At 64.0% G+C, this 115,003-nt stretch carries 113 protein-coding genes, 1 tRNA gene and 1 rRNA gene (1 of these 115 cut by a window edge); 43 read left to right on the forward strand and 72 right to left on the reverse strand.

The genetic code is table 11. The features are described 5' to 3' along the window. The 3 genes from AB0O58_RS12555 to AB0O58_RS12565 all read right to left on the reverse strand — a co-directional run. Positions 1-287, reverse strand: a 16S ribosomal RNA gene (locus tag AB0O58_RS12555); the annotation flags it as partial. Between the two features lie 562 nt (positions 288-849). Next, positions 850-2,124 (reverse strand): tyrosine--tRNA ligase, encoded by a 1,275-nt coding sequence (tyrS, locus tag AB0O58_RS12560; RefSeq protein ID WP_027497224.1) that lies wholly within the window; start codon positions 2,122-2,124, stop codon positions 850-852. A gap of 38 nt (positions 2,125-2,162) precedes the next feature. Further along, entirely contained in the window at positions 2,163-2,816 is a 654-nt protein-coding gene (locus tag AB0O58_RS12565; protein ID WP_032400025.1) for a DNA-3-methyladenine glycosylase, read from the reverse strand. 37 nt (positions 2,817-2,853) lie between these two features. Between AB0O58_RS12565 and AB0O58_RS12570 the strand changes: the two genes are divergently transcribed. Both AB0O58_RS12570 and AB0O58_RS12575 read left to right on the forward strand, forming a co-directional pair. Next, positions 2,854-3,621, forward strand: coding sequence for an ABC transporter ATP-binding protein (locus AB0O58_RS12570; RefSeq protein ID WP_230591926.1), 768 nt, complete (start codon positions 2,854-2,856; stop codon positions 3,619-3,621). After that, positions 3,618-4,373 carry an ABC transporter permease gene (locus AB0O58_RS12575; protein ID WP_032400024.1) on the forward strand — a complete coding sequence of 252 codons (756 nt, stop codon included), beginning with the start codon at positions 3,618-3,620 and terminating at the stop codon, positions 4,371-4,373. The genes AB0O58_RS12570 and AB0O58_RS12575 overlap by 4 nt, the downstream gene beginning before the upstream one ends. 10 nt (positions 4,374-4,383) lie before the next feature. On the opposite strand, the gene AB0O58_RS12580 is transcribed toward AB0O58_RS12575, so the two are convergent. The 17 genes from AB0O58_RS12580 to infC form a co-directional block, all read right to left on the reverse strand. Beyond that, a complete protein-coding gene (locus AB0O58_RS12580) occupies positions 4,384-4,590 on the reverse strand; it encodes a Trm112 family protein (protein WP_032400023.1) in 207 nt (68 codons plus the stop codon). 104 nt (positions 4,591-4,694) lie between these two features. After that, complete coding sequence (locus tag AB0O58_RS12585; protein ID WP_366238237.1) at positions 4,695-7,712, reverse strand: AMP-binding protein; 3,018 nt, start codon at positions 7,710-7,712, stop codon at positions 4,695-4,697. 101 nt (positions 7,713-7,813) lie between these two features. Then, the gene (gene argH, locus AB0O58_RS12590; RefSeq protein ID WP_027497230.1) at positions 7,814-9,262 is read right to left on the reverse strand and encodes an argininosuccinate lyase; all 1,449 of its coding nucleotides are present in this window, start codon (positions 9,260-9,262) and stop codon (positions 7,814-7,816) included. Next, positions 9,259-10,458: an argininosuccinate synthase gene (locus AB0O58_RS12595; protein WP_048318718.1), complete on the reverse strand. Its 1,200-nt coding sequence runs from the start codon at positions 10,456-10,458 to the stop codon at positions 9,259-9,261. The genes argH and AB0O58_RS12595 overlap by 4 nt, the downstream gene beginning before the upstream one ends. A 52-nt stretch (positions 10,459-10,510) precedes the next feature. Then, entirely contained in the window at positions 10,511-10,999 is a 489-nt protein-coding gene (locus AB0O58_RS12600; RefSeq protein WP_027497232.1) for an arginine repressor, read from the reverse strand. Between the two features lie 23 nt (positions 11,000-11,022). After that, positions 11,023-11,958: an ornithine carbamoyltransferase gene (gene argF, locus AB0O58_RS12605; protein ID WP_032365513.1), complete on the reverse strand. Its 936-nt coding sequence runs from the start codon at positions 11,956-11,958 to the stop codon at positions 11,023-11,025. Beyond that, the gene (locus AB0O58_RS12610; protein ID WP_366238238.1) at positions 11,955-13,160 is read right to left on the reverse strand and encodes an acetylornithine transaminase; all 1,206 of its coding nucleotides are present in this window, start codon (positions 13,158-13,160) and stop codon (positions 11,955-11,957) included. Before AB0O58_RS12610 ends, argF begins: the two co-directional genes overlap by 4 nt. Next, positions 13,157-14,071 carry an acetylglutamate kinase gene (gene argB, locus AB0O58_RS12615; protein WP_366238239.1) on the reverse strand — a complete coding sequence of 305 codons (915 nt, stop codon included), beginning with the start codon at positions 14,069-14,071 and terminating at the stop codon, positions 13,157-13,159. Before argB ends, AB0O58_RS12610 begins: the two co-directional genes overlap by 4 nt. Then, the gene (argJ, locus tag AB0O58_RS12620) at positions 14,068-15,306 is read right to left on the reverse strand and encodes a bifunctional glutamate N-acetyltransferase/amino-acid acetyltransferase ArgJ (RefSeq protein ID WP_366238240.1); all 1,239 of its coding nucleotides are present in this window, start codon (positions 15,304-15,306) and stop codon (positions 14,068-14,070) included. Before argJ ends, argB begins: the two co-directional genes overlap by 4 nt. Beyond that, on the reverse strand, positions 15,303-16,358 hold the full coding sequence (gene argC, locus AB0O58_RS12625) for an N-acetyl-gamma-glutamyl-phosphate reductase (RefSeq protein WP_094716024.1): 1,056 nt from the start codon (positions 16,356-16,358) through the stop codon (positions 15,303-15,305). Before argC ends, argJ begins: the two co-directional genes overlap by 4 nt. Positions 16,359-16,410: 52 nt before the next feature. Further along, positions 16,411-16,965: a hypothetical protein gene (locus tag AB0O58_RS12630; protein WP_206498119.1), complete on the reverse strand. Its 555-nt coding sequence runs from the start codon at positions 16,963-16,965 to the stop codon at positions 16,411-16,413. Between the two features lie 69 nt (positions 16,966-17,034). Continuing rightward, positions 17,035-19,521 carry a phenylalanine--tRNA ligase subunit beta gene (gene pheT, locus AB0O58_RS12635; RefSeq protein WP_206498120.1) on the reverse strand — a complete coding sequence of 829 codons (2,487 nt, stop codon included), beginning with the start codon at positions 19,519-19,521 and terminating at the stop codon, positions 17,035-17,037. 55 nt (positions 19,522-19,576) lie between these two features. Beyond that, positions 19,577-20,644: a phenylalanine--tRNA ligase subunit alpha gene (pheS, locus tag AB0O58_RS12640; protein WP_032374315.1), complete on the reverse strand. Its 1,068-nt coding sequence runs from the start codon at positions 20,642-20,644 to the stop codon at positions 19,577-19,579. 70 nt (positions 20,645-20,714) lie between these two features. Beyond that, a complete protein-coding gene (locus tag AB0O58_RS12645) occupies positions 20,715-21,521 on the reverse strand; it encodes an RNA methyltransferase (protein WP_032400020.1) in 807 nt (268 codons plus the stop codon). A 38-nt stretch (positions 21,522-21,559) separates the two neighbouring features. Then, positions 21,560-21,949 carry a 50S ribosomal protein L20 gene (gene rplT / locus AB0O58_RS12650; protein WP_008715924.1) on the reverse strand — a complete coding sequence of 130 codons (390 nt, stop codon included), beginning with the start codon at positions 21,947-21,949 and terminating at the stop codon, positions 21,560-21,562. An 86-nt stretch (positions 21,950-22,035) separates the two neighbouring features. Beyond that, a complete protein-coding gene (gene rpmI / locus AB0O58_RS12655; RefSeq protein ID WP_008715923.1) occupies positions 22,036-22,230 on the reverse strand; it encodes a 50S ribosomal protein L35 in 195 nt (64 codons plus the stop codon). A gap of 116 nt (positions 22,231-22,346) precedes the next feature. Then, entirely contained in the window at positions 22,347-23,063 is a 717-nt protein-coding gene (gene infC / locus AB0O58_RS12660; RefSeq protein WP_032365534.1) for a translation initiation factor IF-3, read from the reverse strand. A gap of 403 nt (positions 23,064-23,466) precedes the next feature. On the opposite strand from infC, the gene AB0O58_RS12665 reads away from it, so the two are divergent. Further along, a complete protein-coding gene (locus AB0O58_RS12665) occupies positions 23,467-23,847 on the forward strand; it encodes a DUF1844 domain-containing protein (protein WP_032365519.1) in 381 nt (126 codons plus the stop codon). Between the two features lie 81 nt (positions 23,848-23,928). On the opposite strand, the gene uvrA is transcribed toward AB0O58_RS12665, so the two are convergent. After that, positions 23,929-26,853: an excinuclease ABC subunit UvrA gene (gene uvrA, locus AB0O58_RS12670; protein WP_032374518.1), complete on the reverse strand. Its 2,925-nt coding sequence runs from the start codon at positions 26,851-26,853 to the stop codon at positions 23,929-23,931. Between the two features lie 258 nt (positions 26,854-27,111). Here uvrA and AB0O58_RS12675 point away from each other — a divergent pair, with 258 nt between their 5' ends. From AB0O58_RS12675 to AB0O58_RS12685, 3 genes are all read left to right on the forward strand, one after another. Next, positions 27,112-27,801, forward strand: coding sequence for an MBL fold metallo-hydrolase (locus AB0O58_RS12675; RefSeq protein ID WP_366238241.1), 690 nt, complete (start codon positions 27,112-27,114; stop codon positions 27,799-27,801). Positions 27,802-27,941: 140 nt separating this feature from the next. Beyond that, on the forward strand, positions 27,942-29,132 hold the full coding sequence (locus AB0O58_RS12680) for a DoxX family membrane protein (RefSeq protein ID WP_366238242.1): 1,191 nt from the start codon (positions 27,942-27,944) through the stop codon (positions 29,130-29,132). Positions 29,133-29,276: 144 nt separating this feature from the next. Next, positions 29,277-31,598, forward strand: a complete 2,322-nt coding sequence (locus AB0O58_RS12685) for an ATP-binding domain-containing protein (protein ID WP_283312339.1) — start codon at positions 29,277-29,279, stop codon at positions 31,596-31,598. A 64-nt stretch (positions 31,599-31,662) separates the two neighbouring features. Here the strand turns inward: AB0O58_RS12685 and AB0O58_RS12690 are convergent, their stop codons facing one another. Beyond that, complete coding sequence (locus tag AB0O58_RS12690) at positions 31,663-32,115, reverse strand: universal stress protein (protein WP_008715916.1); 453 nt, start codon at positions 32,113-32,115, stop codon at positions 31,663-31,665. 182 nt (positions 32,116-32,297) lie between these two features. Between AB0O58_RS12690 and AB0O58_RS12695 the strand changes: the two genes are divergently transcribed. Continuing rightward, a complete protein-coding gene (locus tag AB0O58_RS12695; RefSeq protein ID WP_366238243.1) occupies positions 32,298-35,156 on the forward strand; it encodes an alpha/beta fold hydrolase in 2,859 nt (952 codons plus the stop codon). Then, positions 35,153-36,010, forward strand: a complete 858-nt coding sequence (locus AB0O58_RS12700) for an ABC transporter permease (RefSeq protein WP_283312337.1) — start codon at positions 35,153-35,155, stop codon at positions 36,008-36,010. The genes AB0O58_RS12695 and AB0O58_RS12700 overlap by 4 nt, the downstream gene beginning before the upstream one ends. A gap of 6 nt (positions 36,011-36,016) precedes the next feature. Here AB0O58_RS12700 and AB0O58_RS12705 read toward each other — a convergent pair whose 3' ends face one another. After that, positions 36,017-36,883, reverse strand: a complete 867-nt coding sequence (locus AB0O58_RS12705) for a hypothetical protein (protein ID WP_283312335.1) — start codon at positions 36,881-36,883, stop codon at positions 36,017-36,019. A gap of 64 nt (positions 36,884-36,947) precedes the next feature. Then, positions 36,948-39,110, reverse strand: coding sequence for an excinuclease ABC subunit UvrB (uvrB, locus tag AB0O58_RS12710; protein WP_283312334.1), 2,163 nt, complete (start codon positions 39,108-39,110; stop codon positions 36,948-36,950). Between the two features lie 78 nt (positions 39,111-39,188). Between uvrB and AB0O58_RS12715 the strand changes: the two genes are divergently transcribed. Beyond that, the gene (locus tag AB0O58_RS12715; RefSeq protein ID WP_283312333.1) at positions 39,189-39,734 is read left to right on the forward strand and encodes a DUF402 domain-containing protein; all 546 of its coding nucleotides are present in this window, start codon (positions 39,189-39,191) and stop codon (positions 39,732-39,734) included. Between the two features lie 16 nt (positions 39,735-39,750). On the opposite strand, the gene coaE is transcribed toward AB0O58_RS12715, so the two are convergent. Continuing rightward, positions 39,751-40,968, reverse strand: coding sequence for a dephospho-CoA kinase (coaE, locus tag AB0O58_RS12720; protein WP_283312332.1), 1,218 nt, complete (start codon positions 40,966-40,968; stop codon positions 39,751-39,753). A gap of 129 nt (positions 40,969-41,097) precedes the next feature. On the opposite strand from coaE, the gene AB0O58_RS12725 reads away from it, so the two are divergent. Then, entirely contained in the window at positions 41,098-41,307 is a 210-nt protein-coding gene (locus AB0O58_RS12725; RefSeq protein WP_121869710.1) for a hypothetical protein, read from the forward strand. 150 nt (positions 41,308-41,457) lie between these two features. On the opposite strand, the gene rpsA is transcribed toward AB0O58_RS12725, so the two are convergent. Next, the gene (gene rpsA, locus AB0O58_RS12730; RefSeq protein ID WP_027497255.1) at positions 41,458-42,936 is read right to left on the reverse strand and encodes a 30S ribosomal protein S1; all 1,479 of its coding nucleotides are present in this window, start codon (positions 42,934-42,936) and stop codon (positions 41,458-41,460) included. 214 nt (positions 42,937-43,150) lie between these two features. Between rpsA and AB0O58_RS12735 the strand changes: the two genes are divergently transcribed. Further along, complete coding sequence (locus AB0O58_RS12735; protein ID WP_366238244.1) at positions 43,151-43,978, forward strand: class I SAM-dependent methyltransferase; 828 nt, start codon at positions 43,151-43,153, stop codon at positions 43,976-43,978. A gap of 21 nt (positions 43,979-43,999) precedes the next feature. On the opposite strand, the gene AB0O58_RS12740 is transcribed toward AB0O58_RS12735, so the two are convergent. Beyond that, positions 44,000-45,097 carry an isocitrate/isopropylmalate family dehydrogenase gene (locus AB0O58_RS12740; protein ID WP_366238271.1) on the reverse strand — a complete coding sequence of 366 codons (1,098 nt, stop codon included), beginning with the start codon at positions 45,095-45,097 and terminating at the stop codon, positions 44,000-44,002. Between the two features lie 10 nt (positions 45,098-45,107). Between AB0O58_RS12740 and AB0O58_RS12745 the strand changes: the two genes are divergently transcribed. The 3 genes from AB0O58_RS12745 to trxA all read left to right on the forward strand — a co-directional run bounded on the left by AB0O58_RS12745 (position 45,108) and on the right by trxA (position 47,283). Continuing rightward, positions 45,108-45,614: a 2'-5' RNA ligase family protein gene (locus AB0O58_RS12745; RefSeq protein WP_366238245.1), complete on the forward strand. Its 507-nt coding sequence runs from the start codon at positions 45,108-45,110 to the stop codon at positions 45,612-45,614. A gap of 210 nt (positions 45,615-45,824) precedes the next feature. Then, complete coding sequence (locus AB0O58_RS12750) at positions 45,825-46,823, forward strand: helix-turn-helix domain-containing protein (protein ID WP_283312329.1); 999 nt, start codon at positions 45,825-45,827, stop codon at positions 46,821-46,823. An 88-nt stretch (positions 46,824-46,911) separates the two neighbouring features. Then, positions 46,912-47,283: a thioredoxin gene (trxA, locus tag AB0O58_RS12755; RefSeq protein WP_283312328.1), complete on the forward strand. Its 372-nt coding sequence runs from the start codon at positions 46,912-46,914 to the stop codon at positions 47,281-47,283. An 81-nt stretch (positions 47,284-47,364) separates the two neighbouring features. Here trxA and polA read toward each other — a convergent pair whose 3' ends face one another. Next, entirely contained in the window at positions 47,365-50,106 is a 2,742-nt protein-coding gene (gene polA / locus AB0O58_RS12760) for a DNA polymerase I (protein ID WP_283549408.1), read from the reverse strand. A gap of 259 nt (positions 50,107-50,365) precedes the next feature. Here polA and AB0O58_RS12765 point away from each other — a divergent pair, with 259 nt between their 5' ends. From AB0O58_RS12765 to AB0O58_RS12780, 4 genes are read left to right on the forward strand one after another with little or no spacing between them, the layout of a single operon-like run. Continuing rightward, complete coding sequence (locus AB0O58_RS12765; RefSeq protein ID WP_366238246.1) at positions 50,366-51,706, forward strand: branched-chain amino acid ABC transporter permease; 1,341 nt, start codon at positions 50,366-50,368, stop codon at positions 51,704-51,706. A gap of 7 nt (positions 51,707-51,713) precedes the next feature. Further along, on the forward strand, positions 51,714-52,703 hold the full coding sequence (locus AB0O58_RS12770; RefSeq protein ID WP_027497263.1) for a branched-chain amino acid ABC transporter permease: 990 nt from the start codon (positions 51,714-51,716) through the stop codon (positions 52,701-52,703). Further along, on the forward strand, positions 52,696-53,790 hold the full coding sequence (locus AB0O58_RS12775; RefSeq protein ID WP_366238247.1) for an ABC transporter ATP-binding protein: 1,095 nt from the start codon (positions 52,696-52,698) through the stop codon (positions 53,788-53,790). Before AB0O58_RS12770 ends, AB0O58_RS12775 begins: the two co-directional genes overlap by 8 nt. Next, entirely contained in the window at positions 53,790-54,593 is an 804-nt protein-coding gene (locus AB0O58_RS12780; RefSeq protein WP_094717881.1) for an ABC transporter ATP-binding protein, read from the forward strand. The genes AB0O58_RS12775 and AB0O58_RS12780 overlap by 1 nt, the downstream gene beginning before the upstream one ends. Before the next feature lie 151 nt (positions 54,594-54,744). Here the strand turns inward: AB0O58_RS12780 and AB0O58_RS12785 are convergent, their stop codons facing one another. Further along, positions 54,745-56,079, reverse strand: a complete 1,335-nt coding sequence (locus AB0O58_RS12785; protein ID WP_032400012.1) for an ABC transporter substrate-binding protein — start codon at positions 56,077-56,079, stop codon at positions 54,745-54,747. Between the two features lie 174 nt (positions 56,080-56,253). Then, complete coding sequence (locus AB0O58_RS12790; protein ID WP_032400011.1) at positions 56,254-56,886, reverse strand: ANTAR domain-containing response regulator; 633 nt, start codon at positions 56,884-56,886, stop codon at positions 56,254-56,256. A gap of 120 nt (positions 56,887-57,006) precedes the next feature. Between AB0O58_RS12790 and AB0O58_RS12795 the strand changes: the two genes are divergently transcribed. The 3 genes from AB0O58_RS12795 to AB0O58_RS12805 all read left to right on the forward strand — a co-directional run bounded on the left by AB0O58_RS12795 (position 57,007) and on the right by AB0O58_RS12805 (position 58,058). Then, positions 57,007-57,083, forward strand: a tRNA-Leu gene (locus tag AB0O58_RS12795). 63 nt (positions 57,084-57,146) lie between these two features. Next, positions 57,147-57,323, forward strand: a complete 177-nt coding sequence (locus tag AB0O58_RS12800; protein ID WP_165430221.1) for a hypothetical protein — start codon at positions 57,147-57,149, stop codon at positions 57,321-57,323. Positions 57,324-57,326: 3 nt separating this feature from the next. After that, a complete protein-coding gene (locus tag AB0O58_RS12805) occupies positions 57,327-58,058 on the forward strand; it encodes an AAA family ATPase (protein WP_032400010.1) in 732 nt (243 codons plus the stop codon). Here AB0O58_RS12805 and AB0O58_RS12810 read toward each other — a convergent pair. Next, entirely contained in the window at positions 58,043-59,032 is a 990-nt protein-coding gene (locus AB0O58_RS12810) for an AraC family transcriptional regulator (protein WP_206498129.1), read from the reverse strand. The genes AB0O58_RS12805 and AB0O58_RS12810 overlap by 16 nt on opposite strands. Positions 59,033-59,154: 122 nt before the next feature. Here AB0O58_RS12810 and AB0O58_RS12815 point away from each other — a divergent pair, with 122 nt between their 5' ends. Further along, entirely contained in the window at positions 59,155-59,646 is a 492-nt protein-coding gene (locus AB0O58_RS12815) for an anthrone oxygenase family protein (RefSeq protein ID WP_032387812.1), read from the forward strand. Here the strand turns inward: AB0O58_RS12815 and AB0O58_RS12820 are convergent. Continuing rightward, positions 59,622-59,825, reverse strand: coding sequence for a hypothetical protein (locus AB0O58_RS12820; RefSeq protein WP_027497271.1), 204 nt, complete (start codon positions 59,823-59,825; stop codon positions 59,622-59,624). The two genes, AB0O58_RS12815 and AB0O58_RS12820, sit on opposite strands and share 25 nt — an antisense overlap. Before the next feature lie 56 nt (positions 59,826-59,881). On the opposite strand from AB0O58_RS12820, the gene AB0O58_RS12825 reads away from it, so the two are divergent. Continuing rightward, a complete protein-coding gene (locus tag AB0O58_RS12825; RefSeq protein ID WP_032368067.1) occupies positions 59,882-60,403 on the forward strand; it encodes a DNA-deoxyinosine glycosylase in 522 nt (173 codons plus the stop codon). Here the strand turns inward: AB0O58_RS12825 and AB0O58_RS12830 are convergent. The 12 genes from AB0O58_RS12830 to AB0O58_RS12885 form a co-directional block, all read right to left on the reverse strand. Continuing rightward, positions 60,369-61,298: an acyl-CoA thioesterase II gene (locus tag AB0O58_RS12830; protein WP_032370334.1), complete on the reverse strand. Its 930-nt coding sequence runs from the start codon at positions 61,296-61,298 to the stop codon at positions 60,369-60,371. The two genes, AB0O58_RS12825 and AB0O58_RS12830, sit on opposite strands and share 35 nt — an antisense overlap. Beyond that, positions 61,299-62,717, reverse strand: a complete 1,419-nt coding sequence (gene pyk / locus AB0O58_RS12835) for a pyruvate kinase (protein ID WP_027497274.1) — start codon at positions 62,715-62,717, stop codon at positions 61,299-61,301. Between the two features lie 122 nt (positions 62,718-62,839). After that, on the reverse strand, positions 62,840-64,345 hold the full coding sequence (locus AB0O58_RS12840; protein ID WP_032406685.1) for a glutamate synthase subunit beta: 1,506 nt from the start codon (positions 64,343-64,345) through the stop codon (positions 62,840-62,842). Then, positions 64,338-68,921 (reverse strand): glutamate synthase large subunit, encoded by a 4,584-nt coding sequence (gene gltB / locus AB0O58_RS12845; protein WP_366238272.1) that lies wholly within the window; start codon positions 68,919-68,921, stop codon positions 64,338-64,340. Before gltB ends, AB0O58_RS12840 begins: the two co-directional genes overlap by 8 nt. Positions 68,922-69,169: 248 nt before the next feature. Next, entirely contained in the window at positions 69,170-69,784 is a 615-nt protein-coding gene (locus AB0O58_RS12850) for a TM2 domain-containing protein (protein WP_052061431.1), read from the reverse strand. Positions 69,785-69,821: 37 nt separating this feature from the next. Then, on the reverse strand, positions 69,822-70,685 hold the full coding sequence (locus tag AB0O58_RS12855) for a TM2 domain-containing protein (protein WP_287451675.1): 864 nt from the start codon (positions 70,683-70,685) through the stop codon (positions 69,822-69,824). Continuing rightward, positions 70,678-71,664, reverse strand: coding sequence for a prolipoprotein diacylglyceryl transferase (gene lgt / locus AB0O58_RS12860; protein WP_032406686.1), 987 nt, complete (start codon positions 71,662-71,664; stop codon positions 70,678-70,680). The genes AB0O58_RS12855 and lgt overlap by 8 nt, the downstream gene beginning before the upstream one ends. After that, positions 71,661-72,464 carry a tryptophan synthase subunit alpha gene (gene trpA, locus AB0O58_RS12865; RefSeq protein WP_027497278.1) on the reverse strand — a complete coding sequence of 268 codons (804 nt, stop codon included), beginning with the start codon at positions 72,462-72,464 and terminating at the stop codon, positions 71,661-71,663. The genes lgt and trpA overlap by 4 nt, the downstream gene beginning before the upstream one ends. Continuing rightward, positions 72,461-73,732 (reverse strand): tryptophan synthase subunit beta, encoded by a 1,272-nt coding sequence (gene trpB / locus AB0O58_RS12870; RefSeq protein WP_045841352.1) that lies wholly within the window; start codon positions 73,730-73,732, stop codon positions 72,461-72,463. The genes trpA and trpB overlap by 4 nt, the downstream gene beginning before the upstream one ends. Before the next feature lie 120 nt (positions 73,733-73,852). After that, positions 73,853-74,662 (reverse strand): indole-3-glycerol phosphate synthase TrpC, encoded by an 810-nt coding sequence (gene trpC / locus AB0O58_RS12875; RefSeq protein ID WP_027497280.1) that lies wholly within the window; start codon positions 74,660-74,662, stop codon positions 73,853-73,855. A 79-nt stretch (positions 74,663-74,741) separates the two neighbouring features. Continuing rightward, complete coding sequence (locus AB0O58_RS12880) at positions 74,742-75,407, reverse strand: TIGR02234 family membrane protein (RefSeq protein ID WP_027497281.1); 666 nt, start codon at positions 75,405-75,407, stop codon at positions 74,742-74,744. Continuing rightward, on the reverse strand, positions 75,404-76,960 hold the full coding sequence (locus AB0O58_RS12885; RefSeq protein WP_363796734.1) for an anthranilate synthase component I: 1,557 nt from the start codon (positions 76,958-76,960) through the stop codon (positions 75,404-75,406). The genes AB0O58_RS12880 and AB0O58_RS12885 overlap by 4 nt, the downstream gene beginning before the upstream one ends. A gap of 104 nt (positions 76,961-77,064) precedes the next feature. On the opposite strand from AB0O58_RS12885, the gene AB0O58_RS12890 reads away from it, so the two are divergent. Together AB0O58_RS12890 and AB0O58_RS12895 are read left to right on the forward strand one after the other, a co-directional pair. Continuing rightward, positions 77,065-77,526 carry a peroxiredoxin gene (locus AB0O58_RS12890; RefSeq protein WP_032400005.1) on the forward strand — a complete coding sequence of 154 codons (462 nt, stop codon included), beginning with the start codon at positions 77,065-77,067 and terminating at the stop codon, positions 77,524-77,526. Between the two features lie 88 nt (positions 77,527-77,614). Then, positions 77,615-78,121 carry a MarR family transcriptional regulator gene (locus AB0O58_RS12895; RefSeq protein WP_045841353.1) on the forward strand — a complete coding sequence of 169 codons (507 nt, stop codon included), beginning with the start codon at positions 77,615-77,617 and terminating at the stop codon, positions 78,119-78,121. Here the strand turns inward: AB0O58_RS12895 and hisI are convergent. The 12 genes from hisI to AB0O58_RS12955 all read right to left on the reverse strand — a co-directional run bounded on the left by hisI (position 78,112) and on the right by AB0O58_RS12955 (position 87,148). Next, on the reverse strand, positions 78,112-78,465 hold the full coding sequence (gene hisI / locus AB0O58_RS12900; protein WP_027497285.1) for a phosphoribosyl-AMP cyclohydrolase: 354 nt from the start codon (positions 78,463-78,465) through the stop codon (positions 78,112-78,114). The two genes, AB0O58_RS12895 and hisI, sit on opposite strands and share 10 nt — an antisense overlap. Before the next feature lie 14 nt (positions 78,466-78,479). Then, a complete protein-coding gene (gene hisF / locus AB0O58_RS12905; RefSeq protein WP_027497286.1) occupies positions 78,480-79,253 on the reverse strand; it encodes an imidazole glycerol phosphate synthase subunit HisF in 774 nt (257 codons plus the stop codon). Continuing rightward, entirely contained in the window at positions 79,250-80,080 is an 831-nt protein-coding gene (locus tag AB0O58_RS12910) for an inositol monophosphatase family protein (RefSeq protein ID WP_283348344.1), read from the reverse strand. Before AB0O58_RS12910 ends, hisF begins: the two co-directional genes overlap by 4 nt. 6 nt (positions 80,081-80,086) lie before the next feature. Next, positions 80,087-80,821, reverse strand: a complete 735-nt coding sequence (gene priA, locus AB0O58_RS12915; protein WP_283348345.1) for a bifunctional 1-(5-phosphoribosyl)-5-((5-phosphoribosylamino)methylideneamino)imidazole-4-carboxamide isomerase/phosphoribosylanthranilate isomerase PriA — start codon at positions 80,819-80,821, stop codon at positions 80,087-80,089. An 83-nt stretch (positions 80,822-80,904) separates the two neighbouring features. Then, complete coding sequence (locus AB0O58_RS12920) at positions 80,905-81,120, reverse strand: hypothetical protein (protein ID WP_027497289.1); 216 nt, start codon at positions 81,118-81,120, stop codon at positions 80,905-80,907. Continuing rightward, the gene (gene hisH, locus AB0O58_RS12925; RefSeq protein ID WP_032382841.1) at positions 81,117-81,746 is read right to left on the reverse strand and encodes an imidazole glycerol phosphate synthase subunit HisH; all 630 of its coding nucleotides are present in this window, start codon (positions 81,744-81,746) and stop codon (positions 81,117-81,119) included. The genes AB0O58_RS12920 and hisH overlap by 4 nt, the downstream gene beginning before the upstream one ends. Positions 81,747-81,755: 9 nt before the next feature. Beyond that, a complete protein-coding gene (locus AB0O58_RS12930) occupies positions 81,756-82,862 on the reverse strand; it encodes an MFS transporter (protein WP_366238273.1) in 1,107 nt (368 codons plus the stop codon). Between the two features lie 61 nt (positions 82,863-82,923). Beyond that, a complete protein-coding gene (gene hisB, locus AB0O58_RS12935) occupies positions 82,924-83,547 on the reverse strand; it encodes an imidazoleglycerol-phosphate dehydratase HisB (protein WP_032400001.1) in 624 nt (207 codons plus the stop codon). Continuing rightward, positions 83,544-84,674, reverse strand: coding sequence for a histidinol-phosphate transaminase (locus AB0O58_RS12940; RefSeq protein ID WP_032382839.1), 1,131 nt, complete (start codon positions 84,672-84,674; stop codon positions 83,544-83,546). The genes hisB and AB0O58_RS12940 overlap by 4 nt, the downstream gene beginning before the upstream one ends. Next, positions 84,671-86,023, reverse strand: coding sequence for a histidinol dehydrogenase (gene hisD / locus AB0O58_RS12945; protein WP_366238248.1), 1,353 nt, complete (start codon positions 86,021-86,023; stop codon positions 84,671-84,673). The genes AB0O58_RS12940 and hisD overlap by 4 nt, the downstream gene beginning before the upstream one ends. An 89-nt stretch (positions 86,024-86,112) precedes the next feature. Then, on the reverse strand, positions 86,113-86,631 hold the full coding sequence (locus AB0O58_RS12950) for a DinB family protein (protein WP_032400064.1): 519 nt from the start codon (positions 86,629-86,631) through the stop codon (positions 86,113-86,115). 49 nt (positions 86,632-86,680) lie between these two features. After that, positions 86,681-87,148: an SRPBCC family protein gene (locus tag AB0O58_RS12955; RefSeq protein WP_032400000.1), complete on the reverse strand. Its 468-nt coding sequence runs from the start codon at positions 87,146-87,148 to the stop codon at positions 86,681-86,683. A gap of 83 nt (positions 87,149-87,231) precedes the next feature. Between AB0O58_RS12955 and rhtB the strand changes: the two genes are divergently transcribed. The 3 genes from rhtB to AB0O58_RS12970 are packed head-to-tail and all read left to right on the forward strand — an operon-like array spanning position 87,232 to position 88,399. Beyond that, positions 87,232-87,858 (forward strand): homoserine/homoserine lactone efflux protein, encoded by a 627-nt coding sequence (rhtB, locus tag AB0O58_RS12960; RefSeq protein WP_283348347.1) that lies wholly within the window; start codon positions 87,232-87,234, stop codon positions 87,856-87,858. Then, entirely contained in the window at positions 87,855-88,019 is a 165-nt protein-coding gene (locus AB0O58_RS12965) for a hypothetical protein (RefSeq protein WP_169879459.1), read from the forward strand. Before rhtB ends, AB0O58_RS12965 begins: the two co-directional genes overlap by 4 nt. Next, complete coding sequence (locus tag AB0O58_RS12970) at positions 88,016-88,399, forward strand: YchJ family protein (RefSeq protein ID WP_032399998.1); 384 nt, start codon at positions 88,016-88,018, stop codon at positions 88,397-88,399. The genes AB0O58_RS12965 and AB0O58_RS12970 overlap by 4 nt, the downstream gene beginning before the upstream one ends. On the opposite strand, the gene AB0O58_RS12975 is transcribed toward AB0O58_RS12970, so the two are convergent. Continuing rightward, positions 88,396-88,812: a DUF5997 family protein gene (locus AB0O58_RS12975; protein WP_080736442.1), complete on the reverse strand. Its 417-nt coding sequence runs from the start codon at positions 88,810-88,812 to the stop codon at positions 88,396-88,398. The genes AB0O58_RS12970 and AB0O58_RS12975 overlap by 4 nt on opposite strands. A gap of 78 nt (positions 88,813-88,890) precedes the next feature. Between AB0O58_RS12975 and AB0O58_RS12980 the strand changes: the two genes are divergently transcribed. Then, a complete protein-coding gene (locus AB0O58_RS12980) occupies positions 88,891-89,871 on the forward strand; it encodes a LysR family transcriptional regulator (protein ID WP_032399997.1) in 981 nt (326 codons plus the stop codon). Positions 89,872-89,928: 57 nt separating this feature from the next. On the opposite strand, the gene AB0O58_RS12985 is transcribed toward AB0O58_RS12980, so the two are convergent. Genes AB0O58_RS12985 through nadA form a run of 4 tightly spaced genes read right to left on the reverse strand, consistent with a single transcriptional unit; the run spans position 89,929 to position 93,837 of the window. Beyond that, positions 89,929-90,303, reverse strand: coding sequence for an RNA-binding S4 domain-containing protein (locus tag AB0O58_RS12985; protein WP_032399996.1), 375 nt, complete (start codon positions 90,301-90,303; stop codon positions 89,929-89,931). A 33-nt stretch (positions 90,304-90,336) separates the two neighbouring features. Next, the gene (gene nadC, locus AB0O58_RS12990) at positions 90,337-91,212 is read right to left on the reverse strand and encodes a carboxylating nicotinate-nucleotide diphosphorylase (protein WP_366238249.1); all 876 of its coding nucleotides are present in this window, start codon (positions 91,210-91,212) and stop codon (positions 90,337-90,339) included. 1 nt (position 91,213) lies between these two features. Beyond that, positions 91,214-92,782 (reverse strand): L-aspartate oxidase, encoded by a 1,569-nt coding sequence (locus tag AB0O58_RS12995; protein ID WP_283541655.1) that lies wholly within the window; start codon positions 92,780-92,782, stop codon positions 91,214-91,216. Next, positions 92,779-93,837, reverse strand: coding sequence for a quinolinate synthase NadA (gene nadA, locus AB0O58_RS13000; RefSeq protein ID WP_048318691.1), 1,059 nt, complete (start codon positions 93,835-93,837; stop codon positions 92,779-92,781). Before nadA ends, AB0O58_RS12995 begins: the two co-directional genes overlap by 4 nt. Positions 93,838-93,916: 79 nt before the next feature. Here nadA and AB0O58_RS13005 point away from each other — a divergent pair, with 79 nt between their 5' ends. Beyond that, positions 93,917-94,615 (forward strand): NUDIX domain-containing protein, encoded by a 699-nt coding sequence (locus AB0O58_RS13005; RefSeq protein ID WP_027497305.1) that lies wholly within the window; start codon positions 93,917-93,919, stop codon positions 94,613-94,615. A gap of 13 nt (positions 94,616-94,628) precedes the next feature. On the opposite strand, the gene AB0O58_RS13010 is transcribed toward AB0O58_RS13005, so the two are convergent. From AB0O58_RS13010 to bioB, 3 genes are read right to left on the reverse strand one after another with little or no spacing between them, the layout of a single operon-like run. Further along, positions 94,629-95,231, reverse strand: a complete 603-nt coding sequence (locus AB0O58_RS13010; protein ID WP_027497306.1) for a DUF2567 domain-containing protein — start codon at positions 95,229-95,231, stop codon at positions 94,629-94,631. Then, complete coding sequence (locus tag AB0O58_RS13015; RefSeq protein WP_032382834.1) at positions 95,232-95,456, reverse strand: hypothetical protein; 225 nt, start codon at positions 95,454-95,456, stop codon at positions 95,232-95,234. Positions 95,457-95,478: 22 nt separating this feature from the next. Then, positions 95,479-96,471: a biotin synthase BioB gene (gene bioB, locus AB0O58_RS13020; protein ID WP_027497308.1), complete on the reverse strand. Its 993-nt coding sequence runs from the start codon at positions 96,469-96,471 to the stop codon at positions 95,479-95,481. 125 nt (positions 96,472-96,596) lie between these two features. Between bioB and AB0O58_RS13025 the strand changes: the two genes are divergently transcribed. Then, positions 96,597-97,193, forward strand: a complete 597-nt coding sequence (locus AB0O58_RS13025; RefSeq protein ID WP_027497309.1) for a TetR/AcrR family transcriptional regulator C-terminal domain-containing protein — start codon at positions 96,597-96,599, stop codon at positions 97,191-97,193. Here the strand turns inward: AB0O58_RS13025 and AB0O58_RS13030 are convergent. From AB0O58_RS13030 to AB0O58_RS13040, 3 genes are all read right to left on the reverse strand, one after another. Next, positions 97,180-97,587, reverse strand: coding sequence for an META domain-containing protein (locus AB0O58_RS13030; RefSeq protein ID WP_366238250.1), 408 nt, complete (start codon positions 97,585-97,587; stop codon positions 97,180-97,182). The two genes, AB0O58_RS13025 and AB0O58_RS13030, sit on opposite strands and share 14 nt — an antisense overlap. Beyond that, positions 97,580-99,883, reverse strand: a complete 2,304-nt coding sequence (gene secA2, locus AB0O58_RS13035; protein ID WP_032399992.1) for an accessory Sec system translocase SecA2 — start codon at positions 99,881-99,883, stop codon at positions 97,580-97,582. Before secA2 ends, AB0O58_RS13030 begins: the two co-directional genes overlap by 8 nt. A gap of 64 nt (positions 99,884-99,947) precedes the next feature. After that, positions 99,948-100,115 carry a hypothetical protein gene (locus AB0O58_RS13040; protein WP_155288449.1) on the reverse strand — a complete coding sequence of 56 codons (168 nt, stop codon included), beginning with the start codon at positions 100,113-100,115 and terminating at the stop codon, positions 99,948-99,950. Positions 100,116-100,202: 87 nt separating this feature from the next. Here AB0O58_RS13040 and AB0O58_RS13045 point away from each other — a divergent pair, with 87 nt between their 5' ends. Genes AB0O58_RS13045 through AB0O58_RS13055 form a run of 3 tightly spaced genes read left to right on the forward strand, consistent with a single transcriptional unit; the run spans position 100,203 to position 102,525 of the window. Next, entirely contained in the window at positions 100,203-100,604 is a 402-nt protein-coding gene (locus AB0O58_RS13045) for a GntR family transcriptional regulator (RefSeq protein WP_027497311.1), read from the forward strand. Continuing rightward, entirely contained in the window at positions 100,601-101,458 is an 858-nt protein-coding gene (locus tag AB0O58_RS13050) for an ABC transporter ATP-binding protein (RefSeq protein WP_032399991.1), read from the forward strand. The genes AB0O58_RS13045 and AB0O58_RS13050 overlap by 4 nt, the downstream gene beginning before the upstream one ends. Next, entirely contained in the window at positions 101,458-102,525 is a 1,068-nt protein-coding gene (locus AB0O58_RS13055; RefSeq protein ID WP_366238251.1) for an ABC transporter permease, read from the forward strand. The genes AB0O58_RS13050 and AB0O58_RS13055 overlap by 1 nt, the downstream gene beginning before the upstream one ends. Positions 102,526-102,541: 16 nt before the next feature. Here AB0O58_RS13055 and AB0O58_RS13060 read toward each other — a convergent pair whose 3' ends face one another. Both AB0O58_RS13060 and AB0O58_RS13065 read right to left on the reverse strand, forming a co-directional pair. After that, positions 102,542-102,826: a hypothetical protein gene (locus AB0O58_RS13060; protein WP_032399990.1), complete on the reverse strand. Its 285-nt coding sequence runs from the start codon at positions 102,824-102,826 to the stop codon at positions 102,542-102,544. Positions 102,827-102,883: 57 nt separating this feature from the next. Then, positions 102,884-103,573 (reverse strand): NAD-dependent deacylase, encoded by a 690-nt coding sequence (locus AB0O58_RS13065; RefSeq protein ID WP_366238252.1) that lies wholly within the window; start codon positions 103,571-103,573, stop codon positions 102,884-102,886. 62 nt (positions 103,574-103,635) lie between these two features. Here AB0O58_RS13065 and AB0O58_RS13070 point away from each other — a divergent pair, with 62 nt between their 5' ends. Next, a complete protein-coding gene (locus tag AB0O58_RS13070; protein WP_366238253.1) occupies positions 103,636-105,099 on the forward strand; it encodes a recombinase family protein in 1,464 nt (487 codons plus the stop codon). 13 nt (positions 105,100-105,112) lie between these two features. Here the strand turns inward: AB0O58_RS13070 and AB0O58_RS13075 are convergent, their stop codons facing one another. Then, on the reverse strand, positions 105,113-105,934 hold the full coding sequence (locus AB0O58_RS13075) for a hypothetical protein (protein WP_366238254.1): 822 nt from the start codon (positions 105,932-105,934) through the stop codon (positions 105,113-105,115). 618 nt (positions 105,935-106,552) lie between these two features. Here AB0O58_RS13075 and AB0O58_RS13080 point away from each other — a divergent pair. The 3 genes from AB0O58_RS13080 to AB0O58_RS13090 all read left to right on the forward strand — a co-directional run bounded on the left by AB0O58_RS13080 (position 106,553) and on the right by AB0O58_RS13090 (position 108,000). Beyond that, entirely contained in the window at positions 106,553-106,753 is a 201-nt protein-coding gene (locus tag AB0O58_RS13080; RefSeq protein ID WP_366238255.1) for a hypothetical protein, read from the forward strand. 18 nt (positions 106,754-106,771) lie between these two features. Beyond that, complete coding sequence (locus AB0O58_RS13085) at positions 106,772-107,449, forward strand: hypothetical protein (RefSeq protein WP_366238256.1); 678 nt, start codon at positions 106,772-106,774, stop codon at positions 107,447-107,449. A gap of 71 nt (positions 107,450-107,520) precedes the next feature. Then, the gene (locus AB0O58_RS13090) at positions 107,521-108,000 is read left to right on the forward strand and encodes a hypothetical protein (RefSeq protein ID WP_366238257.1); all 480 of its coding nucleotides are present in this window, start codon (positions 107,521-107,523) and stop codon (positions 107,998-108,000) included. A 69-nt stretch (positions 108,001-108,069) separates the two neighbouring features. On the opposite strand, the gene AB0O58_RS13095 is transcribed toward AB0O58_RS13090, so the two are convergent. After that, complete coding sequence (locus AB0O58_RS13095; protein ID WP_366238258.1) at positions 108,070-108,204, reverse strand: hypothetical protein; 135 nt, start codon at positions 108,202-108,204, stop codon at positions 108,070-108,072. A gap of 72 nt (positions 108,205-108,276) precedes the next feature. On the opposite strand from AB0O58_RS13095, the gene AB0O58_RS13100 reads away from it, so the two are divergent. The 4 genes from AB0O58_RS13100 to AB0O58_RS13115 all read left to right on the forward strand — a co-directional run bounded on the left by AB0O58_RS13100 (position 108,277) and on the right by AB0O58_RS13115 (position 113,522). Further along, a complete protein-coding gene (locus tag AB0O58_RS13100) occupies positions 108,277-108,462 on the forward strand; it encodes an ArsR family transcriptional regulator (protein WP_366238274.1) in 186 nt (61 codons plus the stop codon). Between the two features lie 743 nt (positions 108,463-109,205). Further along, the gene (locus AB0O58_RS13105; protein ID WP_366238259.1) at positions 109,206-109,823 is read left to right on the forward strand and encodes an HK97 family phage prohead protease; all 618 of its coding nucleotides are present in this window, start codon (positions 109,206-109,208) and stop codon (positions 109,821-109,823) included. Beyond that, positions 109,823-111,220 (forward strand): phage major capsid protein, encoded by a 1,398-nt coding sequence (locus tag AB0O58_RS13110; RefSeq protein ID WP_366238260.1) that lies wholly within the window; start codon positions 109,823-109,825, stop codon positions 111,218-111,220. Before AB0O58_RS13105 ends, AB0O58_RS13110 begins: the two co-directional genes overlap by 1 nt. 1,705 nt (positions 111,221-112,925) lie before the next feature. Next, positions 112,926-113,522 carry a CHAP domain-containing protein gene (locus AB0O58_RS13115; RefSeq protein ID WP_032382827.1) on the forward strand — a complete coding sequence of 199 codons (597 nt, stop codon included), beginning with the start codon at positions 112,926-112,928 and terminating at the stop codon, positions 113,520-113,522. Between the two features lie 6 nt (positions 113,523-113,528). Here AB0O58_RS13115 and AB0O58_RS13120 read toward each other — a convergent pair whose 3' ends face one another. Beyond that, positions 113,529-114,437, reverse strand: coding sequence for a diguanylate cyclase (locus AB0O58_RS13120; protein WP_032399988.1), 909 nt, complete (start codon positions 114,435-114,437; stop codon positions 113,529-113,531). A 101-nt stretch (positions 114,438-114,538) separates the two neighbouring features. Between AB0O58_RS13120 and AB0O58_RS13125 the strand changes: the two genes are divergently transcribed. Continuing rightward, positions 114,539-115,003, forward strand: the 5' portion of a protein-coding gene (locus tag AB0O58_RS13125) for a MerR family transcriptional regulator (protein ID WP_366238261.1). Its footprint extends 336 nt past the window's final position; 465 of the gene's 801 nt are visible here — the first part of the coding sequence; the start codon lies at positions 114,539-114,541; its stop codon lies beyond the right edge, outside the window.

Consider the following 115,003-nt stretch of genomic DNA (forward strand, 5'->3'; position numbering starts at 1 on the left):
GGTCGGCTACCCGTCGTCGCCTTGGTAGGCCATTACCCCACCAACAAGCTGATAGGCCGCGGGCCCATCCTGCACCGATAAATCTTTCCACCACACACCATGCGGCATGCGGTCATATCCGGTATTAGACCCAGTTTCCCAAGCTTATCCCAGAGTGCAGGGCAGATCACCCACGTGTTACTCACCCGTTCGCCGCTCGTGTACCCCGAAAGGCCTTACCGCTCGACTTGCATGTGTTAAGCACGCCGCCAGCGTTCGTCCTGAGCCAGGATCAAACTCTCCGTAAAAGACCTGCGAAACAACAGTCCCGAAAGACCGTGAATCAGTCAAAGACATCAAGTCAAATCACTAGCAAATAAACTCAACTAGCATTCAAAACAACACCCGACAACAGCCACCACAAGCGGATGGCTGATACATCGAATGCTTTCACCAAATAAAATTCGGCACTGACATTCATCGACACACTGTTGAGTTCTCAAAGAACACGCACACACCATTCACGTCCGAGATGATCTCGTCGGTGTCCGGGGCAACCGTTCCAGCTTAGATCGGATGTTCAGGCTCAGTCAAACTGGCCTTCGATCCGCGGTTAAGACACAACCGAAGTAGTGTCCGAACCAGATTGTGTAGAGCGCGTCCGCTTCGCTCAGGCCTTGCGGTCTGGGCTGACGTCCGTGTCGCTCTGACTTGGACAAAGTTACGCCCCGGATAACAACGCGTCAAATCCCCAGGTCGTTCGGACACAATCGGTGTGAACAGCCTGGTCGCGCTCGATGGATTGCCCCTCGAGCGGATGTCCAAACCAAATTACATCAATGTGACTCCGGCCACTGGCCGATCCTGGATTCAGCGAGCCACGCGTGCTCCCGCAAAGTTCCGCTTCCCGCGCCGGACCACCAACCATTGTCCGTGCAAGAGGTCGTCGCTCGACGGTGTCCAGTTCTCGTCGGCGATCTTGACGTTGTTCACCGCTGCCCCGCCCTCTTTGACCGCCCGTCGCGCAGCACCCTTGCTCTCGCTCAACCCTGTCGCGACAAGGAGGTCGACGATCGTGTTCGGAGCACCCACCTCGATGTCGGCCACAGATGCCTCGTGCAACGCCGCTGCCAGAGTGCTCTCGTCGAGGTCGGTGAGCTCGGCCCGCCCGAACAGTGCTTGGCTCGCGAGTTCGACCGAGCGAGTCGCCTCTTCGCCGTGAACCAGAGTCGTCATCTCTGCTGCCAGTCGCTTCTGAGCTTCTCGCGCGTGCGGTCGCTCCTCGGTTGCTGTCTCCAATTCGGCCAGTTCGTCCTGGGACAGGAAGGTGAACCAGCGCAGGTACTTGACCACATCGGCGTCACCGGTGTTCACGAAGTACTGGTACCAGGCGTACGGGCTGGTCATCTCGGGGTCCAACCAGAGACTGCCACCACCGGTGGACTTACCGAACTTCTTGCCGTCCGACGACGTGACCAGGGGAACGGTCAGCGCGTGAACCTGTTCGGCGTCCTGCCGACGGTTCAGTTCCACGCCGGCGATGATGTTGCCCCACTGATCCGAGCCACCGATCTGCAGACTGCAGCCGTACTCCCGGCGCAGCTGGACGTAGTCGTTGGCCTGCAACAGCATGTAGCTGAACTCGGTGTACGACATGCCGTCGCCCTCGAGCCGAGTCTTGACCGTCTCCCGCGCGAGCATGACGTTGATCGAGAAGTGTTTGCCGACGTCTCGGAGGAAGTCGATGGTGGACAGCTCCCCTGTCCAGGACAGGTTGTTGACCACCACGCCACCGGTAGGGCCGTCGTCCAGGTCTACGAACCGTTCGAGCTGCCCCCGGATACGCGACGCCCATTCGGTGACCACCTCACGGGAGTTCATGGTCCGCTCCCCCACATCGCGAGGATCACCGATCAGTCCGGTTGCGCCGCCCGCCAGAATGATCGGCCGATGACCGGCCCGCTGGAACCGCTTCAAGGCGAGCAGCGGAACGAGGTGGCCGGCGTGGAGCGAGGGTCCGGTCGGGTCGAAACCGGAGTACAACGTGATCGGCCCGTCCGAGGTGGCCTTCTTCAGTGCTTCCACGTCGGTGGACTGCGCGATCAGTCCGCGCCAGGTCAATTCGTCGATGATGTTCTCGCTCACGACGTCGATCTTCCCGCATGCACTTGCCGCCGCCTCGTTCAGCCCTCACGCAAGCCGGGCCGGGGAGCGCGGGGACTGCGCCGGTAGTTCGACACTGCAGGCGAGGCCGGTAGCCAGAAACGCCACGGTCTGTCTGCTGCCACGCTCACACCCACGCGTGGACCGACTTTCAACGCCTCGTCGCCCAGCGGATGTTCGAGCAGCTCGAGGGTGATCGGTGACGACGCGTCGAACAGATCGGTCCCGTTGTCGGCAAGTCCCACTCCGAGTGCTCGTCCGAGATTGCCGGGCCCTCGAGCCCACCCGGCCTCGACCCGCGCTGTTCGCGACTTTCCGCCACCGCGCCTGCCGTCGACGAGGTCGTGACCTGCAACTACCTGACCGGCTCGAAGCAGGACGGCAGCGGCCGTCCCGTCCGGCCCGCAACTGACGTTCATGCACAGGTGCATGCCGTAACTCAGGTAGACGTACAGCCGACCCGCCGGACCGAACATCACGGCATTTCGGGGTGTCGGACCACGGAAAGAATGCGCAGCGGGATCGGGCCACGGACCGTCGACCGGACCGCCGTATGCCTCGACCTCCACGATGCGTACCGACACCGCGCCTGCATGGACGGTGGCCCCGAGGATACGTCGGGCTGCGTCGTCCGGCTCTCCGATTTCCAAGTCAGCAGCGTTCACCCGTCCCATGATGCTGAACCCTTGACCTCGAGGCATCGACGGGGCTATGACTGCATCGATCGATGAGAGTCTGGAGGCCGACATGGCGTTCACCGGGCAACATGCCGTCGAGATCACAGGGTTGACGGTTCGCCGCGGCAACCGAACGGTGCTCCACAATCTGTCCCTGACGATTCCGCGGGCTGCCATCACCGGCCTCCTCGGCCCATCGGGCTGCGGAAAGACCACGTTGATGCGCGCCATCGTCGGCACGCAGATCGTTGCCGGCGGAACCGTGACAGTGCTCGGATGCCCAGCCGGCTCCACCTCCCTGCGCCGCACCGTCGGGTACGTGACGCAGGCACCGAGCGTGTACCGAGACCTCACCGTTCGCGAGAACGTGCAGTACTTCGGGTCGCTCTACGGTCGCCGCCACTCCGAGGTGGCGTCCGCCATCGCGGCTGTCGGACTCACCGACCATGCGGCGTCGCGGGCGGGTGAGCTCTCCGGTGGCCAACTGAGCCGGGTCTCCCTGGCCAGCGCGCTGGTCGCCGAACCCGAACTCATCGTCCTCGACGAGCCGACGGTCGGGTTGGATCCCGTCCTTCGCTCGGAACTGTGGTCACGATTCGCCGCAATCGCAGCGGTAGGTACGACAGTGCTGGTCTCGAGCCACGTGATGGAGGAGGCAGAACACTGCAGCCAGCTCGTACTGATGCGCGACGGTGCCGTCCTGGACCGATCGAGCCCCGAAGCGCTACTGGCGCGGACGAAGGAAACGAACCTCGACCGCGCATTCCTCTCGCTCATCAGATCCACGGAACAGACATCGTGAACGCACGAATCTACGCAGCGGGTACGGGTCGAATCCTGCGCCAGCTCAGAGCCGATCACCGATCGGTGGCCATGGTCCTGCTCGTGCCGTCTCTACTGATGGTGTTGCTGTATTTCCTGTACCGAGACGTCCCGGCTCCGCCGAACCAACAATCGTCGTTCGATCGAATTGCGATCACGATGCTCGGCATTCTGCCGTTCGTCGTCATGTTTCTGCTCACGTCGATCTCGATGCAGCGTGAACGCAGCACGGGAACACTCGAACGCCTGCTGACCACACCGATGTCCAAGATGGACCTGCTTGCGAGTTACGGCTCGGCGTTCTCGCTCGCCGCTGTAGGGCAGGCGCTGCTCGCGTGCGCACTCGCATTCGGATTGCTCGGGCTCGACATCGAAGGCTCGATCGGGTGGGTTCTGGTGATCGCGGTACTCGGAGCGATGCTCGGTGTGGCGATCGGGCTGTTGTGCAGCGCTTTCGCACGTACCGAATTTCAAGCGGTCCAGTTCATGCCGGTCGTCGTGATCCCGCAGCTCTTCCTCTGCGGGCTCCTGGTGGCCCGCGATCAGATGCCGAGTTGGCTCGGTGCAGTCAGCAACCTTCTGCCGCTGAGCTACCTGGTGGACGCCCTGCAGGAAATATCCGTCCACCCCGATGCAACCAGGCGCATGGGGGCCGACATCGCCGTGGTCGTGATGTTCACCGTGGCAGCGCTGACCGGTGCGGCAGCGACATTGCGTCGGCGGACACCATGAACGAAGTGATCTAGGACGTGGCGCGCGCCAGAATCGACTCGTGCTCGGTGTCGTCGACATCGCGCGCATCGTCGGCGAGCAACACCGGAATGCCGTTCTCTATCGGATATGCGCGACGCAGTCGCGGGTTGTAGAGCAATTCGTCCTCGACGAGCAGGAGCGGGCCCTTGTCCACAGGGCACGCGAGGATGGAGAGCAGTGTCGAGTCGATTGCCACAGGTGTCCTTCTGTCTGCTCCGACCAAGTCGGAGTGATGGTCTTCGTTCACGCTACCGAACGCCGATTGTTTCCGTCGTCGGGGCCGCCGGCCGTACCTTCATGTCAGGAAGACTTCTCGGCGGTGGCCTGACGTCCCACGAAGCGTTCTGCCACAACAGCTTTCGTCAGTCGTCGGTAGCTGTTCGACTCCGGATCGTAGTACCACGATCGTGCGCTCGGAGTAGGAATTCCTGCCTGTTTCAATGCAGACGCGTTGGGTCGATAGGCGCGACCGACCGGGATGTCGGACACAACGTGGACGATCGCCGGGCGCTCGTCCGGAAGCAGGACTCCCAGGGCATCGGTGAGAGCGCGAGCGGTGATCACCGCTTCCGGCTGCAGGGAGACAGCGCACACTGCGACCTCGGTAGCCGACGCTTCCATGCGGATCGACCGTGGCCCGTCGACGGCAACACGAACCCCGTAGACCACGGCCGAACCGACCTGGTCGAGATCGCCGACGGCGTCGACGATCGGCTGGGTGTACACCGGCCCCCGCGCCGAGCGCACCACAGTGTCCTTACGATCGATGAGCCAGTAATCGCCGTCGGAATCACGCCGGAACAGGTTCTCGGTGGGTATCCACGCGTCGGTGGGCTCGAAGACCCCACGCATGACATGGCTGGTCGCCTCTCCGTCACCGCTCGGGCGGCCCAGGAGCAGTCCGATCTCGTTGTCGCGGCACTGCCGCACGAATCCGTCGTCGTCCTCTTCGAGTCGACCGGTGATCGGGTCGTACGCCGCCAGAGCCACTCGCGCACTGCCGGGCAGAGGACGTCCCTTCGATCCGATCTTCGTCCCGGCGACATTGGCCAGAATGACATCGTTCTCGGTGGAGGCATAGAACTCGAGGACTCGCGCCGGGGTGAACTTCGCCAGCGTGCGACGCCACAATCCCACCGGCATACCGGAGCCGATGAACAGCCGAACCGGGTGACCGGTGTCGACCGGGAAGCGCCCCTCGTCGACGATCTGCTGCATCATCGTCCACGTGTAGCTGACGACGGTAACGCCGTAGCGGTACACCTCTTCCCTGAAGCGCTCGGGATCGAGACCACGGGAAAGAGCGATCCTCGATCCGCCGGCAAGCGCGCCGCCGATGGTCACGAGTATGCCCGCCGAATGATGCAGCGGTGCAAGGCAATACACGGTATCGCCGGGACCGAGAGCGGCCGTTGTCGCGGTACCGAAGGCGGACAGCGCCCAGCGGTGGTTGGTGATGTATCGCGGTTCGAGACCACGATCGGTCGTAGTGAACAGAATCATCGCCAGTTCGCGAGCGCGACCGGGATCCGGCTCGAACCAGGCGGGGAGTCGGACGGCGTCGGGGTCGATGGCTTCGAGGTCGATCACCTCGTAGCCGTCCGGAACCTCGAGTCGCCGCGTCTCACCACCGCCGAGCACTAGCACGTTGGGCGCAACCGGAACGGCCGCTGCGGCATTCTCCGGATCGGCGATCACAGTGTCGACGTCCACGGTGCGTAACGCGGCAGTGAGGTCGCTACCCGGCTGCAGCAACACCGGAACAGCGCCGATGCGCGACAGAGCCGCGATGGCGGCGAGGGCACTCGGCCTGGTCTCCATCAGCACACCGATGCGCGATGCTGGCCGTACACCGACACTGATCAGACCTCGAACCACGTTGTCGATACGCACGTTGACGGCGTCGTAGGTGTGCACACGGTCGTCGAAGAGGAAGCACTCGCCGAGCGGGGACTTTCTTCCCTGCTCAGCGATCAAGCGGCCCAACGAGACCCGACTGTGCGGCTGCATCTGCCCCAGCCGCGCCAGTCGCGGAAGGGTGCGCACGGCCTCGGTCGAGATCTCACGAGTGCCGCGCACAGCACCGGTCGCAGCAGAGGCCAATCCGCGTCCCACACCGACTCCCACTTCGGCGATGGAGGCAGCGGTATGGATGAGCCTGTTGGTGATCGACACTCCGCTGTCGCTGTCCGAGTGCTCCTCGTGTTCCATGACGCGAACTGCCTCGGGCTTCGGTCCGAGGTTCTCGCGCCACCGAATCCAGTTTCCGGTGGTCGGCCATGTCTGCGCAGCTGCCGTACTACCCACCACGAGACCGAAATGACCTGCACGCAAAGTGGTTTCGAATACCTGAGCACGAGGTGCGGCACGCCGGATTCCGCGGACCGCCAACGGCTGTCCGATGTCGTCCACCTCGCCGACGAACGCCAGCACCGGCACCGTCAACTCGGCAAGCGTCAACAGCCTGTCCTTGATGACGAAGCCGCCGGTCATCATGCGGTTGTGCACGACGAATTGCTTGAGCAACTCGGCCACGGCGGGCCCGGACCACGCCACCCAGCCGTCCATCGCCAGGAAGCGGCGCTGCGGCTCCCGAGGCAACAGTGCTTCCCGATCGTGCAACTGTCGCAGGAAATCCAAACGAGACCGCACGGTCTTCGCCGGGTCGAGTAGCTGGAATCCCGTCCGCGCCATCCACCCCGACACGGCCAAGCGCGTGAATACATGATCGGCGAGAAACTCCGCGCCCCGAGTGGCGACACCCGCCGGGATACCCAACGGCAAGCCGGCCAAGGTGTCGACCGGAGCCCCGAACGTGATGAGGCTGGCCAGGTTTCGTCCACCTCGATAGGCGGCAGCTTGGTAGCAGAACATGCCTCCCTGCGAGTATCCGCCGAGGTGAACGTCGCGGCCGGTGTGCTCGTGCACCTTGTCCACGACCTCGCTGATGGCGACGACGTGATCGGCCAGAGTACGGCTCCACCCGCCCTCTTCGGTATCGGGCGAACCGAAATCGACCACCCACGGGTCCATGCCCATGCCGTGCAGGATGCCGGCCGCACCTTGATCGGTGGTGACGTCGTACACGTCCGCGGAGACCATCATCGGCGGAATCAGCACCACCGGAGGACTGTCCACGGGAACGTCGTCGGGGAAGTAACGCCGCAACCGATACATCGGTTCACGGTCCATCACCCGAAAAGGTGACGGATCCACCTCGGTCTCGAGACCACCCAGTCGGATGACCTCGAGCCCGTTCTGGGCCGTTGCGATAGCACGCCGCAGTGGACCACGTACCGCGTCTGCATTCAGTCCCACAAATACACTCCTGCGTTCGGCCCCGACGGAACGACCGACATCGGTCTTCGCGTGACGAAAGCTTCTCACATCACACTCGTGGAATACGGCGAGGATGTCGACTAGTGCCGCAACACCGGCACCTCGGCCCACGCGCGCAACGTCGACGCAGTCGCCCGCACACCACCGAGTTGATGCGCCACCTGAACTGCCGCGGTGCCGCCGCGAGCATCACGCGACGAAATGGAACCCTCCACGGTGAGCACCTCGCGTACTGCCGGAGTGAGCGCCGGATCGATCGACGCGAGCTCGTCGTCGGTCAGATCCACCAGCCCCACGCCCCGCGCTTCTGCCGCGCGCACGCAGGCTCCCGCTGCCTCGTGGGCGACCCGGAACGCAATCCCTTGCCGCACCATCCATTCGGCGATATCGGTCGCGAGTGTGAACCCGGCCGGCGCGAGCTCGGCCATGCGATCGGTGTGGAACTCCAATGTCGCCGTCAAACCGGTGAGAGCCGGGAGCAGCAACTCGAGCTGTGCAACCGAATCGAAGACCGGCTCCTTATCTTCCTGAAGATCTCGGTTGTACGCCAACGGTTGTGCCTTGAGGGTGGCCAACAGGCCGGTCAGATTTCCGATCAGGCGGCCCGTCTTGCCACGAGTCAATTCGGCGACGTCGGGATTCTTCTTCTGCGGCATGATCGAGCTGCCCGTCGACCATGCATCTGCAAGAGTCACGTAACCGTATTCGGGTGTGCTCCACGAGATGACCTCCTCGGCGAACCGAGACAGGTCCACCGCCGTCATCGCCAACACGAACGCGGCTTCCGCCGCGAAATCACGCGAGGACGTGGCGTCGATCGAGTTCTCGGCGGACGAATCGAAGCCGAGTTCGGCGGCGATCTTCTCGGGGCTCAGACCGAGCGAGGAGCCGGCCAGAGCGCCGGAACCGTAGGGCGACACCGCCGCTCGCCTGTCGAAGTCCGCGAACCGCTGGACATCACGCAGCAGCGGATGAGTATGTGCGAGCAGATGATGCGCCAACAACACCGGCTGCGCCGCCTGCGAATGAGTCTTGCCTGGCATGACCGCGGTGGGGTGAGCCGCGGCCTGGGTCGCCAGTGCGTCCACGACGTCGAGAACACCGACCGCCACCCGACGGACGGCGTCGCGCAACCACATTCGAAACAGAGTCGCGACCTGGTCGTTGCGTGAGCGGCCGGCACGCAGGCGGCCACCCACCTCGGGTCCGACCCGATCGATCAATCCGCGTTCGAGAGCGCCGTGCACATCCTCGTCCGACTCGGCCGCGACGAACTCACCGGACGCCACGTCGTCGGCCAGCCGCTGCAAACCGTCGAGCATGGTCTCGAGATCCTGCGGGGTCAACAGTCCGGCACCGTTCAGAACCCGGGCGTGGGCCATGGACGCGCGAATGTCGTAGGGCGCGAGAACCCAGTCGAAGTGTGTCGATTTGCTCAGGGCAGCCATGGCAGCCGCCGGTCCGGAGGCGAAGCGCCCGCCCCACAGCGAGCCTTCGTTGGTTCCGTGTGCGTTGCTCGACGTGGTCACAGGCCCAGGTCCCGCTTCGCTGCGATCTTGGAGGAGAGCCCGTGCAGCTGCACGAATCCCTTGGCCGCCGACTGGTCGAACGTGTCGCCCTCGTCGTAGGTGGCGAGATTGAAGTCGTACAACGACTCCCCGCTGCGACGGCCGTTGACGATGATTCCGCCCGCGTGCAAGACCAGTCGAATCTCGCCCGAGACGTGTTCCTGCGTGTGCTGAACGAACGTGTCGAGTGCACCCTTGAGCGGCGAATACCACAGGCCGTCGTAGACCAGCTCGGCCCACTTCTGGTCGGTATGACGCTTGTAGCGGCCGAGTTCGCGCTCGAGGGTCACGTGCTCGAGTTCTTCGTGCGCGCGGATCAGCACCATCGCACCGGGAGCCTCGTAGATCTCACGGCTTTTGATGCCGACGAGGCGATCCTCGACGACGTCCAATCGGCCGACACCCTGAGCGCCCGCACGGGTGTTGAGTTCTTGGATCGCACCGAGCACCGACACCGGACGGCCGTCGATGGCGACCGGGCGACCCTTGTCGAACGTGAGGATCAGTTCGTCGGGTGCCTGGAAGTTGACCGTCGGGTCCTCGGTGTAGTCGTACACATCCTTCGTCGGCGCGTTCCACAGATCTTCCAGGAAGCCGGTCTCCACTGCCCGTCCCCACACGTTCTGGTCGATGGAGAACGGTGACTTGGTGGTGACGTTGATCGGAATGTCGTTCTCCTCGGCGAACGCGATCGCCTTCTCCCGGGTCCACGCGTAATCGCGTACCGGTGCCAGCACTTCGAGCTCCGGAGCGAGCGTGTTGAAGCCGACCTCGAACCGGACCTGGTCGTTGCCCTTGCCCGTGCACCCGTGCGCGACGACGGTTCCGCCGTGCGCACGTGCGTTCTCCACCAGATGCTTGACGATCAGCGGACGGCTGATGGCCGAGACCAACGGATACCGATCCATGTACAGCGCGTTGGATTGCACGGTCGGCAGGCAGTACTCGTCGGCGAACTCGTCCCTGGCGTCGACGACGACCGATTCGACTGCGCCGCAGTCCAATGCGCGCTGGCGGACGACATTCATGTCCTCACCGCCCTGGCCGAGGTCGATGGCAACAGCGACGACCTCCTTGCCGGTCTCCCGTCCGATCCAGCTGATGGCGACAGAGGTGTCGAGTCCGCCGGAGTAGGCGAGGATGACGCGTTCGGCCATGGTGATGACGCTCCTTCGTGGTTCGTGTGGTGCAGTGCGGAGTGACCGGATCTCAGTTTCCGCGTCGAGCGAGCTTTTCTATCTTGTCGGCGATCTCGCCGCCGGTGGTCGGTTCACGGGCGATGAGCAGGATCGTGTCGTCCCCGGCGATCGTTCCCACGACTTCCGGCAATGCAGCACGATCGAGCGCGCTGGCCAGGTAATGCGCAGCTCCGGGCGGTGTCCGCAGAACTGCCTGGTTTCCGCTGTGATCGGTGGACACCAACAGCTCCCCCAACAGCCGCAGGAGACGGTCGGTTCCGCCCGACACCCCGCGCACCGGGCTGCCGTCCTCGGGGACCACGTACACCCCGACTCCGCCGTCGGGAGCGCGCAACTTCACCGCACCCAACTCTTCGAGGTCACGCGACAGCGTCGCCTGGGTAGTGTCGATCCCCTCGGCGGCGAGCAACGACGCCAACTGCGGTTGACTGCGCACCTGATGCGTGGCCAGCAACGCGATGATCCGCGCCTGTCTGCCCGCGCGGGTCGACGCGGTCAGCGGAACCGCAGTGACGTCGTCACTCACGGTCGCCGAGCCTGCTCGAGGAGCCAGACCAGCAGTGCTTTCTGCGCGTGCAGACGGTTCTCGGCCTCGTCCCAGACGACACTGTGCGGACCGTCGAGCACCTCGTCGGTGATTTCCTCGCCGCGGTGGGCAGGAAGGCAATGCAGCACGACGGCGTCGGATTTCGCCTTCGACAGCAGCTCGGAGTCGATGCGGTAGGGCCGGAACGGAGCGACTCGATCGAGTCCGTCGTTCTCCTGACCCATCGATGTCCAGGTATCGGTGACGAGAGCATCGGCACCGTCGGCGGCCTCGTCGGGGTCTTCGGTGACCGTGATGGACGCTCCGGTCTCCTCGGCGCGCGCACGTGCGGCATCGAGGACGTAACCGAGAGGTGCGAATTCCTTCGGAGCGGCAATTCTGACATCGAGTCCCGCGGTCACTCCGCCGATGAGAAGCGAATGTGCCATGTTGTTGGCACCGTCGCCGAAGTACGCCAGCGTCCGTCCGGTCAGGTTCCCCTTGTGCTCGATCAGCGTCTGCAGATCGGCGAGGACCTGGCAGGGATGGAATTCGTTGGACAGTGCATTGACGATGGGAATCGTTGCACCCGTTGCCATCTGCTCCAGCCGCTTCTGCCCGAACGTACGCCAGACGACTGCCTCGACGTAGCGGGAGAGCACGCGGCCGGTGTCCTGCAGAGTCTCCTCGCGTCCCAGTTGAGTGTCGCTTCCGGTGACCACAACGGCGTGGCCGCCCAACTGCGCAATGCCCAACTCGAACGAGAACCGAGTTCTGGTGGAATTCTTCTCGAAGATCACACCGACACCCTTCGGCCCCTCGAGCGGCCGCTTGGAGAACGGAGCCCGCTTGATCTCGGCCGCGAGCGCCAGAATTTCGCCCTGCTGCTGCGGGGTGATGTCGTCGTCGCGAAGGAAGTGCTGAACGGTCATGGCTGGTGTGCCTCCTGTGCTGCGTCGAGAATTGCCGGTAGTGCCGAGACGAACGACGCGGCCTGCTCTTCGGTGATGATCAGCGGCGGTGCGAGCCGCAATACGTCTGGTTGCGCTGCATTGATCAGGAAGCCTGCGTCACGGGCCGCTGCCTCGGCTGCAGGCGCAACCGCGGCCGTGAGCACCACTCCGAGCAGAAGCCCGGAGCCCCGAACATGGCTGACGAGAGGGTGTTCGAGAGCCTCGATGGAATGAGCGATGGTCTTGCCGAGGCTGTCGGCGTGCGAAACGAGGTCGTCGGCGGCAATGGTCCGCAACACCGCCAACGCAGCAGCGGCGCAGACCGGGTTGCCGCCGAAGGTGGTGCCGTGCTTGCCCGGATGCAACAACTCTCCCGCCGCCCCGATGCCGATGCAGGCTCCGATGGGCAGACCCCCGCCCAGCCCCTTGGCCAAGGTGATCACGTCGGGCACGATGCCGACCGACTGGTGGGAAAAGAACCAGCCCGTGCGGCCGATACCGGTCTGCACCTCGTCGAGGACCAACAGCGCGCCGTGCTTCGCCGTGATCTCACGTGCGGCAACGAGATACCCGTCCGGAGGAACGACCACGCCGCCCTCCCCCATGATGGGTTCGAGAAACACTGCGGCGGTGTCGGAATCGACGGATGCCTCGAGCGCGGAGATGTCTCCGTAGGGCACGTGCTGGACACCGGCAGGCATGGGTTCGAACGGAATTCGCTTGTCGGCTTGTCCGGTGAGCGCCAGTGCACCCATCGTCCGTCCGTGAAAGGCCTTCTCGGCGGCAATGATGTGGGGACGACCGGTCAGACGCGCGATCTTGAACGCCGCCTCGTTGGCCTCGGTACCCGAGTTGCAGAAGAACACTCGTCCCGTCGCACCCGCACCCAGGTGTGCGAGCAATTGCTCGGCCAGTTCGATACCCGGTTCCGTCGCATACAGATTCGACGTATGACCCAGAGTGGAGAGCTGAGCAGTGACCGCCTCGATCACCGCAGGATGAGCGTGGCCCAGGATATTGACGGCGATACCGGCCAGCAGGTCGAGGTACTGCTTGCCGTCGGCGTCGGTCACCACTGCGCCTTCGCCTCGGACGAGCGCTACGCGCGGCACACCGTAGTTGTCCATCAGCGACGTGGACCACCGCTGCTGTAGATCGACCGTGGACTGCGTGCCGGTCATGACGTGACTCCTGACGTAGACGAGTGATCGGGGGTGACCATGGTGCCGATGCCCTCACCGGTGAACAGCTCCACGAGAACCGAATGTTCGACGCGACCGTCGATGACGTGCGCCGACGGCACGCCGGTACGAACGGCCCGCAGGCACGCTTCCATCTTCGGAACCATCCCGGCATCGAGCGTGGGCAGCAAGGCGTCGAGTTCCGACGCGTCGATTCGAGAGGTCAGCGAGCTGCGATCGGGCCACGCCGTGTAGAGACCTTCGACATCGGTGAGCACGACCAACTTCTCGGCCCCGATCGCACTGGCGAGAGCAGCAGCAGCGGTGTCGGCGTTGATGTTGTGGACCACGCCGTCGCTGTCGGGTGCGATGGTGGAGACCACCGGAATGCGTCCTGCGGCAATCAGATCGAAGATCGCCTTCGGATCTACCGAGGTGACGTCGCCCACCAGACCGATATCGGTATCGACGCCGTCGACCAGGACCGAACGACGGGTCGCGGTGAACAGGTGCGCGTCCTCCCCCGAGATTCCGACGGCATAGGGCCCGTGACTGTTGATCAAGCCGACGAGTTCACGGCCGACCTGCCCGAACAGCACCATCCGAACGATGTCCATGACTTCCGGTGTGGTGACCCGGAATCCGCCGCGGAACTCACCCGTCAGGCCGAGTCGGGTGAGCATGGCCGAAATCTGCGGGCCTCCGCCATGTACGACGACGGGGTGAATTCCGACGGTGCGGAGAAACACCATGTCGGCGGCGAATGCTCGTTTGAGATCATCGTCGATCATGGCGTTCCCGCCGTACTTCACCACGACGATCTTGCCCGAGAAACGCTGGAGCCAGGGCAGTGCCTCGGCGAGCGTGAACGCCTTCTGCGCTGCGGTCAATAGTGTTGCGGCAGCGGTCATGACGAGTACGCCGAATTCTCTTCGACGTAGGCGTGGGACAGATCCGTCGTTCTGATCGTGGCCGTACCGGACCCGAGTCCGAGGTCGATGGTCACGGCAATATCGACTCCGGACAGGTCGACCTCGCGCGCACCCGGAGCGCCGACGCCGTCGATGCACACCGGATTGCCGTTGAACGACACGGCAATCCGATCCGGATCGAGTTCGATCGGTGCGATACCGACTGCCGCCAGTACACGACCCCAGTTGGGATCCGAACCGAACAGAGCTGTCTTGGTGAGACTGTCCCTGGCGACCGTCCTCGCACCGACGAGAGCCTCGTCCTCGGACACTGCACCGGAGACGGTGATCTTCACTCGCTTGGTGACGCCCTCGGCATCGGCCATCATCTGGTCGGCGAGGTCGTCACACACCGCCAGAACAGCAGCGTCGAGGTCCTCCTGCGACGGGCTCACACCGCTCGCCCCAGAGGAGAGCAGCAGTACCGTGTCGTTGGTGGAGGACGCACCGTCGACGTCGAGCCGGTCGTACGACAGCCGGGTCGCCGCACGCAACGCCTTGTCCAGCTGTTCCGCAGTGGCGACGGCGTCGGTGGTGATGACGCTGAGCATCGTGGCCAGTGAGGGTGCCAGCATGCCTGCACCCTTGGCCATACCGCCGACATTCCACTTGTCGGCGTGATGAACGGCCGCCTGCTTCGGCACGGTGTCGGTGGTCATGATCGCGTAGGCGGCATCGGTGCCTCCGGAGATACCGCCGGCCAGTTCGTGCACCACCTCGGTCACTCCGGGCAGCAGCTTGTCCATCGGCAACCGGTCGCCGATGAGACCCGTCGAGCACACGGCAACCTCGATCGCCCCTGTTTCCGAACCCCAGTTGCTCAACACGGACGCGACCTCCTCCGCCGTCCGATGCGCGTCCTGGAAACCGGGTGCACCGGTACAAGCGTTGGCACCGCCCGAGTTCAACACCACCGCGCGAAGCCGACCGGTGGTGAGCACCTGCTGCGACCACAGCACCGGCGCGGCCTTGACCTTGTTGCGGGTGAAGACGCCCGCTGCCGTGAAGTCCGGGCCCTCGTTGAACACCAGAGCCAGATCGGACCTGCCACTTGCCTTGATACCCGCGGGAATCCCGGCCGCACGGAATCCGGCGGGAGACGTCACGCCCTGGGAACGCACCAGCTTCCCCGCGATCGAGGCGACCGCGTCCGTCTCGCTCTTCAGGCCGGTCATGGAGCAACTCCTACGGTAGAGAGACCGTCGGTCTCGTCGATTCCCAACGCCAGATTCATCGATTGCACTGCTGCACCGGCTGTTCCCTTGGCCAGGTTGTCGATGGCCGCGATGACGACCAGCAAACCGGCGTCTGCATCGACGGACACACTCATCTGCACAGCGTTCGATCCGATGACCGAACCGGTCTGCGGCAGCCGCCCGGCCGGAAGAACATGAACGAAGGGCTCCGCGGCATAGGCCTTCTCGTACACCTCGACGGCCTGAGCCTCGGTAGCGGTGGTCACGGCCGTACAGGTGGCCAGAATGCCACGCGGCATCGGCGCGAGTACCGGAGTGAACGACACCGACACGTCGGTACCGGCCACCGCCGACAGATTCTGCACGATCTCCGGAGTGTGCCGGTGCGCGCCTGCTACCGCGTATGCGCGAACCGAGCCCATCACCTCGGAGCCCAGCAGGTCGGCCTTGGGTGCCCGGCCCGCACCGGACGTGCCGGTGACCGCAACGATGTTGACCCGTGGCTCGATGATTCCGGCGGCAACTGCCGGGGCCAGGGCAAGACTCGACACCGTCGGATAGCACCCGGGCACGGCGATACGCGTGGCCCCGACCAGGAGCTCGCGGTGCCCCGGTAGCTCTGGGAGCCCGTACGGCCAAGTCCCCGCATGCGGAGACTTGTAGTACTTCTCCCAGGCTGCCGAGTCGTTGAGGCGAAAATCGGCACCGCAGTCGATGATCACCACGGATTCGGGCAACCGAAGCGCGAGTTCGGCGGATTTACCGTGCGGCAACCCGAGGAAGATCACGTCGTGCCCGGCAAGTTCGTCGACCGTCGTGGGGCCGAGAACACGGTCGGCAAGCGGCAACAGGTGGGGATGGAACTCACCCAGTGTCGCGCCTGCATTGCCGCCCGCAGTCAGCGCTCCGATGACCAACGAGCCGTCGCGTACGGCCGGGTGGCCGAGCAGCAGGCGAAGGATCTCACCACCGGCGTAGCCACTGGCACCTGCCACCGCGATGCGCTTCGGCGTTGCCTCCGAAATAGTCATGCGGTTTATTATGCAGCATCATGCAAGCTCATTCATCGGCGGGCCGGAAACGCTAGCTGTTACCCATCGATCTACGGATTTCGTCGAGCTTCTTTCGGCCGGCTTCCTGCCGATCGTTCCACTGTTTGTCCAGGTCCTGACCGGCTCTCGATTCCCGGTCCAGCTCCTCCGCCCCGACAGCCGTACCCGAGCGGTGCTCCACCTTTTCTCGCACCCCGTCCCAGGTCGGCACCCCGGAGTCGGTGAAGTCGCCCGTAATAGCACCGCCGACATAACCCCCACCCCCGCCGACTGGCAGGTCGTCGACCAATTCCGCATCGATGACGCCCGGCACCGTTCCGCCCAACGGAGCTCCCGGTGGTGGATCGCCGAGCGGCTGGTCGATACGAGGTTTCGTCACCTGCGGAACATCCACATCGGGAACGGTTCCCGGCGGGACGCCGCGATCCGGCCCGGCGGGCTCGGGTTCCGCCGTCCCCAACTCGGCCGCCAGAGCAGATGCCGCCGCTGCCACCGGAGCCAACCGAGGTCGGCCGACAACCGCCGCGAGAACCTCGTTCAACACCTGCAGATCCGAGGCCGTGCCCTGCGTGTCGGATTCACTCATCGGCCGCTCCCGTCGTCGTACCCGTCATGACACCACGCTACGCACAACACCGGCCGCGCCGTCGACGGTTCAGCTACGCAGCTGGGCACCGACCGCTGTGGACGCCGCAGCCACGGCTGCGTCGCGAGCCGCCGTCGCCTGATCCTCGGTCAGGGTGCCGTCCGTACCGCGGAACCGGAGGGCGAACGCCAACGACTTACGCCCCTCGCCGACCTGCTCACCCTCGTAGACGTCGAACAGTCGGATGGACTCGAGCAGTTCTCCACCGCCGATCGTCAGCGCAGCCTCGACGGACGCAGCGGGCACGGACGCGTCGACCACGACAGCGACGTCCTGCAACACGGCCGGGTACGGCGATACCTCGGGGGCCGGAAGCGATTCGACGACGGGCAGAGCACTCAAACTCAGCTCCACCGCGCACGTACGCGGCGGCAAACCGGCTCGCTCGAGCACGGCCGGATGCAGTTCGCCTGCATGCCCGACGACCTCACCGTCGAGAAGAACCTCGGCGCACCGGCCCGGATGCCAGGGAAGGTGTTGTGCGGCACGAAGATCGACGTGCACACCGGACGCCGCGGCAACCGTGCGCACAGCGGCGAACGCGTCCGCGGCCTCGGCTGCTCGGCCCGGACCCCAGGGCCCAGAGGGCTCACGCTGACCGGCGAGCACCACGCCCACGTGTACCGGCTGTGCGGGGAGGGACCCACGGAGCATCGCGATCTGATCGTCGGTCGGTCGCCGATCGACCGGCAACGCGTCCACTGCAGCGGTGGCGTCGTGCCGGAGAACGACCTGGGCGATTCCGAACAAAGACACGTCCCGCTGACCGCGGGCGATATTCCTGCTCAGCATTTCGAGCAGACCGGGAAGCACGGTCGTCGCAAGCTCGGGGCGGTCGGCCTCGAGCGGGTTCAACACCGACGTCGTCGCTCGGCGCGGGTCGTCCGCGTCGAGGCCCCACGTGTCGAAGATTCCCTTGGGCAGGAACACCGGCGGAAGAACCTCGACGTAGCCGGCGAACGCAAGGGCCTTGCCGACTGCCCGCCGACGCTTCTGCTCGACGGTGAGGCCGCGCCCACCGGGAGCGGACGGCAGAATCGACGGGATCTTCTCGAGCCCTTCGAGCCGCAGCACCTCTTCGACCAGATCGGCGCGCTGCACCAAGTCGGGTCGCCACGAGGGAGGATCGACGACCAGTTGTCCGTGGCCGCCACCGTCGACATCCACCTCGACGGTGCAGCCGATCTGAGCGAGCCGTCGAGCAGCGGTCCCGTCGGGGTACTGCACACCCGCGATCCGATCGGGCAGGTCGAAGTCCATCGTCACCGACGGGAACCGGGCAGCCTCGCCGATGTCGGTCAGCACCGGCTCGATACGGCCACCGGCGATCTCGACGAGCAACTGTGCGGCCCGATCGAGCGCCGCAACCGGGAGCGCCGAATCCACAGTCCGCTCGAATCGCTTGCTCGCCTCGCTCGACAGCTTGTGGCGACGGCCGGTTCGGAACACCGCGAGCGGATCGAACGATGCTGCTTCGAGAACGACGTCGCTGGTCGAGTCGTCGACCTCGGTGGACGCCCCGCCCATGACGCCGGCCAACGAGATGGCTCCCGTTCCGTCGGCGATGACCACGTCTTCCGCATCGAGCGAGCGCTCGACGCCGTCGAGCGTCGTGAGCGTCTCCCCCGCATTCGCGCGCCGCACGACGAGATCACCGTCGAGCTTGCTCGCGTCGAAAGCATGCAACGGCTGGCCGAGCTCGTGGAGCACGTAGTTGGTCACGTCCACGGCCACCGAGATCGGTCGCACCCCGGCCAGCAGCAGTCTCCGCTGCATCCACCAGGGAGTGACGGCAGCAGAATCGATACCCACGACCTTCCGCAGAGCGAACCGAGAAGTACCGGACTCTGGCTCGACAGTCACGGGCCAGGCGTCGCCGGTGACCTCGGTGGGCATCGTGCGCGCCGGATCCACATACGGAAGATCGAAGCTGCACGCCAACTCACGGGCCAGGCCGCGCACCGAGAAGGCGTATCCGCGATCCGGTGTCACGTTCAGCTCGATCACCGAGTCATCCAGGCCCAGAACGACTTTGGCATCGTCTCCGGGCTGCGCAGTACCTTCAGGTAGTACCAGGATCCCGGAGTGGTCCCGGCCGAGACCGAGCTCGAGCGTCGAGCAGATCATTCCGTTGGAGTTGCGGCCGTACGTCTTGCGCGACGCGATGGCGAATCCACCGGGCAGAACGCTGCCGGGCAGAGCCGCGACGATCAGGTCCCCCTCGGCGAAATTGCGTGCTCCACAGACGATCTCCTGAGGCTCGTCGGCCCCCACGTTCACGAGGCAGAACCGAATGGGCTTCTTGAATTCGGTCAGTTCCTCGATCGACTCGACCCGACCCACCACGAGTGGCCCCGTCACGTTGTCCAACGAGACCAGCTCCTCGACCTCGAAACCGACGCGTACGAAACCCTCGTCGAGCTCGTCGGGCGAGACGGACCAGTCGGGAGTACCCGCGTGCAGGACCTCGGTCAACCAGGAATGTGGGACTCGCACGTGTGCTCAGCTCTTTCTTGTATCCGAGATGAAGTGGGGCTGGAGAGTAGCGGCGTCAGGCCTGAACACCGAAGGGCAGAGTGAACCTGATGTCCCCCTCGACGATGTCCCGCATGTCCGGGATGTCGTTGCGGAACTGCAGAGTTCGCTCGAGACCCATGCCGAACGCGAAACCGGTGTACACCTCCGGGTCGATGCCGCTGGCCTGCAACACCTTCGGGTTGACCATTCCGCAGCCACCCCATTCGACCCAACCGGCTCCACCCTTCTTCTTCGGGAACCACACGTCGACCTCGGCGGAGGGCTCGGTGAACGGAAAGTAGTTGGGCCGCATCCGGGTACGCGTATCGCTGCCGAAAAGAGCCTGCGCGAACGCGTCCAACGTTCCGCGCAGATGCGCCATCGTCAGGCCCTTGTCGATCGCGAGCCCCTCGACCTGATGGAAGACCGGAGTGTGCGTCGTATCGAGCTCGTCGGTACGGAACGTTCGGCCAGGGCAGACGACGTAGATCGGTACGTCGCGGGAGAGCATCGACCGCACCTGCACCGGCGACGTGTGCGTACGCAGTACCTGCCGCGAGCCCTCCGGTGCGATGTGGAACGTGTCCTGCATCGTGCGAGCCGGGTGATCGGGCAGGAAGTTCAACGCGTCGAAGTTGAAGTGCTCGGTTTCCACCTCGGGGCCCTCTTCGACCTCCCAGCCCATACCGACGAAGACATCGGCGACCTGCTCCGAGATGATCGTGATGGGATGACGCGCTCCGACGGGCGTCCGGTCGGTCGGCAGCGTCACGTCGATCGTCTCGGCCACGAGAATCGCTGCATCGCGCTCCGCCGACAGCACTGCGCGGCGCTCGTCGAAGGACTTCTGCACCCGGTCTCGTGCCACCTTGACGCGCTTGCCCGCGTCCGCCTTCTGGTCACCGGGTAGAGCTCCGAGGGCGCGCTGAGCCAACGCCAGTGGCGCCTTTCCACCCACGTGATCGATTTTGACCTTCGTGAGCGCATCGAGGTCCGACGCGTCGGCGAACGCCTGTTCGGCCGAGTCCACCGCAGCGTCGAGTGCGGACTCTTCGAGAACGCTCGGATCTACCGGCTCGGGCCCGGACTCTTTCTTCGCCACGACAGATGCACTCCTCGAATAATGGTCGGTCTGCACGAAGCAGAGTGGTAACGATCCTAGGCGACCGTATTCACGGGTTCGCCGACCGTCGTCGAACACGGGCGCTCGCGTAGAGGCACAGCGCCGCGGCGGTCGCCAGGTTCAGACTCTCCGCCCGACCGTGGATGGGAATTCTGATCCGGTGATCGGCAGCTTGGGCAACGGGGAGGGACAAACCGTGGGCCTCGTTGCCGAACAACCACGCAGTCGGCTGCTCGAGCAGCTCGTCTGCGTCGTCCAAGTCGACTTCGCCGTCGGCGGCAGTCGCCACGACCGTCAGACCGGCACGGCGCAGTCCGTCGATACCGTCTTCGATCGAGCGCTCCCGCGCAATGGGAAGATGGAAGACGCTGCCGGCCGAGGCCCGCACGCATTTGCCGTTGTGCGGGTCGACGGAGTCGCCGAGCAGGACCACCGAATCGGCCCCGGCGGCATCGGCAACACGAATGATCGTGCCGGCATTACCAGGCTCGGCCATTTCCACCGGAACGGCCACCAGCCGCGGTTTCCCTGCCAACGCACGGTCGATCGGGACGTCGACCAACTCGGTGACTGCGATCAGACCCTGCGGGGTGACGGTGTCCGACAATGCCTTCGCGGCACGATCGGTGATCGGAAACACCCGTGCGCCACCGGCCTCGACGGAGGCGATGAGGCTCTCGTGCCGGTCGAAGGCATCTGCGGTGAAGAACAGCTCGCGGACCGAACCGAACCGCGCAGCCTCGGACACAGCATTGAAGCCCTCGGCAAGGAACAGTCCCGTCTTCTTGCGCTCTGCAGCGCGAGCGAGCTTGACGGCCGAAACGACCCGCGGAGTTCGCTCGGTCAGCGAATCCACGGGTCGTTTCGGAGTTGAATCGTCGTGCGGCGACTCGCTCAGGCTGCTTCTCCAGCAGGAGCGTTGACATCGGCAGGCAATGCAGCCTTGGCGATGGCGACCAAGCCGGCGAATGCCTCGGCATCGGACACAGCGAGCTCGGCGAGGATCTTGCGGTCCACCTCGACGCCCGCGGCCTTCAGGCCCTGAACGAATCGGTTGTAGGTGATGTCGTTGGCCCGCGCTGCAGCGTTGATACGCGTGATCCACAGCTTGCGGAAGTCACCCTTGCGCGCGCGGCGGTCCCGGTACGCGTAGGTGAGCGAGTGGAGCTGCTGCTCCTTGGCCTTGGTGTACAGACGTGAGCGCTGTCCGCGGTAGCCCTTGGACGCTTCGAGAATCGAACGGCGCTTCTTCTGGGCGTTGACGGCCCTTTTTACGCGTGCCACTGGTGAATCCTGTCGATCTGGGGGCGTGTGAAACCCCGAATGGTAATGGGATGAAGCCGACCGAAATCAGTCGGCGGCGAGCCGGATCAGATGCCGAGCAGGCGCTTGATCCGAGGCACGTCGGCCTTCTTGACAACGGCGACACCATCGAGGCGACGAGTCACCTTGGTGGGCTTGTGCTCGAGCAGGTGGCGACGGCCGGCCTTCTGGCGCAGGATCTTGCCGCTGCCGGACACCTTGAATCGCTTCTTGGCACCACTGTGCGTCTTCTGCTTGGGCATGAAATCCTCTGTTCTGTATTAGCTCTTCGGTGGTGCATGGCACAGCCACGCAGCGCCTCGGAACGGACTGCGCACCGAGGCGGGTGCGGGACTGTCTTACTGGTAGAGCGCGAAGCTCAGTTGGTCTGAGCCGGAGTAGCCGGAGCTGCTGCGGCCGGTGCCTCGGCAGCCGGAGCTGCTGCGGCGGGCTGTTCCGGCGCGGGGGCCGGTGCGCGTTGCGCAGGCGGCGCGGCAGCGCTTTCCTGAGCCTTCACGCGAGTCTTGGCACCCTTGTGCGGAGCCAGGACCATGGTCATGTTGCGGCCGTCCTGCTTGGCCGACGTTTCCACGAAACCTAGTTCCGCGACGTCGGCACCCAGGCGCTGCAACAAACGGAAACCCAGCTCGGGGCGCGACTGCTCGCGACCACGGAACATGATGGTGACCTTGACCTTCGAGCCGGCTTCGAGGAAGCGAACCACGTTGCGCTTCTTGGTCTCGTAGTCGTGCGCGTCGATCTTCGGGCGGAGCTTCTGCTCCTTGATGACGGTGAGCGTCTGGTTCTTGCGCGATTCGCGCGCCTTCTGCGCAGCCTCGTACTTGAACTTCCCGTAGTCCATGATCTTGCAGACCGGCGGACGTGCGTCGGGAGCTACTTCGACAAGATCGAGGTCGGCTTCGAGAGCCAAGCGGAGTGCATCTTCAACACGCACGATCCCCACCTGTTCACCGCCTGGTCCGACAAGACGGACCTCGGGAACTCGGATGCGATCGTTGATGCGGGTCTCAGTGCTGATGGGGCCTCCTAGGTAGTGCGGTGTGGTGTGTAACCCGACCGCCTGCCACTTACACAGCCCGTCGCCCTCGAACCTCGACATCACGCTCGGCGAACCAACACCGAAAACGAAAAAACCCTGCAGCCGGTCTGTACCGACAGCAGGGCCCGATGTCGACCGGTCGATCCGTACGACATAGCGCGTCGTACAGTCTCCTCACGAGGAGGAAGCACTGTGGAATCCCGATTGGGAGACCTTCGTGCGACCGGACCGGAAGCGATCCATTCGGATCACATACCGGTGGGAGTCGGGCTCCACTTGCTGCCTTCATGCGGTGAACTCCATCGAGGAGCGCGCGCCGAAGACGGTCGTCGAGTCAGACTACCAGCAGAATGCCGAAACCGACAATCGCACCGGTCGATGAAGCCGAGTCGACACCCGATCCGACCGACGGCACCCGCGGCGTGGGATTCTCGTAGGTATGACCAGTTCATCCACGCCCGCCGATCCCGCAGGCTCCGACCCCACCGGTATCGAGCAAGAAGTCCGGGAACTCGCCGAGGTTCCCGCGGTCGAGGTCATCAGCCGTGCAGCAGTGATGCTGATGAGTTCCGCGGCCGAGAAGCTGGGTCTGTCCGAGCCCGATCCCGCGGAGAGCCCCTACCTCGATCTCGACGAGGCCCGACGCGTCATCACCGCACTCGCCGGCTTGGTCACCGCGTCGGTCGAGTACCTCGGTCCCCACGCTGGACCGATTCGCGACGGCCTCCAGGCGTTGCAACGCGCGTTCCGGGAAGCCTCAGCACACCCGGACGAGCCAGGACTCGGCCCCGGTGAGAAGTACACCGGCCCGGTGCACTGAACGAGCGCACCCCACCCCACCCACAGACGACGAAGCCGCATCCGGCAATCCGGATGCGGCTTCGTCGTCGACGTGTTCGCGTCAGACCGCAGCGACCTTACGAGCCCGACGCTTCTTCGGGGCCGCCTTCGGCGTGGACGCCACTACCTCGCGGGAGAGCGCCTCCTGCAGAAATTTTCCGGTGTAGCTTTCGGGCACCGCTGCTACGGCTTCCGGATTACCCTGCGCCACAACCGTTCCGCCGCCCGAACCGCCTTCGGGCCCCATGTCGATGACCCAGTCGGAGACCTTGATGACATCGAGATTGTGCTCGATGACAATCACGGTGTTCCCCTTGTCGACGAGTCCGTTCACCACGCCGAGCAACTTCCGGATGTCCTCGAAATGCAGGCCCGTGGTCGGCTCGTCGAGAATATAGACGGTGCGGCCGGTCGATCGCTTCTGCAACTCGGCTGCGAGTTTCACACGCTGAGCTTCGCCGCCGGACAGTGTCGTCGCCGGTTGACCCAGGCGGACGTAACCGAGGCCGACCTCGACGAGTGTCTTGAGGTACCGGTGAATGGACGTGATGGCCTCGAAGAAGTCGGCAGCCTCCTCGATCGGCATGTCCAGGACCTCGGCGATGGTCTTGCCCTTGTAGTGCACTTCGAGCGTCTCGCGGTTGTAGCGAGCGCCTTCGCACACCTCGCAGGGAACGTAGACGTCGGGCAGGAAGTTCATCTCGATCTTCAACGTGCCGTCTCCCGAGCATGCCTCGCACCGACCGCCCTTGACGTTGAACGAGAATCGCCCGGGCTGATACCCACGAACCTTGGCCTCGGTGGTGGCCGCGAACAACGTACGGATCTTGTCGAACACCCCGGTGTACGTCGCGGCGTTGGACCGGGGCGTGCGGCCGATCGGCGACTGGTCGACGCGAACCAGCTTGTCCAGTTGGTCCAGACCGTTGATCCGGGTGTGCCGACCGGGAACCTGCCGGGCACCGTTGAGCTTGTTGGCCATCACGGTCGCGAGGATGTCGTTGACCAGCGTCGACTTACCCGAGCCCGAGACACCGGTGACCGACGTCAGAACACCGAGAGGGAAGCTGACGTCGATTCCCTGGAGGTTGTGTTCACGGGCACCCACGACGGTGACCTGTCGCTTCTTGTCGACCACCCGACGGGTGTCCGGCAGCGGGATCTCCATGCGACCCGACAAATACGCACCCGTGAGCGATTCGTCGTTGGTGAGGAGGTCCGCGTAGGAACCGCTGTGCACGACGCGTCCGCCGTGCTCACCGGCCAACGGTCCGATATCCACGACCCAGTCGGAGGTACGGATGGTGTCCTCGTCGTGCTCGACGACGATCAATGTGTTGCCGAGATCGCGCAGTCTCGTCAGCGTGTCGATGAGCCGGCGGTTGTCCCGTTGATGCAGTCCGATGGACGGCTCGTCCAGTACGTAGAGCACGCCGACGAGGCCGGAGCCGATCTGCGTGGCGAGCCGGATACGTTGCGCCTCGCCGCCGGACAGCGAGCCCGCGGTGCGCGCCAACGACAGGTATTCGAGACCCACGTCCAGCAGGAAGCCGAGTCGAGCCTGAACCTCCTTGAGGACCTGGCCCGCAATCGCTTCCTCGCGTCGCCCCAGAGTGAGGCTGTTGAGGAAGTCGGCCGTGTCGGCGATGGACAGTTCACACACCTCGGCGATCGACTTCGGCCCGAAATCACCTGCCGCGATGGTGACCGACAGAATTTCTGGACGCAGCCTGGCTCCGTTGCAGGTAGGACACGGAACGTCGCGCATGTAGCCGTCGTACCGTTCCTTCATCTGTTCGGATTCGGTCTGCTCGAGGCGGCGGTGCAGGAAGGGCATGACGCCCTCGAACTCGGCGTAGTACGACCGGGTGCGGCCGTACCGGTTCTTGTACTTCACGTGCACCTGGTGGTCGCTGCCCTCCAGGACAGCTCGCTTGACCTTTGCCGGCAGCTTGTTCCACGGAGCGTGCAGATCGAAGCCCATGGCGTCGGCGAGTCCGGACAGCAAGCGGCCGAAGTACTCCGACGTCTGGCCCATGGACCACGGCGCGATGGCCCCGTCGGCCAGACTCAGATCACCGTCGGGCACCACCAGCTCGGGATCGACCTCCTTGCGCACGCCGAGCCCGACACAGTCGGGGCAGGCACCGTAAGGCGAGTTGAACGAGAACGATCGCGGTTCGAGGTCGTCGATGGACAGCGGGTGGCCGTTGGGACACGCGAGCTTCTCCGAGAAACGACGCTCCCGATCGGGGGCGTTCTCCTCACGGTCGACGAAGTCGAGAACCACGATCCCGTCTGCCAGCCGCAGTGCGGTTTCCACCGAGTCGGTGAGCCGCTGCTTCGAACTGGACTTGACGGTGAGCCGGTCGACGACGACCTCGATGTCGTGCTTTTCCTGCTTCTTCAACACCGGTGGGCTACTGAGCTGGTGGACGACACCGTCGACGCGCACACGTGAGTAGCCCTGAGTGTTGAGCGAGTCGAACAGGTCGACGAACTCGCCCTTACGGGTTCGGACCACCGGCGCTAGGACCTGGAATTTCAGGCCCTCCTCCATGTCGAGAACCTGATCGACGATCTGCTGTGGAGTCTGCTTGGCGATCTGCTCGCCGCACACCGGGCAGTGCGCAGTGCCCGCCCTGGCGTACAGCAACCGTAGGTAGTCGTAGACCTCGGTGATGGTGCCCACGGTCGAGCGTGGGTTGCGGTTGGTCGACTTCTGGTCGATCGAGACCGCGGGCGACAGGCCTTCGATGAAGTCGACGTCGGGCTTGTCCATCTGACCGAGGAACTGCCGTGCGTATGCGGACAGCGACTCCACGTAGCGACGCTGGCCTTCGGCGAAGATCGTGTCGAAGGCGAGAGACGACTTGCCCGAACCGGACAAACCGGTGAACACGATCAGCGCGTCCCGGGGCAGGTCGATATCGACCCCCCTCAAGTTGTGCTCCCGTGCACCTCGCACTATCAGGCGATCCGCCACTGTGTTCCCTTCTTTTCTCACGAGCACGTCGAGCCGTGTTGCTGCTCGACGCAGCATTGTCCGACGTCGAGTCGATGATGACGCGTGGTGCCGATGCACCGATCACACGCCGTGTAGCCGAGGACTCCACGTCGAAAACCTGTCGAGGTGAGCGACGAACCTCACCTCGTAGCAATGGTAGGTCCAGGTACCGACACACTTTTCCACGAGCGTGACCCCGGCGCTCCCGTCGTTGCTGCCGACGGTAGCGTCCTCGAAATGGACGAGCACCTCATGGTCATCGACGACAATTACACCGGCGTCGTTGCACAGGGTTCACCCCCGCAGCGGCGGACGATCCCCGGAGCCACGATCACCAAGATGTCGGTCGGCCCCATGGACAACAACACTTACCTGGTCGTCTGTTCCGCAACGGGCCATTCCCTGCTGATAGACGCCGCCAACGAGGCGGACCGCATCTCACTGCTTCTCGACGAGAACGCACCGACCCTGTCTCTGATCGTCACCACCCATCAGCATGCCGACCACTGGCAGGCGCTGGCCGATATCGCCGGTGGCACCGACTCGCCCACCGCGGCCCACGAGCTGGACGCAGAACCGCTGCCGGTAGCTCCGGACCGTCTTCTGGCCGACCACGACACGGTGTCGGTGGGTGATCTCACCTTCGATGTGGTGCATCTGACCGGTCACACTCCGGGCTCGATAGCACTCGCGCTGACCGATGCCGAGGGCAAGACGACGCACCTCTTCACCGGCGATTCTCTGTTCCCCGGCGGCGTCGGCAAAACCAACGGCCCCGAGGATTTCACCCACCTCCTCGACGACGTGAGCGCCAAATTGTTCGACCGCTACGCCGACGACACCATCGTCTACCCCGGGCACGGCAAGGACACCACCCTCGGTGACGAGCGGCCGCACCTGGCGGAATGGCGCGAACGCGGCTGGTGACGCCGCGCGTGCTTGAGAGCGTGAAACACGGGGTATGAAGAGTGTGACAAAAGTGCACGCACCGGTGACTTCGAACTATTTTCGGTGCGAGTCCGCACGTACAACCGCCATGACACGAGAAACTACGCAGGAGGCTGTCAATGCTGGTCCGCCGTATCGCCCGTCCGCTGATGTCTACGATTTTCATCTCCGGGGGCGTCGATGCACTTCGTAATCCCGCCGGCAGGGCGAAGGCAGCCGCTCCGCTGATCGAGCAGAGCAAGGATGCTCTGCCGAACGAGGTCACCGCGAACGTGCCGACCGATCCCGAGACGTTGGTTCGGATCAACGGCGGTATCCAGGTCGCCGGCGGCATTCTGTTGGCCACCGGCAAGGCACCGCGCATCGCATCGCTCGCTCTGGCCGGAAGCCTCGTTCCGACGACACTGGCCGGACACGCGTTCTGGAACGAAACCGACCCGGAGACCAAGGCTGCGCAACGCATCCACTTCTTCAAGAACCTCAGCCTGCTCGGCGGATTGCTGATCGCGGCCGTCGACACCGAGGGCAAGCCCTCCGTCGCGTGGCGCAGCAAGCGGGCGGCACGCCGCGCACAGGAATCTGTGGTCTCAGCGCTGCCCGGTCACACCACTCACGACACCGGCGAACGCGTCAAGGAAATTGCCTCGATCGCAGCGAGCCGCGGTGCCGACCTGGCCGACGCCGCACAGCCGAAGCTGGCCAAGCTCGCCGACGCTGCACAGCCGAAGCTGGCCAAGTTCGCCGACATCGCCGGCGAGAAGGGCTCGGAGCTGGCAGAGGTCGCGCAGCCCGCTCTGAACCGGTGGGCTCACATCGCCGCCGACAAGGGTTCGGAGCTGGCCGAGGAAGCCCAGAAGCGGGGCTCGAAGCTGGCCGAGCTTGCTGCCGACCGCGGAAGCGATCTGGCCGAAGAAGCGCAGAAGCGTGGATCGAAGCTCGCCGACAAGGCCGCGCACCGCAGCTCGGATTGGGCCGAGCTCGCTCAGAATCGTGGCTCGAAGTTGGTCGACGTCGCTGCCGACCGTCGCAGTGAACTGGCCGAGGTGGCACAGAAGCGCGGAGCAAAGCTCGCCGATCTCGCTGCCGAGAAGGGATCCGTTCTGGCCGAAGAGGCTCAGAAGCGCGGCGCCACGTGGGCCGACATCGCGTCGGATCGGGTCGACACCCTCGGCAAGCGCGCTCGTAAGCGGGCCGAGAAGCAGAACAAGGAACTCGAAAAGGCAACCGAGCAGGCTCGGGCCAAGCTCGAGAAGCGAGTTGCCAAGGCGCAGAAGAACTTGGACAAGAAGCTCCAGCAGTACGCGAAGTAGGTCTACCCACGACGCTCGACGTCGTTCGCGCACGGCCCTGTCCCAGAACTCGCGGTTCTGCGACAGGGCCGTTCTGCGGCGTAGACTGCTCTGGCTGATTTCGAGGCGATATTTTCGCCTCGGCCGAACTCCCGAGGAGAACCTTTGCCGGACGACGGCCACCCATCGAACGATCCCGGTGCACCCATCGAGGAAGACCTCGAACAGGCGCATCTGACGCGGTTGTACACGCAGCTCGATGCACTGCGCGAGTATGCCGCAAACCGACTTCGCGCCGTGCTGCTCGAGACCGGCGGAACACCGCAGGCCCGAAGCGAGCGCGAATCCTTCAACCAGATGTACACCGAGGACATCGCCAAGTACGACGCAGCCGAGAACGGACTCTGCTTCGGACGCATCGACCTCGATCCGGACACCCTCGATCCGAAAGTCGACGACCGCCCCGAGCGTTACATCGGCCGTGTCGGAATCCTCGACGACAAGAACGATTACGAGACACTACTGCTGGACTGGCGAGCTCCCATGGCCCGTCCGTTCTATCTGGCGACACCGGCAGCTCCCGAAAACGTGTTGCGCCGCAGGCACATCCGTACCCGCGGACGCAAGGTGACCGCCATCGCCGACGAGTTCCTGGACCTCGATTCCGCGCAGTCGTCCAACGATGCCGCTGTTGCGGGTGGCGTCGCCAGCGAGGGTGCGCTGCTGTCCGCTCTCGATGCAGCGCGAACCGGTCAGATGAACGACATCGTCGAGACGATCCAGAGCGAGCAGGACGCAATCATCCGCTCACAGCATCGCAGTGTGCTGGTGGTGCAGGGCGGACCGGGCACCGGCAAGACGGCGGTGGCACTGCACCGAGCTGCGTATCTGCTGTACACGTACCGTCAACAGCTCGGCAAGAGCGGTGTCCTGATCATCGGGCCCAATGCCACGTTCCTCGACTACATCGGCCAGGTGCTGCCGTCGCTGGGCGAAACCGGGGTATTGCTGTCGACCATCGGCGATCTGTACCCCGGAGTCCGTGCGCAGCGCGAGGATTCGGCTCTGGCCACCGAGGTCAAGGGAAGACTGTCGATGGTCGACGTACTGACGCAGGCGGTGCGTGATCGCCAGGAGGTGCCCGCACAGCCGCGCCGGCTGAAATTCGACACCTACGACATCACCCTCGATCGAAAGATAGTCACGCGTGCCCGCGGCCGCGCCCGGTCCTCCCGGCGACCACACAACTTGGCTCGGCCTCTGTTCGTGTCCTCGGTCATCGACCAGTTGGCCAATCAGCTGGCCGCGAAACTCGGCCAGAACGTGGTGGACGGATCGAGCTTGCTCAGCGCCGACGACATTGCGGACATGCGGGACGAGATGCGCGAGGACCACGACGTGATGGCTGCGATAGACGAGTTGTGGCCGGATCTGTCGCCCCAGCAGGTTCTTCGAGACCTGTTCGCGTCGCCGGAGAAAATCGCATCGGCCGCACCTGCGCTCGACGAGTCGGAGCGCGTATCGCTGCTGCGCCGCGGCCACGGCTTCTCGTCCGCGGACGCCCCGCTTCTCGACGAGCTCGCCGAGCTACTCGGCGTCGACGATGCTGCCGAACGTGAACAGGCTCAGCGTCAATGGCGTGGCCAGATCGCCGATGCCCAGGGCGCGCTGGACATCCTGACCGGGTCTGCACCGCAGGACCTCGAGGACGAACTGGACCCGGAGATTCTGATGGCGTACGACCTGATCGACGCCGATCAGCTTGCGCGACGCCAGAATTCGGGTCAGCGACTCACCACCGCGGAACGCGCAGCCGGCGACCGTACCTGGACCTACGGGCACGTGATCGTGGACGAGGCGCAAGAGCTGTCGGCGATGGCGTGGCGAATGGTGATGCGGCGCATCCCCAATCGGTGGATGACACTGGTGGGTGACACCGCGCAGACCGGAGACCCGGCCGGAACCTCGTCCTGGGGATCGGTTCTCGAACCGTATGTGGCTCAACGCTGGAAGCTCACCGAACTGACGGTCAACTACCGAACGCCGTCGGAGATCATGACGGTGGCGCACGACGTGCTCGCGGCGATCGATCCGGAGCAGTCCGAACCGCGATCCATTCGCAGCACCGGCGTCGAGCCGTGGGCTCAACGAGTAGCCGCAGCAGATCTGGTGACGGCGGTCGAGAAGCGAGTGGCCGATCACCCTCGCCCCGGCCTGAGCGCAGTGCTGGTTCCCTCCGAGCTCGTCTCCCAACTCCGGCACCTGGCATCGGATGTGGTGACCGTGTCGACGGTCAAGGACGCGAAAGGGCTCGAATTCGACTCGGTGCTCATCGTCGAGCCGAGCGCCATCGTTGCGGAGTCCGTCAAGGGTATGAACGACCTCTACGTGGCCCTGACCCGAGCAACCCAGCGACTCGGAGTCGTCCATGTGGACCCTCTGCCCCTGGAACTCGGTGCCCTGCAGCCCTTCGACGCCGAAGCCTGACGAGAACAGTCGGCCCGCCCCGTCATCTTCGACGGAGCGGGCCGATTGTCGTACTACGAGAGAATCAGCGGACGGTATGCACGATCAGTACGTCACAGGTCGACTTGCGGGCCGCGTCGGACGGAACCGAACCGAGCAAGCGACCGGTCAACGAGTTCAGCCCACGGTTGCCGACGACGAGTAGATCGCCCTTGACCTCGTCCACGAGCGCCAGGAGAGACTCGACGGGCGCTCCGACGATCGGCTTCTCCTCGATGTTCTTCGCGCCGGCCTTGGTGGCGTGCTCTCGGGCGGTGCGCAGGATTTCGCGCGTCGGTGCCGAACCGGTGATCTGGTAGGCGTCCTCGCGGAGTGCGTCGGCGGCGGCAGAGGTGTCTTTCGGATCGGCCGGGTAGTAAGCACACGCGATCACCAGGGTGGCATCGGCATCTCCCGCCAGAGCCGCGGCCTTCTCCACTGCCCGCAGTGACGATTCGGAGCCATCGGTTCCGACGACGACGGTGCGGTAGGCGCTCATTCATTCCTCCATTTGTCGGTCACACACAGATGTGACACTTCTGGTCGAACTGGATTGGTGCAAGTCACAGGACCTGAAGACGTGGTCCGGGGACTGATGCGCTGACAGTAGCCGGAAGTCGACGATCGGCACGTGAACTTGGGGAACAACACGATCCGCGCCACTCACATACATTGGTTTGCATGCCGATCCCCCGCCCGCCGTTGTCGAGACGGGCCCTCGCTCTCGGTGCCGTCGCGATCTCGATCGTGATCGTGGCCGCCCTCGCATTCGCATTCCTCCCCCAGGGACGCGAAGCCGACACTGCAACGCGTGACGCGCGCATCACGCTACCGGACAGCCCCGGTTCGACGGAGACCGTCGACCTCGACACCCGGCTCTACATTCCCGAATCGACCCCCGCTCCGGCTGTGTTGCTCGCGCACGGCTTCGGCGGCAGCAAGGACTCGGTCGACGGCGAAGCTCGTGATCTCGCCGCCCGCGGATACGTGGTTCTCGCCTACACCGCGCGCGGCTTCGGTGACAGCACGGGTTCCATCTCCATCAACGACCCCGATCGCGAGGTCGCCGATGCCCGCGGCCTGATCGACTGGCTGGCCGAACAGCCGGAAGTACAACTCGATGCGCCCGGTGATCCCCACGTCGGCGTGGCAGGCGGATCGTACGGCGGGGCACTGGCCCTCAGTGCCGGCGGAACAGACCCCCGCGTGGACTCGGTGGCCGCTGCAATCACCTGGAACGACCTGGGCCAGGCCCTGTTCCCCAACTTCGGCGTCACCTCGTCCGCAGGTCGAGAAACGCTCGGAAACATCGACTCCCCGGCCGGTGCCGAATACGGCGGACCCGGCGTCCTCAAACGTGGATGGGCCGGCGTCTTCTTCGGAGCGGGTGCCTCCAGCGCTGCGCCCAGTAGTTCCGGGGACGGTGACAGTGGCGGGGGCGCATCCGCGTGCGGCAGATTCGCGCAGGAATTCTGCGACGCCTACGCACAATCCGCAGTCACCGGCATTCCCAGCCAGCCGCTACTCGATCTGTTGACTGCCCACTCGCCCGTCGCGGTCGCGTCGAACATCACGGCTCCGACGCTTCTCCTACAGGGCACCCAAGACACTCTGTTCGGTCTCGACCAGGCCGACGCGACGGCTCGGCAGATCGCAGCCGCAGGCGGTGACGTGACTGTCCGGTGGTTCGACGGTGGGCACGATGCCGGTGGAACGAACGGTGCGTCGGATCGAGCCGTCGCCGACTTCTTCGACCGGACTCTGCGCGGCACCCCCGATCCCGCGCCCTCCGACAGCGCGCCGTTCGTGTATTCGACGCAGCGCGCAGCCGATGAACGAGGAGGCGAACGCAATCGTCGGATGACGGCTCCCGACTACCCAGGCCTGACCCCGAACTCCGAACCCACACAGACGAATACGGTGACCTTCACCCCCGCCTCCGAGGACGGGACGATCATTCGTCCGCCCGGCGCGTCACCGTCGGCCATCTCGTCCGTCCCCGGTCTGGGTTCGGTGTTGTCGACACTCGGATCGACCGAAGCCGGTGCAGCGCTGACTGCGGACCTTCCGGGCCAGTCCGCGATTTTCACGAGCGAGCCCGTCGACTCGTCACTGACCATCACCGGCGCGCCGAGAGTCGATCTCCGGGTGGCGTCCCTGGCCGGGCCCGGCCAGGCCGTCCTGTTCGCGAAACTGTACGACGTCGCCCCGAACGGCACACGCACCCTTCCCGGCGGTGCAGTGTCGGCCATCCGACTGCCCGACACCGGGAGCATCGACCCCGTCGACGTCACTGTCGCCCTCCCTGGAATCAGCTACACCGTCCAGCAAGGGCATCGACTCGAACTGAGCGTCTCCACCACCGACCAGGCATACGCCGTCCCGCTGGAGCCCGCACAATTCAGCGTGACCATGGCGACCACGTCCGTCGCGTTGCCGACCGTTCCCGCGGTGGCGAGCGCGAACAGCACCGTCCCCGTCGCTCCACTGATCGGAATCGGCGTGGTCGTCCTGGTCGTCGGATGCATCGTCGTGGCGACGATCGTGCGAACCAGACGCCGCACGGTGGCCGAGGTCGACGAGGCTCTCATCGACACTCCCCTGGTGATCACCGACCTGGCCAAGACGTACTCGAACGGGTTCCGCGCCGTGGACGGCGTCAGCTTCGAGGTGAAACAGGGGCAGGTACTCGGACTGCTAGGACCGAACGGTGCCGGAAAGACCACCACGTTGCGCATGCTGATGGGCCTGATCACCCCCACCGGCGGCGACATCCGGGTCTTCGGTCACAAGGTCACACCCGGTGCCCCGGTGTTGTCGCGGCTCGGCTCCTTCGTCGAGGGTTCCGGCTTCCTTCCGCATCTGACCGGCACCCAGAATCTGCGGCTGTACTGGGAGGCGACTGGGCGACCGATCGAAGACGCTCACCTCGACGAGGCACTCGAGATCGCAGACCTCGGCGCAGCCATCGAACGCAAGGTCAAGTCCTACAGCCAAGGCATGCGTCAGCGCCTCGCCATTGCACAGGCCATGCTGGGTCTACCGGATCTCATGGTGTTGGACGAACCGACCAACGGCCTCGACCCGCCACAGATCCGAACCATGCGTGACGTGCTGATCAACTACGCCAAGACGGGACGCACCGTGTTGGTGTCGAGCCACCTCCTCGCCGAAGTCGAACAGACGTGCACGCACGTAGTGGTCATGAACCGTGGCTCCGTGATCAGCTCGGGCACCGTCCGCGAGCTGACAGCAGCCGGTGGGCAGACCGAGATCAGGGTCGACGACGCCGGCCGCGCCCGGTCGGTACTCGACGCCGCCGGCCATGACGGCGCGGTGATCGTCGACGACGGCACGGTGACCGTCGACCTGACCGACGCCGATTCCGCTGTTGTCATCAGGGAACTCGTCACCGCGGGAGTGTCGGTCCGCGGCTTCTCCCAGTCCACCCGACTCGAGGACGTGTTCCTCGACCTCGTTCATCGAGATACCCCAGGCCCGGTCGTTCACGAGGCCGACTCCAGCGAGGATCGCTCATGAGTACAACGCACGCAGACGGCCGCGCAGCGGGCTACACCGGCGGGCGCACCCTGCCGTTTCGTACCGAACTGCGCCGACAGCTGGGCCGGCGACGCACTCAGCTCGCCATCGGTTTCCTTGCCCTGCTACCGGTGATCCTGGTCGTCGCCTTCACCGTGGGCAGTTCCAGCGCCGACTCCGATGCCGGCGGGCTGATCGAGCTCGGCACGCGGGGCGGCATGAACTTCACCGTCTTCGCACTGTTCATGTCCGTCGGATTTCTGCTCATCGTCGTGGTGGCGCTGTTCTTCGGCGACTCCGTTGCGAGCGAGGCATCGTGGTCGAGCCTGCGCTACCTGCTCGCCATCCCGGTCCCTCGAAGCCGACTGTTGACCCAGAAGGCACTCGTCTCGGCCACGTTGTCCAGCGCCGCCATTCTGGTGCTGGTCGGAGTGTCCCTGCTGATCGGGACGGTGATGTACGGTGCCGAATCACTGGTCACGCCGCTGGGTGAAGGACTCTCGTACGGCACTTCCCTGATGCGATTGCTGATCGCGGTCGCCTACATCGGCGTCAATCTGCTGTGGGTGGCAGGTCTGGCGATGTTGCTGTCGGTGCTCACCGACGCCCCTCTCGGGGCCGTCGGCGGCGCGGTCATGACGTCGATTCTGATGCAGATCCTCGATCAGATCACGGCATTGGGATCGCTACGCAACTACTTGCCCGGGCACTACGCGAACTCGTGGATCGACGCCTTCGGCACGAATATCGACTGGAACGACATGGTGGTCGGATCGTTCTCGGCCATCACCTACGCGGCGGTATTCGGGTTGATCGCGTGGCGACGTTTCGCCACGAAAGACATCACCAGTTGACCCGAGCTACTTCTTGGTGATCGCCGGGCCGAACACTCCCGCGGGTATGACGCCTTGGCCCACGATGGCCTCACGCCACGGCGTCGCGAGCGAGACCAGCCGAGCCGCGCCGTCTTCGCCGAGGGCGGCCCACGGGGCCAGCGCGAGGTCGTTCGTGATGTCCTCGACCAGAGTGCGGAGATCCTTGCCGTCCTGAGTCAACGCGCCTTCGGCCGTCAGTAGTTCACGATCGGCCAAGGACGCCACAGCTCCGTTCCACTGCTCGTTCGACCAGCCACGACGCTTGCGCGCGAATTCCTTCTCGAAGCCGTACCCGGTGGCGGTGTGGGTGATCAGCGCGTCCAGGCCGTTCAACCCTGCCGTCTGCAGCGCGGCGATGTGACCGTCTCCGCGGTATTCGCGGATTAGGGTGAGCGCGTGCCACAACACGAGGTGCGGCGCTTGCGGCCACTCGAGTTCGGCGTAGGCGGCATACAGCGGCCGACCGTCGTCTCCTGGGATTCCACGCGCAGCGATCGATGCGAGGTCGGCAGCTTCGGCCATGTCCGGGGACGACAGCGTCTCGGAGCCCAACAGACGCTGGAATGCGGCGTCGAGTGTGGCGTAACGGATTGCCATGATCTCGTCGGGCGAGGCGATGGCCCAGGCCGCCGGAACCAGCGGGCTGATGAGGTCGCGGTTGAAGTTGTAGAACGTGGCTGCGACGACACCTGCACCGACCGGCCCGAGGGGTGCTGCACGGCCGGCGAAATAGCAGGCCCGTGGCGGTAAGCCAGCAGCAACGAGAGCGTCCTGCGTCTCCGGCAGGAAATAGGTCATCGAATGGATGAGTTCGAGTGCACGAGAGGTGCGGCCGGCAGTGGTTGCGTCCATCTCTGAACCGTAACCGAACCATTTCGGATCGTTCCGCAGGCTCGACCCGCACCACCCGCCGGACCTACTTGAGGCCGGCCGCGTCCATGCCCCGGAGCTCCTTCTTAAGGTCCTGGATCTCGTCGCGCAGGCGACCGGCCAACTCGAACTTCAACTCGCGAGCCGCGTTCATCATCTGATCGGTCATGTTCTTGATCAGGTCCGCCAGCTCGGCGCGCGGCATCGACGAGACATCCTGCCCCTCGTACACCCCGGAGCTGACCGACCTGCCCGCTTCGCCCTGCGCTCGCCGACCGCGGCTGGCGTTCCGACCCGAGCCGCCCACTTCGACAGCAGTGTCGGTGTCCTCCGCTTCCTGATACACCTGATCGAGAATGTCGGCGATCTTCTTGCGCAGCGGTTGCGGATCGACTCCCCGCTCCTTGTTGTAGGCAATCTGCTTCTCGCGCCGACGTTCCGTCTCTTCGATCGCGTACGTCATGGAATCGGTCATCTTGTCGGCGTACATGTGCACTTCACCGGAGACGTTTCGAGCGGCGCGACCGATGGTCTGGATGAGGCTCGTACCGCTGCGGAGGAAGCCTTCCTTGTCAGCGTCGAGAATCGCCACGAGCGACACTTCTGGAAGGTCGAGGCCCTCACGTAGCAGGTTGATGCCGACCAGGACGTCGTATTCACCCAGCCGGAGCTGACGCAGCAGCTCGACTCGGCGCAATGTGTCGATGTCGGAGTGCAGGTACCGGACGCGAATACCCAGCTCGAGTAGGTAATCGGTGAGATCCTCCGACATCTTCTTGGTCAGAGTGGTGACCAGCACGCGCTCGTCTTTCTCCGCGCGCTCCCGGATCTGGTGCACCAGGTCGTCGATCTGTCCCTTGGTGGGCTTGATGACCACCTGGGGATCGACAAGTCCGGTGGGCCTGATGACCTGCTCGACGAACTCCCCTCCGGTCTGGCCGAGCTCGTACTTTCCCGGGGTGGCCGAGAGGTAGACCGTCTGGCCGATCCTCTGTGTGAACTCTTCCCACGTCAGCGGCCGGTTGTCCGTTGCGGAAGGCAACCGGAACCCGAAATCGACCAGGTTCCGTTTGCGCGACATGTCGCCCTCGTACATCGCGCCGATCTGCGGGACGGTGACATGGGATTCGTCGATGACGAGTAGGAAGTCCTCGGGGAAGTAGTCGATCAGGGTCGCGGGTGCGGTGCCGGCCCCGCGACCGTCGATGTGCCGCGAGTAGTTCTCGATGCCGGAGCAGAAGCCGACCTGCTTGATCATCTCCAAGTCGTATTGCGTGCGCATCCGAAGCCGCTGCGCCTCGAGCAGCTTGCCCTTGCCTTCGAGCTCGGCCAGGCGAGCTTCGAGCTCGGCCTCGATGTCCTTGACCGCCCGTTCCATCCGCTCCGGTCCAGCGACGTAGTGGGTGGCCGGGAAGATGCGTACCGAATCGACTTGGCGAACGATGTCGCCCGTCAGCGGATGGAGGTAGTACAGAGCTTCGATCTCGTCGCCGAAGAACTCGATGCGAATCGCCAATTCCTCGTACGACGGAATGATCTCGACAGTATCGCCGCGGACTCGGAACGATCCCCGGGTGAAGGCCATGTCGTTGCGCGTGTACTGCACGTCGACCAGAAGCCGGAGCAGCGCATCGCGCTGGACCTCGACGTTGACCTCGAGCTCGATCGACCGATCGACGTACGACTGCGGGGTGCCGAGACCGTAGATGCACGACACCGAGGCCACCACGACCACGTCTCGGCGGGAGAGCAGGGATGCCGTCGCCGAGTGCCGCAGACGCTCGACGTCGTCGTTGACGGACGAGTCCTTCTCGATGTAGGTATCGGTCTGCGCGATGTACGCCTCGGGCTGGTAGTAGTCGTAGTACGAGACGAAGTACTCGACGGCGTTGTTGGGCAACATGTCTCGCAGCTCGTTCGCCAACTGCGCTGCGAGAGTCTTGTTCGGTGCCATCACCAGGGTGGGGCGCTGCAGTTTCTCGATCAGCCAGGCGGTGGTGGCCGACTTACCGGTACCGGTGGCACCGAGAAGCACGACGTCCTTCTCGTCCGCCTTGATCCGACGTTCGAGTTCGGCGATGGCGGTCGGCTGATCACCGGCCGGAACGTGTTCGCTGACGACCTCGAACGCCGGTCCGGTGCGCTCGATCGCTCCCACCGGACGGTGTTCGGAGTGCGCGACAACGGGATGTTCGGATGCAAACGCCATTACACAAGCGTAGACGCGACCACCGACAAGTTCCGTCGGAGAGACCTCGGAGGTCTGTTCCCGGTAGCTTCTACAGGCATGGTCGCTCACACGTCAGCCGGTGCGCACACCGTCGTTCACGCCCCGAAACACGAGACGTTCGACCTGGTCGCCAAGACCAACGTCGATCCCAAGGGGTTCGTTCGCGTGGTCGACGAATACCGCGTGGAGCCATGGGGGCTGTACATGGCCCGGCCTTCCGACCATGCCCACTTCGATTATCTGGAGTCCTGGCTACTGCCTGCTCTCGGGCTCCGGGCCTCGGTATTCCATTACCTGCCCGCACACGCGAGGGACCAGGACTACTACGTCGACATCGGCGAGTACACGGCCGGGGCCAGCCGATGGACCTCGGTCGATCACTATCTCGACCTCAGTGTTCGCACCGGCCGCGATTACGACCTGCTGGATGTCGACGAGCTGTTCGACGCGCGCGTGGCACAGCATCTGGACACCCCGACAGCCGAGCGGGCGCTGTCCCGATCGATCGCGGCCATCGAAGGACTGACGCGGCACGAATACGACCTGAACGCCTGGCTCGCGTCGATCGGAATGCCGACGGAATGGAACGGCAAACCGGCCTGAACCGCGCAGCTCTGCCTCAGGCAGTCCAGTTCGTCTCCTCCGCCCACTGCCACGCCCGCCGATACGCCACGTCGAACCACGGCGCCTTCGCGTCTATGTAGGCATCGATCGCCGGTTGGTATTCGGCGATCCCGGCGGCGGCTTCTGACGCACGCCGCTTGATAGCGGCGTATTCCGTCGCGACAGCCGCGTCCGCCCGGAGCCAGTCGCGGAACAACAACGCGAACGTCTGGTTCGGCCAACCGTCGACCCGAACATGAACGTTGGCCGGACGGCCGGGATCTGCGTTACCGTGAAAACGCTTGCCCCACACGGCCGGATCGGCCTCACCGCCCACTCCGTACGCGGGCTTCGGATCGTCGAAGTCACTCGACTCGACGCCGGGGAACCCGGCGACGCGCAACTGTTCGCCGACGGAATCTGCGTCGGCCAGCGAACGCACCGTGACCTGAATATCGAGCACGTCCTTGGCATCGAGTCCGGGTACCGCCGTCGATCCGACGTGGTCGATCCGCACAGCCTTGTCCCCACACGCGAGAGCCAGGCGCGCGATCATCCGCCGCGCCTGTAATTCCCAGGCCGGGTCTGCAGTCACCAGTTCCGGATGTGTCCGGGCGACGATCCCCTCTCTGAGGTTGCGCTCGAAGGGAATCACGCGCTCGTTCCACAAGTTTCGTACCTGATCGTCGACGCTGCCGGGCGCACCCGTGTTGTCGATCCACACATCTGCCGCAGCTCGGCGCGCGTCGTCGGTCGCCTGCGCGGCGATACGCGCGCGGGCATCGGCCTCGGGCATGTGTCGTTGGCCGGTCAGCCTGCGGACTCGTTCCTCTGCGTCGACCCAGACGACGACGACCAGATGGAAGAACGGACCCATCGAGCCTTCGACGAGGAGCGGAATGTCCTGCACCACTACGGCATCCGGTGCTGCCCCGTCGATGATCTCGGCGGTGCGCTCACCGACCAACGGATGCACGATCGCGTTGAGTTTCTTGCGGGATTCCTCGTCGCCGAATGCCTTGGCCGCCAAGGCTGGCCGATCGAGCGACCCGTCGGGTGCCAGTATCTCGGTACCGAAGGTGTCCGTCAGTTGTTGCAGTCCAGGCGTTGCCGGCTCCACGACTTCACGTGCGAGTACGTCCGAGTCGACGAGCACTCCCCCGAGTTCGGTCAGCACTTTCGCCACGGTCGATTTGCCGGCACCAATTCCGCCGGTCAGTCCCAGTCTCAGCATGCGTCCAGTCTGACACTCGAACACGCCGAAGCACACCAGCCTCAAATGCACCGGTTTTGCGAGCCTGTCGGTTATCTTCGACGAGCGCAACCTCGATGTGCCGACCCACTGCCAGCGAAAAGGACACCCATGCGAAGCAATCAGATCCAACCGGGTCGGCACCGCCTCGGCATGGATGCAGGCGTTCACTGCATTCTCATTCCAGAAGTTGCCTCGGCGCTGGCCGACCACCGGCGTAACTGGTTCACCAACCTGCTGACCCCCGCCCGCCACAGCTTCGCCACGATGCGTAAGCGCACGGCGAGCGTCGGCCAGTGGAGCCCAGCCACCGCCGCGTAGTTCGCACTCCCCCTCACCCTTGGACCCGGTTCACCAGAACCGGGTCCGTTGTCGTTCCTGCTGCACATCTGCGCCTTCGAACGAGAAAGCCCCGGCTCTCGCAGGGAGAACCGGGGCTGAGGTCACACCCTCACGGGTGGACTACATCTATCAGGCGTTGCCCGACAGCTTCTCGCGAAGTGCAGCGAGCTGCGCATCGCTGGCCAGCGATCCACCGGTCGAGGCCGGAGCCGACGCTGCGGGAGCATCGCCTTCTGCATCGGCGGGAGCCTGACCCGACTCGGAGGAGTAGTTGGTGTTGGCGGCTTCGGCAGCTTCGTCCTTGGCCGTCTTCTCCATCTGAGCGGTGTGCATCTTGTGGCGACGCTCGGCCTCGGCGTAGCGACCTTCCCACTCTTCACGCTGCTTCTCGTAGCCTTCGAGCCATTCGTTGGTCTCGGAGTCGAAGCCCTCGGGGAAGATGTAGTTGCCACCCTCGTCGTACGAGTCGGCCATGCCGTACTTGGACGGGTCGAACTCTTCTGCGTAGTCCTCGTTGGCCTGCTTGAGGCTCAACGAAATCCGGCGACGCTCGAGATCGATGTCGATGACCTTGACGAGTGCGTCGTCGCCGACACCCACGACCTGGTCCGGAACCTCCACGTGGCGCTCGGCCAGCTCGGAGATGTGCACGAGGCCCTCGATGCCCTCTTCGACGCGCACGAATGCACCGAAGGGAACCAGCTTGGTGACCTTGCCGGGCACGATCTGGCCGATCGCGTGGGTGCGAGCGAACTGGCGCCACGGATCTTCCTGAGTTGCCTTGAGCGACAGCGAAACACGCTCGCGGTCCAGGTCGACGTCGAGAACCTCGACGGTGACCTCGGTGCCGACCTCGACGACCTCGGACGGGTGATCGATGTGCTTCCAGGACAGCTCGGAGACGTGCACGAGTCCGTCGACGCCACCCAGGTCCACGAAGGCACCGAAGTTGACGATGGAGGACACGACGCCCTTGCGGACCTGGCCCTTCTGGAGCTGGTGCAGGAACTCGCTGCGGACCTCGGACTGGGTCTGCTCGAGCCATGCGCGGCGCGACAGGACCACGTTGTTGCGGTTCTTGTCGAGCTCGATGATCTTGGCCTCGATCTCCTTGCCGACGTACGGCTGGAGGTCGCGGACGCGACGCATCTCGACGAGCGAGGCAGGCAGGAAGCCGCGGAGACCGATGTCCAGGATGAGTCCACCCTTGACGACCTCGATGACGGTGCCCTTGACGGCCTCGTCCTTCTCCTTGAGCTCCTCGATCGTGCCCCAAGCGCGCTCGTACTGAGCTCGCTTCTTGGACAGGATCAGGCGGCCTTCCTTGTCCTCCTTGGTGAGGACGAGTGCTTCGATCTCATCTCCCACGGAGACGACCTCGTTGGGGTCGACGTCGTGCTTGATGGAGAGCTCGCGAGAAGGGATGACGCCTTCGGTCTTGTAACCGATGTCGAGTAGAACCTCGTCGCGATCGACCTTGACGATGGTGCCTTCGACGATGTCACCATCGTTGAAGTACTTGATCGTCGCGTCGATGGCTGCGAGAAAATCCTCTGCGGAGCCGATATCGTTTACGGCCACCTGCGGTGAGGTTGTGGTTGAGGGCATGTGTTGAGTTGCTCCGGACGGGTTGGGTATCGGTTGATGGATGTTCGGTCGGACCTGTAGAACATGTGCAGCACGAGTGAGGACGGCTATATTCCTGCCGACTCCGCGGACGCAGAGGACGGGCGAACCCGACCTGAGCGCAGCACGAGCACACTCGCGGTGATCAGGGTACGCGATGCCGCAGTACCAGCACAAACCCGGTTAGAGTCGGCGTGTGAACGATCTTCCTGTGCCATCGTCCACTCCCGGCCGCGGCCGTGTCGATTCGGCCGCGAGCGACCGCGCCAGCAGACTCTGGTGGGATTCCGACGCCGACAACTACCACCGTACGCACGGCGCGTTTCTCGGGGTGGCGACCGAATCCGGGGAGTTCGTCTGGTGCCCGGAAGGACTGCACGAGGGCGACGTGCATCTGCTGGGTGACGTCGCGGGCAAGGACGTCCTCGAGGTGGGCTGCGGCAGCGCACCGTGCGCCCGCTGGCTCGGGACCCAGGGCGCGCGCGCCATCGGACTCGACATCTCGATGGGCATGTTGCAGCGCGGCGTCGATGCCATGACCGCGGGTGGGTCGACAGTTCCGCTGGTTCAGGCCAGTGCCGAGTCCCTGCCGTTCGCCGACGAGCGGTTCGACATCGTGTGCTCGGCCTTCGGTGCGGTTCCGTTCGTCGCGGACTCCGCCAATGTGATGAAGGAAGTGGCGCGGGTACTGCGGCCGGGCGGCATCTGGGTGTTCGCGGTCAATCATCCGATGCGCTGGGTGTTCCCCGACGATCCCGGGGTGGGCGGTCTGACCGCAACGATTCCGTACTTCGATCGAACCCCGTACGTCGAGTACGACGCCGACGGGACCCCCAACTACGTCGAGCATCACCGCACGATCGGTGACCGCGTGCGCGAGCTGGTCGCCGCAGGTCTCGAGGTGCGCGACATCGTCGAGCCGGACTGGCCGGAGTGGCTCGACCGCGAGTGGGGTCAGTGGAGCCCACTGCGCGGCCAGCTCTTTCCCGGCACCGCGATCTTCAGCAGCCGTAAACCGCTCTGAACACGGGTTCCGGCACACGGTTCAGCGCCGGTGCACCCGGGCCTCGACGGTCTCGGTGAAGGCGCTGGTCGACGCCTGCCCGCCGAGGTCTGCTGTCGCTACGCCGGATTCGACGGTGTCGTCGACAGCGTGTCGGATCCGCCCGGCGGCTGCGGCGAGCCGGTCGTTCCCATGCCGATCGGCGAGCCACTCGAGCAGCATCGCGGCCGACAGGAACAGCGCCGTCGGATTGGCGCGATTCTTGCCGGCGATGTCCGGGGCGGAACCGTGTGACGCCTGCGCCATGGCCTGTGATTGCGAGGAATTGATCGACGGGGCGGTACCGAGCGAGCCGGACAACTCTCCCGTCAGATCCGACAGGATGTCACCGAACATGTTTTCGGCCACGATGACGTCGTAGTCCCCACCGCGTCGAACCAGATGCGCTGCGAGGGCGTCCACATGTTCTTCGGTGACCTCGACGTGCGGGAACTGCTCGCCCACGCTGCGGCACGCATCGCGGAACAATCCCGTCGTCATCGACAGCACGTTGGTCTTGTGCACGATGGTGAGCTTGCGGCGGCGTCTGTCAGCCAGCAAAAATGCCTCGCGCGCAATGCGTTCGCATGCCCGACGGGTGAACACCCCGACCGCGAGTGCCACGTCGGGAGTCGGCATGAATTCTCCGCTGCCGACGAACATGTTGCGATCGGCATAGAACCCCTCGGTGTTCTCCCGCACCACTACCAAGTCCATGTTCGGCGACATCGCTCGCACGCCGGCAAGGGCTTTCGCAGGCCTGATGTTGGCGAACAGGTCGAAATCCTTCCGAATCCGCCCGCCCGGGGTCAGCTGCGAACGAAACGGCTCCGGATACGAGGCACTGTCGTGCGGCCCCAGAATCCAACACTCGAGCTCGCCCAGCTTCTGCAGCGTGCTCTCGGGCATCGGTGTGCCGTACTCGTCGATGGCACCGCGACCGAGCGGTAGGTGCACCCATTCGACCGCCGATCCCCCGACTGCCGCGATTGCCGCGTCGACCACTCGGATCGTGGCGGGCACGATCTCGTGACCGATGCCGTCGCCGGTCATGGCCCCGATTCGCAACGTGGGTGCATCTCGTCCGTCCATCTGCGACATCATGGACTACATGGTGCAGTCCGCCGAACTCCTCCTCGACTCGGGGCTCGATACTGCGGTTCGCCGCGAGTGGGCGGCACTCTCCGATGCCGGCCTGCCGAGCCAGAACCGTCATCGGGGCGAGTCGAACCGTCCGCACATCACCGTCGTGGTGGCGTCGTCCATGCCCGCGTCCGTCGATTCCGGTGCGGCCGTGCACTTCGACCCGTTCGATGTTCGCCTCGGCGGTCTCGTCGTGTTCGGTGGCCGGACCGCCACCCTGGCCCGTCTGGTCGTGCCGAGCGTCGAGCTGCTCGACCTGCATGCTCGGATGCATGCCGCAGTGGGCTCGGGCTCGTTCGACAACGTCGCCATCGGGCAGTGGACGCCGCACGTCACACTGGCCCGGCGGTTGACACCCGACGAAGCAGGTGCCGCGACGCGCCTGCTGTGCCCGCACCTGGACGACCTGACCGGCTCTGCCGCTGCCCTGCGTCGATGGGACGGCGACAACAAGTGCGAGGGGCGTATCGGCTGACCGTCGGGCCTGTCAGAATCGGAAGTCCCCGAATTGGGTCACCTCCGCGTGTGTATCCGGTGTACGGCCGACAACGACCAACGCATCGAGGGCCAGGAGCACCAACACAACCACCAGTACAATTGTCATGCCACCAGCGTCCTAGCTGCGTCTTCGCCGCACGAGTGGCAGTAACGACATGTATCGTCGATTTTCTGCCATACTGCTGTCATGCTGAAAAAGGTGGTCGCAGTACTGCTGCCCTTGTCCGAACAGTTCGAGCTCGGCGTGGCCTGCGAAGTGTTCGGATTCGACCGATCCGACGAAGGACTGCCCACCTACGACTTCTCGTTGATCGCAGGGGTACCCGACACGATTCGCACCAGGGTTGGTTACACCATCGATGTGCCCCACGATCTCGACCGTCTCGACAGCGCCGATCTGATCATCGTGCCGGCCGGCGGCACCGAGTCGGCCGACGACGGAAGCTATGTGTGCGGCAGCCAGTACAGCCCCTCGATCGAGCCACTTCTCGACAAACTCCGTGATGCGGTGGATCGAGGCGCGCTGGTCGCCAGCCTGTGCAACGGCGCGTTCGTACTCGGCGCGGCGGGCCTACTCGATGGCAGGCGGTGTACGACCCACTGGCGACACTCGGCTTCCTTGGCCTCGAACTACCCGTTGGCCCAGGTCGATCCGAACGTTCTCTACGTGGACGACGGGAACGTCCTGACCAGCGCGGGCACGGCCGCCGGTATCGACCTGTGCCTACACATCGTGCGCAAGTACCAAGGCAGTGTCGTGGCCAACGGAATCGCGCGCAGAATGGTCGTACCGCCGCACCGCGACGGCGGCCAAGCGCAGTTCGTCACCAGTCCCCTGCCCGCGATCCGAACCGAAACCTTGGCTCCGTTGCTCGATTGGATGACCGAAAACCTCGATTCGGAACTCACGATCGGTCGACTGGCCGCGCGGGTCAACATGTCGGCTCGTACGTTCGCCCGCAAATTCGCAGCAGAGACCGGCACGACGCCTGCGCGGTGGCTCAACGACCAACGCGTACTGGCTGCGCAGCAGCTCCTCGAGAACTCCGACCTGCCGATGGATTCAATCGCAGAAGTCGTCGGCTTCGGCAATGCCGCAGCCTTGCGCCAGCATTTCGTCAGACTTCGCTGCACGACGCCGAACTCGTACCGCCGAACATTTCGGGCCGCGCCGCAACCCGTGTGACGGGCCACGAAGGAAGTCGGGCCGGGATGATTCCAGAGAACATCTGTGTTGAGACGAACAAGAAGCGCAATCAATCGAAAGGGTACGCGTGGCCACTCAGACTTTGACTCAACAGAATTTCGACGAGATCGTCACCAACAACGATGTGGTGTTGGTCGACTTCTGGGCCTCGTGGTGCGGTCCGTGCCGCCAGTTCGCGCCGACGTTCGAGAAGTCTTCCGACGCGCACCCGGACATCGTGCACGCCAAGGTCGACACCGAAGCCGAACAAGGCTTGGCCGCTGCGGCGCAGATCCAGTCGATCCCGACGATCATGGCATTTCGCGAAGGCATCCTGGTCTACGCCCAGCCCGGCGCATTGCCCGCTCCGGCGCTCGAAGACCTCGTCGGCCAGATCAAGGCACTCGACATGGACGTCGTCCGCCAGCAGATCGCCGAGCAGGCACCCGCAGCGGAGTAGTTCCACCAGCAACACGAAACGAAGGGCCGCTCACCGAAACCGGTGAGCGGCCCTTCGTTTCGTACATGAGCCGGCCCCGACTCAGTGAGCTGCTGCATCCCAACTGCGACCGGTACCGACCGACACCTCGAGGGGCACCGACAATTCGATGGCCGACGACATCTTGTTCCGCACCAGCGCCTCGACTTCCTCGCGCTCGGAGTCGACGACCTCGAGTACCAACTCATCGTGCACCTGCAACAGCATGCGCGACTTCAAGGTCGATTCCGCCAGAGACTTGTGCACGTCGATCATCGCGACCTTGATGATGTCTGCGGCAGTGCCCTGGATCGGAGCGTTGAGTGCCGCACGCTCGGCGACCTCGCGACGCTGACGATTGTCGCTGTTGAGATCTGGCAGGTAACGACGACGGCCGTACAGCGTCGAGGTGTAGCCCACCTTTCGGGCTTCCTCGACCGCGTTGCGCAGGTAGTCGCGCACGCCGCCGAAGCGAGCGAAGTACGCCTCCATCTGCTGCTTGGCTTCGTCGGTGGAGATCTTCAACTGCGCGGCGAGGCCGAACGCGCTGAGTCCGTAGGCGAGGCCGTACGACATGGCCTTGACTCGACGGCGTAGTTCCGGGGTGACCTCGTCGATCGGTACGCCGAACGCGCGCGAACCGACGAAGCTGTGCAAGTCCTCACCGGTGTTGAACGCTTCGATCAGCCCCTCGTCACCGGATACGTGCGCCATGATGCGCATCTCGATCTGGCTGTAATCGGCGGTGAGCAGGGTGTCGTAGCCGGCACCGACCACAAAGCCGTCGCGGATGTGGCGACCCGCCTCGTTCCGCACCGGAATGTTCTGCAGGTTCGGTTCCGTCGACGACAGTCGTCCGGTGGCCGCGACGGTCTGATTGAACGTGGTGTGAATGCGGCCGTCCTCGGCGACGGACTTGAGCAGGCCGTCCACCGTCACCTTCATTCGTGTGGCATCACGGTGGTCGAGCAGGAACTTCAGGAACGGATGCTCGGTCTTCTCGAACAGCCCCTGAAGAGCATCGGCGTCGGTGGTGTACCCGGTCTTGGTCTTCTTGGTCTTGGGCATGTCGAGTTCCTCGAACAGCACCACCTGCAGCTGTTTGGGCGATCCGAGATTAATCTGCTTGTCGATCACGCCGTACGCAGAATTCGCGGCCTCGTCGACCTGCGCAGCAAAACCCGATTGCAGCGAGCGCAGGTGATCGCCGTCCACTGCGATGCCCGTGGCTTCGATATCGGCAAGCACTGTCAGCAGCGGCAGTTCCATCTCCGAGAGCAGAGTGGTCGACTCGATTGCCGCGAGTTCCGCGTCCAGGGCGTCGGCCAAATCGATGACCGCCCGCGCCTTGAGAATTTCGCCCTCGGCGAATGCCGCGTCAGCGGTGTCCTCGGCGTCGAGAAGTGACATCTGCCCCTCGCCCGCGTCTTCGACGCGTAGTTCGCGCTTGAGGTAGCGCAGCGACAAGTCGTCGAGGTTGAAAGACCGCTGACCGGGCCGGACGAGATACGCCGCGAGCGCGGTATCGGTCGTCAACCCACCGAGCGTCCATCCTCGACCACGAACAGCGTGCAGTGCCCACTTCGCCTCGTGCAGAGCTTTGGGTCGATCCGCATCGGCGAACCACGCGGCCAGAGCGCGTTCGTCGGATTCGTCGAGAGCCGTCGTGGTGACGAAGGCACCTTCGCCGTCTGCTGCCGCGATGGCCACCGAGGTCGCGTCGCTGTCGTACGGCCTGCGTGGTCCGAGGATGGATACCCCGCTACGCCGACCGTCGGACGCATGCTCGTCCAGCCACGCCGCCAACTCCCCGGGCGCGACGATGCCGCCCCGAACGTCGAACCCTTCTTCTGCCTCGGGCTCGACCGAGGCGAGTGTCTCGAACAGTCGATCCCGCAGGATGCGAAACTCCAGATCGTCGAACAGGGCGTGGATCTTCTCGCGATCCCACGGGGCCAGCTCGAGTTGATCAGGTGTGAAGGGCAACGGCACGTCGCGCACCATCTCGGTGAGCTCGCGGTTGAGCACCACACTCGACAAGTTGGCCCGCAATGCGTCGCCCACCTTGCCCTTCACCTTGTCGACGTTGTCGACGAGTGCGGTGAGCGACCCGTATTCGATGATCCACTTGGTCGCCGTCTTCTCTCCGACGCCGGGGATGCCGGGAAGGTTGTCGCTCGGATCTCCGCGCAGAGCTGCGAAGTCCGGGTACTGAGAGGGCGTCAGACCGTATTTGTTGGCGACCTCGTCCGGAGTGAATCGCGTCAGGTCCGAGACACCCTTGCGGGGATAGAGCACTGTGACGTTGTCGGTGACCAGCTGCAGTGCGTCACGATCGCCGGTGACCACGAGGACGCGATAGCCCAGTGCCTCGGCCTGTGTGACCAGAGTGGCGATGATGTCGTCGGCTTCGAATCCTGCCTCGGCCATCACGGGAATGCCCATGGCACCGAGCACGTCCTTGGTGATGTCCACCTGGCCCGCGAACTCGTCCGGCGTCTTGCTCCGATTCGCCTTGTATTCGGGGAACCGCTCGGCTCGGAACGTTTGCCGTGACACGTCGAAGGCGGCGGCGATGTGCGTCGGCTTCTCGTCTCGCAACAGGTTGATCAGCATCGAGGTGAACCCGTACACGGCATTGGTGGACTGACCGCTCGTGGTCTTGAAATTGTCCGCCGGCAAAGCGAAGAAGGCACGGAAGGCCATCGAGTGACCGTCGATGAGGAGCAGCGTCGGACGCTCTTCGGCTGACTTCGCATCGGTCCGGGCTGCGGGTGCTGCACTTTTGTCGGTTACTGGGCTCACGGTTGACCAGTCTAGGTAGCGGGTCCGACATCACGTAGCCGGATGCGGGCACCGCGACGCAATCGCCGCGGCACCGATCTCCCGCAGCGCGAAACACAACCGATACTTTCCGGAAATCTCAGTTGCCGATTTTGCGTCGTTTCAACGGATAGAGTCCGACAATTGCAGTAAATCCCCATCCCGTGACTCAACGACAACCGTCCGGAGGACGTGCGTGGCTCCAAATGTTCGATGGACCAGAAAGGTGCAACCACCGAGGTTGCGCGCAAGATCTGCAGTTCGCGTATTCCAGCGAACACTCCTACTCGCCATCCTGAGTTCCATTGCGGCGCTGCTGTTCAGTGCGCCTGCGTTGGCGCAGGAACCTACCCCCACTCCCCCGGCGGCGCCGGGAACCAGTGCCGAACAGGCACCGCCCGCAGACGCCGTCAGCGTCGCGGGATCGCTCAACAACGGTGGAGAACGCCTCGAAGGGGTCGATGTTGCGGCGCTCGACGCGTCGGGCAGCGAAGTGGCCCGCACCACCAGCGAGACCGGCGGACGCTGGACTCTCGAATTGTCGCCTGGCACATACACATTCCAGGTGGTCCAGGAAACGCTCCCCGACGGGGTGAGCGTGCAGGGCGAGGTCGAGCGCGACGTGCAGGCCGGTCGCTCGAACACCGTCATCTTCTCCTTCGGTGAGGCCAGGACCGCGACCAGCACCCCGTTCTACGAGAAGTTCGTGCGCACCACGGTCGACGGCTTCCGCTTCGGTCTGGTCATCGCGCTCGCGGCGGTCGGTCTGAGCTTGATCTTCGGAACGACGGGCTTGACCAACTTCGCACACGGCGAACTCGTGACGCTCGGAGCCGTCGCGGCATGGTTCTTCAATGTGAGCCTCGGGATACAACTGATTCCGGCCACCGTGCTGGCGATCATTGTCGGAGTCGTGATCGGCTGGCTCAACAACGCCCTGATCTGGCGGCCGTTGCGTAAACGTCGAACCGGCCTGATCGCTCAGCTGGTGGTGACGATCGGACTCGCCATTGCGCTGCGCTACCTCATCCTGATCTTCTTCTCCGACCGCTCGGAGCCATTCGACGACTACCAGGCTCAGACCGAGAACGACTGGGGCCCACTGTCGATCACCAACGTCAACCTCGCCTGCATCGTCATCAGCGTCGTCGTCCTCATCGGCGTCGCACTGATGCTGCAGCGCACCAAGATCGGTAAAGCCATGCGTGCGGTGGCCGACAACCGTGATCTGGCTGCCTCGTCGGGTATCAACGTCGAGCGCGTCGTGACGTTCGTCTGGTGCCTCGGTGGCGGCCTGGCCGCCCTCGGCGGCGTGCTGTTCGGGCTCTCCGAACTCGGCGGCCGCGTGCAATGGGAGATGGGCTTCAAACTCCTACTGCTCATGTTCGCCGGAATCACGCTCGGAGGACTCGGCACGGCCTACGGCGCATTCCTCGGTTGCGTCATCGTGGGTCTGCTCGTGCAGTGGTCGACGTTGGTCATCAATCCCGACCTCAAATACATCGGAGGGTTGCTCGTCTTGATTCTCATCCTCGTCGTCCGTCCTCAGGGCATCCTCGGCTCGCGACAAAGGATCGGGTGACCTGCACATGGATATCATCGGCGCACTTCAGATTTCTCTTGCTCAGCTGGTCGGCCCGTCGGCCATCTTCTACGCACTGCTCGCCATCGGCCTGAACCTGCACTTCGGCTACGCCGGTCTGCTCAACTTCGGCCAGATCGGCTTCGCCCTGCTCGGCGGCTACGGCGTCGGCATCACCACGATCACCTACGAGCAGCCACTGTGGCTCGGCATTCTGGTCGGTCTCGCTGCGGCCGGCCTGCTGGCTCTGGTGCTCGGCATTCCGACCCTGCGATTGCGAGCGGATTATCTCGCCATCGTGACGATCGCCGCATCGGAAATCCTGCGACTGGTATTCCGCTCCACGGCAACCGATTCGGTGACCAAGTCCACCAACGGCATCACCGGATTCGCAGCTCCGTTCACCAACCTCAGCCCGTTCGAGGGTGGAAAGACGTACAGCTTCATCGGCGTTCGGTTCCTGGGTAACGACCTGTGGGCCATGCTCGTCGGCTGGACGTTGGTACTGCTGCTGTGCGGGGTCGTATACCTGCTGACACACAGCCCGTGGGGTCGCGTTCTCAAGGCGGTTCGTGAAGACGAGGACGCTGCCCGGTCGCTGGGTAAGAACGTGTTCGTCTACAAGATGCAGGCACTCGTTCTCGGCGGCGTGATCGGCGGTATGGGCGGGGTGTTCAACGCACTGCAGACGCAGTCGATCAACCCAGACTTCTATTCGACCGCGCAGACGTTCTTCGCGTTCGGCGCTCTCATTCTCGGTGGTGCCGCAACGGTGTTCGGCCCCGTGATCGGCGCAATGCTGTTCTGGTTCCTGCTGTCCATTCCCGACGCGATTCTGCGGCAACTGATCTCGGGCGACGATCCGGTGCTCAACCTCACCGGTGCCCAGGTCGGTGCCACACGATTCGTACTCCTGGGAATTCTGATCGCCGTGCTGATGGTGTTCAGACCCCAGGGCATTCTCGGCAACAAGCGAGAGGTTCAACTCAATGCCTGACCCGAGCACCGGTGCCGCCGCAGATGCGACACCGAGCAAGAAAGCCAGCACACTCGAAGCACGTGCGGCCAAAGCACTGTCGACCGATCAGCGTGCCAGTCTGTTCGCCGGCGTCGCCAACGAGCCCGGGGCAGCCAAGCCCGACGCGACATTGGTGGTCGACGGGGTCTCGCGTACCTTCGGCGGCCTCAAGGCCGTCGACGTGGCGCACCTCGAGATCCAGCGCGGATGCATCACCGGTCTGATCGGACCGAACGGTGCGGGTAAGACTACACTGTTCAACCTGCTCACCGGATTCGACCGACCCGACACCGGAACGTGGTCGATGGACGGTCAGGAACTCGGCCGGATGCACCCTCATCAGGTGGCACGCAAAGGCGTCGTCCGCACCTTCCAGTTGACGAAAGCACTGTCGAAACTGACTGTGCTGGACAACGTTCGACTGGGCGCGACGGGCCAACGCGGCGAGCGCATGATCAACACGTTCATGCCGTGGACGTGGAAGGCACAGGAGCGTCAGATCACCGAACGCGCCTACGAACTGCTGGGGCGATTCAAACTCGACGCCAAAGCCGACGATCTGGCCGGCTCGTTGTCCGGTGGTCAGCGCAAACTCTTGGAGATGGCGCGAGCGTTGATGACCGATCCGTCGGTTGTCATGCTCGACGAGCCAATGGCCGGAGTCAATCCCGCTCTGACGCAATCGCTTCTGGGCCACATCAAATCGCTGCGCGACGACGGCATGACGGTGGTGTTCGTCGAACACGACATGGATGTCATCCGCGACATCAGCGACTGGGTGGTGGTGATGGCTCAGGGCAGCATCATCGCCGAGTCCACCCCGGAAGAGCTCTCCAACAACGGTGCCGTCGTCGATGCCTATCTCGGTAGCCATCACGATCAAGCACTCGAATTCGATGCCGACGGCAATCCCGTCGGAGCTACCGCCGAACTGGCCGAGGCATTGAAGCAAGCCGAGGTGGAGGAACTGCAAGCAGGAGGCGATCTTTCGGAACCGGAGTTCGTCAGCCCCGCAGCCACCGACACTGCTGCGGGCGGCTCGCACCGAGCCAAGGAGGACAACTGATGAGCGAACGAACTCTGACGCCGGCCGAGTTCGCGGCCACGCCGGGCGAGCATGCGCGTCTGGCCGAAGGAGCGTTGCTGCGCGCCGACGGTCTGGTTGCCGGGTACATCCCCGGTGTGAACATCCTCAGTGAGTGCAACTTCTTTCTGAACGACGGTGAGATCGTTGGCATCATCGGACCCAACGGTGCCGGTAAGTCGACTCTGCTCAAGACGTTGTTCGGCCTCGTGGCGGTCCGCGAGGGCAGTGTGAAGCTGCGCGGTGACAACATCACCTCCGCCGAGGCGCACGTTCTGGTGACCAAGGGCGTCGGATACGTGCCCCAGACGCAGAACGTGTTCCCATCGCTCACGATCGAGGAAAACCTCGAGATGGGAATCTATCTGCGGCCCAAGAAGTTCGGTGAGCGGTTCGACTTCGTCAGCGAGTTGTTCCCACTGCTCGGCGAACGCAAGAAGGTCAAGGCAGGTGCACTGTCGGGCGGTGAGCGCCAGATGGTGGCGATGGGGCGGGCCCTGATGATGGAACCGTCGGTGCTGCTGCTCGACGAACCGTCGGCAGGCTTGTCGCCGATGTTCCAGGACGAGGTCTTCATCCGCTGCAAGAAGATCAACGCGGCGGGCGTCTCGATCATCATGGTCGAGCAGAATGCCCGCCGCTGCCTGCAGATCTGCGACCGCGGCTATGTTCTCGATCAAGGTCGCAACGCCTACACCGATACCGGGCCGGCGTTGATGAACGATCCCAAGGTGATCGAACTCTACCTCGGCACTCTCGCGGGAAGCAAAGAAAAGAAGGCCTGACCCTCTCGACAAGAAGCCCCGACTCGACATAGTTCGAGTCGGGGCTTTCTCGTACCTGCGCCATAGGTACCGAACGTGGTGTCTTCGAACGACTCCGGGCCCGAGTCCTGATGTCAGGACTCGGGCCCGGAGGCTGTGCAGCAGCTACAGATCACTCACCGACGACGATGTATCCGTCCGTCGTCAGCTTGTTGTCGGGTCCGAAGACCAGGTTGCCGTAGGAACCGGTGGCGGGCTCGCCTGCGTCACTGAAGTTCAGCGCGCCGGTGACTCCGTCGTAGTCGATATCGGTGCCGGCCTTGACGAGTGGGAGGCACTCGGCGAAGGTCGTGCACTTCGTGCCGTCCTTGGTGATGCTGTTGATGTTGGCAGCGATGTCGGTGCCTGCCGTCGACTTCGCCTGCTCGGCTGCCAGCGCCGAGATGACGACCGCGTCGTAGGACTCACCGGCGTAGTTGAAGTCCACCAATGCCGGATCCACGCCCTTGAGTCGGTCCTGGAACGCGGTGCCGACGTCGGTCAGCGGGGTGGTGCCGCGCATCTTGTCGAGCAGGCCTGCAGCGACCGACTCACCGAGTGCGTTGCCCATGTTGCCGTCGACGCCGTAGACCAACGTGCCGTCGGACGGTCCGATGCCGATCTCGTGCATACGGGTGATGATCTTCGCGGACTCCTCGAAGCCGATGATGGCGACGGCATCCGGGTTGAAGTTCTTCACGCCGTCGACCTCGGCGTTGAACGACTGTGCGTTCGGGTCGTAGATCGTGGTCTGGATCTGGTCTGCCGCGATGCCGGCCTCTTCGAGGTTGTCGGCGGTGTTCTTGGCCAGGCCCGTTCCGTAGGGGTCGTTGAGAGCCAGGATGGCCACGCGCTGCGCGCCGTCCTCGGCGATCAGCTGCGAGAGTGCCTGTGCCTGCAGCACATCGGTGGGCGCGGTACGGAAGTACTGGCCCTTGTCCGGGTAGCAGACGAACTGGTCGGAGGTGTTGGCAGGCGAGAACTGCACGACACCCGCGCTGGCGATCTTGTCGATGACCTTGAGCGACACCGAGGACGACGCCGCACCGACGATGACGTTCGAGCCGCCGGCGAGCAGACGGTCGACCGTGGTGTTGGCGGTGTCGGTGGTGGTGTCGCCCGAGTCACCGGGGATGAGCGTGACGGGCTGGTCGAGGACGCCGCCCGCACCGTTGACATCGTTGACGGCCAGCTGGACACCGGCGACCTCGGGTGGTCCGAGGAAGGCCAGGGTGCCGGTCTCGGGAAGGAGGGTTCCTACCACCAGCGGCGACATGTCGGGAGTGGATCCGGCGGTGGCCTGCTCAGGAGTGCAGTCGGTGGAGACGGTCGTTTCCGCGGCCGACGTGCCGCCGCTGGCACTGGTGGAGTCGGTCGAGCCCGAGTCGTCGCTCGACGAACAGCCGAACAGTGCGAGCGAGGTGACGCTCAGCACTGCAGCCGTGCGGACATAGGTCCGAATTGCCATCTAGGTTCTCCTTGAAATTGCTCGTCGTTGAAGCTCACCTGAGTTACATGTGGCTCACGTGTGAACCAGACGCTAATGCTCGAAACCGGTTCGCAAGGCCTAGAACGACGCTCGTGACCTGACTGTGACCTAAGAGGTCGAAGTTTTACGTGGCCGTAGCTTTCCGCGGGCCGATCAGCTCTCTGCCACAGGGTTGTTCGCCGGAGTACCGAGTGTTTCGATCACGACCTCGGCTACCGCCTTCATCGTCGTGCGTCGGTCCATGGCGGCACGCTGAATCCACTTGAACGCCTGCGGTTCCGTCAGCGATTGCGTATCCATCAGGACGCCCTTGGCCTTCTCGATCAGCTTGCGGGTCTCGAGTCGGTCCTGAAGATCGGCGATCTCCGATTCGAGCGCAGAGATCTCGCCGAACCGGCTCGCGGCCAACTCGACTGCAGGCATCAGATCGGCCTTGGTGAACGGTTTGACCAGATAGGCCATGGCACCCGCATCGCGCGCCTTCTCCACGAGCTCTCGCTGACTGAACGCTGTGAGAATCACCACCGGCGCGATCCGCTTCTCCGCGATCTCGGAGGCCGCGTCGATGCCGTCACGACGCGGCATCTTCACGTCCATGATCACCAGATCCGGTCGAAGTTCGACAGCCAGTTCCACAGCCTGCTGACCGTCCGCGGCCTCACCGACCACGTCGTAACCCTCTTCGCGGAGCATCTCCACCAGGTCGAGACGAATCAGGGATTCGTCTTCCGCGACCACCACCCGCAGCGCAGGCTTGCCAGTACCGTGCGTATCAGGAGCATTCATCTGTACCGGTCTCCTTCGACAGTCGTCGCCCCTCAGGGGCATCGAGCAACTGAAGGGTACCGGTGCACGGGGCCGAAAGCGCATCTTCTACACTCGTCAATCGTTGCTTGAAAGACGCCAGCCCTCGTATCCCAATTGGCAGAGGAAACGGATTCAAAACCCGTCCAGTGTGAGTTCGAGTCTCACCGAGGGCACCACAGCACGATCGACCGGCCGCGACAGCGGTCGGGTCCACCCCCGATCACGCCTACAGTGGGGTGATGTACATACCCAGCAGTCTTCGTTGCCATGACACCAGCGCGGGCAAATTGTGCGCGCAGAAGGTCGACCACCGTTTCGGAGATTCCGCGGACCAGTCCGCTCAGTGGGTCTACTACACCTGCAGCGCCGACTCCGCCCACGAAACCGGTTACGTCGACCGCCTGGTCACCGCCTGAATCATGTTCGTAGAGCGCGCCTTTGTCCACGCCGACGATGTGGGATCGGAGTGGCCCTTCACCGTTCCCGCTGTCGCCGACCTCGCGCGCGAGGGACTCGAGTTTCTCGCACCGGTCACAATTCTGGTGGGCGACAACGGTTCCGGTAAGTCGACTCTCGTCGAGGCAATCGCAGAGCGTTTCGGCATCGACGCCCGCGGGGGTCGGGCAGCGCAGAAGTCTCGTCGACTGGACGAGGTGACGAGCGTCCTCGGCGAGGTGCTCGAACTCGAGACCACGCCACGAGGCGCGCGCATGCTGCGGGGTCCGCGCGAGCAGAAGCGGGGATTCTTCCTGCGCGCCGAGACTGCATTCGAGATGGCCGAGAACCTCGGCGGCATGCCGGGCTTCTGGGACGAGAACACCGCCGAAATGAGCCACGGTGAGGGCTTTCTCACCATGTTCGGTGCGATGTTGGCCGAACCGGGCTTCTATGTGCTGGACGAACCGGAGTCGGCCCTGTCGTTCACCGCGTGCCTGAACCTGGTCGCGCTGATGTCCCACTTGGGCGAGGAGGGGGCGCAGCTCGTCTGTGCCACGCATTCACCGATCCTGGCTTCGACACCCGGTGCGGACATCGTCGAAGTGGGTGAACACGGTCTGCGCCGAAGCACCTGGGACGAACTCGAATTGGTCCAGCACTGGCGGCGATATCTCGACGATCCGAACGTGTATCTCCGTCATCTACTCGACTGAACCGGCACCAACGCCACGTCCCGACGACGACGCACACTCCCCGGAGAGACTCCCATCGCCCGTTTGAACGCTTTGCCGAATGCTGCCTCCGACAAATAGCCACTGCGCCTGGCCAATTCGGCCAGCACCACGTCCTCGGACCGCAATGTGTCGTACGCGACCTGCATCCGCCACGTCGCCAGGTAACTCATCACCGAATCGCCGACCAATGCGGTGAATCGAGCCGAGAACGCCGAACGTGACATGTGTGCACTCGACGCCAGGGCCGCAACGGTCCATCGCTCGTGGGGATTTCGATGAATGCGAGCCAGCGCGCCCCCGATGCGCTCGTCCTGCAACGCTCCCAGCCAACCGGACTGCGCGCTCGGAGTGTCCGCAATCCATGACCTCAACGCCTGAATCACCAGAACGTCGGAAAGCCTCGTGATCACTGCCTCTCCCCCGGGCTCGAGCGATCGTGCCTCGTCGGCCACCATCGCGAGGACGGTCTGCATACGTGTGCGCCGCCGTTCGCTGTCTGCGTCGATCACGATCAGCGCCGGCAACAAACGAAGAAGCTGCTGCGCCGCAGGATGATCCATCCGGACGGCCCCGCAGACCAACACGGTGTCGGGTCCGCTCGCATCGCACTGGGCGATCACCGCGTACCGGTCGCTGACGTAGTCGTGTGGCACCTCGTACACGCTGGTCGCGTCGCCGACAGACTCGATGTCGGCCGCCAATACGTGCCCACGCCCGTGGGGAACCAACGCGAAGTCGCCGGGAACGAGCTCACGCGTCGACTCCCCGGGGACCGACAGCACACACGACCCGTCGACCACGGTGTGGAACCACACAGCGTCGTCCATCGCGGGCAGGGCCAGCCCCCACGAGCCACTCATCTCGGAACGCACGTAGAAGGACCCGGTCATTCGGAGGAAATGCAAAGCCTCACCGAGCGGATCGGGTGACTTCCAGGGGTCGGCTCCACGCACCGGACAATTGTCCCCCACGGCCGGGACGATCGGACATGAATTCGAGCCCTGCGCGCATTGTCCATCCACCCGCGACGCGGAAAGGTCGGAAGCGCACGACGAATCCCCGGGAAGGAAAACCGATGATCGACAAGATCTCCTCGATCGCCACCCTGGTCGCATCAGTCGGATGCGGCCTCGTCGCGGGCGTCATGCTCGCGTTCTCGGTCAGTGTTCTTCCTGGCCTGGCGTCGTTACCGGTGCCCGACGCGATCGCCGCGATGCAGAGATCGAACGCCGCGATCCTCAACCCACTGTTTCTGACGCTGTTCGTCGGTACGGCGTTGACCTGTTCTCTCGCAACCGTTCTCGCGATCACCACGGAGGGTGGGCGATCGACCTGGGTCGGCGCGGGAGCAGCGCTCTACGTGGTGGGCTGCTTCGTGGTCACGGTGGCGTTCAACGTCCCACTCAACGATGCACTGGCAGCGGTGGATCCGGCGAGTCCGTCGGGAGCCGACATTTGGCGGTCGTTCACGTCGAACTGGACGCGGTGGAACACCGTCCGGATCATCTCGTCGACGGCGGCGTGCGCCGTGCTGATCCTCGGTCAGGGCAGATCCGCGCTGGGCTGATCGGACTCACCGTCCTGGTGACGCCTGCGAATCTCGTCCTCGAAGCGGGCGATGAGATGATCGGTATCGGCAGTGGACACATCTCGCGCGCCTTCGTCCATCGCGGCGTCGCGTCCTCTGCGCAAGGCGGCGAGTTCGGCTTCGAGTTCGTTGTTGTCGAGTACGCGTGGATCCAACATCTCTCCATTGTGGTCCCACCCGAGTGCCTGCGCGCGCTGTTTGCTGTAATCGCGACATGAACGTCGTGCACAGCTTCGAACCGATAGTCGACGAGCACGCTCACACGCTGATACTCGGTTCGATGCCCGGTGTCGCATCGCTTGCTGCTCAGCAGTATTACGCTCATCCCCGAAATGCGTTCTGGCCGATCATGGGCGCGCTGTTCGGTGCCGGTCCCGAACTTCCGTACGAGGCGCGAACAGAGCGACTGGCGCGCAGCGGGATTGCTGTGTGGGACGTACTGAAGCTGTGTACCAGGACCGGAAGCCTGGACTCGGCCATAGTCGAATCATCCATCGTGGCAAACGATGTCGCGAACCTCATCGCAGGTCATCCCGGCATCGACACCGTGCTGTTCAACGGAGCAAAAGCTGCCGACAGCTATCGCAGATACGTCGCGAACGCGGTGCAGCAGGACGTCGAGTGCATCCGTCTGCCGTCCACCAGTCCAGCGCACGCCTCACTCACCCTCGAAGCCAAGACTCGACTGTGGTCGGCAGCACTCAGGCGCGAACGCGTTTCGGGAAGTGGCGAATGAGGCCCTCCTGCACGACGGTTGCGAGCAACTGACCGTCCATCGAGAAGAATCGGCCGGTGGCGAGTCCCCGCGATCCGGCCGCGACCGGCGATTCGGTCGCATACAGAGCCCACTCGTCGAATCGGAACGGTCGGTGAAACCAGATGGAGTGGTTGACCGTCGCCGCCACGATGCGGTCGAGTCCCCAGGACAGTCCATGCGTGGTGATGATCGAATCGAGCACCGTGGTGTCCGACGCATAGCCCATGGTCGCGGCGTGAAAAATCGACTCGTCCGGCAGATCGCCGTCCGCTTTCATCCACACTCGATTGTGGTTGAGCTTCTCACCGGTGCCGTGCATGATCCACGCCGGATCGTTCGCGTACCGCATGTCGATCGGTTTGAGTGCATCGACGAACATCTGCAGTCGGTCCTCGAACCCCACGAAGTGGTCGCCGAGAGGCGGCAGAGCATCGGGATACGGAACCTCGGGCACCTCGACGCTGTGCTCGAGGCCCTTACCGAAATCCTGGAAAGCAGCGAGCATGACGAACAGCTCGTTACCGTCCTGCAGCGCAGTGACCTGCCGGTTGGCGAACGCCCGGCCGTCGCGCTGACGACTCACCCGGTATTCGATGGGCTTCTTGACGTCACCACCGCGGATGAAGTGCGCATTGATCGCATGAACGTCCCGGGACGTTCCGGATACGGTCCGGCCGGCGGCGATGAGCGCCTGAGCGACGAGCTGCCCACCGAACGTCCGGCTCCCCACCTGCTCCGGATGCTGTCCGATGAACACATCCTCCTCGGTCTCCTCGAGGGCGAGGAGACCGAGAAGGGTTTCGAGATCGGTTCCGCGTACTGCTGTACTGCTCGGCGCGCTCTCGCTGACGCCGGTTCCCCCCGCTTCGACCACTTACCGGTCCTCTTCTCCGATTCGGTGCACATGGATCAAGTTGGTCGAGCCTACTGTGCCGGGAGGGGCACCGGCGACGATCACGACCTGATCGCCTCGGTTGTAACGACCGAGTTCGAGCAACGCCTTGTCGACCTCTTTGACCATCGCGTCCGTCGAGCCCACATCGGGAACCAGGAACGTCTCGGTGCCCCAGCTCAGGGACAGCTGACTGCGGACCTCGGAGATCGAGGTGAATGCGAGCAACGGCAGTTTGGTGTGGAGGCGAGCCAACCGTCGCACGGTGTCGCCCGACTGGGTGAAGGCCACGAGGGCCTTCGCGTCCAGACGCTCGCCGATATCGCGGGCGGCGTAGGAAATGACACCGCGCTTGGTGCGAGGAACGTGAGTCAGAGGAGGAACGCTGTCGCCTTCGGTTTCCACGGTCTCGACGATCCGAGCCATCGTCCGCACCGTCTCCATGACGTACTTGCCGACCGAGGTCTCGCCGGACAGCATGACCGCGTCGGTACCGTCGAGCACTGCGTTGGCGACGTCGGACGCCTCGGCGCGGGTGGGACGGGAGTTCTCGATCATCGATTCGAGCATCTGGGTCGCAACGATGACGGGCTTGGCGTTGGCGCGGGCGATCTGGATGGCGCGCTTCTGCACCAGGGGCACCTGCTCGAGTGGCAACTCTACGCCGAGGTCACCGCGGGCGACCATGATCGCATCGAACGCGAGCACGATGGCTTCGAGGTTGTCGACGGCCTCGGGCTTCTCGAGCTTGGCAATGACCGGAACTCGGCGGCCGACGCGGTCCATGACTGCGTGGACGAGTTCGACATCGGCGGGAGAGCGCACGAACGAGAGCGCGATGAAATCGCATCCGAGCGCGAGGGCGAACTCGAGGTCCGCAATGTCCTTCTCGCTCATGGCAGGAACGGAGACGTCCATGCCCGGGAGGGAGACGCCCTTGTTGTTACTGACCGGACCACCCTCGGTGACCCGACACAGCACGTCGTTGCCTTCGACGCCGGTGACGACGAGGCCGACCTTGCCGTCGTCGACGAGCAGGCGGTCGCCTTCCTTGGCGTCCTGAGCCAGCTCCTTGTACGTGGTCGACACACGATCGTGGGTGCCCTCGCACTCCTCGACGGTGATGCGGATGAGTTCACCGGCGGCCCAGGTGGTGGAGCCCTCGGCGAATCGGCCGAGTCGGATCTTCGGTCCCTGCAGGTCGGCCAGGATGCCCACGGCTTTGCCGGTGGCGTCCGATGCGGCGCGAACTCTCTCGTAGTTGGCCTGGTGATCGGGGTGATCGCCATGGCTGAAGTTCAGTCGTGCGACATCCATTCCACTCTCGACGAGTTCGCGGATGCGCTCTGTGGTTGCGGTTGCGGGTCCAAGGGTGCAGACAATCTTCGTACGTCGGCTCACGGTTGCGAGCGTAGCCGCTGGACGCCTTGTTCTCTATCGCAGAGGAACCCGGCCGAATACTACCGACGGGTAGCCTCGCCGGGCCGCTGCTGAAAGCACCTGTACCGGTACAGAGACGAGTGTCACACCACCGCCAGAGGCAGCGCCGTGGGGTGTACCGGGGACGGCAATTCCGAGTGTCCAGTGAGGTAAGCGTCGACCCCGTTGGCAGCCGAACGCCCCTCGGCGATCGCCCACACGACCAACGACGCACCGCGGTGGGCATCCCCACAGACGAACACACCCGGGGCCGTCGTCTGCCAATCGGGACCACACGACAACGCGCCGCGCTTCGTCAGCGCCAGGCCGTAGTCGTCGAGCAGCGGTCCATGCTCGACACCCTCGAATCCGATGGCGAACAATGCCAGATCACAGGGCAATTCGACCTCCTCACCGATGGGCGTCACGATGCGTCGCCCGTCCGCGTCGCGCTGCACCTCGACCTCGGCGAGCACCATGGCGCGCACATGTCCGCGCTCGTCGCCGAGGAATCGCTGCACCGCGACCTGATGACGCACGACGCCACCCTCCGCATGAGCAGGCGACGTCCGGAGCACCAACGGCCACGACGGCCATGGCGAAAGACTGTCGTCACGGGCACCGGGAAGAGCAGGGTTGTAGTCGAGCTGAGTGACCGACGCGGCACCCTGACGGTGAGCCGTGCCGAGACAATCGGCCCCGGTGTCTCCGCCGCCGATGATCACCACATGCTTGCCCGCAGCGGATATCGACGTCGGCCCGTCGCCCTCGCATTCCTTGTTCGACGGCACCAGATGCTCCATCGCCAGGTGGATGCCGTCGAGTTCGCGGCCGATCACCTCGGTGTTGTCGCGAGCCCGCAGAGCGCCGACGGCGAGCACGACCGCATCGAAGCTCGCGCGCAGTTGCTCGACGGTGAAGTCGATGCCGACCTCGCACTCGGTGACGAAATGCGTGCCCTCGGCCCGCATCTGCATCAGCCGCTGATCGAGCACCGACTTCTCCAACTTGAATTCGGGGATTCCGTATCGAAGCAATCCACCGAGCCGATCGTCGCGCTCGTACACGGTGACATCGTGCCCGGCCCTGGTGAGCTGTTGCGCCGCAGCCAGCCCCGCCGGACCCGAACCCACGACGGCCACTCGCTTACCGGTGGTGATCGTCGGAGGCTGGGGAACGACGCTGCCCTGTTCCCAGGCCAGGTCCGCGATGGTCTGCTCGACCCGCTTGATCGTCACACTTCCGCCGGTGGCGGCCTCGGAAATGGACAGGACACAGGCAGATTCACACGGAGCCGGACACACTCGTCCGGTGAACTCCGGAAAGTTGTTGGTGGCGTGCAACCGATCACTGGCCGCGTCCCACCGATCGCGGCGCACGAGATCGTTCCATTCCGGAATCAGGTTGCCCAGCGGGCATCCGGCAGTTCCGGAGTGGCAGAACGGAATTCCGCAATCCATGCAGCGGCGCGCTTGTTCCGAGACCTCAGCTGCGCGTTCGCTGCTGGGCTGATCCGAGTACACCTCGTTCCAGTCCCTGACCCGTTCGTCGATAGGACGCTTGGCGGCCTCACGCTTGACGACCTTCAGAAATCCCTGTGGATCAGCCACGTGCAGCCTCCATGATCGCAGCGTCGACGTCGCGCCCCTCGGCGCGCGCCATTCGTGTCGCCTCCAGCACTCGCTGATAGTCGACGGGCATGACTTTGGTGAACAGAGCGGATCGGCGGGGCCAGTCGGCGAGCAGCGATGCCGCGACGGTGGAGCCGGTCCAGCGCTCGTGGTTCTCGACCGTCTCGCGCAGCCACACCAGATCGTCCGGATCGGGAACCTGCAACTCGACCATTGCCGTGTTCACGTCCGCGGGGTCGAGACCCAGAACGAAGGCGATACCGCCCGACATGCCGGCCGCCATGTTGCGTCCGGTCGGCCCGAGCACGACAACCCGTCCGCCCGTCATGTACTCGAAGGCGTGATCTCCCACGCCCTCGTTGACCGCAACGGCTCCGGAGTTGCGCACGGCGAACCGCTCCCCCGCCTTACCGCGCAGGTACACCTCCCCCGACGTGGCTCCGTAGAGAATCGTGTTTCCGGCAATGACGTTGTCCTCGGCAACGAAGGGTGCGTCCTCGGCCGGTCGGACGACGATGCGTCCTCCCGACAGGCCCTTGCCCACGTAGTCGTTCGCGTCGCCGACGAGATCGATCGTGATTCCGGGCGGCAGGAATGCACCGAGCGATTGCCCGGCAGAGCCGGTGAACGACACGCGAATCGTGTCGTCGGGTAGCCCGGCCGCGCCGTAGCGTCGCGTGACCTCGGACCCCAGAAGTGTTCCGACCGTGCGGTTGACGTTGCGCACGGGCAGCTCCAGCGTGACCGGATGTGCGTCCTCCAATGCCCCCTCGGCCAGCTGGATCAGCGTGCGATCCAGCGCGAAATCGAGGCCGTGGTCCTGATCGCGTAGGCGTCGACGCTGCGTCATGGGCGCGCCGTGTCGATCCACCGGCATCGCGAAGATGGGTGTGAGGTCGAGTCCCTTGCTCTTCCAATGTGCGACGCCGGCCGCGGTCTCGAGCACGTCTGCGTGGCCGACGGCCTCGTCGATGCTGCGGAACCCGAGCTGCGCGAGGTACTTTCGCACATCCTCGGCGACGAACCTGAAGAAGTCCTCGAGGAACTCGGGCTTGCCGGTGAACCGCTTGCGCAGTTCGGGGTTCTGAGTCGCGACACCCACTGGGCAGGTGTCGAGATGGCAGACCCGCATCATGATGCATCCCGCGACGATCAGAGGTGCCGTCGAGAACCCGAATTCCTCGGCACCGAGCAGCGCCGCGATGATCACATCACGGCCGGTGCGCATTCCGCCGTCGCACTGGACGGTGATGCGATCGCGAAGTCCGTTGAGCACCAACGTCTGTTGGGCGTCGGCCAGCCCGATTTCCCAGGGCGCACCGGCATGCTTGAGAGACGTCAACGGAGCCGCGCCCGTGCCACCGTCGCATCCCGAGATCAGTACGACGTCGGCGTGCGCCTTGCTCACTCCCGTGGCCACCGTGCCCACTCCTACCGAGCTGACGAGTTTGACGTGGACGCGCGCGTTCTCGTTGGCGTTCTTGAGATCGTGGATCAACTGCGCGAGATCCTCGATGGAATAGATGTCGTGGTGCGGAGGCGGGGAGATCAGGCCGACCCCGGGCGTCGAGTGCCGAGTCTTGGCCACCCACGGGTACACCTTGTAACCGGGCAGCTGCCCGCCCTCACCGGGTTTGGCACCCTGCGCCATCTTGATCTGAATGTCGGTGGCGTTGACCAGATAATCGCTGGTCACCCCGAACCGTCCACTCGCGACCTGCTTGACGGCACTGCGCCGGCTCGGATCGTAGAGGCGATCGACGTCCTCTCCGCCCTCACCGGAGTTGGAGCGCCCACCCAGATTGTTCATCGCAACGGCCATGGTCTCGTGCGCCTCGGCAGAGATGGATCCGTAGCTCATCGCGCCGGTGTTGAACCGAGTGACGATGGACTCGACCGGCTCCACCTCGTCGAGCGGAACAGGAGTGCGCACATGGTCTTTGAACTCGAACAGGCCCCGGAGTGCGCCCCCCTCACGGGCGAGCCGGTTCACTTCGTCGCTGTATTTCTGGAACACGTCGTAGCGACCGGTGCGTGTTGCGTGCTGCAACAGGAACACCGTCTCGGGAGTGAACAGGTGGAGTTCGCCCTCACGCCGGAACTGGTACTCGCCGCCGATCTCGAGGCGGCGGTGAACACGGTCGGTAGGATTCTCCGGGTATGCCTTCCGGTGACGGAGTTTGACCTCTTCGGCGAGGACGTCGAGACCGACTCCGCCGAGCTTGCTGACGGTGCCCTTGAAGTACTCGCGCACGACCTCGCGATCGAGACCGACCGCCTCGAAAACCTGTGCGCCGGTGTAGGACCCGACGGTCGAGATTCCCATCTTGGACATGACCTTGAGCACGCCCTTGCCGAGCCCGTACAGGTAGTTGCGCACCGCGACAGTGGGTTCGACCCCGGTGAGCTCACCTTCGCCGACCAGGTCCTCGATCGACTCCATGGCCAGGTACGGGTTGACCGCCGCCGCACCGAATCCGATCAGCAGGGCCAGGTGGTGCACTTCTCGTGCATCGCCGGACTCGACGACGAGAGCGACCTTGGTGCGTTCCTTGGTGCGCACCAAGTGGTGGTGCACAGCAGAGGTGGCCAGCAGGGACGGAATCGGTGCCCGAGTGTGGTCCGAATCGCGATCGGAGATGATCAGCGTGCGGTAGCCGGCAGCGATGGCTTCCGATGCCCGCATGCGCAGTTCTTCGATGGCCTCGGCCAGACCTTCCCCACCACGCTCGACCTCGTACAGTGCGCGCAGCACGATCGCCGACAGACCGGGATGATCACCGTCGTCGTCGATGTGGATGATCTTGTTGAGTTCGTCGTTGTCGAGCACCGGCCACGGCAACACGATCTGCCTGCACGACGCGGCAGTGGGCTCGAGCAAATTCTGCTCCGGTCCCATCACTCGCGACAACGACGTCACGATCTCTTCTCGGATGGAGTCGAGTGGCGGGTTCGTGACCTGCGCGAACAGTTCGATGAAGTAGTCGTACAGCTGACGAGATCGCTGGGACATCACCGCGGACGGGGTGTCGGTCCCCATCGACCCCAGTGGCTCGCCCCCGGAGGCGGCCATCGGCGTGAGCACGACGCGGAGATCTTCCTCGGTGTAGCCGAAGGCGATCTGTCTGCGAATCACGGACTCGTGGTTGTACTGAATGTGGGCGCGCTCGGGCAGGCTCTTGATTTCCAGCAATCCGGCGTGCAGCCATTCCTGGTAGGGATGTTCCTGCGCCAGTTGCAGTTTGATCTCCTCGTCGGGAACGAGACGCCCGGCGACGGTGTCGACCAGAAACATCTTGCCCGGTTCGAGGCGGCCCTTGGCGACGACCTGAGATTGCGGCACGTCCAGGACACCCGCCTCGCTGGCGAGGATCACCCGACCGTCGGCCGTCTGCCACCACCGACCGGGGCGCAGACCGTTGCGATCGAGAACGGCCCCGACGTAGCTACCGTCGGTGAACGTGACGCAGGCCGGACCGTCCCACGCTTCCATCATCGACGAGTGGAACTGATAGAACGCCCGTACCCGCGGATCCATCGTGCGATGGTTCTCCCACGGCTCCGGCACCATCATCATCACGACGTGGGGAACGCTCCGGCCGCCCAGGTGCAGCAATTCGAGGACCTCGTCGAGCGACACCGAATCGGATGCATCGGGATTACAGATGGGGAAGAGCCGCTCCAGATCGCCGGGGATGAGATCGCTGGACAGCATCGCTTCCCGAGCTCGCATCCGGTTCCTGTTGCCCTTGACCGTGTTGATCTCTCCGTTGTGCGCTACGTAGCGGTGCGGGTGCGCCAACGGCCACGACGGGAAGGTATTGGTGGAAAAACGACTGTGCACGATGGCAATTGCACTCGTACACAACGGGTTACGCAGCTCCGGGAAGAACAGGGGCAGCTGCATGGTGGTGAGCATGCCCTTGTAGACGATGGTGCGTGCGGACAGCGAAGGGAAGAACAGGCCCGAGCCTTCTGCCTCGATCTCCGGGGTGACGCGCTCCGACCGCTTACGCAGCCCGTACACCAATCGGTCGAGTTCGAGACCGGCCGGACGTGAACCGTCGACCTCGGGGGCCGCGACGAAGAGATAGCTCATGTACGGCATGCATCCGAGCGCCGTCAGTCCGACATCGGCACGATCGGGATCGACCTCGACCGGAACCCACCCCAGGACCTCGAGACCCTCTTCGGCTGCAATGGATTCGACTCGCTGCACGGCCGACCCGCGCTCACGGATGCCCTGCGGCAGAAAGCAGACACCCGCCGCGAAGGTGTTCTCGCCGTCGCCGTTGGCGGACGGTAACTCGAACGACGACAACGAATCGAGAAGTTCTACGGGCAGCTGGATCAGAATGCCCGCGCCGTCACCACTGTTGGGCTCGGCACCGGCAGCACCACGATGTTCCAGATTCTCCAGTGCCAGAACACCGTCGGACACGATCGAGTGCGAACGGCGTCCGGCGATGTCGGCGATCATCGCGACGCCGCAGGAGTCCTTCTCCGCGCTCGGGTCGTACAGTCCTTGCTCGGCAGGCATCCGAGAAAACAACACCACGATCACCTCCACGTAGACCGGTGGGTGCTTCGGATGGCGCAGTGTCGACACGCTGCACTGTGAGCCTCGGCTACCCCGCCGGCTGGTCGCCCGAACCGACATAAAGTGCCGGATCGACCGAATTCGATGCCTATCGGGAATTCACCGGGACAGCTCTGGCCCGCGAAAGAATCCGAGATCGCTCTCGGATGGCGAAATCGTATCAGTTGCCGATCGCAACGATGCAATCGCGAACGGCGCTGGGCTCAGTCGCGCAGGGGGCGCCCGTGTTCATCGCGCACGCTGCCCGTGAGCATCATGATCCCGTCGATCAGCGGCCAGATACCGCCGATGCCGCACGTGAGCCACGTGACCGCGATCTGCGCCACCGCAATTCCCGGCTGATTCAAATAGAAGCGTCCTGCGCCGAAAACACCCAGCAGGATGTTCAGCAGCCCGGCAGTGAGCTTCTGCTTGTCCGAGAACGGTTCACCGGTGACGGGATGCCGTCCGTAAGGAGCGCTCGGATCCACCCAACCGGGAGCACCGGCGTACTGGGGGCCTAGGTAGTGGGGTCCTCCGTACTGGGGTCCTCCGTACTGGGGACCTCCGTATTGGGGACCGCCCGGAAACGGGGGCGGCGGGTAACCCGCACCGGGCGGTGGACCGTCCGGTGCACCGGAGCTACGGTCGTCACCTCCGGACGCGCCGTACGGATCACTGCCCCAATTCGGCGGACCGTAGCTGGGGTCGGGAGCGCCGTACACCGGGCCCGGTGCCGCGTTCTTCTCGAACGAGATGGTGGGCTCCGAACCCGAGCCGTCTCCCGCCGATCCGCCCGGTGTCGATCCGTCCGATGACGATGTACCTGAATCACTCACAACGAACTCCCTCGACGACGCGCTACGGGTAGGTCGATCAGTCTCGCAGCTTGAGCCCGCGACTGTCGGGAACATTGCCGACGAGAATCAGCACGGCGTCCACGACATGCCACACGAACAGTCCGAACAACAGAATCAAGCCGAGACCGAACACCACGGTCAGCAGCACGCCGAAGAAGAACAGCAGCAACTGCGCGACGCCGATTCCGGTGCTACCGATGTAGAAACGACCCACGCCGAGCCAGCCGAGGAACAGCTGAAGTAGTCCACCGACGATCTTCGATTTGTCCGACAACGGTTCACCGGTGACCGGATCCCGCCCGTACGGCGCGTCGGGTCCGACACCGAAACCGGGCCCGGCCGAAAAGCCCTGTGCTCGGCCGTAATTCTGCTGGCCGTAACCCTGCTGGCCGTAACCCTGCTGCTGGCCATACCCTTGCTGGCCGTAGCCCGACTGCTGGCCATACCCCTGCTGGCCATACCCCTGTTGGCTGTATCCCCCGGTCTGGCCGTACCCCTGTGGGGGACCGTAGGGCGACTGTTGGCCGTATCCCGGCTGACCGTATCCCTGGTACTCGGATCCCGGTGTCGGGTAACCGGCGGACGGCGGAAGGCCACCGATCGAATTGTCGATACTGCCGTCCGGGCTGGGGGCCGGATAGCTGGGAGTACTGGACCAGCCGGGCCCGTTGCCGATACCCGAATAGGTGTCCCAGCCCGGTCCGGTAGAACCGGCGGGACCGTGCGAGGGTGCGGACTCGGATGTCGCGGGCGGCTCGGAGAGCGACGCCTCGGCCGTTGCGTCGTAGTCGAACGGTGTACCGAAAGAGCCGGCCGACTTGTCGGTGCCGCCGCCCGAATCGGCAGGGTCGGGGTGTGCCCTCTTCTCGAAATCAACCACGGGTACTGCCTTCTTCCTCGGCTTTCTTCTCGGACGATGTCTCGCCCGTGCCTTCCTGCGGATCGCCGTCGGCGGACTCGCCACCCGTCTTGTCTTCGCTGTCACGACCGTCGTCGTCGTTCGACTTCAATGCCGCCGGGTCTTCGCGACCCTTGGTGGCGAGAACGAAATAGGCGACCGCGAGCACGAAGATGATCGCCGAGGTGAACGAGTTCACGCGAATGCCGGCGATCTTCGTCGCGAAGTCGTCTCGCATGAGTTCCACCCAGAACCGACCGACGCAGTATCCGGCCACGTAGAGCGCGAACAGTCGACCGTGGCCGATCGTGTACTTCCGATCGACGAGTACCAGGAGGACGACGATCAGGACGCTCCACAGCAGTTCGTAGAGAAACGTGGGGTGGACGACCTTCTCGACCATTCCGGTGGAGACGCCGTTCAGCGGATCGAGCCGGCCGTTCGCATCGAGTCGCTCGTAGATCTCGAGACCCCACGGTTGCGTGGTTTCGCGACCGTAGAGCTCCTGGTTGAAGTAGTTGCCGATGCGGCCGATTGCCTGGGCCAGCAGGATCGGCGGGCCTACCGCGTCACCGAATGCCGGGAGTGGGATGCCGCGTCGACGACACGCGATCCAGGCACCGACTCCGCCGAGGAACACCGCGCCCCAGATTCCGAGGCCGCCGTTCCACACGTAGAGCGCCTCGATCGGCCGACCGCCGGCACCGAAGTACGTCTTCCAGTCGGTGGCCACGTGGTACAGCCGGCCACCGAGAAGCCCGAAAGGTACGGCCCACACGGCGACGTCGAGGACCGTGCCCTTGGTTCCGCCGCGAGCGACCCACCGGCGATCTCCCCACACCACGGCCACCACGATGCCGATGATGATGAACAGGGCGTAGGCACGGAGCGCGAGCGGTCCGACGTGCCACACCCCCTGCGCGGGACTGGGAATATAGGCCAGGAAGGCGGTCGAAGTCACGACGCTACGTTAGCGGAGCGGACACCCTCGGCGAGTTCGGTCGTCAGGTCACGAACCGCGTCGAGACCGTTGTCGACAGCCGTCACCAAAGCCGAGCCGACGATTACCGCGTCGGCATACTTCGCGATCTCGGCAGCCTGTGCGCCCGACCGAACGCCGAGACCGACGCCGATCGGGATGTCGGAATGCTCGCGGATACGCGCCGCCAACGCCGGTGCCATCGAGGACACCGCGTCGCGGGCACCGGTCACGCCCATCGTCGAGGCGGCGTAGACGAAGCCGCTGCTGGCTTCGACGGTGCTGACGAGTCGCTCCTCCGTCGTCGACGGTGCGACGAGGAAGATTCGGTCGAGTCCGTACCGATCCGAGACCTCGATCCATTCCTGAGCCTCATCGGGGATCAGGTCGGGAGTGATGATTCCGAGTCCACCCGCATCGGCGAGGCTCCGGGCGAAATTCTCGATGCCGTATTTGAGCACCAGATTCCAGTAGGTCATGACGACCGCTTTGCCACCCGCGGCTGCGACCTGCTCGGTGACGGCGAAGACGTCCTTGACCCGGGCACCGGCCCGCAGCGCCACGTCTGCAGCAGCTTGGATCGTGGGGCCGTCCATCACCGGATCGGAGTACGGGATGCCGACCTCGACGATGTCGCACCCGGCATCGACCATGGTCTTGAAGACCTCGATCGACCGGGGGACGGTCGGAAAGCCGGCGGGCAAGTATCCGACGAGTGCAGCGCGCCCTTCGGCACGGCACTGGGCGAACGTCCCGGAGAGGCGAGAGTCGTTGTTGCTCATGGCTTGATACCTGCTTCGTCGTCCACGTTCGCTTCGCCGTCTCCGTCGATCAGACCGAACCACTCGGCTGCGGTGTCGACGTCCTTGTCGCCGCGACCGGACAGGTTGACCAGGATGATGGCACCTTCACCCAGTTCCTTGCCGAGGGTGAGTGCGCCGGCGATGGCGTGCGACGATTCGATGGCCGGGATGATGCCCTCGGTGCGGCACAGCAGCTTGAAGGCGTTCATCGCCTCGGTGTCCGTCACGCCGCGGTACTCGGCGCGCCCGATGTCGTGCAGGTACGAATGCTCGGGTCCGACCCCGGGATAGTCCAATCCTGCTGAGATGGAATGGGATTCGACTGTCTGGCCGTCCTCGTTCTGCAGCAGGTACGAGTAGGCACCGTGCAGGGCTCCAGGCGTACCACCGCTGATGGTCGCCGCGTGACGACCGGTCTCGACTCCGTCGCCGGCAGCCTCGAACCCGACGAGACGCACATCGGCGTCGTCGATGAACGCGTGGAAGATTCCGATGGCGTTGGACCCGCCGCCGACGCATGCCGCGATGGCATCGGGCAGGCGGCCGGTGGATGCGAGGACCTGCTGCCGCGCTTCGAGGCCGATGATGCGCTGGAAATCGCGGACCATCACCGGGAACGGATGCGGCCCCGCGACGGTTCCGAAGCAGTAATAAGTGTTGTCGGCGTGGGTGACCCAGTCTCGCAGTGCCTCGTTGATCGCATCCTTGAGAGTGCGCGAACCGGACTTCACTGCGACGACTTCCGACCCGAGCAAACGCATCCGGGCGACGTTGAGGGCCTGGCGCTCGGTGTCGACCTCACCCATGTAGACGACGCAGTCGAGACCCATCAGGGCACAGGCCGTGGCGGTCGCGACGCCGTGCTGACCGGCACCGGTCTCTGCGATGACACGAGTCTTGCCCATTCGCTTGGCGAGCAGAACTTGCCCGAGCACGTTGTTGATCTTGTGAGAACCGGTGTGATTCAGGTCTTCTCGCTTGAGCAGGATCCGAGCGCCACCGGCATGCTCGGACAACCGGGTCGCCTCGAACACCGGAGATGGGCGACCGGTGTAATCGCGCTGCAGCCGATCCAGCTCACCGAGGAACTCGTTGTCGCTGCGCACTTTCTCGTACTCGGCGGTGACTTCCTCGATCACACCCATCAACGCCTCGGGCACGAACCTGCCCCCGTACACGCCGAAGTGACCGCCCACGTCGGGCTCGTGCGCGCTGCGATCGGTGAGGCCGATGCTGCTCTGCGGCAGATCAGCGCCCTTGAAGCGGACTACCTGAGGGGCGTCCGCGGCGGAAGAAGTTTGGCTGGTGCTCACCCCTCCAGTGTGCCCCAACGGCGGACCGTCGCCGCGTTCGGGTGGGGTGCCGGTTCAGCGTGCGGGTTTCGGGCACGACGGGTGCGTGCCCGCCGTCACCAGGTCCGAGACCGCAGTGCGCGGATCGCCCGCGGTGACCAGACCTTCTCCGACCAACACTGCGTCGGCGCCGGCTCCGGCGTACGCGAGAAGGTCGGCAGTGCCCCGCACTCCCGACTCGGCAACGCGAATGATCTCACTGGGCAGACCGGGCGCGATACGGCCGAAACTGTCGCGATCGATCTCGAGGGTCTTGAGGTTGCGGGCGTTGATACCGATGACGCTGGCACCCGCCTCGAGTGCGCGATCGGCCTCGGCCTCGGTGTGGACCTCGACGAGTGCCGTCATGCCGAGTGACTCCGTGCGATCGAGAAGAGACGTGAGTGCGTCCTGCTCCAGGGCCGCGACGATCAGCAAGATGACGTCCGCGCCGTGGGCTCGGGCCTCGTGGATCTGGTACGGACCGACGATGAAATCCTTGCGCAGCACAGGAATCGAGACTGCGGCTCGCACCGCGTCGAGATCGGCGAGCGATCCCCGGAAACGACGCTCCTCGGTCAACACGCTGATGACCCGAGCGCCACCCTGCTCGTAGGCACGCGCGAGCACCGCAGGATCACCGATGTCGGCCAACGCGCCCTTGGACGGGCTCGCACGCTTGACCTCGGCAATGACGCCGATGCCGTCCTCGCGGAGGGCAGCCGCCGCGTCGAGAGGTGCCGGGGCCAGCTTCGCTGCTGCCTTCACCGCAGCGAAATCGATCACCGATTCACGCGCGGCGACGTCGGCTCGTACACCGTCGAGAATCGAGTCGAGAACAGTCATGGTGCCCCAGTCCTTTCTGAGCATCGACATTCGATGTGAGGAATCTCATCGAGGTCGGAACCTAGCGTAGAGGGCCGAATCAATCCGACGAACGCCGGGTACCGGACTCGTCGGTAGGGTCTTCACCGGCATCGAGCGCGTCCCACATCATGCGCTCGGTCAGGTCTTCACCCTCGTCCTGTGCACCCACGGCGGACGTGGTTCCAGCGGCCCGGCGAGCCACTTCGTCGCGCCGCACAGCAGGAGCTGCGTACTTGGACGAGAGTACCTGTGGGCCAAAAGATTTCCGAATCGACAGGGCAGCCGCCGCGAACGCACACAGGGCCCCTGCGAGCGTGATCAGCGCGGGCAGTGTCGATGCCGTCGTCATCGTCACCTCGGCACGAGCCGGGAGCTCGGCGAGCGCAGCCGCCTCCGAGTCCGAAGCCCCCGCGGCGAGTAGCCGAACGGCCGGAATCGCCGCAGCGATCGCAACCACCGCGATGAGCAACGCCAGAACCCGAGATGCCCACCCGCGCACCGCGAACGAGGCCGCCACAGCAGCGACAAGCACCAAGGCGAGAGGAGTCGTCGCCGCGGCCCAGGTACTGCCGACGAGATCGTCGGTCCGGCTCTCGCCGAGACCGTCGGAGGACGTCACGCTCACCCACGTCATTCTGGACGCACCCCACAGGCATGCGGCCGCAACCACGAGCAGCACGACAGGCAGAACGGCCGATCCGCGGCCGCCGGAGCGTTCGGTCATCGGCCACCTACCTCACGCAGCGTTTCGGCTGCTGCGACGGCACTCAGCACGGCCATGGCCTTGTTCCTCGCTTCTTCGTCCTCGTACTCCGCTACCGAGTCGGCCACGACTCCGGCACCGGCCTGCACGTACGCCGTGCCGTCCTTGATGAGCGCGGTGCGAATCGAGATTGCGGTATCGGCGTCCCCGGCGAAGTCGAGATAGCCGACGATGCCGCCGTAGATGCCACGCCGCGTCGGCTCGAGCTCGTCGATCAGTTCCATCGCCCGCACCTTGGGTGCACCCGACAGCGTGCCCGCGGGGAAGCACGCCTTGACTGCGTCCAGAGCCCGCTTTCCCTCGGCGAGCCGTCCCGTCACCGTCGACACCAGGTGCATGACGTGGCTGTAGCGCTCGATATGGCGATAGTCGCCCACGCGCACCGTCCCGGGAGCACACACTCGGCCGAGATCGTTGCGACCGAGATCGACGAGCATCAGATGCTCCGCGTTCTCCTTCTCGTCGGCCAGCAGATCCTTCTCGAGCAGCACATCGTCCTCCTCGGAGGCACCGCGCCAGCGCGTACCGGCGATCGGGTGCGTGGTCGCGAGACCGTCCTTGACCGTCACGAGAGCTTCGGGGCTGGATCCGACGATCGAGAACGCAGTCTCGTCGTTCTCCCCTGGTACGTGCATCAGATACATGTACGGGCTGGGATTCGAGGCCCGCAGCATGCGATAGACGTCGAGAGGAGACGCCTCGGTGTCCATCTCGAAGCGCTGCGAGAGCACCACCTGAAACGCTTCACCGGCCTCGATCTCCTCGACCAGCCGCTCGACATCGGCACCGAATCCCTCCGATGTCCGCTGCCTGCGGAAACGGGGCGCGGACTTGGAGAAGACCGACACCGTCGACGCAGCAGGCTCGGACAGATCCGCGCACATCCGGTCCAGGCGACTCACCGCGTCGTCGTAGGCCCGGTCGACGTGCTCGTCGGTGCCGTTCCAGTTGACCGCGTTCGCGATCAGGGTGATCGATCCTTCGTGATGGTCCACGGCCGCCAGATCGGTGGCCAGCAACATGACCATCTCGGGAATGCCGAGATCGTCCTGCGCATGTTCGGGCAACTTCTCGATGCGCCGCACCGAGTCGTATCCGAGGTATCCGACCATTCCGCCGGTCAACGGCGGCAGGCCCGGCACGCGCTCGGAATGGAGTAGCTCCAAGGTTCGGGCCAACACGTCGAGGGGGTCACCGCCGCTCGGGACGCCTGCGGGCACGTTGCCGCGCCACGCCGCCTCGCCGTCGACCACCGTCAGCGCCGCAGGCGCACCCGCACCGATGAACGACCATCTCGACCACGAACGCCCGTTCTCCGCGGATTCGAGCAAGAACGTTCCGGGTCGGTCGGCGGCAAGCTTGCGGTACGCCGACAACGGAGTTTCGGAGTCGGCGAGCACCTTTCGCGTCACCGGCACCACTCGATGCTCGGCGGCGAGCTGGCGGAACACCTCCCGGGACGTGGTCGAGTCCGCGGCATCGGTGGGTTGGGCGTCGATGGGTGCGGCGTCCATGGATGCGGTCTCGGTGGGGCTCGTGTGGGGAGTCGTCTCGCCGTGCATGACCCCATCCTCCCAGGTTCGGCGGCGACACCCTCGCGCGCGGTAACCTGCCGACCATGAAACCAGGCGAGCTCGTTCCCGATTTTTCCCTGCCGGACCAGACCGGAAAGCTGCGAACGCTGACCGAATTGCTGACCGACGGTCCGATAGTGCTGTTCTTCTACCCGGCTGCTTTCACCCCCGGATGCACCGCCGAAGCCTGCCATTTCCGCGATCTCGCAGGCGAATTCGCCGAGGTGGGTGCCACCCGGGTCGGCATCAGCGCCGACGCGGTCGCCAAGCAGGCCGAGTTCGCCGCCGCCAAATCGTTCGACTATCCGTTGCTCTCCGACGAGGACGGTGCCGTCGCGACGGCATTCGGGGTCAAGCGCGGCCTGCTCGCCAAGCTCTCCCCGGTCAAGCGCGCGACGTTCGTCATCGGTACCGACCGCAAGGTCCTCGAGAGTTTCTCCAGTGAGGTGCGATTCGAGGCCCACGCGGACAAGGCGCTGGAATACCTGCGCGCGCACCGCAGCTAGGCCGGTTGTTCGACGCGATGCCTCGGGCCCGGGGATGCTCGAGGCATCATGTGCAGAACACAACTGTCTCGATCGAAAGGTACCCGCGATGGACACGTCGGCGACACCGAATGATGCGGTGGATCCCCGCTGGCTCACCGAGAGCCAGCAAGAGGCGTGGCGTGCGCTCGTCGCCCTGGTCACCCGACTGCCCGCAGCATTGGACGCCCAGCTGCAACGCGATTCGCAGTTGACCCACTTCGATTACTTCGTCCTCGCGGTCGTCAGCGAGAATCCACAGCGACGAATTCAACTGCGCGATCTCGCGGAGTACGCCAACGCGTCACTGTCACGTCTGTCGCACGTGGTCACCAAGCTCGAGAAAGCGGGATGGGTTCGCCGCGAGAGTATTCCGGGGAGCCGCGGTTCCTATGCGGTGCTGACCGACGCCGGTATGGAGAAGGTCGTGGCGTCGGCACCAGGACACGTCGAGACAGTGCAGGCTCTGATATTCGACGGATTGTCCGACGCGGAGGTGGGTCGACTGTCGACTCTGAGTACGACGCTACTCACTCAGCTGGACAAGGGAATTGCCGCAGGAACCGGTCACGCCTGAGCCGCGGGCCCCAACAGCACGTCGGAGTCGAAGCAGGTGTGGGTGCCGGTGTGGCATGCCGCGCCGATCTGGTCGACGACCAACAGCACTGTGTCCCCGTCACAATCGAGCCGCACCTCGTGCACGTACTGCGTGTGCCCCGAGGTCTCGCCCTTGACCCAGTACTGCTGCCTGGACCTGGAGTAGTAGGTGCCCTTGCGCGTCGCGAGCGTGCGCGACAACGCTTCGTCGTCCATCCAGGCAACCATCAGTACCTGGCCGGTCGAGCGCTCCTGCACCACAGCACTGAACAGCCCGGCCTCGTTTCGCTTGAGCCGGGCGGACAGCGTCGGGTCGAGAGTCATCGAAAACCTCTTCGCTAGCGGACGACGATGCGCTCGGCGCGCATCGATTCTTTGACCTGGCCGATGGTGAGGTCCCCGAAGTGGAACACGCTTGCGGCAAGGACGGCGTCGGCTCCGGCGTGGACGGCGGGCGCGAAATGTTCGACGCGCCCTGCTCCTCCGCTGGCGATGACGGGAACGTGCACGGCGGACCGGACCGCCGCGATCATCGGCAGGTCGAATCCGGCCTTCGTGCCGTCGGCATCCATCGAATTGAGAAGGATCTCACCGACTCCCAGTTCGGCACCGCGTACTGCCCATTCGACAGCGTCGATACCGGTTCCACGCTTGCCGCCGTGGGTGGTGACTTCCCAGCCCGACGGGGTGTCCTGCTGTCCCTGCGGGACGGTGCGTGCATCGACCGACAGGACGATGCACTGGGACCCGAATCGCTCACTGAGCTCGCGCAGCAACTCCGGCCGAGCGATGGCCGCGGTGTTGACGCTGACCTTGTCGGCACCGGCCCGCAGCAGTAGGTCGACGTCGGCGACAGTGCGTACTCCCCCACCGACGGTCAGGGGAATGAACACCTGCTCGGCGGTGCGGCTGACGACGTCGAGCATGGTTCCTCGATCGGATGTGGACGCCGTGACGTCGAGGAACGTCAGTTCGTCGGCTCCCTGTGCGTCGTACGCTGCCGCGAGCTCGACGGGATCACCTGCGTCGCGGAGGTTTTCGAAGTTGACGCCCTTGACGACACGTCCGGCGTCGACATCGAGGCACGGGATCACTCTGACCGCAACGCTCATCGCACCGGTCCTTCCAGATAGTCGCCGGGTGCACCGAGTTCGGTGATCACCTTCAGCAGTTCGCCGTGTACTCCGGGGCCGGCCGCGAGCACCGACTTCGAATCGATGGTCCACGGTCGGCCATCGAGATCGGTGACGATTCCGCCCGCAGCACGAACCAGCAGGGCCCCGGCAGCGTTGTCCCAGGCGCGGTATCCGAAGACCACCGCACCGCCCAGTACGCCGCTGGCGGTGTACGCCAGATCGACTCCGGTGGCACCGTGCATGCGCAGCCGCGAGGAGTGCATCGACAACTCTTCGAGAATGCGAAACCGGAAGCGGCCGGGGATGGATCCACGGCTGGCAACGTTGAACGCACCGAACCCGATCATCGACTCCCGCAACGACTTCGGTTGCAGTGCGGGTAGCGGTGCCCCGTTCAGAAGCAACGGGCCGTCTGCCACGGCAGAGAATCGCTGATTCACCAGCGGTAGCCACGTGAGCCCGAGGACCGGCACCCCGTCGTCGAGCAACGCCAACAACGTTCCGGCAGAGGGCAATCCGGACGAGTAGTTGAATGTGCCGTCGATCGGGTCGAGTACCCATACGAGACCGGAGTTCAGATCGGGACCGCCGAACTCTTCACCGTGAACGGCGATTCCGGTGGCGTCGTACAGTTCCGCGCCCAGACGACGCTCGAGTTCGAGATCCACCGCGGTGGCGAAGTCGTCGGGGCCCTTCTGCACGGCACTCGGTGCGCCGACGCCCGCGAGGAACCGATCATGGATGCCGTCGAGCAACCCACGGGCGATCTCGAGCAGACGACTCGGTTCCTCGGGAAGGGTCATTCGTCGTTACCGAGACACTGCCGCGAGGGCATCGGGCAGTGTGAAACGCCCGGCGTACAAGGCTTTTCCGACGATGGATCCCTCCACGCCACGGTCGACCAGTCCGGCGATCGCTTCGAGGTCGGCGATCGTCGACACGCCGCCGGACGCGATGACCGGCTTGTCGGTCCTGTCGCACACGTCGGCGAGAAGTTCGAGGTTCGGGCCGGTCAGGGTGCCGTCCTTGGTGACGTCGGTGACGACGTACCGCGAGCAGCCGTCGCGTTCGAGCCGCTCGAGTACCTCCCACAGGCCACCGCCGTCACTGACCCAACCGCGGCCACGCAGACGAGGCGCGCCGTCCACCATCAGCACGTCGAGGCCGACCGCGACACGATCGCCGAATTCGCCGATCGCCCGAGCGCACCACTCGGGGTCTTCCAGAGCCGCCGTACCCAGGTTGACGCGTGCGCATCCGGTTGCGAGGGCGGCGCGCAGGGAATCGTCGTCGCGAATTCCGCCCGAGAGCTCGACCTTCACATCGAGCTCACCGACGACCGAGACCAACAGTTCACGGTTGGACCCGCGCCCGAACGCTGCATCGAGATCCACCAGATGGACCCACTCGGCGCCGTCGTTCTGCCACGCCAGGGCGGCATCACGGGGCGAACCGTACTTCGTTTCGCTACCGGCTTCCCCTTGAACGAGACGGACAGCTTCGCCGCCTGCGACATCGACAGCAGGCAATAAGACCAGGCTCACGTGCGGTTATGCTACGGGCCGACTCGCGTCGAATTCAAAACGGGTCAGCACTGCCTGGATCCGCAGGCCGCCGGGACGAACCGTCAGCTGTCGGGACCGAGTTCCTTGCGCGTCATGCGCGTGGACACGACCCCCATGGCCGTGATCGCCCCGACAACTCCGGCCAACGCGATGAGCAGAGCAACGCCGGCGGTGGGCTGCCACACAGCAATCGACACGGTCGCGAGGGCGAGTACCGCAACTGCCGCCCCGAGCGCTCGAAACGCCAACCGGCCGAGCGAGAACTCGCGTTCGCTCACACCGATCGAACCCAGTTCTCGAGCAACGCGGCACCGGCGTCGCCGGACTTCTCGGGGTGGAACTGCGTGGCCGAGAGCGCGCCGTTCTCCACGGCAGCGAGGAAGCGGCCACCGTGATCGGCCCACGTGAGCAACGGCGCGGCGATGGTCTCGCTCGGTTCGAGTTCCCACTGCTGCGCGGCGTAGGAATGGACGAAATAGAACCGTGTCTCGGGGTCGATGCCGTCGAACAGCACGCTGTTCTCCGGAGCCTCGACGGTGTTCCAACCCATGTGCGGGAGCACTTCGGCCTGCAGGCGTTCGACGGTGCCCGGCCATTCGCCGCACCCGTCCGCCTCGACGCCGAACTCGACACCGCGATCGAAGAGGATCTGCATTCCGACGCAAATTCCCAGCACCGGGCGGCCACCCGCGAGACGACGCCCGATGATGCGCTCACCTCGAACGGCCGTCAGACCCTCCATACAGGCGGCGAATGCACCGACCCCGGGAACCACCAGCGCTTCTGCATTCAGGGCTTCGTCGAAGTCGGAGGTCACCGTCACGTCGGCACCGACGCGGGCCAACGCCCTTTTCGCCGAGTGCAGATTGCCCGAGCCGTAGTCGAGCAACACCACAGAAGTCATGGAACGAGTCTATCGGGGACGTGGACGCGCGATCAGTGCCACCGCCGCGACAACGGCAACGGTGGCTGCACCTGCAGTGAACCCGGCGGTGTAGCCCACACTCGTCGCGATCACACCGAGGGCGAGCGCCCCTGCGCCGGTACCGGCATCGAAGCTGATGTTCCACACGGCACTGGCGCTGCTGTACCGCGCGGGCCCCGCCGCGTCGAAGGCCATCACCAGACTGTCGTTCTGGCATGCGCCGTAACCGATTCCGAACAACACCGCGGCGACGAAGAACAGTGCGGCAGGCATGTCACCTGCGGCGGCAACGGCGAACAAACCGACGCCCAGGGCCGCGGAGATGAGCGCAGGCACCACCGACCGGCCGATTCCGATGCGATCGGCAACCGAGCCGGCGGCATATCGACCGACCAGCATCGCGGCACTGACCACGGCGAGGGCCACGCCGATCATCGCGGCTCGCTCGGATTCGGCGATCGGCAGCAGACTGGTGATGCCGCCGTACGACGCCGACACCGACGCAACGACGAGGCACGGCACCAGGAACCGCCGGGCGTCGAGGCGGACCCGGTCGACCCGAGCCGGTTGCGGTGCGGGCCGGGTAGGCGGCAACAGAGCCACCCCGATCAAGCCCGCAGCGGGAACCAGAGCCCCCAGTACGAACACCGCCGTCGGGCTGGCCGCGAAGATCACCAGGCCCAGCGGCAACGTCACCATCTGCGACAGCGCGACCGCGATCCCCTGTGCTCCCGTCGCGCGGCCGAGCAAGTGGGTCGGTGCCAACTCGGCGACGATGGCGGCCCCGGCGACCGTCAACATTCCGAAACCCGTGCCCCGCAGCGCCGATACGGCCAATGCCGGTACGGCCTGCACCGACACGACGAACAGCAACGCGGGAACACCCAGAAGCAGGCAACCGGCCGCAAGCACGGGCCGATGGCCGACGCGAACCAGCATCGAGGGAACGAACAGTTGGGTGATGACCGTGGTGGCCATGAAGATCGCGGTGCTGGCTGCCGCCACCGCGTCGGACGAACCCGATTGCGACACCGCCAGCGGAACCACCGGGAGCAACAGGCCCCAGCCGCCGAACGCGGCCGCACCCATGGCCATCGCGGCCGGGAGGCCACGAATCGAACTCAGACCACTCAACGCACGAGCACCGCTCGACCGATCACAGACTGCCCTTGGTGGAGAGAATTCCGGTGACCCGAGGGTCGTATTCGGTGGCCTGACGCAGCGCCCGAGCGACGGCCTTGAACTCCGCCTCGGTGATGTGGTGCTGGTCGCGGCCGTAGATGACGCGGACATGCAACGCGATCCGAGCGTTGGACGCCAAGGTCTCGAACACATGCTTGTTGATCACGGTGGAGTACGGAACACCCGGGTAGCCGCCGATCACCGAGTGCACCATGTAGTCCGGCTCGCCGGTGTGCACGCAGTAGGGACGGCCGGACACGTCGACCGCCGCATGCACGAGTGTCTCGTCCATCGGAATGAACGAGTCGCCGAAGCGGGTGATGCCGGACTTGTCGCCGAGGGCTTGTCCCAGCGCTTGCCCGAGCACGATCGCAGTGTCCTCGACCGTGTGATGCGCCTCGATCTCGATGTCGCCCTTGGCCCGCACGGTGAGATCGAAGCGGGCATGGGTGCCGAGGGCAGTGAGCATGTGGTCGTAGAACGGCACGCCGGTGGAGATGTCGACGATGCCGGTGCCGTCGAGGTTCAGCTCGACGGAGATGTCGGATTCCTTGGTAGAGCGCTCGATCTTGGCGATGCGGGGAGCGGGTGTGGTCACTGCAGTGCCTCTGCTCTTTCGGTCGATGCGAGTTCCGAGCTGACGGTAAGGAATCGGTCGTTCTCGTGAGCGAGTCCGATGGTGACACGCAGATACCCGGGAATTCCGACGTCCCGGATGAGCACGCCGTCGTCCAGGTACCGCTGCCAGGTGGCGGCCGCATCGGAGAACCGGCCGAAGAGCAGGAAGTTGGCGTCGGACGGCACCACGTCGTACCCCTGTGCGACGAGCGTTTCGGCAACGCGATCGCGTTCGGCCGACAATGCGGCCACGCTCGCCAGGGTGTCGTCGGCGTGCCGCAACGCGGCCCGAGCGGCAGCTTGCGTGACCACCGAGAGGTGATAGGGCAAGCGCACCAACAGCATTGCGTCGATCACGGCCGGGGCCGCAACGAGGTATCCCAGCCGGCCGCCGGCGAACGCGAACGCCTTGCTCATGGTCCGACTGACGACGATCTTGCTGGGGTAGCTCTCGATCAATCCGATTGCGCTTGCCGCCGAGGAGAATTCGGCGTACGCCTCGTCGACCACGACGATTCCCGGTGCGGCGTCGAGGATTCGACGTAGATCCGCCTCGTCGATGCTGTGCCCGGTCGGATTGTTGGGGCTGGTCACGAACACGACGTCCGGCTTACGCTCCTCGATCGCCTGCACTGCGTAGTCGACGTCGAGAGAGAAATCCGCCCGACGCTGCGCCGGAATCCACTCGGTCTGAGTCCCCGACGAAATGATCGGGTGCATCGAGTACGACGGCACGAAACCCAGCGCGGTACGGTCCGGCCCACCGAAGGCCTGCAGGAGTTGCTGCAGAATCTCGTTGGAGCCGTTGGCCGCCCACACGTTGGCAGTGTCGACCGCAAAGCCGGTTTGCCCGGTGAGATAACGCGCCAGGTCGGCTCGCAAGTCGTCTGCGTCGCGATCCGGATACCGGTGCAGCTGCGCCGCGGCGATGCGCACCGATTCGGCAACGTCGTCGATCAGTGCCTGCGTCGGCGGGTGTGGATTCTCGTTGGTGTTCAACTGAACCGGCACGGTGAGCTGCGGCGCGCCGTACGGCGACTTGCCGATCAGCGCCTCGCGCAACGGCAGATCGTCGAGCGAAATTGATTGCCCCAGAGCATCACTCATGATGTACCACCGGTACGCAACCCCTCGAAACGCAGCCGAACGGCCTCACCGTGAGCCGGGAGATCTTCGGCGTTGGCCAGCGCAATGACGTGCGCAGCAACATCTTTCAGTGCGGCCTCGCTGTAGTCCACCACGTGGATCCCACGCAGGAACGTCTGCACACTCAGGCCGGACGAATGCCGAGCGCACCCGGCCGTCGGCAGTACGTGATTGGAGCCGGCGCAGTAGTCACCGAGGCTCACTGGAGACCACGCCCCCACGAATACAGCACCGGCGCTGCGCACGCGAGCGGCGACGTCGGACGCGTCCTTCGTCTGAATCTCCAGGTGTTCGGCCGCATAGGCGTTGACCACGGCCAGGCCCTGTGTGACGTCGTCGACCAGAACGATTCCGGACTGGCTACCGCTCAGCGCCGTGGTGACGCGTTCCGCGTGCCGGGTGGACGCCATCTGCGCATTGACAGCCTCGTCGACGGCATCGGCGAGTTCGAGGCTGTCGGTCACCAGCACACTGGCGGCCATCACGTCGTGCTCGGCTTGACTGATCAGGTCTGCTGCGACGTGCAGCGGATCCGCGGTGGCGTCGGCGAGAATCGCGATCTCGGTAGGGCCTGCCTCGGAGTCGATTCCGATGAGCGAACGACACAGTCGCTTGGCCGCCGTGACGTATATGTTGCCCGGGCCGGTGATCAGATCGACCGGCGCCAGTTCTTCGCCGTCGGTGTCGACACCGCCGTACGTGAGCAGGGCGATGCCCTGACCGCCGCCGACGGCCCAGACCTCGTCGACTCCGAGGAGCTGCGCGGCCGCCAGGATCGTCGGGTGGGGTAATCCACCGAAGTTCTTCTGCGGCGGCGACGCCACCACCAGCGAACCGACGCCAGCGATCTGCGCAGGCACCACGTTCATCACGACCGACGACGGGTACACAGCGTTGCCACCGGGCACGTAGAGACCCACGCGATCGACCGGAATCCAGCGCTCGGTCACCGTGCCGCCGGGCACCACCTGGGTGGTGTGGTCGGTGCGGCGTTGATCCGAGTGCACCAGTCGGGTTCGCTCGATCGCGACCTCGAGGGCGGCCCGGACGGCCGGGTCCAGCTCGTCGAGAGCTCGAACCAATTCCTGCTGCGGAACCCGAACGCGGTCCGGTCGGACTCCGTCGAACTTCTCGCTGAACTCGAGGGCCGCGTCGGCCCCACGTTCCTTGACGGCGTCGACGACGGGCCGAACCTGATGCAGCACCGAATCGACATCCACTCCGCCTCGGGGAAGAGCGCCGCGTAGTTCGGCAGTGGATGGAGTTCGTCCGCGTAGATCGACGCGGGCGAGCTCGATGCGGGCAGGCATAGTGGGCCCCTTCGTGGAGTCGGTTCGGTGCCGGGATTCGGTCGAATCAGTGTTGTCCGAACCACCAGGATAGTTCCACCGAATTCGGCTCAGCCCCGCACGTCCCACAGATGGTGGATGGGATCGTGAATGTAGTAGGCAGCCAGAGTTTCGACGGTGAAGTGGGAACCGTCGCTGCGTCGCCCTCTGCGATCACGGTCTTCCGGCGGCACAGCCGAGAAGGCGTCGGCCAACGCATGTGCCGCTTCCCCGAGTTCCGACGCCACCGTCGCCGGATTCTGCGCGTTGTAGTTCTCGGCCACGGCCGTGGCGTCCTGGTCCCAATTGTCGAACTCGGGATCGTCCTCGGTCAGCACCAGCGCCAACCGAGTGCGGAATATGCGGTGTGCATCCCGAACATGTGCGCCGTATTCGAGCGCCGACCATGTCGAATCGTCGGGACGCACTGCCGCGTCCTCGCGACGGAGCACTGCGATCCACCGATCCACGTCAGCGCGGATCAACGCGGGTACGGCGTCGTATTCGACGGCGCTCGAGTCGAACCCGCAGTCGGGGCAGGCACTGTCGAGGACCCACGTCCAGTTCTTGGTATCGGGTTCGATCGGCATGCGGGTCACTGTAGAGCAGGGCCCGTACCGCCACGGGCTGTCCGAGAGGTCAGGCGTAACGAGCAGCCAGATTGTGCAGTGTGCTCGTGATGCCCTGCGCATTCTTCTGCGGCATCTTGAACAACTCGAGCATTTTCGGAACCTTGGCGGTGCCGTAGACGAAGCTCTCGGTGACAGTGGTCAGGCTGGGCTGCTTCTCCTCGAATTCCCAGCGCCAGCTGTGGCCCATCGGGTGCTGCCACTCGATGATCTTGTGTCGATCCGCATCCACGAACTCGGTCACGGTGCTGGTGATCTTGTACGGCACGCCGTACTGCTTCATGCCGACGGAGAATTTCGCGCCGCTGCTCAACCTCTCGGGTCCGCGGACGGTGTCCTTGACTGTGCCGGATCCGTCCAGCTCGCCGTGCCGGGTGGGATCGGCCACGATGTCGAACAGTTCGGCTGCCGGTGCCCGAACCTCGGTCTGTCTCGTGACCTGCTGGGGACCGGTGTCGATGGTTCTGATGTCTGCCATCTGCAGCGTCTACCCCACAATGACCGTATCGACACCCGGCCACCGCGCAGAATGCGAATTGACGGGCGTAGTTCAATGAACACATGTCCTGGTCAGTGTGGCTCACCTTCCTCGGCGCGAGCATCGTCATCAGTCTGTCTCCCGGAGCCGGAGCCATCGCGTCGATGTCCACAGGTCTGCGCTACGGCCTACGCCGCGGGTACTGGAACATCTTCGGGCTGCAGATCGGCCTGCTGGTCCAGATCGGCATCGTCGCAGTCGGACTCGGTGCCGTCCTGGCCAATTCGGCCCTGGCCTTCACCGCGATCAAGTGGTTCGGTGTCGCCTATCTGGTCTACCTCGGCATCCGCCAGTGGCGGTCGGCTCCGTCCGAAGTCGCGGACGCCCCCGCGGTGGCGGATCGAGGCACGACGATGCTCGCGCGGGGATTTCTCGTCAACGCGAGCAACCCGAAAGCCGTCGTGTTCATGGTCGCTGTGCTGCCCCAGTTTCTCGACCCGACGCGACCGCTGATCACCCAGTACCTCGCCATCGCCGCGACCATGGTCGTCGTCGACATGCTGGTGATGACCGGTTACACCTCGCTGGCATCACGAGTCCTGCGCATGATGCGGTCGCAGCGTCAGCAGAAGACCATGAACCGCACGTTCGCCGGCCTGTTCTTTGCCGCCGCAACATTTCTGGCCACGGTACGAAGGGTGACCCCATGAGGAAATACCGCGTGATCATGAAGAATGCGCTCGGCGGAGATCCGATTCCATTGGGGCTCTTCGACACTCTGCTCGAAGCCAACACCTGGATTCAGGACGTGGGCAAGCGGGACGAGCACGAACTCGGTACCTACACAGTCGAAGTGGAGGTCGACGAGTGAGTAGACGGTGTCCGTGTTCGAGTGGGGACACGTTCGACGCCTGTTGCGAGCCGTACCTGACGGGCCCCGTCGATGCACCGACGGCCGAGAAGCTGATGCGCTCGCGCTTCACCGCGTTCGCCGTCGGTGACGTTGCCTACCTGCGGACGTCGTGGCATCCCGACACCGCACCGGCCCAGCTGGAGTTGGACCCCGACCAACGGTGGTATCGACTCGACATCTTTGCTGCCGACGCAGGCGGAATTTTCGACGAGACCGGCACCGTGCAGTTCGAGGCACGGTACAAGCATCCCGACGGTGCCGGCACGATGGCGGAGATCAGCCGTTTCGTCCGAGTCGACGGCCGGTGGCGCTACCTCGACGGAGTCGTCGCTCCCTAGAGGTTGCGCAGTTTCGTGGGCCGATTGCCCGCGGTGCGACGCGCTTCCTGCTTATCCTTGATGCGCTCGGCATCCTTGCGAACCTGGATCTGAGTCCGACGCTCGCGTACCAGCCACTGCGGTGGGCTGGCGATCAGTTCCTCGATCTCCACGCTGGTCAACGCTTCGGTGACTCCGCCGCGTGCCAATCCGGCGATGGACACACCGAGCTTCTTCGCGATCACGTCGCGGGGGAACGGTCCGTCGGTCTGCAAGTCGGTCAGCCACTGCGGCGGATTGCTGCGCAGGGCGTCCAGCTCGGATCTGCTGATCATCGAGTTCTGGAACTCTTCCGGCGCTGCGGGTAGATAGATGCCGAGCTTGTTCGCCGCGGTCAATGGCTTCATGGTCTGCTGTTTGTTCTCCGGGCTCACCGGACCAGCTTATCCGGCAATCGGCGGTCCCGACGCCACCGTCCCGCGCTTCGTGCACCGTCCCATAGGCTCGACTCCGTGAACATCGATGTGCAGACACTGCGCTGGTATGCGGCAGTGGCGCAACAACTGCATTTCGCCCGCGCTGCTCAGTCGCTCGGAATCTCCCGAATCCGCCTCAGCAAGACCGTGGTGGAACTCGAAGAGTTGCTCGGCGTCGACCTGTTCGTGCCGGGTGCGTCCCCCACCGAACTCACCGCCGACGGACGCGATCTGCTCGAACGCGCGTTGGTCGAGATCGCCGAGGACGATCGGCGTTCGGAGCGTGCACAGGCTGCTGCCGGGGAGCCGAGCAGTTTCACCATCGGATACGCCGAGGGCGTGACGCTGACCAAGTGGACGCGAATCTGGGCCGATCGGTTTCCCGATGTCGCCTTGTCCGTCGTGGCAACGACTCCGGACACGCAGGTGTCTCATCTGCGTGATGGAACGGTCGACGTCGGCTTCGTCAGGCCGCCGATCGATCGTGAAGGTCTGAACGCCATCGGGCTGTACCAGGAAATCCAGGTCGTGGTGGTACCCAAAGACCATGCGGTCGCAGCATTCGACTCGGTCACCGCTCTCGACCTCGCCGACGAACACCTGCTCGCCGATCCGACCACGGTGCCCGAATGGGCTGCTGTTGCAACAGAACTGAGCACCGGCGATCGTCCCGCACTGCCACCGATGACCAGCACAGCGGAGACTTTCGAATACGTGGCCGCCGGGCTGGGCGTGGCGATCGTCCCGCACTCGGTTGCGCGATTCAACGCTCGCAAAGATCTCGTGTACCGCCCGGTCACCGACGTCGAGCAGACACAGATCGCACTGGCCTGGGTGGCGGAGCGGGAAGACGACCGCATCGAAGAATTCATCGGCATCGTGCGGGGCCGGTCGACGCGAAGTTCACGCGGATCGTCGGACGACGCGCCCGTCAAGAAGAAGGCGCAGCCCTCCAAACCGGCTCGACCGGTCGTCAAGACCAAAACGAACGCACGCCGCAGCGGAAAGAGACGCTAGCCGGGCTTCGCCCTCGAGCGCGTTGTGCGCCCCCGGAGGTACGCACAACGCTCACGACTACGAGGGGCGCAGCCGCAGCCGATCGATGTCACGTCGATCCCGCTTGGTCGGACGGCCCGTTCCGCGGTCACGCCGGGGAACCGACGCCAGAACCTCTTTCGTTGGCGGCGGCGGACTGCGATCGATCAGACACTCGGGGACGACCGCTGCGCCGACGCGTTTGGTGATGGCACGTACGACGACGACGATCTTCTCCACACCCTCCACGCGCAACCGGATCTCGTCGTCCGGCCCGATGCGTTGGCCGGGCTTTGCGGGGGTGCCGTTGACGCGGACATGCCCACCGCGACAGGCTGCGGCAGCGGCAGACCGCGTCTTGAACAGTCGCACCGCCCAGATCCAGCTGTCCAGACGGGCACTCTGCAATTCCATCTTCGAACGTCTTCCTCGAATCGTGAGGCTCGGCTACATGTCCAGGCCGAGGTCGAGCACTGTCACCGAGTGTGTCAGACCGCCCACCGCCAGGAAGTCGACCCCCGTACGCGCGTAATCCCGAGCCACGTCGACGGTCAGTCCACCCGAGGATTCCAACTTGGTGTCCGGCGCGAACTTGTCGCGGCGCTGCACCGCCATGTGCGTCTGCCACAGCGCGAAGTTGTCCAGCAGAACGAGTTCGACGTTCTCGGCGAGCACCTCGTCGAGTTGTTCGAGACTGTCGACCTCTACCTCGCAGGCGATGTTCGGCGCAGCGGCCCGCACGGCTCGCAGGGCCGCGACGACGGAGCCGGCCGCCGCGACGTGGTTGTCCTTGATCAGCGCGGCGTCACCGAGACCCATCCGATGGTTGACCCCGCCGCCCGCCCGTACCGCGTACTTCTGCAGCGATCGCAGTCCGGGCAACGTCTTTCGACTGTCTCGAATGCGACACTCGGTCTCTGCGACCTCGGCGACCCAGCCGGCCGTGGCGGTTGCGATACCCGACAGGTGACAGACGATATTGAGCATGGTGCGCTCGGCGGTGAGCAATCCACGGGTGGGAGCTTCGACCGTCAGAACAGCCTGTCCGGGTTCGACATTCGATCCGTCGGCGGTCCTGTGGCGGATCGAGTACGCGCCCGAACCGATCACCTCGTCGAGAACCAGCAGTCCGACATCGAGGCCCGCGAGGGTGCCGAACTGTCGAGACACCACCGACGCCGTGGCCACGGCGTCCTCGGGAACCGTTGCCATGGTGGTGATATCCGGCCCGTACCGGAGATCCTCGTCGAGCGCGGTGCGGATGAGTGCGAGAACCTCGTCGCGGTCGACTCCCGGGTTCACTTCGTCGGCAGTACCGGTCATGTCAGCTTGCTCCCGTCATCACGTCATCGTTCACGATCGTCAGTCGTCCGTTCTCGTCGCGTTCGACATACAGGCTCCGTCGGTACTCGGGCATGCTGTCCGGGAAATCCCGTCGGGTGTGACACCCTCGGCTCTCTCGACGGTGCGCCGCAGCCAGCACGATCACGTCTGCCGCTGCCGTCAGGGCGGCATCCTCGACCGCTACGCCGTCGACCGGCGGTTCCGACACCACGCCGTGTGCCAGCACGTCCTGTGCCGCCGCAAGACCGGACGCATCGCGGACGACACCGACGTCCGTGGTCATGGTTCGCTGCAGTACCGCGCGATCGATCCGCCGGTACACAGGCAGCGCGGTATCGGACACGGCGACCGTGGTTCCGACCCGCTCCGCGGCGACGAGCGCAGCGCGTTCGCCGACCACCAGACCCTCGAGCAGACTGTTCGACGCCAACCGGTTGGCACCGTGCAGCCCGGTGCGCGCCACCTCACCCGCAGCGAGCAATCCCGAGACGGACGTCCGTCCGAACGTGTCGGTCACGACTCCCCCGCACGAGTAGTGCGCGGCGGGTGCCACGGGGATGAGATCCGTTGCGGGATCGATTCCGGCGTCCAGGCACGATGCCGTCACGGTCGGGAAACGCTCACGCACGTGCTCCACGCGACGGGCGTCCAGCAACACGTGGTCGTCGCCGCTGCGGTACAGCAACTCGGCGATGGCACGCGAGACCACGTCGCGTGGTGCGAGGTCGCCCATGGGATGAACACCGTCCATGAATGCGCGGCCGGTGGCATCGACCAAGCGTGCGCCCTCTCCGCGCACCGCTTCGCTGATCAACGGGCGACGGCCCGTCGACCCTGCGGCGAACAGCACGGTCGGGTGGAACTGAACGAACTCCAGATCCGCGACACGTGCGCCCGCATCCAGAGCCAGCGCAATGCCGTCGGCCGTGGCACCGGCCGGGTTGGTACTGCACGAGAACAGTTGTCCCAGGCCGCCTGTCGCGAGCAACACCGTCGGAGTGCGAACGACGCCGACACCGCGAGGCCCGCGCACGAGGAGTCCGGCCACCTCGCCGTCGGTGGTCAGTACACGGAGCGCGGTGGTGTCGAATTCCACCGAAGGCACTGCGGAGTCCAGTGCGCGTTGTACCTCCGCTCCGGTGGCATCGCCGCCGGAATGGATGATTCGGCGAACACTGTGGCCACCCTCTCGGGTGCGGGAAACCGAACCGTCGGGCGCGCGATCGAAATGTGCGCCGGCGACTTCGAGCGACGCGATCGCCGCGCGGCCGCCCGACACGATGGAACGCACCGCATCCTCGTCGCACAGGCCCGCGCCTGCTGCGCAGGTATCCGACACGTGCGCATCGATCGAGTCGCCGAGATCGGTGCCGACGACTGCGATTCCGCCCTGCGCATACTTGGTCGCGGTGTCGACCGAACTGCCCTTGCTGACCGTCAGCACGCGCAGACCGCGAGCGGCGGCCGTGCGAGCCGCGGTCAGTCCGGCGATTCCGCCGCCGACGACGACGAGGTCGGCCGCGGTTTCCCAGGCGACCGACGGGTTCACTCGCCGCCGCCGGGTGTGCCGATCTCGATCATGCGTTGCACCGACTTGCTGGCGATGTTCGCCGTTTCGAGGTCGACGTGGACCTCGTCGCGCCCTTCGACGAGGCAGCGCAACAGCGCGGCGGGCGTGATCATCTTCATGTATCCGCACGACGCGCGGTCGTTGACGGCCAAGAAGTCGACATCGGGTGCAGCCCTGCGGAGTTGATGCAGCATCCCGATCTCGGTGGCGACCAGAACCTGCTTGGATTCGGTGGCGCGGGCCGCGTCGAGCATGCCGCCGGTGGAGAGGATCTTGACCTTGTCGGCGGGCACGAATCCTTCGCCGGCGAGGTAGAGAGCCGAGGTGGCGCAACCGCATTCGGGATGCACGTAGAGCTCTGCATCGGGGTGGGTTCGAGACTTCTCGGCGAGCTCGTCGCCGTTGATGCCTGCGTGGACGTGGCATTCACCGGCCCAGATGTGCAGATTCTCGCGCCCGGTCACGCGCTTGACATGAGCCCCGAGGAACTGGTCGGGCAGGAAGAGGATGTCGCGGCTCGGATCGATCGATTGCACGACCTCGACCGCGTTGGACGAGGTGCAGCAGATGTCGGTGAGCGCCTTGATCTCAGCGGTCGTGTTGACGTAGGAGACGACGACGGCATCCGGGAAGTCTGCCTTCCACTCGCGCAACTGCTCGGCAGTGATCGAGTCGGCGAGCGAGCAACCCGCACGCTGGTCCGGGATCAGGATCGTCTTCTGCGGGCTGAGGATCTTGGCGGTCTCGGCCATGAAGTGCACGCCGCAGAACACGATGGTGTCCTCGGATACTTCGGCGGCCATGCGCGAGAGCGCGAGCGAATCACCCACGTGATCGGCAACGTCCTGAATCGCAGGCAGCTGGTAGTTGTGCGCCAGCAGGGTCGCACCTCGCAGATCGGCGAGCCGTCGCACTTCCGCGGCCCATTCCGCCGACGCGTCGACTCCCCCGTAACCACCGGCTCCATCGACGATGTCGCGGACTCCGGCGAATGCCGAGTCCAGGAAGTTCACCTGGGTAGCGCTGCTGGTCATGACGGTTCTCCTTCACCGATCATCCGGTCGTCGGTGACCGAATTTCCTCCGAGGGAGTTTTCGACTTATGATCGAAAACATGATTCATCGTAGCACCGTCCACGAAGTACTCATTGCGGTGTTCCAAGTTCGGGTCTTTTCCGACCCCGACACCCCTGAACTGGCGGTCCTGTTGTGGCAGCGTGCACTCGACCCCGAGGCGGGCACCTGGTCACTCCCCGGGGGCACCCTGCGCGACGACGAGAACCTGGCCACGTCCGCGCGGAGACAGCTCGCCGAGAAGGTCGACGTACGCAAGGTGGCACACCTCGAGCAGCTGTCCATCTTCAGCGAGCCGGACAGGGTGCCGGGAGATCGCCGAATCGCGTCGACGTTTCTGGGCCTCGTTCCGATCGCGGCCGAGCCGACCCTGCCCGCGGATACGACCTGGTACCCGGTGTCGGAGCTGCCCGCCATGTCGTTCGATCACGGAACGGTTGTCGAGCACGCACGGCATCGACTGGTCGCCAAGCTGTCATACACCAACATCGGATTTGCCCTCGCTCCCGCAGAATTCGCGATTTCGACGCTTCGCGAAATCTACGGCGCAGCCCTCGGCTATCAGGTCGACGCCACCAATCTGCAACGGGTACTGAGCCGCCGCGGCGTCATCGAACCCACCGGACGGCGGGCACCGTCGGGTCGAGCGGGTGGACGGCCTCCAGCATTGTTCCGGTTCGCCGACAACAGCATTCGCGTAACCGACGAGTTCGCGGCATTGCGGCCACCACAGGGATGAACGAGATCCGCCGTCAGTCGGGCACCCGCGAGTCGAACGACGGCGGCGGCGGAGCGACGTCGAATTCGATCTCGTCGAGCTCGGGATCGGAATCGGGGTGCTGCAGATCGTCGTTGGGATTCATCGCCGCGAGCAGCAGTATCACCAACGACGCCGTCAGCGCCTGCACGATCAGTGCCGTCGGCGTGTCGATACTCGGTGCAACCCGGACGATCGATCCGACGGCCGGCTCGTCCGCCCTCGGGAATCGCAGCGCCGCAACGCCGTTGCCCACCAGCACCGCTGCGATCGAGCCGACGAACGACCCGACGAACACGGCCACGAACAGCCGTGGACCCCGCTGGGAAATCCACAGCCACCACCCGATCGGCACGAGAATGCCGAGAGCGAACGAGACGAGGACGAACAGGGCGAGAGCGTCGAATCTATGCAGACTCTCCCCGGTCAGTGTTGCTCCTCTGTCCTGCGCGACGACGAGCAACTGCTGGCTCGGTGCCAGGAATCCCCACAGCAGGCCGCCGACGGCGGACAGCGCGATCGTCACACCGCCGACCAGAGCCACGAAGCGAAGCGTTCGACGCCGCTCCGGAGTCTCGACGGCAGACGAGGTCGTCACCTAACGCCTACCCGTCGCGGCGGAATCGATCAGGCCGTGCCGCGAGCACACCGACGTCCATCCGTCGGGCACGATCTGCACCACCATCCTGCGACCGCACCGGTCGCAGTACCTCGGCGGCTCCAGCCCGAGACCGACGGCAACCGAGAACGACGGTGCCCCCGCATCCGTACCGACCTCGACAGGCCGACCGGTGTGCGGGTCGTACCGGCTCTCGCTCGTCATTCGACCCACCTTAATACGCGCATCAGATCGTCGAGTTCAACGCTTTGATCGGCATCTGCAGTTCCCCGAGAAGATCGAGATCCTCCTCGGCGGGACGACCGAGCGTCGTCAAGTAGTTTCCGACGATGATCGCGTTGATGCCGCCCAGAATTCCCTGCTGAGCTCCGAGATCACCGAGAGTGATCTCGCGGCCGCCCGCGAATCGGAGAATCGTCCGCGGCAGGGCCAGCCGGAAGGCGGCAACGGCTCGCAACGCATCCGATGCAGGCAGCACGTCCAGATCTCCGAACGGCGTTCCGGGACGTGGGTTCAAGAAATTCAGGGGGACCTCGTCGGGTTCGAGAGCGCCGAGATCGGCTGCGAACTCGGCTCGCTGCTCCAGCGTCTCGCCCATACCGAGGATGCCTCCGCAACAGACCTCCATGCCGGCCTCGCGGACCATCCGCAGTGTGTTCCAGCGTTCCTCCCAGGTATGGGTGGTCACCACGTTCGGAAAGTAGGACCGCGAGGTCTCGAGGTTGTGGTTGTAGCGGTGCACACCCATTGCGGCGAGTTGGTCGACCTGATCCTGGTCGAGCATGCCCAGCGAACAAGCGATGTCGATGTCGACCTCGCCGCGAATGGCCTCGATTCCCGCGGCGACCTGCGCGAGCAGTCGAGCGTCCGGACCCCGCACTGCGGCCACGATGCAGAACTCCGTGGCTCCGGTCTTCGCGGTTTGTTTCGCCGCCTCGACCAACGACGGAATATCGAGCCAGGCTGCCCGCACCGGAGAGGCGAACAGGCCCGACTGCGAGCAGAAGTGGCAGTCCTCGGGGCAGCCTCCGGTCTTGAGGCTGACGATCCCCTCGACCTCCACTTCCGGTCCGCACCACCGCATCCGAACCTCGTGCGCCAGTTGCATCGTCTCTTCGAGACGGTCCTCTCCGAGCTCGAGTACCTCGAGCACCTGGGATCGATCGAGCGCGATGCCGTTGTCGAGCACCTGCCGGCGCGCCGTACGCAATATGTCCATACCGGTCCCCTCGTCGTCGAACGGTCTCGGAATTGAACACCGTTCAAGTTGAACGGCGTTCACGTTAGGCACCGCACTCGGCTACTGTCAAAGCGAAACACCGCGTCGAACGGCAGGGGTAGGAAGTGCAGCTACGCAGGCAGGACGTCCTGGACGGTGCAATAGCCATTCTCGACGAGTACGGCCTCGCGGATCTGACCATGCGCCGCCTGGCGACCTCACTGCACGTCCAACCCGGAGCGCTGTATTGGCACTTCCCCAACAAGCAGACGCTGCTGGGAGCGATCGCAGATCACATACTGTCCGGTGCCGACGCACCGTCGACGGAAGAACTGTGGGACGCGCAGATCTCGCAGATCGCACATCGACTTCGCGACGCGCTGCTCTCCCGGCGCGACGGAGCCGAACTGGTCGCCTCGACCTACGCCTCGCGGCTCACCACCAACCGCATCCGTGAACGCATCGCCGCGGTCTGCATTCGTGCCGGGTTGCCCAGAGTCGACGCCGAACTGACCGCCGATACGCTGCTGTACTACGTGCTCGGCCATACCGTGGACGAACAGGCTCGGCTCCAGATGGACTCGGCCGGGGCGCTGACCGCCGACGCGTCCCCGATGTTCGAGCGCCCCGATCCCACCAGCAAATTCGACTTCGGTCTCCGGCTCTTTCTGGACGGCGTGCGCCACGCCGCGTCCGAACCACGCTCCGTCAGGATTCGGTGAACACGATTCGGTCGCGTTCGTTGTCCAGAGTCATCGTGTCGTCTTCTCTGGACCATTTCGGCTTCGAGGACAGAAACTCCGACAGCCACCGATCCTGCTCCATGAGCTCGGCCGGGCACCCCATCCGCGTGGCACCCAGGGAATCGACGGTGAGCGTCCCCAGCGAAGTGTCGACGGTGCCGAACAACCTGTTGCATCCGGCTTCGGCCGAGATGCGGTCGTCGGCGAACTCGAGCCGGATCGTCGTACCCGAGACCGGGGTGTAGGAACCGTCGGCATCGACGGAGGTGTAATTCTTGTCTGCCGGGAATTCCCCGTACGAATCGGTGCAGCCCGAGGCCAACACGCTCACGCCACAGGCGAGAGCGAGCAGTGCCCGGCGCGCGTCAGCCACCGAAGATCGGCCCCAGACCGGCCGCACCGGCATTTCCGCGGGAGGCAAACGGGTTGTCGTGCACCATGTACGTCCACGTCGATGTCGGTCGGCGCATACCGGCATTGTCGAGATCGATTCCGTCGGAGGTGATCTCGGCCGACTCGAATGTCGCGTGGGACAGATCCATGGCCTTGGCGGAGACAGTCTTGAAGGCCTCGACCGCAATTCGGTGGTACTCGTCGAGTGGATTCTCGCGACCCAGGGCACGGAGGTGGATGCTCTCGCGCACGTCGGCCAGGTGCGCTAGGTAGTCCGACCACGCGCGGTCGAGGTGGTGAAGAACGATTCGGCGGGCGACCACCACGAGGGTCTCCTCCGACACGTTCTCGCGAAGTTCCTTCGATCGCGTCGGCGACTGCTCCTCGAGCAGAGCCAACGCCTCTCCGGTGTCCAGCAACGCTGCCCTACGACGGTCCAGAATCTCCCGATGCTGCGCCGTCAGTTGGTTGTAGCGCCAGGTACGCGAGTGTATTTCGAGCATCTGTCCTTCGGCGATGCGCTGGGCATGATCGACTCGATCGGCTGCCGCGGCAGAGGTGAACAGGCCGCTGTCGTCGATGCCTTTCGGTGCGTCCTTGTCACCGATGTTGTTCTTGACGACGTCGTCCTCCCAACTGCCGAAGAACACCGAACGGCCCGGGTCGCCCTGCCTGCCCGCACGTCCTCGCAATTGATTGTCGAGCCGCTCGGTGGTGTGGCGGCCGGTGCCGACGACGAACAGCCCACCCAACTCGGCGATGCGGTCGCGGTCGGTCCCCTCCGGTCCCCCGAGCTTGATATCGGTTCCGCGCCCGGCGATCTGCGTCGAGACGGTGACCGCGCCGTGCACTCCGGCGGCAGCGATGACCGCGGCCTCCTCGGCGTCGTTCTTGGCGTTGAGTACGACGGCGTCCACACCGGATTCCGCGAGGATCGCCGCCAGCGTCTCCGACTCCGCGACATCGTGCGTTCCGACGAGTACCGGTTGCCCGGTCTCGTGAATTTCCTTGACCTGCTGCGCAATTGCGGCATTCTTGTGCTCGACCGTGTCGTACACCCGGTCGACCTCGTCGACCCGCACCGTCGGCACGTTCGGCTCGATGACCGAGACGCCGAGCCCGTAGAACGTACGCAGCTGCTCCCCCGCCGCCATTGCCGTGCCGGTCATTCCACATACGGTGGCATACCGGTTGATCAGCGCCTGCACCGTGATCGTGTCGAGAATTTCACCGGTCTCGGTGGGCTCGAGCCCCTCCTTGATCTCTACGGCCGCCTGTAACCCGTCCGGCCAACGCTGCAGGTCCGCCACTCGGCCACGGGAAGCGTTGATCAGCTGAACACGTCCCTCACGCACGATGTAGTCGACATCGCGTTGCACCAGCACCTGAGCGTGCAGCGCGACATTGACCGCAACGAGGGTCGATCCGACGTGCTGCTCGGAGTAGAGATCGATTCCGCCGAGTTCCTTCTCGAGCCGAAGCGCGCCCTCGTCCGTGAGGAACACATTGCGTCCTTCGGCATCGGTGTCGAAGTCGATCCCCTTGTCCAACAGGCGGACTGCGTCCATCACCGTCGAGGTCGACACGTCACCCGATACCGAGCCGGCCAACACCAACGGCACCAACGCTTCGTCGACCAACACCGAGTCGGCCTCGTCGATCAGTGCGACATCCGGGACGGGCGACACCAGATCGGCACGATCGTCGACCAAATGGTCACGGAGTACATCGAATCCGACCTCGTTGACCGACGCGTACGTGATATCGCACGCGTAGGAATCACGACGTTCCTGCGCGGAAGACGACTCGGCGATGGAACCGACAGTGATACCCAGAGCCTCGAACAGCGGAGCCATCCACCGCGCATCACGTTGTGCGAGAAAGTCGTTGACCGAGATGACGTGAACCCTGCGACCGGACAGAACGTATCCCACCGCAGCCACGGCCCCGGACAACGTCTTTCCTTCGCCGGTCGCCATTTCCACCACGTCACCGGCGAGCAGTCGCTCGGCTCCCAGAAGTTGTACGTCGAACGGTCGCATGCCGAGCGTGCGGTCGCTCGCCTCACGCGTCAACGCCAGGTACCGCGGAACGTCGAGTTTCGACGCGCTCGGGGCCCGCAACGCAGCGGCCTCGGTGGCCAAATCGGCGTCCGACAAGCCCGAAGCCCAGCTCGCATGGTCTCCGGCCTGCTCGACGCGCCGACGCGACGCGCTCTGCGCCTTCTGCGCAGAGCGGCCGAGTACACGCCAGAATCGGTCGGAGCCCACAGCCATCTGTCATCCCTACTCGAGAAAGTACGTGATCTTCTTTCCCACAGTACCGAGTGCCGATTGCCCACTACCCCGCGTCGAGCGGCGTTGTCACTGCGATGTCGAGCGGCACAGCCACTGCGATTCTGCGCGAGCGGTAGTAGGACTGGCCCCGGGCGAAGAAGTCTCGGGTCTGCTGCGGGTCGGAGATGGCGGCGCATCCCCCAGCCGTCACGGCCAACGCGGTGATCGCCACTCCGAATATCGAGATCCGAACAGAGCATGGACAAACCGAGGGGTACGTATTAACGTCTTCCACTAATCAACTAGTGAAAGGCTTCTGGTGATCGCCTACCGTATCGATCGTCAGTCCGGCATTCCCACCTATGTCCAACTGATACTGCAGACCAAACAGGCCCTACGACTGGGAACACTCGCCGTCGGTGACCGACTGCCGACAGCAAAAGAAGTGGTCACGGCGCTGGCCATCAATCCCAACACCGTCCTCAAGGCGTACCGAGAACTCGAACGCGACGGGCTGGTCCAACCACGAACCGGTTCCGGGACGTTCGTCGTCGCCTCGCTCGCAAAACCTGGCATGGCCGAACGATCGGCGCTCGAGACCGAACTCGACCGCTGGATCCGACACTGCACGGCCGCAGGACTGGACAGACCTGACCTCGAAGCCATCGTCACCGCCGCACTCGACAAGCAATTCGACCGAACCGAAAGAGACGAAACATGACCGACGCGGTGCTCACCATGGACGAGGTGGCCAAATCGTTTCGCAGGAAGACCGTCCTCGACGGATGCTCGTTCGCAGTCGAAAGAGGAAGCGTCACAGCGCTGGTCGGCTCCAACGGTGCCGGAAAGTCGACGCTGCTGTCGCTGGCGGTCGGCCTGCTGACACCGGACGGCGGAACCATTCGGGTTCTGGGCGAAAGCGTGACCCAACGCGGAATCTCGCCCGGCCTGTCCTATCTGGCGCAGCACAAGCCCCTCTACCCACACTTCACCGTCGCCGAACTGTTGCGATTCGGCCGAAACACGAACTCGCACTGGGACGATGCGTACGCGAAGGAAATCGTCGACGCCGCAGGAATCGCCACCTCCGCTCGGGTCGAGTCCCTCTCCCCCGGCCACCGCACGCGGATTGCCCTCGCACTGGCACTCGGGCGTCGACCCGAAGTACTGCTGCTCGACGAGCCGCTTGCCGATCTCGATCCGGTCGCTCGCAGGGCGGTGGCACGCACCCTGATGCGCGATGCAGCCGAGAACGGTACGACGATCGTGCTGTCCTCACACGTGCTGTCCGAGCTCGTCGACGTCGCCGACCGGCTGTTGCTACTACGCGGTGGGCGAATGCGACTCGACGGGGACCTCGACGCCATCACCGCCGACCACCACCTTCTCGTCGGCAGCTCCGACGCCGACCCGACGGTCGAGGACGGCACCATCGTGTCCGAGGTGTTCGGTTCCGGGGCAACAACATTCGTCGTACAGGGCAAACAACCGACAACGACACCACCGGGGTGGACAGTCGAGAACGCCACCCTCGACGACGTCGTACTCGCCCACCTCGGAACGGAGACCACCTGATGATCTGGGTGACTTGGAGACAATTTCGCGCGACCATCCTGTTCGGGGCGTTGACGCCACTGCTGTTGGCTGCGATCACGATTGCCGTCACGGTGATCGGCGGCGGTGTGATTCCGTCTCCGTATCTGCAGGGTTGTCGATCCTTCGGTTCGTCCGACTGCACCGTCGGGACCGTGCAGACTATAGCGATACTCACGACGATCGTCTTGCCCGTCGTCCTGGGGGCATTCGTCGGGGTGACCGTCTTCTCCCGCGATCTCGAACGTCGCACCCACGTACTCGGTTTGACTCAATCCGTGAGCAGACGCCGCTGGTACAGCGTGCGCATTCTGGTCGTGTTCACACCGATCGTCGGGGCGATGACGGTGCTCGGATGCGTGCTGTTCGCAGCCAAGTACAACACTGCACCCGATTCCTTCGCGATGTCCTTCGCGGGGTCGAGCGTATCGCGGTTGGACTTTCCCATCTTCGGGGCCACGGGATTCGTCGCAGGCGCGTACACGGCCGTCGGATTGATGGTCGGTTCGGCATGCGCACTTGCGATGCGGAACACGATCGCTGCGATGATCACCACCGTCATCGTGTCGACTGCATTCCTGGCACTGCTGCCGACGCAGTTACGCGAGCACTATGCGACTCCCCAGACAGACCGAGTATCGGTGGAGCAGAAGGTCGACGACATGTACGGCGGCACTCCGGACTACTACAGACCAGGCGACTCGATCAGTTTGTTCCCACGTTGGGAATTCTCTGCCGACTACGTCGACAGCAACGGCAGTCCGGTGCCCGTCGACTTGATGGACTGCAATTGGACCCAGAACTACAGGGATCTGAGCGAATTCGAGACGGTCGCCGAGTACGAGGAGTATTCCGACCGCAAGAGCGTGGAACGTCGCAACATCGAGATCCAGTGCATTCGGGATCAGGGTGCCGAGGCCTACGAGACGCGCTATCACGAGGACAGATCGTTCTGGCGGTTCCAGGCGATCGAGTCGGCGTTGTCGTTGGTGGTTGCCGGGCTTCTCGGGGGCGTATCACTCCTGCTGCTGCGCAGGCTGCGTCCCTAGGGCAGGTCTGCCGCAGCTACCTCTGCGCTGGAATTCCGAGCGGTTTCCGATTCCTGATCACTGTGGCCACGAGGGCGGGGAGGCCGAGGACCAGAACCATGATTCCGACTACGAGTGCAGCAGTGGACCACGGCCTGGACACCCCCAGCTGATCGGCCAGGGTGACCGCGCCGACGATGCCGAGGATCCAGGCGAGAAATTCGATTCGGCGAACGCGTCGAGATGTCGGATCCGAGGTTGCCCACCACGCACCGACGGACGAACACGCGAGGGCGCACACGAGCAACCAGTACTCCGCCATCTCGGCCTCCTCGAAGTCGATGGTGTGATCAGGGTAGTTCGCGCGCCGCCCGTCCGTTCACAATTGTGCGACCAGCAGTGGCAGACCCACCGCGGCCGTTGTGCGCCATCGGTGGTCGGCCATGTCGGATACCTCGGTCTCGACCGGGTTGATCTCGACCACCGTTGCGCCCGCACTGCGTGCGACGGCGGGCAGTCCGGCGAACGGGTACACCACGCCCGACGTACCGACCACGAGCACCAGATCTGCAGCGCGCACAGCATTCTCGGCTGCTTCCCACGCCTGTTCGGGCAGCGATTCGCCGAACCACACGGCCCCGGGACGGATGAGTCCGCCGCACCGGGGACAGTCCGGCGGCGGAACACGCTGATCTGCGTCGATCAGAATGCCGTCGTCCAGAATGTCGGTGTCGTCGAGTTCCGCGCGCACTCCACACTCGCTGCAGTACGGCTCGAAGAGGCTTCCGTGTACGTGTGCGAGCACTGTGGATCCGGCTCGTTCGTGCAGATCGTCGACGTTCTGCGTGGCGATGTCCACCTGCGCATGCTGCTGCCATTGCGCGACGGCGCGGTGGCCGGCGTTGGGTTCGGAACGACGAACCAATGCTGCACGCCACCGGTACCAACCCCACACGAGGTCGCTGTCGGCGAGCCAGCCCTCGGGACTGGCGAGGTCCTTCGGATCGAAGTCCTGCCACAGACCGGTCCGGTCGTCGCGAAACGTTGCAATTCCGGATTCGGCCGACATTTGTAACAGACTTTCCGATAACGTTGCCTCCATGAGCACCACCAGGGCCAGGAGGACCGGAAATGAACACAACCGAAGAAGCTTTGACAGCCGTTATCTATGCTCGCGTTTCGAGGGATACGACGGGCCGAGGTAAAAGCGTCGAACAACAGATAGCGGAATGCCAGACGACATGCGACAACGAAGGCTGGCAGGTAGTTGAGATCGTAAAAGACAATTCGATCAGTGCATCTCGGTACGCAACTCGCAATAGACCGGGTTATGAATCGCTAGCACGAATCCTGAAGCCTGGAATGGTGCTGGTCGTCTGGGAGTTCTCCCGCGCCGGTCGTAAGACGCAAGAACACCTTGCACTGCAAGAACTCTGCGAGGAGCGGAGCGTCCTGTTTCGAGCTGGTAGTCGAAACTACGACTTCCGCAAATCTGAGGATCGGTTCATAGGCACCCTCGAATCAGCCATAGCCGCGAAGTCCTCCGACGAGACGAGAGAACGTGTTCTCAGGGCGAAGCGCGCCGATGCCGAAAGAGGTCGACCGAACGGAGCACTGGGATTCGGATTCATGCCGACGATCGACCCGACGACTCACGAAAAGGTGTGGACACTCGACCCGATCACAGCGCCACTCGTGAAAGAAGCGGCTACAGCCATCCTTGCGGGCGCATCGTTGCATTCGATCGTGAAGGACTGGAACCAGCGCGGCATAAAGACGTTCAAAGGCAACGACTGGCGATCGATCACCCTTCGGCAATTGTTGTTGCGCCCCGCCATCGCCGGACTACGACAGCACCAGGGCCAGACGACAACCGTCAAAGCGGTGTGGCCTCCGATCATCACGGAACAACAGCACCGCGCCCTGGTAGCGACGTTCACCGACCCGAGCCGCAAGACGCAGCGCGGCAGCGAGGTTAAGCACCTGCTGACCAACATCGCGTTGTGCGGCAAGTGCGGTAAGCCCGTGGTTCGCATGTCCCCGAACGCGAAACTCCAACGCGCATCGCGCTACGCCTGCCCCGATCGTCACGTCGGCAGAAATCAGGCCGAGGTCGATAAGCACGTCGTGTCCGAGTTACTGCGGATCATGGACGACAGGATGGCCGATGAGTTCCTGATGGACGAGACCGGCGCGGCCGATGGCATGGACTCTCCGAGCGAGCACCACCTGACGAAAGCCGCCGAGCTACAGCAACAACTAGACGACGCGACGGCCGAGTTCATCGCTGGTCGACTCACCGCTGCGACGTTGGGACGTATCGAGGCCGCTCTACTCCCCCAGATCGATCAGGAGCGCCGATCAGCCGCCGAACGTACGTCGAACCCGCTACTGGCGAAACTGGCCGCAGGAGCCGCAGGAGCGTGGAAAGCCGCCGACGTAACCGAGCGCCGGGCCATGATCCGTGCGGCCGTGATTGTGACGATTCAACCGGTCGGCAAGGGCGGCACTCACGTATTCGATCCGAACGGAGTGACTGTCGTCGCGAGGCAGCGACACCATGCCAGTTGGTCACACCCGAAGCGTCTCAAATGAGACAGAAGGCGGCTCAACGCATTCTGCGAAGGTCCGCCAGAAAGGGCGAGCGGTCGGGGTCCATGCATACTGCAATGACAAGAACCTCGTATGCCTTGGTTAACCTGTAGATCCCACGACCGAAGATCACCGTTATCAGATACAGCGCGAGAAGCAACGCGGCGACACCCGGGATCAGCTGCAGCGAGAAGCCTGTCGCAATGACGAATCGAATGAACACACCAACGATGATCACAAAAAGCGGCGGAATAACACTCAGTCGAAACTGGCCTTCGGCGCACTCCCTGTCATAGTCGTCCCACAGAGCCAACTTCTCGACGTGAAGCCGATTTTCGATCAGCGATCGATCCGCACCCACCTTGGCCTTCGCAGCGTTCACCAGGGCGTCGTAACCTCCCCCTTCTCTGAATGCATCAGGTGTCACAGAAAGAGCAGACAGGACCCGCTCGATACCAATGCGCGACTCCGCCGTATTCAGCTCGTCTCGAATCAAATTCTCGTAATGCAACAGCACTTCCTCAGACGGACCAGACGACCGAGCACCGTGAGTAAGCAACTTCGGCAAGGCAGAAAAACTCGGTTCCCTACCCGCAATGTCTGTGTCCTCCACGCATAGAGCCGAACCAACAAGATAGGCAACGAAGGTCAGGACCCCGAGCAAGGTGGCAGTACCGACAGAGCCACCCCACCTGATCAATTGAGAAAGGGCAGCATCATCAACACCCGCACTAGGCAGCCAGTCAACAACCACCAGGAACAAGGCAAGCAGCCACAGGTAGCCTGCCGCCAAGGGCGTCCGTAGATCACGTAGACCGGGCAGAATCGTTGTCAACATGGCGACACCGTAACGGTTGCGCCGGACAAATTGCAGGAAGACGTACGGCAGACCGTCTCAAATTGAGACAGTGGTGTTAGGCGTACTCGGGTGCGCGGCCTAAACCGAACTCCGCGCTATACCGGTCTGACTCGACTCTGCGAACTTGCCGCGACGGCTCTTTCGAGCGCTCCACCATCAGCTCTAGCGCGTGATCGTGGCAGTAGCCACCCATTGCGAACCGCAGCGAGTACGGGCCACTTCGACTACAGCCGATGCCTTCGACCGACTCGTACGAGCATTTCCCAACGCCGCCGTACGCCTGACCCTTCTTCGGCGCAAGACGGCCACTTTTCGGATGTCCCTTAGGCATAAGCAATTCCTCTCGTAGACATGAAAAAACCCATCTGCCCGACCAGGAGGCTTCACACCGGGGCGAGCGGCGCGCTGCATTGTTTGTCGGGCAGATGGGTTTTCGGCATCCGAAACCGGCTAGGGAATGAATGCGACTTCGATTCTACAGACGCACAAAGGAATCGGCTGAGCAGGAAAAAGGCACGTCTCCGCAGACGCCAAAATAAAACAGTATCGTGTCCATTAGAGAGACAACCCCGGCGATTACGAACGGACAACCCGGTTATGTACAACATCGAACCCATCGAACACCCCATCGACCCGCGCCTTGTGACGAAAGCCGAGGCTTTGCAGATACTTTCGGTCACGCTCACCACGTTGAATATCTATCTCGGAGAGGGCCGACTCACGAGCTACCCGATCACGCCACACTGCACGCTACTCGACCGGCGCGAGGTCGAAATCCTCAAAGCTGCACGGCGATAACAGAAACGGCTAGGGACTATGGCATATGGGCCAATCATCGACCCCGACTTCTTTGACCGAGAAGCGGTGCTCGACATGCAAGCCGACGATGAGACGCGATCTGCGCTGCTGGTGTTGTTTGAACTCATGGTGTTCTCGATGAGCGCGAAGTCTAACGGCGTAATCCGGCGAAACGCGTTGCGCAGAGCGACGATGCACGCCGATCCCGAGGCAGCAATGGCGTTGCTCGTGAAGTTCGGCCTGGCGACAGAAACAAATCAGGGTTGGCAGATCGACTGGACGCGGCAGAAGTCGGCCGAGTGGGTGACCAAGAAACAGAAGGATGGCGCGGACTGGGACAGGCACATTCACGACAACCACAGCGCGTGCGCGGACCATCCCGGATACAACTGCCACAAGAATGGTGACTACGAGAAGTGGTGTGCTGCCAACGATCTAGGTGACCTAGATGACGACCGAGATGGTAACCCTCTAGGTAACCCCAACATAACTCAACCTAACTCAACCCAACCTAACGTAGTGGTTGGGGAAGAGTTAGAGGTTGGGACAGAGATTGTCGTCGCTCCGCTCGACTCCGCGCCTGGGGGCGCTCCCTCGCTCACTCCGACTCAAGAGGACGACAGCGAACCTACAGACAGCGCACCACCGAAGCCGCGCAAACCTCGAAGAGAGCCGAAAGTAGTGATGCAGCTATGACTTTCTTCGATGACAACTGCGAAGTGATCGTATCGGTATCGACGTGGAGACCAGAGGCGCGCTACAGATTCGTGGAGACCGACGACGGCGAAGACGTGTACTTGTTGCACAGCATCGGCTTTCACTGGAAGGTACAACCGGAATGGAACGAGTTTGGCGCTGTCAGGAAGTGGCCTGGGGACGGGAACGATTGGGCACACCCCGATAACGTTCGCGGTTGGCTGTCGCAGTTGTTGCACGAGATCTTCGGACAGCAGTATCGAGACCAACTCGGTAGGCCGAGCTTGATACCGAAGACGTTCGAGCCGCGCATCATTCGGTCGATTCGAGGGAATGCGTACGGCGCTTCGATATGGCTCAAAGCCGACGAGGCCGATTTGGACTGGTTCGACTACGACTACGACGATGACGACGAGAAGGATCACGACGACCTAGCGCTACCCGAGGAATACGAAATGCTCGCCCGTGCAGTCATGGACGCGAAGCGTATTGTCTCAGAAGCCATTTCCGCCAACCTCAGCGGCACGCTGCCCGATGAACCGTGGTATTAGGTCACCCAGTAGCCGGAAACAGAAAAAAGCCGCCTGCGTTGAATACAGACGGCTTTTACTGCGAGGCAACTAGATCGAGAAGACAACCCGCTCGCGACGACTGGTCTCGGGATCGACGGTGAACCTCTCGCCTTTCGCGTAGAACCGGACACCCTCGATCTTCGGGAACGGACGGACGGGACGGTCGATTACAGGAGCGCTCATAGCAATCCTCCAATAGCAGAGCGGGGAAACAACTCTCGCCAGAGTACACCCAGAACTAAAGGACAAGGCATGATGACAGATCACGAACTGTCGCAGATCAGAACGACACTCGACGCGCTCCGAGAGTACGGGCCGATGACTCCCGAGCAGATACACCAGCGCACCGGCAAACTGCCAGACGCTATCGATGACCACCTGCGAATCCTGTCGCGGTGTCGACTCGTAGAGCGGTCAGGCGCTGTCTACACGTCGCGATGATCGAGCACCCTTGCCTACAGGAGACCATCCTGAGGATCATCAACCAGGGTGAAATCGACCTGACCGACTTGCTATTCGAGATTCGACGCGAACACCCCGAGATGCCGACCACCGCTGTCGTCAGGGCGTTAGCCGCGCTCATAGCCGATCTGGCGCTCATACCAACGCACGTCGTTCACGTCAAAGTTGTTCGAACCGAGGGGAATACCGAATGAGCGAGAGCCGACGAGAACGTAGAGAGCGCAAGCAACGCGAAGCACAGGAGGATCACGTGGATATTTTGACGATCTAACTAGGTCAAGTCCTAGCCGATGCATACGACCGACTGGACCCGACGATCCAGGCTCGGTTCGCAGCGAATCCTGGTGTTTCCGTGCGCCGTGAGGGTCGCTACGTCATCGCAACATGCAACGGCGAGGACTTCGCGTGGATCGAACACGCATGGTTAGTCGATGACACTCAAACCGAAGTCGACGCAATGACTTTCGACACGACGATGCCGGAAACGGTGCCCGAGGAGTGGAGCGAATAGCCGAAATCGAAAGATCCAACAGCACGACCAAAATTATTGCCGTACTGTGTATCCCGTAGGCCGAGCCACTAGCTCACCTGCCATTCACGCCGGGATTGAGCCGGAACATGCACCTGCGCATGGTATCCACTCGAATCGCCACGGGATTGTTAAGGGCCGCATTGCGCGCTCTTCTCCCTGATGCACCCCGAGTAAGTGAAGGTGAATGACTATGCCACGCAACACAAAACCGATGATCGAACGCAATCTCGAATTTCGAGCCACTGACACCACCGACGATGGGTTGACCCTCGAAGGACTGGCCGCAGTATTCGACGTTCCGACAAAGATTCGCGACTACCTGGGTCACTACTCCGAGCGAATTGCGTTCGGCGCGTTCAAGAAGTCTCTGACCGAACGCCGCCCGGTGATGCAATTCGATCACGGTCGCGATTCCCGTACTGGGTCGGTGCCTATCGGGGTGTTCGAGGAATTGCGCGAGACTCGCGAAGGTCTGTACGTACGTGCTCGGTTGCACGACAACGACCTAGTTCTGCCAATCCGGCAAGCTATTGCGAGTCAGGCTATTTCGGGCATGTCAATCAAATTCCGAGTCATCCAGGAAGAGTGGCGTGACGCCAAGGGCAATCGTGTTTCGCCCGAACGAGTTTCGACGCTGCTCGACTCGAATACTCAACTTACGAGGACGATCAAAGAGATTGCGCTAGCCGAAGCTGGCCCTGTTGTGTTCCCCGCGTACGCAAGTACCAAGGTCGGAGTCCGCAACGAAAACAAAACCCTCACACTGAATCTCGCTGAAAAGCGAATGAGAATGGCAGGACTACTTTGATGAAGAAGACACTTCAGGAATTGCGCGCCGAACAGACCGCGCTCGAAGGCGAAATGCGGCAGCTGTTCCAGGCCGCGAAGGAAGAAGCTCGGGACCTCGATGAGGCCGAGACCGTTCGTTTCGATGACGCCGCAGAACGACTCGATGTCGTCAAGGCCGAGATTGCCACGGGCGAACGTCGTATCGAAGCAATGCGCAACCTGGCTGATTCCGGCGCGATCGAACACACCTCGCCGGTCACCACGGCCACCCGAGGCAACACCGAGCGCGACATCGTTCTCCGCAACCTCGACGCCGATGTGAAGCGCAAGGTGATCACCGAGGCCGAGGCCGGAACCGTCGAAAGCTTGATGCGCGGGGATGAGGGCAGCACTGCAACCCGGTATGCACGGATCGCCGGTGATCCCGAGTACCGCAGCGCGTTCGTCAAGCTGTACCGCGATCCTGTCGGCGGTCATCGTGAGTTCACCAACGCCGAGGCAGACGCATTCCGTTCCGCGCAGACCTTCTCTCGTGCCATGAATGAGGGCACCGGCTCGCAGGGTGGCTACCTCGTTCCCCTCTCGCTCGATCCGCACATCATCCTGACCAGTGGCGGCAGCGTGAACCCGATCCGCGCTATCGCGAAGAGCGTCACGATCACCGGTCAGGCGTGGCGGGGTGTGTCGAGTGCGGGTGTAACCGCTGAGTGGACTCCCGAGGCTACCGAGATGGCCGACGCGTCTCCGACGATCGCAAACCCGGTCATCCCGGTACACAAGGCCGATGCGTTCATCCCCTACAGCTGGGAGGTCGAACAGGATTCGACCGCGCTGCTCGATGAGCTTCGGACATTGCTCGTGGACGGTATCGAACAGCTCACCGCTACGGCGTTCGCAACAGGCACCGGCACCGGACAGCCGAGGGGCGTAGTGACCGCTCTCGTGGCCGCAGGCGCGCCGTACATCGTCACACCGGGCGTAGCCGAGACTCTGGCCGCTTCGGACGTGTACGCGCTCCAGGGCGCTCTTCCGAGCCGGTTCCAGCCGAACGCACAGTGGACGGGCAACCTCTCGACTATCGGGCGTGTTCGACAGTTCGAGACAGCCAACGGCGCGACGGTGTTTCCCGAGCTTGCCAACGGCGTTCTGCTGGGTCGCGAGTTCAACGAGATGAGCACCCTCGACGGATTCAATCCGGCCGTGACCGATACGAACAACATCGTCCTGATTTACGGCGACTGGTCGAACTACGTCGTGGTCAACCGGATCGGTACGACGCTGGAGATCATCCCGCAGTTGTTCGGCACGAACCGTCGTCCCACGGGACAGCGCGGCGCGGTCATATACACCCGTGTCGGTGGAGATGTTGTCAACAGCAACGGATTTCGAGCGCTGAACATCGCTACCACCGCATAGTCATTCGATGAACCCGCGCATCGTTTGGAAATGCAGTACAGTTCAAAGCGTCTGGATTCGTAACCCAGACAACCGATCTCGGATATTCGGAGCGTAGCCGCTCACACTATCGACGCCGAGTTCGTCCGGTCGAACTAGCTACTCGATCACAGATGCCCTCGCCCTACGGTTTACAGGTGATTCGCCTCGCCTCTTCGCCCGTAGCAAGCGAGGGCATTATTGTGTCCAAAACACCCTCCCATTGCCACGCTGAGACACGACTGCACCCCTGCCTAGCCAGCCATGCCAGACGACAGCCTGAGCCCGTGAGAAGCGCAGTGAGACACCAGCAATCACGATGTGCCTTGTTCGAGCAACATAGCGTGTTGGTCAATTCGGTTGTATCGCAACGACTACCGAACGCGCTCGACACCACCAGTCCGATAGCCACCACGACCAGTGCGATACCTCGACCACGACCAGTGCGTTACTTCGACCTCGATGTGCAACAACGTGATTGCTGTCATCACTCAATGAATCTGTTGCTTTGCTTGCTTCGATCAACAGATGAATAACGTTGTGCATCTACCGAATAGCGCTATCGTGGTGTGCCGTACCCATAGTGGATAGCGTGCCTGCCCTGCCTGCCTAGCCTGCCTCGATTGGTGTGTCCATTCAGTCGATAGATGCACAGTTCGTTCGATCTGCAATTGACGTTGACTTTCGTCTTCTAATCCTTGCTGTCGTCAATATCGAAATGCAGAAACGACCCTTGAGGAATCCCATTGCTAAGCCTCTGTCCGAATGGACTGCGCACCAATTATCCCACTTACGCTAACCCCGTGAATGCTCGCCGACAAAGGTAGTTATAAACAAATGCCTTGCACGTATTCGCACTCGCTCGATTCTTTATTCATGCACGCTGAGAGGTAGGCCGAGGTTGGAATAGGAATAGGTACCGGAAAAGGGTAGGGGGGGACTGCATTCACGCTTTTATTAGGCACCTAAGCGACCCCGGAGTCGGCCCGTTTTCTCTCTATGTGTCAAAATTCCCTGATGTGAGGCCGTAAAACGCCTGGTCAGAGGCTTATGAGAGTCACGAAAACCCCTACCTCGAACGACCCGCCACCAGAGCACCCCAAACAATTTCCCTGATAAACAATTCAGTGCCCGCCGATAAACTCTGAATAAATACTTCGGCTGGTTTATGTGGGCTTTATTGGGCTATCGCATTTCGGTATTGTCGAGCATATCCATCGAGCACCTGGTCCGTAGGTATTTCCACCTCGATTCATAGGCTGACGAATTACGGGCGCTGGCCGATACATAAGCGGCTTCCCGCATTGTGAACAAGCCTCATTCGTTTCTTGGTCATATTCCATGCCCCAATCGTACGAACTGCGTCGGCACTGCCGCCCTACAGGCCGTTGTGACCTGGGTCACTCATCGCGTTGCGCCGACACGCCCGAGATGACGAGAGGCACGTCGCGAATTTTTGAGAGCCGATTTCAGCCTTATCTGGCTGCGCCTCAACAGTTTTGAGTAGAAGTCCGGTTTTGAATCTCAGCTTCGGCCGACATGCCGGCCCCGGTCAGAACGACGATGCGCGATGCCGCTCGTGCGGCGTCCACGATGGGTTGTGGAACGGCGTCGACCGTCTGCTCGTGCGAATGGGTCACACAGCTATTGTGCCAACCGGTGTTCGCTCACGCGCTACCGTGTGGGCATGAGCATCGACACCGATACCCGCACGCGGCGACGCTGGCCCCTGTGGACCGCAGCGGTCACCGCTGTGGTCGTGGTGGTGGCCGTCGGTGTTCTGTGGCTCGCCCCGAGTCGCTATCTACCGTGGGACACCGAATCGTTCCCCGAGGTGAACAGCGCCGAGTTGACCGTCGACCAGGCACGTGTGGTGGACCTGCTGCGAGTCGAGCACGAGAAGCAGCGTCCGGGAACCTTCTATGCAGAGGGCGTGGACGAGGCCTGGTGCGCCGACTTCGTCAGCTGGATCATGAAGGAAGCGGGCATGCCGTTGTCGAATCCCAACTCGGGTTCGTGGCGCATTCCCGGCGTCTACACGCTGCAGGAGTACTACCAGCAACAGGGACGGTTCGAGACCGTCGGCAACTACACGCCGTCGGTGGGTGATGTGGTGTTGTACGACAACAGCAGTTGGGTCGGCCAACACACCAACGTCATCGTGGCTGTCGACGGCAGCGAGGCCGTCACCGTGGGCGGGAACGAAGCCGGCAAGATCAGGATTCACACTCTGAATTACGAATCCGACTCGGGTGTAGTCGGATTCGGCCGATTGGCATCCTGAGGGCCGTCATTGCGACGGGGTGCTGGAACGGTCGCCGAGTGATCGCGCCCCTCCGTCTCTCTTCGCTCTGTACAGCAACAGGTCTGCTCGGTCGAAACAGTCGTAGAGCGATTCCCCCGGACGCAATGTCGTGTAACCGGCGGAAAATGTCTGCTCGTCCGGGACGACGGCTGCGAGTTCGGTCAGCACGGTTGCCATCGTCGTCGACCCGGTATCGGGCATCGCGATGGCGAATTCCTCCCCGCCCCATCTGGCGACATACGCTCGCCCTGCAAGCAACTGCATTGCAGCAGTGGAGAACTGGACCAACAGGCGATCGCCGCGGCCGTGTCCGTATTTGTCGTTGAACGACTTGAAGCGATCGAAATCGATCATCGCCATGGCCAGCGACACGTCGAATCCGCGCGGAGTCGTCAACTGAGACAACCGATCTCGCCAACCGCGCCGATTGAGCAGCCCGGTCAAGGGATCGGTCAGCGCAGCCTCCCGTAGGTCGTCCTCCAACCGCCGCCGGTCGGTGACGTCGTGGACCACCGCCATGGTCCATCGTCGGCCGTCCGGGCCGGGGACCTCGCTGGCCGACACCCAACCCCACCGCACTGTGCCGTCGGGATGCAGGTATCGCTTCTCGACGTGTACGGATTCACCACGGGCCTCGGCGTCGTCCATCATCTGTTCCATCGCCGCGTGTTGGTCCAGGTCGTCGGGGTGGGTGAATTCACGGGAGGATCGGCCCCACAGTAGATCCCTGGGGCACCCCACGATTGCCGCATACGCCTCGTTCGCGAGTAACAGCAGCCCGTGTTCGTCGGCGAGTGCCATTCCGACCGTGCTGGCCTCGAACATCTCCCGATACCAGCGATCGGCGTCGACCATGATTGTCCGGTTCACTTCCTCGAACGGTGCGAGCCACATCGATTCACACGACACACCGACGATACGCCGTCGTGGGGACCCGAACAGTATCCGGCGATCGGTCTTGACCTTGACGCTACGTCAACGTTCACACTGGACGCATGAGAATCGGATCCCTCGCCGATGCCGCCGGAACGACCCCGCGGACGGTGCGCCACTACCACCGACTCGGCTTGCTCTCCGAGCCTCGGCGGCTGTCCAACGGCTACCGCGAGTACACGATCGACGACGTCGTTCGGCTGATGCGAATCCGATGGTTGGCCGAGTGCGGAATGCCGCTGGGCGCGATAGCGGCAGTGCTCGACGGAAAAGCGACGGACGAGCCCGACGTGGTCGGGGACCTGCGAGCCTTGCTGGCCGGCATCGAGACCGAGCAGACGGCATTGGCACACAAGCACAGTCGCTTGTCGGCGTTGCTCGACGACGCTGTCGAACGGCGTGCTCTGACCGCGCTCCCACGAGATGTTGCCGCGACGTTCGGGTCCTTGCTCGATGCAGCGGACGAACGGGACCGGCCCGCGCTGATCCGCGAACGCGATCTACTCGAAGTGATGGCAATTTCGGGC

Origin of the sequence: Rhodococcus sp. NPDC080181 (genome assembly GCF_040702225.1) — a bacterium.
Lineage (GTDB): Bacteria > Actinomycetota > Actinomycetes > Mycobacteriales > Mycobacteriaceae > Rhodococcoides > Rhodococcoides fascians.

Excerpts from the sequence above, each read along its gene's own strand:
- AB0O58_RS12570 (WP_230591926.1), top strand. The coding sequence starts at position 2,854 with ATGACTGCATCGATCGATGAGAGTCTGGAGGCCGACATGGCGTTCACC.
- AB0O58_RS13075 (WP_366238254.1), bottom strand. The coding sequence starts at position 105,934 with ATGTTGACAACGATTCTGCCCGGTCTACGTGATCTACGGACGCCCTTG.
- coaE (WP_283312332.1), bottom strand. The coding sequence starts at position 40,968 with ATGCTGAGACTGGGACTGACCGGCGGAATTGGTGCCGGCAAATCGACC.
- AB0O58_RS12745 (WP_366238245.1), top strand. The coding sequence starts at position 45,108 with ATGGTGCAGTCCGCCGAACTCCTCCTCGACTCGGGGCTCGATACTGCG.
- argF (WP_032365513.1), bottom strand. The coding sequence starts at position 11,958 with ATGACCGTTCAGCACTTCCTTCGCGACGACGACATCACCCCGCAGCAG.
- AB0O58_RS13070 (WP_366238253.1), top strand. The coding sequence starts at position 103,636 with ATGAACACAACCGAAGAAGCTTTGACAGCCGTTATCTATGCTCGCGTT.
- AB0O58_RS12630 (WP_206498119.1), bottom strand. The coding sequence starts at position 16,965 with ATGAGTGAATCCGACACGCAGGGCACGGCCTCGGATCTGCAGGTGTTG.
- trpA (WP_027497278.1), bottom strand. The coding sequence starts at position 72,464 with ATGAGCAACAACGACTCTCGCCTCTCCGGGACGTTCGCCCAGTGCCGT.
- AB0O58_RS13110 (WP_366238260.1), top strand. The coding sequence starts at position 109,823 with ATGAAGAAGACACTTCAGGAATTGCGCGCCGAACAGACCGCGCTCGAA.
- AB0O58_RS12715 (WP_283312333.1), top strand. The coding sequence starts at position 39,189 with ATGGTCGCTCACACGTCAGCCGGTGCGCACACCGTCGTTCACGCCCCG.
- AB0O58_RS12950 (WP_032400064.1), bottom strand. The coding sequence starts at position 86,631 with ATGCCGATCGAACCCGATACCAAGAACTGGACGTGGGTCCTCGACAGT.
- AB0O58_RS13065 (WP_366238252.1), bottom strand. The coding sequence starts at position 103,573 with ATGTCGGCCGAATCCGGAATTGCAACGTTTCGCGACGACCGGACCGGT.
- AB0O58_RS12680 (WP_366238242.1), top strand. The coding sequence starts at position 27,942 with ATGCTGGTCCGCCGTATCGCCCGTCCGCTGATGTCTACGATTTTCATC.
- AB0O58_RS12940 (WP_032382839.1), bottom strand. The coding sequence starts at position 84,674 with ATGAGTGATGCTCTGGGGCAATCAATTTCGCTCGACGATCTGCCGTTG.
- argB (WP_366238239.1), bottom strand. The coding sequence starts at position 14,071 with ATGACCGCTGCCGCAACACTATTGACCGCAGCGCAGAAGGCGTTCACG.
- uvrB (WP_283312334.1), bottom strand. The coding sequence starts at position 39,110 with ATGGCGTTTGCATCCGAACATCCCGTTGTCGCGCACTCCGAACACCGT.
- AB0O58_RS13105 (WP_366238259.1), top strand. The coding sequence starts at position 109,206 with ATGCCACGCAACACAAAACCGATGATCGAACGCAATCTCGAATTTCGA.
- AB0O58_RS12930 (WP_366238273.1), bottom strand. The coding sequence starts at position 82,862 with ATGGCCATGGGTGCGGCCGCGTTCGGCGGCTGGGGCCTGTTGCTCCCG.
- AB0O58_RS12820 (WP_027497271.1), bottom strand. The coding sequence starts at position 59,825 with ATGTTGGATCCACGCGTACTCGACAACAACGAACTCGAAGCCGAACTC.
- nadA (WP_048318691.1), bottom strand. The coding sequence starts at position 93,837 with ATGACCAGCAGCGCTACCCAGGTGAACTTCCTGGACTCGGCATTCGCC.
- AB0O58_RS12675 (WP_366238241.1), top strand. The coding sequence starts at position 27,112 with ATGGACGAGCACCTCATGGTCATCGACGACAATTACACCGGCGTCGTT.
- AB0O58_RS12700 (WP_283312337.1), top strand. The coding sequence starts at position 35,153 with ATGAGTACAACGCACGCAGACGGCCGCGCAGCGGGCTACACCGGCGGG.
- argJ (WP_366238240.1), bottom strand. The coding sequence starts at position 15,306 with ATGACCGGCCTGAAGAGCGAGACGGACGCGGTCGCCTCGATCGCGGGG.
- trpC (WP_027497280.1), bottom strand. The coding sequence starts at position 74,662 with ATGACTGTTCTCGACTCGATTCTCGACGGTGTACGAGCCGACGTCGCC.
- AB0O58_RS12705 (WP_283312335.1), bottom strand. The coding sequence starts at position 36,883 with ATGGACGCAACCACTGCCGGCCGCACCTCTCGTGCACTCGAACTCATC.
- AB0O58_RS12695 (WP_366238243.1), top strand. The coding sequence starts at position 32,298 with ATGCCGATCCCCCGCCCGCCGTTGTCGAGACGGGCCCTCGCTCTCGGT.
- AB0O58_RS12780 (WP_094717881.1), top strand. The coding sequence starts at position 53,790 with ATGAGCGAACGAACTCTGACGCCGGCCGAGTTCGCGGCCACGCCGGGC.
- AB0O58_RS12740 (WP_366238271.1), bottom strand. The coding sequence starts at position 45,097 with ATGTCGCAGATGGACGGACGAGATGCACCCACGTTGCGAATCGGGGCC.
- AB0O58_RS13080 (WP_366238255.1), top strand. The coding sequence starts at position 106,553 with ATGTACAACATCGAACCCATCGAACACCCCATCGACCCGCGCCTTGTG.
- AB0O58_RS13095 (WP_366238258.1), bottom strand. The coding sequence starts at position 108,204 with ATGAGCGCTCCTGTAATCGACCGTCCCGTCCGTCCGTTCCCGAAGATC.
- AB0O58_RS12775 (WP_366238247.1), top strand. The coding sequence starts at position 52,696 with ATGCCTGACCCGAGCACCGGTGCCGCCGCAGATGCGACACCGAGCAAG.
- hisD (WP_366238248.1), bottom strand. The coding sequence starts at position 86,023 with ATGCCTGCCCGCATCGAGCTCGCCCGCGTCGATCTACGCGGACGAACT.
- AB0O58_RS12750 (WP_283312329.1), top strand. The coding sequence starts at position 45,825 with ATGCTGAAAAAGGTGGTCGCAGTACTGCTGCCCTTGTCCGAACAGTTC.
- AB0O58_RS13055 (WP_366238251.1), top strand. The coding sequence starts at position 101,458 with ATGATCTGGGTGACTTGGAGACAATTTCGCGCGACCATCCTGTTCGGG.
- AB0O58_RS13050 (WP_032399991.1), top strand. The coding sequence starts at position 100,601 with ATGACCGACGCGGTGCTCACCATGGACGAGGTGGCCAAATCGTTTCGC.
- AB0O58_RS13085 (WP_366238256.1), top strand. The coding sequence starts at position 106,772 with ATGGCATATGGGCCAATCATCGACCCCGACTTCTTTGACCGAGAAGCG.
- AB0O58_RS12910 (WP_283348344.1), bottom strand. The coding sequence starts at position 80,080 with ATGACCCTTCCCGAGGAACCGAGTCGTCTGCTCGAGATCGCCCGTGGG.
- AB0O58_RS12800 (WP_165430221.1), top strand. The coding sequence starts at position 57,147 with ATGTACATACCCAGCAGTCTTCGTTGCCATGACACCAGCGCGGGCAAA.
- AB0O58_RS12955 (WP_032400000.1), bottom strand. The coding sequence starts at position 87,148 with ATGGCAGACATCAGAACCATCGACACCGGTCCCCAGCAGGTCACGAGA.
- hisF (WP_027497286.1), bottom strand. The coding sequence starts at position 79,253 with ATGAGCGTTGCGGTCAGAGTGATCCCGTGCCTCGATGTCGACGCCGGA.
- AB0O58_RS12890 (WP_032400005.1), top strand. The coding sequence starts at position 77,065 with ATGAAACCAGGCGAGCTCGTTCCCGATTTTTCCCTGCCGGACCAGACC.
- rpsA (WP_027497255.1), bottom strand. The coding sequence starts at position 42,936 with ATGCCCTCAACCACAACCTCACCGCAGGTGGCCGTAAACGATATCGGC.
- AB0O58_RS13120 (WP_032399988.1), bottom strand. The coding sequence starts at position 114,437 with ATGTGGCTCGCACCGTTCGAGGAAGTGAACCGGACAATCATGGTCGAC.
- AB0O58_RS12985 (WP_032399996.1), bottom strand. The coding sequence starts at position 90,303 with ATGGAATTGCAGAGTGCCCGTCTGGACAGCTGGATCTGGGCGGTGCGA.
- AB0O58_RS12880 (WP_027497281.1), bottom strand. The coding sequence starts at position 75,407 with ATGACCGAACGCTCCGGCGGCCGCGGATCGGCCGTTCTGCCTGTCGTG.
- AB0O58_RS12815 (WP_032387812.1), top strand. The coding sequence starts at position 59,155 with ATGATCGACAAGATCTCCTCGATCGCCACCCTGGTCGCATCAGTCGGA.
- AB0O58_RS12805 (WP_032400010.1), top strand. The coding sequence starts at position 57,327 with ATGTTCGTAGAGCGCGCCTTTGTCCACGCCGACGATGTGGGATCGGAG.
- AB0O58_RS13015 (WP_032382834.1), bottom strand. The coding sequence starts at position 95,456 with ATGACGAGCGAGAGCCGGTACGACCCGCACACCGGTCGGCCTGTCGAG.
- hisI (WP_027497285.1), bottom strand. The coding sequence starts at position 78,465 with ATGACTCTCGACCCGACGCTGTCCGCCCGGCTCAAGCGAAACGAGGCC.
- argC (WP_094716024.1), bottom strand. The coding sequence starts at position 16,358 with ATGACTATTTCGGAGGCAACGCCGAAGCGCATCGCGGTGGCAGGTGCC.
- AB0O58_RS12565 (WP_032400025.1), bottom strand. The coding sequence starts at position 2,816 with ATGGGACGGGTGAACGCTGCTGACTTGGAAATCGGAGAGCCGGACGAC.
- rhtB (WP_283348347.1), top strand. The coding sequence starts at position 87,232 with ATGTCCTGGTCAGTGTGGCTCACCTTCCTCGGCGCGAGCATCGTCATC.
- rpmI (WP_008715923.1), bottom strand. The coding sequence starts at position 22,230 with ATGCCCAAGCAGAAGACGCACAGTGGTGCCAAGAAGCGATTCAAGGTG.
- AB0O58_RS12770 (WP_027497263.1), top strand. The coding sequence starts at position 51,714 with ATGGATATCATCGGCGCACTTCAGATTTCTCTTGCTCAGCTGGTCGGC.
- AB0O58_RS13005 (WP_027497305.1), top strand. The coding sequence starts at position 93,917 with ATGATTCATCGTAGCACCGTCCACGAAGTACTCATTGCGGTGTTCCAA.
- AB0O58_RS12965 (WP_169879459.1), top strand. The coding sequence starts at position 87,855 with ATGAGGAAATACCGCGTGATCATGAAGAATGCGCTCGGCGGAGATCCG.
- AB0O58_RS13060 (WP_032399990.1), bottom strand. The coding sequence starts at position 102,826 with ATGGCGGAGTACTGGTTGCTCGTGTGCGCCCTCGCGTGTTCGTCCGTC.
- AB0O58_RS12885 (WP_363796734.1), bottom strand. The coding sequence starts at position 76,960 with ATGGACGCCGCACCCATCGACGCCCAACCCACCGATGCCGCGGACTCG.
- secA2 (WP_032399992.1), bottom strand. The coding sequence starts at position 99,883 with ATGGCTGTGGGCTCCGACCGATTCTGGCGTGTACTCGGCCGCTCTGCG.
- AB0O58_RS12785 (WP_032400012.1), bottom strand. The coding sequence starts at position 56,079 with ATGGCAATTCGGACCTATGTCCGCACGGCTGCAGTGCTGAGCGTCACC.
- AB0O58_RS12690 (WP_008715916.1), bottom strand. The coding sequence starts at position 32,115 with ATGAGCGCCTACCGCACCGTCGTCGTCGGAACCGATGGCTCCGAATCG.
- AB0O58_RS12610 (WP_366238238.1), bottom strand. The coding sequence starts at position 13,160 with ATGACCGGCACGCAGTCCACGGTCGATCTACAGCAGCGGTGGTCCACG.
- AB0O58_RS12790 (WP_032400011.1), bottom strand. The coding sequence starts at position 56,886 with ATGAATGCTCCTGATACGCACGGTACTGGCAAGCCTGCGCTGCGGGTG.
- AB0O58_RS12725 (WP_121869710.1), top strand. The coding sequence starts at position 41,098 with ATGCGAAGCAATCAGATCCAACCGGGTCGGCACCGCCTCGGCATGGAT.
- hisH (WP_032382841.1), bottom strand. The coding sequence starts at position 81,746 with ATGACTTCTGTGGTGTTGCTCGACTACGGCTCGGGCAATCTGCACTCG.
- AB0O58_RS13100 (WP_366238274.1), top strand. The coding sequence starts at position 108,277 with ATGACAGATCACGAACTGTCGCAGATCAGAACGACACTCGACGCGCTC.
- AB0O58_RS12665 (WP_032365519.1), top strand. The coding sequence starts at position 23,467 with ATGACCAGTTCATCCACGCCCGCCGATCCCGCAGGCTCCGACCCCACC.
- AB0O58_RS12595 (WP_048318718.1), bottom strand. The coding sequence starts at position 10,458 with ATGGCCGAACGCGTCATCCTCGCCTACTCCGGCGGACTCGACACCTCT.
- AB0O58_RS12895 (WP_045841353.1), top strand. The coding sequence starts at position 77,615 with ATGGACACGTCGGCGACACCGAATGATGCGGTGGATCCCCGCTGGCTC.
- AB0O58_RS13115 (WP_032382827.1), top strand. The coding sequence starts at position 112,926 with ATGAGCATCGACACCGATACCCGCACGCGGCGACGCTGGCCCCTGTGG.
- nadC (WP_366238249.1), bottom strand. The coding sequence starts at position 91,212 with ATGACCGGTACTGCCGACGAAGTGAACCCGGGAGTCGACCGCGACGAG.
- bioB (WP_027497308.1), bottom strand. The coding sequence starts at position 96,471 with ATGGACATATTGCGTACGGCGCGCCGGCAGGTGCTCGACAACGGCATC.
- AB0O58_RS12825 (WP_032368067.1), top strand. The coding sequence starts at position 59,882 with ATGAACGTCGTGCACAGCTTCGAACCGATAGTCGACGAGCACGCTCAC.